The sequence below is a fragment of the Paenibacillus sp. ICGEB2008 genome, from assembly GCF_000307675.1.
Lineage (GTDB): Bacteria > Bacillota > Bacilli > Paenibacillales > Paenibacillaceae > Paenibacillus > Paenibacillus polymyxa.
Genome location: NZ_AMQU01000009.1, coordinates 57,672 through 173,014 on the forward strand (window position 1 = coordinate 57,672; position 115,343 = coordinate 173,014).

The 115,343-nt window shown below is 40.7% G+C and carries 87 protein-coding genes, 10 pseudogenes and 1 riboswitch (2 of these 98 cut by a window edge); of the genes and pseudogenes, 54 read left to right on the forward strand and 43 right to left on the reverse strand.

The window, feature by feature from the left end:
* Positions 1-223, reverse strand: the 5' end (the start) of a protein-coding gene (locus C400_RS0110305) for a YczE/YyaS/YitT family protein (RefSeq protein WP_017426904.1). 431 nt of this gene lie to the left of the window's left edge; the window shows 223 of its 654 coding nt (coding positions 1-223); it begins with the start codon at positions 221-223; its stop codon lies off the left edge, out of view.
* Positions 224-337: 114 nt separating this feature from the next.
* Between C400_RS0110305 and C400_RS0110310 the strand changes: the two genes are divergently transcribed.
* From C400_RS0110310 to C400_RS27700, 3 genes and pseudogenes are all read left to right on the forward strand, one after another.
* Positions 338-790 carry a MarR family winged helix-turn-helix transcriptional regulator gene (locus tag C400_RS0110310; RefSeq protein ID WP_017426905.1) on the forward strand — a complete coding sequence of 151 codons (453 nt, stop codon included), beginning with the start codon at positions 338-340 and terminating at the stop codon, positions 788-790.
* Positions 791-821: 31 nt separating this feature from the next.
* Positions 822-1,343 carry a GNAT family N-acetyltransferase gene (locus tag C400_RS0110315; RefSeq protein ID WP_017426906.1) on the forward strand — a complete coding sequence of 174 codons (522 nt, stop codon included), beginning with the start codon at positions 822-824 and terminating at the stop codon, positions 1,341-1,343.
* A gap of 8 nt (positions 1,344-1,351) precedes the next feature.
* Positions 1,352-1,450: riboswitch (guanidine-I (ykkC/yxkD leader) on the forward strand.
* An 81-nt stretch (positions 1,451-1,531) separates the two neighbouring features.
* Positions 1,532-1,660 (forward strand): annotated as a pseudogene (locus C400_RS27700) (QacE family quaternary ammonium compound efflux SMR transporter); the annotation flags it as partial.
* 163 nt (positions 1,661-1,823) lie between these two features.
* On the opposite strand, the gene C400_RS0110320 reads toward C400_RS27700, so the two are convergent.
* Positions 1,824-3,992 carry an amidase gene (locus C400_RS0110320; protein ID WP_017426907.1) on the reverse strand — a complete coding sequence of 723 codons (2,169 nt, stop codon included), beginning with the start codon at positions 3,990-3,992 and terminating at the stop codon, positions 1,824-1,826.
* 359 nt (positions 3,993-4,351) lie between these two features.
* Between C400_RS0110320 and C400_RS0110325 the strand changes: the two genes are divergently transcribed.
* Genes C400_RS0110325 through C400_RS0110335 form a run of 3 tightly spaced genes read left to right on the forward strand, consistent with a single transcriptional unit; the run spans position 4,352 to position 8,195 of the window.
* Entirely contained in the window at positions 4,352-5,848 is a 1,497-nt protein-coding gene (locus C400_RS0110325; protein ID WP_016818798.1) for a spore germination protein, read from the forward strand.
* Between the two features lie 17 nt (positions 5,849-5,865).
* Entirely contained in the window at positions 5,866-7,077 is a 1,212-nt protein-coding gene (locus tag C400_RS0110330; protein ID WP_017426908.1) for a Ger(x)C family spore germination protein, read from the forward strand.
* Positions 7,078-7,097: 20 nt separating this feature from the next.
* On the forward strand, positions 7,098-8,195 hold the full coding sequence (locus C400_RS0110335; protein ID WP_016818800.1) for a GerAB/ArcD/ProY family transporter: 1,098 nt from the start codon (positions 7,098-7,100) through the stop codon (positions 8,193-8,195).
* Positions 8,196-8,348: 153 nt separating this feature from the next.
* Here the strand turns inward: C400_RS0110335 and C400_RS26755 are convergent, their stop codons facing one another.
* On the reverse strand, positions 8,349-9,071 hold the full coding sequence (locus C400_RS26755; RefSeq protein WP_250264500.1) for a LysR family transcriptional regulator: 723 nt from the start codon (positions 9,069-9,071) through the stop codon (positions 8,349-8,351).
* Here C400_RS26755 and C400_RS28700 point away from each other — a divergent pair.
* The 12 genes and pseudogenes from C400_RS28700 to bglS form a co-directional block, all read left to right on the forward strand.
* Positions 9,064-9,114 (forward strand): annotated as a pseudogene (locus C400_RS28700) (hypothetical protein); the annotation flags it as partial. The gene C400_RS26755 and the pseudogene C400_RS28700 sit on opposite strands and share 8 nt — an antisense overlap.
* Before the next feature lie 526 nt (positions 9,115-9,640).
* On the forward strand, positions 9,641-11,314 hold the full coding sequence (locus C400_RS0110345; RefSeq protein WP_017426909.1) for an RICIN domain-containing protein: 1,674 nt from the start codon (positions 9,641-9,643) through the stop codon (positions 11,312-11,314).
* A gap of 197 nt (positions 11,315-11,511) precedes the next feature.
* Entirely contained in the window at positions 11,512-11,688 is a 177-nt protein-coding gene (locus C400_RS27705; protein ID WP_016818803.1) for a hypothetical protein, read from the forward strand.
* 185 nt (positions 11,689-11,873) lie between these two features.
* On the forward strand, positions 11,874-12,281 hold the full coding sequence (locus C400_RS0110355; RefSeq protein ID WP_017426910.1) for a MarR family winged helix-turn-helix transcriptional regulator: 408 nt from the start codon (positions 11,874-11,876) through the stop codon (positions 12,279-12,281).
* 79 nt (positions 12,282-12,360) lie between these two features.
* On the forward strand, positions 12,361-14,130 hold the full coding sequence (locus C400_RS0110360) for an ABC transporter ATP-binding protein (RefSeq protein WP_017426911.1): 1,770 nt from the start codon (positions 12,361-12,363) through the stop codon (positions 14,128-14,130).
* Positions 14,117-15,967 (forward strand): ABC transporter ATP-binding protein, encoded by a 1,851-nt coding sequence (locus C400_RS0110365; RefSeq protein ID WP_017426912.1) that lies wholly within the window; start codon positions 14,117-14,119, stop codon positions 15,965-15,967. The genes C400_RS0110360 and C400_RS0110365 overlap by 14 nt, the downstream gene beginning before the upstream one ends.
* 208 nt (positions 15,968-16,175) lie before the next feature.
* Complete coding sequence (locus C400_RS27710) at positions 16,176-16,382, forward strand: helix-turn-helix domain-containing protein (protein WP_017426913.1); 207 nt, start codon at positions 16,176-16,178, stop codon at positions 16,380-16,382.
* Positions 16,379-16,942 (forward strand): IclR family transcriptional regulator, encoded by a 564-nt coding sequence (locus C400_RS0110370; RefSeq protein ID WP_232795343.1) that lies wholly within the window; start codon positions 16,379-16,381, stop codon positions 16,940-16,942. The genes C400_RS27710 and C400_RS0110370 overlap by 4 nt, the downstream gene beginning before the upstream one ends.
* A gap of 268 nt (positions 16,943-17,210) precedes the next feature.
* Positions 17,211-17,813: a type 1 glutamine amidotransferase gene (locus C400_RS0110375; RefSeq protein ID WP_017426915.1), complete on the forward strand. Its 603-nt coding sequence runs from the start codon at positions 17,211-17,213 to the stop codon at positions 17,811-17,813.
* A 2,047-nt stretch (positions 17,814-19,860) separates the two neighbouring features.
* A complete protein-coding gene (locus C400_RS0110385) occupies positions 19,861-21,690 on the forward strand; it encodes a condensation domain-containing protein (RefSeq protein WP_017426917.1) in 1,830 nt (609 codons plus the stop codon).
* Between the two features lie 670 nt (positions 21,691-22,360).
* A complete protein-coding gene (locus tag C400_RS0110390) occupies positions 22,361-24,268 on the forward strand; it encodes a carbohydrate-binding protein (protein ID WP_017426918.1) in 1,908 nt (635 codons plus the stop codon).
* A gap of 197 nt (positions 24,269-24,465) precedes the next feature.
* Positions 24,466-25,179: a beta-glucanase gene (bglS, locus tag C400_RS0110395; protein ID WP_017426919.1), complete on the forward strand. Its 714-nt coding sequence runs from the start codon at positions 24,466-24,468 to the stop codon at positions 25,177-25,179.
* A 135-nt stretch (positions 25,180-25,314) separates the two neighbouring features.
* On the opposite strand, the gene C400_RS0110400 is transcribed toward bglS, so the two are convergent.
* The gene (locus tag C400_RS0110400; protein ID WP_016820935.1) at positions 25,315-26,325 is read right to left on the reverse strand and encodes an AraC family transcriptional regulator; all 1,011 of its coding nucleotides are present in this window, start codon (positions 26,323-26,325) and stop codon (positions 25,315-25,317) included.
* A gap of 430 nt (positions 26,326-26,755) precedes the next feature.
* Here C400_RS0110400 and C400_RS0110405 point away from each other — a divergent pair, with 430 nt between their 5' ends.
* The 14 genes from C400_RS0110405 (at position 26,756) to C400_RS0110455 (ending at position 44,452) form a co-directional block, all read left to right on the forward strand.
* Positions 26,756-27,736, forward strand: coding sequence for a family 43 glycosylhydrolase (locus C400_RS0110405; protein ID WP_017426920.1), 981 nt, complete (start codon positions 26,756-26,758; stop codon positions 27,734-27,736).
* 15 nt (positions 27,737-27,751) lie between these two features.
* Positions 27,752-28,375 carry a PTS transporter subunit EIIB gene (locus C400_RS27715; protein ID WP_017426921.1) on the forward strand — a complete coding sequence of 208 codons (624 nt, stop codon included), beginning with the start codon at positions 27,752-27,754 and terminating at the stop codon, positions 28,373-28,375.
* Between the two features lie 46 nt (positions 28,376-28,421).
* Positions 28,422-29,126 (forward strand): PTS transporter subunit EIIC, encoded by a 705-nt coding sequence (locus C400_RS27720; protein WP_232795344.1) that lies wholly within the window; start codon positions 28,422-28,424, stop codon positions 29,124-29,126.
* 34 nt (positions 29,127-29,160) lie between these two features.
* Positions 29,161-30,384 (forward strand): glycoside hydrolase family 3 protein, encoded by a 1,224-nt coding sequence (locus tag C400_RS27725; protein ID WP_232795345.1) that lies wholly within the window; start codon positions 29,161-29,163, stop codon positions 30,382-30,384.
* On the forward strand, positions 30,374-31,585 hold the full coding sequence (locus C400_RS27730) for a glycoside hydrolase family 3 C-terminal domain-containing protein (protein ID WP_232795355.1): 1,212 nt from the start codon (positions 30,374-30,376) through the stop codon (positions 31,583-31,585). The genes C400_RS27725 and C400_RS27730 overlap by 11 nt, the downstream gene beginning before the upstream one ends.
* Positions 31,586-31,801: 216 nt before the next feature.
* On the forward strand, positions 31,802-32,899 hold the full coding sequence (locus C400_RS0110420) for a serine hydrolase domain-containing protein (RefSeq protein WP_017426923.1): 1,098 nt from the start codon (positions 31,802-31,804) through the stop codon (positions 32,897-32,899).
* Between the two features lie 57 nt (positions 32,900-32,956).
* The gene (locus tag C400_RS0110425; protein WP_017426924.1) at positions 32,957-33,826 is read left to right on the forward strand and encodes an SMP-30/gluconolactonase/LRE family protein; all 870 of its coding nucleotides are present in this window, start codon (positions 32,957-32,959) and stop codon (positions 33,824-33,826) included.
* Positions 33,827-34,432: 606 nt separating this feature from the next.
* Positions 34,433-36,367, forward strand: a complete 1,935-nt coding sequence (locus C400_RS0110430; RefSeq protein ID WP_232795346.1) for a glycosyl hydrolase — start codon at positions 34,433-34,435, stop codon at positions 36,365-36,367.
* Between the two features lie 70 nt (positions 36,368-36,437).
* The gene (locus tag C400_RS27735) at positions 36,438-37,100 is read left to right on the forward strand and encodes a hypothetical protein (RefSeq protein WP_232795347.1); all 663 of its coding nucleotides are present in this window, start codon (positions 36,438-36,440) and stop codon (positions 37,098-37,100) included.
* Between the two features lie 87 nt (positions 37,101-37,187).
* Entirely contained in the window at positions 37,188-37,733 is a 546-nt protein-coding gene (locus tag C400_RS0110435; RefSeq protein ID WP_017426925.1) for a PTS sugar transporter subunit IIA, read from the forward strand.
* A 318-nt stretch (positions 37,734-38,051) separates the two neighbouring features.
* Positions 38,052-41,696, forward strand: a complete 3,645-nt coding sequence (locus C400_RS0110440) for an S-layer homology domain-containing protein (RefSeq protein WP_017426926.1) — start codon at positions 38,052-38,054, stop codon at positions 41,694-41,696.
* 165 nt (positions 41,697-41,861) lie between these two features.
* Positions 41,862-42,317, forward strand: a complete 456-nt coding sequence (locus C400_RS0110445; protein WP_017426927.1) for an RrF2 family transcriptional regulator — start codon at positions 41,862-41,864, stop codon at positions 42,315-42,317.
* 465 nt (positions 42,318-42,782) lie between these two features.
* Positions 42,783-43,484, forward strand: a complete 702-nt coding sequence (locus C400_RS0110450) for an SDR family oxidoreductase (RefSeq protein ID WP_017426928.1) — start codon at positions 42,783-42,785, stop codon at positions 43,482-43,484.
* Positions 43,485-43,819: 335 nt separating this feature from the next.
* Positions 43,820-44,452 carry a GNAT family N-acetyltransferase gene (locus tag C400_RS0110455; RefSeq protein WP_017426929.1) on the forward strand — a complete coding sequence of 211 codons (633 nt, stop codon included), beginning with the start codon at positions 43,820-43,822 and terminating at the stop codon, positions 44,450-44,452.
* Between the two features lie 22 nt (positions 44,453-44,474).
* Here C400_RS0110455 and C400_RS0110460 read toward each other — a convergent pair whose 3' ends face one another.
* Positions 44,475-45,284: a MerR family transcriptional regulator gene (locus C400_RS0110460; RefSeq protein WP_017426930.1), complete on the reverse strand. Its 810-nt coding sequence runs from the start codon at positions 45,282-45,284 to the stop codon at positions 44,475-44,477.
* Between the two features lie 342 nt (positions 45,285-45,626).
* On the opposite strand from C400_RS0110460, the gene C400_RS0110465 reads away from it, so the two are divergent.
* The 6 genes from C400_RS0110465 (at position 45,627) to C400_RS0110490 (ending at position 54,300) form a co-directional block, all read left to right on the forward strand.
* A complete protein-coding gene (locus C400_RS0110465; RefSeq protein ID WP_017426931.1) occupies positions 45,627-46,367 on the forward strand; it encodes a LytR/AlgR family response regulator transcription factor in 741 nt (246 codons plus the stop codon).
* 1 nt (position 46,368) lies between these two features.
* Complete coding sequence (locus C400_RS0110470) at positions 46,369-47,670, forward strand: ATP-binding protein (RefSeq protein WP_016820920.1); 1,302 nt, start codon at positions 46,369-46,371, stop codon at positions 47,668-47,670.
* 124 nt (positions 47,671-47,794) lie between these two features.
* Positions 47,795-49,837 (forward strand): serine hydrolase domain-containing protein, encoded by a 2,043-nt coding sequence (locus C400_RS0110475; RefSeq protein WP_017426932.1) that lies wholly within the window; start codon positions 47,795-47,797, stop codon positions 49,835-49,837.
* 549 nt (positions 49,838-50,386) lie between these two features.
* Positions 50,387-51,370 (forward strand): LacI family DNA-binding transcriptional regulator, encoded by a 984-nt coding sequence (locus tag C400_RS0110480; protein ID WP_017426933.1) that lies wholly within the window; start codon positions 50,387-50,389, stop codon positions 51,368-51,370.
* A gap of 201 nt (positions 51,371-51,571) precedes the next feature.
* Positions 51,572-52,807: an MFS transporter gene (locus C400_RS0110485; protein ID WP_017426934.1), complete on the forward strand. Its 1,236-nt coding sequence runs from the start codon at positions 51,572-51,574 to the stop codon at positions 52,805-52,807.
* A gap of 11 nt (positions 52,808-52,818) precedes the next feature.
* Complete coding sequence (locus C400_RS0110490) at positions 52,819-54,300, forward strand: glycoside hydrolase family 32 protein (protein WP_017426935.1); 1,482 nt, start codon at positions 52,819-52,821, stop codon at positions 54,298-54,300.
* A gap of 268 nt (positions 54,301-54,568) precedes the next feature.
* Here the strand turns inward: C400_RS0110490 and C400_RS0110495 are convergent, their stop codons facing one another.
* Positions 54,569-55,582 (reverse strand): LacI family DNA-binding transcriptional regulator, encoded by a 1,014-nt coding sequence (locus tag C400_RS0110495; protein WP_081338576.1) that lies wholly within the window; start codon positions 55,580-55,582, stop codon positions 54,569-54,571.
* A gap of 317 nt (positions 55,583-55,899) precedes the next feature.
* On the opposite strand from C400_RS0110495, the gene C400_RS0110505 reads away from it, so the two are divergent.
* Positions 55,900-57,288, forward strand: coding sequence for an MFS transporter (locus tag C400_RS0110505; protein ID WP_017426938.1), 1,389 nt, complete (start codon positions 55,900-55,902; stop codon positions 57,286-57,288).
* 1,537 nt (positions 57,289-58,825) lie between these two features.
* Here the strand turns inward: C400_RS0110505 and C400_RS28705 are convergent.
* Together C400_RS28705 and C400_RS28710 are read right to left on the reverse strand one after the other, a co-directional pair.
* Positions 58,826-58,990 carry a 3-methyl-2-oxobutanoate hydroxymethyltransferase gene (locus C400_RS28705; protein ID WP_442952196.1) on the reverse strand — a complete coding sequence of 55 codons (165 nt, stop codon included), beginning with the start codon at positions 58,988-58,990 and terminating at the stop codon, positions 58,826-58,828.
* Between the two features lie 31 nt (positions 58,991-59,021).
* Positions 59,022-59,231: pseudogene (locus tag C400_RS28710) on the reverse strand (3-methyl-2-oxobutanoate hydroxymethyltransferase); the annotation flags it as partial.
* Between the two features lie 454 nt (positions 59,232-59,685).
* On the opposite strand from C400_RS28710, the gene C400_RS0110520 reads away from it, so the two are divergent.
* The 7 genes and pseudogenes from C400_RS0110520 to C400_RS0110550 all read left to right on the forward strand — a co-directional run bounded on the left by C400_RS0110520 (position 59,686) and on the right by C400_RS0110550 (position 73,428).
* Positions 59,686-60,654 (forward strand): LacI family DNA-binding transcriptional regulator, encoded by a 969-nt coding sequence (locus C400_RS0110520; RefSeq protein ID WP_016820912.1) that lies wholly within the window; start codon positions 59,686-59,688, stop codon positions 60,652-60,654.
* Between the two features lie 208 nt (positions 60,655-60,862).
* The gene (locus C400_RS0110525; RefSeq protein WP_026065421.1) at positions 60,863-61,816 is read left to right on the forward strand and encodes an ABC transporter permease; all 954 of its coding nucleotides are present in this window, start codon (positions 60,863-60,865) and stop codon (positions 61,814-61,816) included.
* Between the two features lie 13 nt (positions 61,817-61,829).
* A complete protein-coding gene (locus tag C400_RS0110530) occupies positions 61,830-62,726 on the forward strand; it encodes a carbohydrate ABC transporter permease (RefSeq protein WP_016820910.1) in 897 nt (298 codons plus the stop codon).
* Positions 62,727-62,850: 124 nt separating this feature from the next.
* Positions 62,851-64,476, forward strand: coding sequence for an ABC transporter substrate-binding protein (locus C400_RS0110535; protein WP_017426941.1), 1,626 nt, complete (start codon positions 62,851-62,853; stop codon positions 64,474-64,476).
* A 25-nt stretch (positions 64,477-64,501) separates the two neighbouring features.
* The gene (locus tag C400_RS0110540) at positions 64,502-66,985 is read left to right on the forward strand and encodes a PfkB family carbohydrate kinase (protein ID WP_017426942.1); all 2,484 of its coding nucleotides are present in this window, start codon (positions 64,502-64,504) and stop codon (positions 66,983-66,985) included.
* Positions 66,966-69,239, forward strand: a complete 2,274-nt coding sequence (locus C400_RS0110545; RefSeq protein ID WP_017426943.1) for a GH32 C-terminal domain-containing protein — start codon at positions 66,966-66,968, stop codon at positions 69,237-69,239. The genes C400_RS0110540 and C400_RS0110545 overlap by 20 nt, the downstream gene beginning before the upstream one ends.
* A gap of 189 nt (positions 69,240-69,428) precedes the next feature.
* Positions 69,429-73,428 (forward strand): annotated as a pseudogene (locus tag C400_RS0110550) (GH32 C-terminal domain-containing protein).
* Between the two features lie 269 nt (positions 73,429-73,697).
* Here C400_RS0110550 and C400_RS26765 read toward each other — a convergent pair.
* The 4 genes and pseudogenes from C400_RS26765 to C400_RS27745 all read right to left on the reverse strand — a co-directional run.
* Positions 73,698-73,841: pseudogene (locus C400_RS26765) on the reverse strand (helix-turn-helix domain-containing protein); the annotation flags it as partial.
* Positions 73,842-74,069: 228 nt separating this feature from the next.
* Positions 74,070-74,849 carry an alpha/beta hydrolase family protein gene (locus C400_RS0110555; protein ID WP_017426945.1) on the reverse strand — a complete coding sequence of 260 codons (780 nt, stop codon included), beginning with the start codon at positions 74,847-74,849 and terminating at the stop codon, positions 74,070-74,072.
* A gap of 513 nt (positions 74,850-75,362) precedes the next feature.
* The gene (locus C400_RS0110560; protein WP_017426946.1) at positions 75,363-76,328 is read right to left on the reverse strand and encodes an alpha/beta hydrolase; all 966 of its coding nucleotides are present in this window, start codon (positions 76,326-76,328) and stop codon (positions 75,363-75,365) included.
* Positions 76,325-76,465: a hypothetical protein gene (locus C400_RS27745; RefSeq protein ID WP_017426947.1), complete on the reverse strand. Its 141-nt coding sequence runs from the start codon at positions 76,463-76,465 to the stop codon at positions 76,325-76,327. The genes C400_RS0110560 and C400_RS27745 overlap by 4 nt, the downstream gene beginning before the upstream one ends.
* 339 nt (positions 76,466-76,804) lie before the next feature.
* Here C400_RS27745 and C400_RS0110570 point away from each other — a divergent pair, with 339 nt between their 5' ends.
* Positions 76,805-77,320, forward strand: coding sequence for a TetR/AcrR family transcriptional regulator (locus C400_RS0110570; protein WP_016820902.1), 516 nt, complete (start codon positions 76,805-76,807; stop codon positions 77,318-77,320).
* Positions 77,321-77,407: 87 nt separating this feature from the next.
* Here the strand turns inward: C400_RS0110570 and C400_RS0110575 are convergent, their stop codons facing one another.
* The 3 genes from C400_RS0110575 to C400_RS28430 form a co-directional block, all read right to left on the reverse strand.
* Positions 77,408-78,295: a HAMP domain-containing sensor histidine kinase gene (locus tag C400_RS0110575; RefSeq protein ID WP_231124936.1), complete on the reverse strand. Its 888-nt coding sequence runs from the start codon at positions 78,293-78,295 to the stop codon at positions 77,408-77,410.
* Positions 78,296-78,482: 187 nt separating this feature from the next.
* Complete coding sequence (locus C400_RS0110580) at positions 78,483-79,160, reverse strand: response regulator transcription factor (protein WP_017426949.1); 678 nt, start codon at positions 79,158-79,160, stop codon at positions 78,483-78,485.
* Between the two features lie 180 nt (positions 79,161-79,340).
* Entirely contained in the window at positions 79,341-79,472 is a 132-nt protein-coding gene (locus C400_RS28430) for a hypothetical protein (RefSeq protein WP_257127120.1), read from the reverse strand.
* Here C400_RS28430 and C400_RS0110585 point away from each other — a divergent pair.
* From C400_RS0110585 to C400_RS0110600, 3 genes are all read left to right on the forward strand, one after another.
* Entirely contained in the window at positions 79,429-79,788 is a 360-nt protein-coding gene (locus C400_RS0110585; protein ID WP_128574134.1) for a glycoside hydrolase family 3 N-terminal domain-containing protein, read from the forward strand. The two genes, C400_RS28430 and C400_RS0110585, sit on opposite strands and share 44 nt — an antisense overlap.
* Positions 79,789-80,240: 452 nt before the next feature.
* Positions 80,241-81,206, forward strand: a complete 966-nt coding sequence (locus C400_RS0110590) for a poly(ethylene terephthalate) hydrolase family protein (RefSeq protein ID WP_026065422.1) — start codon at positions 80,241-80,243, stop codon at positions 81,204-81,206.
* A 260-nt stretch (positions 81,207-81,466) separates the two neighbouring features.
* On the forward strand, positions 81,467-82,975 hold the full coding sequence (locus C400_RS0110600; RefSeq protein WP_017426953.1) for an alpha/beta hydrolase family protein: 1,509 nt from the start codon (positions 81,467-81,469) through the stop codon (positions 82,973-82,975).
* Between the two features lie 148 nt (positions 82,976-83,123).
* Here C400_RS0110600 and C400_RS0110605 read toward each other — a convergent pair whose 3' ends face one another.
* Positions 83,124-83,972 (reverse strand): oxidoreductase, encoded by an 849-nt coding sequence (locus C400_RS0110605; RefSeq protein WP_231124937.1) that lies wholly within the window; start codon positions 83,970-83,972, stop codon positions 83,124-83,126.
* A gap of 142 nt (positions 83,973-84,114) precedes the next feature.
* Between C400_RS0110605 and C400_RS26770 the strand changes: the two are divergent.
* A pseudogene (locus C400_RS26770) lies at positions 84,115-84,582 on the forward strand (tyrosine-type recombinase/integrase); the annotation flags it as partial.
* A gap of 463 nt (positions 84,583-85,045) precedes the next feature.
* Here the strand turns inward: C400_RS26770 and bluB are convergent.
* The 10 genes and pseudogenes from bluB to C400_RS0110650 all read right to left on the reverse strand — a co-directional run bounded on the left by bluB (position 85,046) and on the right by C400_RS0110650 (position 91,974).
* A pseudogene (gene bluB / locus C400_RS0110610) lies at positions 85,046-85,680 on the reverse strand (5,6-dimethylbenzimidazole synthase).
* Positions 85,681-85,772: 92 nt separating this feature from the next.
* Positions 85,773-86,645 (reverse strand): MalY/PatB family protein, encoded by an 873-nt coding sequence (locus C400_RS0110615; protein WP_017426956.1) that lies wholly within the window; start codon positions 86,643-86,645, stop codon positions 85,773-85,775.
* Positions 86,642-86,971, reverse strand: coding sequence for a hypothetical protein (locus C400_RS27750; protein WP_232795349.1), 330 nt, complete (start codon positions 86,969-86,971; stop codon positions 86,642-86,644). Before C400_RS27750 ends, C400_RS0110615 begins: the two co-directional genes overlap by 4 nt.
* A complete protein-coding gene (locus tag C400_RS0110620; RefSeq protein ID WP_017426958.1) occupies positions 86,934-87,794 on the reverse strand; it encodes a DUF3737 family protein in 861 nt (286 codons plus the stop codon). The genes C400_RS27750 and C400_RS0110620 overlap by 38 nt, the downstream gene beginning before the upstream one ends.
* Positions 87,795-87,942: 148 nt before the next feature.
* A complete protein-coding gene (locus C400_RS0110625) occupies positions 87,943-88,338 on the reverse strand; it encodes a cupin domain-containing protein (protein ID WP_017426959.1) in 396 nt (131 codons plus the stop codon).
* Between the two features lie 31 nt (positions 88,339-88,369).
* Complete coding sequence (locus C400_RS0110630; RefSeq protein ID WP_017426960.1) at positions 88,370-89,116, reverse strand: SDR family oxidoreductase; 747 nt, start codon at positions 89,114-89,116, stop codon at positions 88,370-88,372.
* 77 nt (positions 89,117-89,193) lie between these two features.
* Positions 89,194-89,946, reverse strand: coding sequence for a carboxymuconolactone decarboxylase family protein (locus C400_RS0110635; protein ID WP_017426961.1), 753 nt, complete (start codon positions 89,944-89,946; stop codon positions 89,194-89,196).
* Between the two features lie 127 nt (positions 89,947-90,073).
* Positions 90,074-90,607: an NAD(P)H-dependent oxidoreductase gene (locus tag C400_RS0110640; protein WP_017426962.1), complete on the reverse strand. Its 534-nt coding sequence runs from the start codon at positions 90,605-90,607 to the stop codon at positions 90,074-90,076.
* 70 nt (positions 90,608-90,677) lie between these two features.
* Positions 90,678-90,890 carry a 4-oxalocrotonate tautomerase DmpI gene (dmpI, locus tag C400_RS0110645; protein ID WP_016820887.1) on the reverse strand — a complete coding sequence of 71 codons (213 nt, stop codon included), beginning with the start codon at positions 90,888-90,890 and terminating at the stop codon, positions 90,678-90,680.
* Positions 90,891-90,999: 109 nt separating this feature from the next.
* Positions 91,000-91,974: an aldo/keto reductase gene (locus C400_RS0110650; protein ID WP_017426963.1), complete on the reverse strand. Its 975-nt coding sequence runs from the start codon at positions 91,972-91,974 to the stop codon at positions 91,000-91,002.
* 268 nt (positions 91,975-92,242) lie between these two features.
* Here C400_RS0110650 and C400_RS0110655 point away from each other — a divergent pair, with 268 nt between their 5' ends.
* On the forward strand, positions 92,243-92,788 hold the full coding sequence (locus C400_RS0110655; RefSeq protein WP_017426964.1) for a TetR/AcrR family transcriptional regulator: 546 nt from the start codon (positions 92,243-92,245) through the stop codon (positions 92,786-92,788).
* 429 nt (positions 92,789-93,217) lie between these two features.
* Here C400_RS0110655 and C400_RS0110660 read toward each other — a convergent pair whose 3' ends face one another.
* From C400_RS0110660 to C400_RS0110685, 7 genes and pseudogenes are all read right to left on the reverse strand, one after another.
* Entirely contained in the window at positions 93,218-94,645 is a 1,428-nt protein-coding gene (locus C400_RS0110660; RefSeq protein ID WP_017426965.1) for a 6-phospho-beta-glucosidase, read from the reverse strand.
* A 30-nt stretch (positions 94,646-94,675) separates the two neighbouring features.
* Positions 94,676-96,544 (reverse strand): beta-glucoside-specific PTS transporter subunit IIABC, encoded by a 1,869-nt coding sequence (locus tag C400_RS0110665; protein ID WP_017426966.1) that lies wholly within the window; start codon positions 96,542-96,544, stop codon positions 94,676-94,678.
* Between the two features lie 187 nt (positions 96,545-96,731).
* Positions 96,732-97,451 (reverse strand): LysR family transcriptional regulator, encoded by a 720-nt coding sequence (locus C400_RS0110670; protein ID WP_232795350.1) that lies wholly within the window; start codon positions 97,449-97,451, stop codon positions 96,732-96,734.
* Entirely contained in the window at positions 97,384-97,614 is a 231-nt protein-coding gene (locus tag C400_RS27755; protein WP_232795351.1) for a LysR family transcriptional regulator, read from the reverse strand. Before C400_RS27755 ends, C400_RS0110670 begins: the two co-directional genes overlap by 68 nt.
* Before the next feature lie 248 nt (positions 97,615-97,862).
* A pseudogene (locus C400_RS26775) lies at positions 97,863-98,111 on the reverse strand (aldo/keto reductase); the annotation flags it as partial.
* 82 nt (positions 98,112-98,193) lie between these two features.
* Positions 98,194-99,417, reverse strand: coding sequence for a multidrug effflux MFS transporter (locus tag C400_RS0110680; protein ID WP_017426969.1), 1,224 nt, complete (start codon positions 99,415-99,417; stop codon positions 98,194-98,196).
* Between the two features lie 69 nt (positions 99,418-99,486).
* Positions 99,487-99,771 (reverse strand): annotated as a pseudogene (locus C400_RS0110685) (alcohol dehydrogenase); the annotation flags it as partial.
* Positions 99,772-99,985: 214 nt separating this feature from the next.
* Between C400_RS0110685 and C400_RS0110690 the strand changes: the two are divergent.
* Complete coding sequence (locus C400_RS0110690) at positions 99,986-100,537, forward strand: TetR/AcrR family transcriptional regulator (protein WP_017426970.1); 552 nt, start codon at positions 99,986-99,988, stop codon at positions 100,535-100,537.
* A gap of 605 nt (positions 100,538-101,142) precedes the next feature.
* Positions 101,143-101,448, forward strand: coding sequence for a hypothetical protein (locus C400_RS27760; RefSeq protein WP_185833256.1), 306 nt, complete (start codon positions 101,143-101,145; stop codon positions 101,446-101,448).
* 879 nt (positions 101,449-102,327) lie between these two features.
* Here the strand turns inward: C400_RS27760 and C400_RS0110695 are convergent.
* The 10 genes and pseudogenes from C400_RS0110695 to C400_RS0110735 all read right to left on the reverse strand — a co-directional run.
* The gene (locus tag C400_RS0110695; protein ID WP_017426971.1) at positions 102,328-103,488 is read right to left on the reverse strand and encodes an alpha/beta hydrolase family protein; all 1,161 of its coding nucleotides are present in this window, start codon (positions 103,486-103,488) and stop codon (positions 102,328-102,330) included.
* A 224-nt stretch (positions 103,489-103,712) separates the two neighbouring features.
* Positions 103,713-104,768, reverse strand: coding sequence for a HAMP domain-containing sensor histidine kinase (locus tag C400_RS0110700; RefSeq protein WP_017426972.1), 1,056 nt, complete (start codon positions 104,766-104,768; stop codon positions 103,713-103,715).
* 4 nt (positions 104,769-104,772) lie between these two features.
* Positions 104,773-105,465, reverse strand: a complete 693-nt coding sequence (locus C400_RS0110705) for a response regulator transcription factor (protein ID WP_017426973.1) — start codon at positions 105,463-105,465, stop codon at positions 104,773-104,775.
* Between the two features lie 589 nt (positions 105,466-106,054).
* Positions 106,055-108,675: pseudogene (ppsA, locus tag C400_RS0110710) on the reverse strand (phosphoenolpyruvate synthase).
* A 599-nt stretch (positions 108,676-109,274) separates the two neighbouring features.
* Positions 109,275-109,484: an alpha/beta fold hydrolase gene (locus C400_RS27765; protein WP_128574135.1), complete on the reverse strand. Its 210-nt coding sequence runs from the start codon at positions 109,482-109,484 to the stop codon at positions 109,275-109,277.
* Entirely contained in the window at positions 109,481-111,118 is a 1,638-nt protein-coding gene (locus C400_RS0110715) for a glycoside hydrolase family 13 protein (RefSeq protein WP_017426974.1), read from the reverse strand. Before C400_RS0110715 ends, C400_RS27765 begins: the two co-directional genes overlap by 4 nt.
* 64 nt (positions 111,119-111,182) lie before the next feature.
* Positions 111,183-112,076, reverse strand: coding sequence for a carbohydrate ABC transporter permease (locus C400_RS0110720; protein ID WP_016820867.1), 894 nt, complete (start codon positions 112,074-112,076; stop codon positions 111,183-111,185).
* Between the two features lie 13 nt (positions 112,077-112,089).
* The gene (locus tag C400_RS0110725) at positions 112,090-113,004 is read right to left on the reverse strand and encodes an ABC transporter permease (protein WP_016820866.1); all 915 of its coding nucleotides are present in this window, start codon (positions 113,002-113,004) and stop codon (positions 112,090-112,092) included.
* Positions 113,005-113,067: 63 nt separating this feature from the next.
* Positions 113,068-114,804, reverse strand: coding sequence for a sugar ABC transporter substrate-binding protein (locus tag C400_RS0110730; RefSeq protein WP_017426975.1), 1,737 nt, complete (start codon positions 114,802-114,804; stop codon positions 113,068-113,070).
* Positions 114,805-115,080: 276 nt separating this feature from the next.
* Positions 115,081-115,343 carry the final stretch of a response regulator transcription factor gene (locus tag C400_RS0110735; protein WP_017426976.1) on the reverse strand. 1,159 nt of this gene lie beyond the right edge of the window, so 263 of the gene's 1,422 nt are visible here — the last part of the coding sequence; its start codon lies beyond the right edge, outside the window; its stop codon occupies positions 115,081-115,083.

Genomic DNA, 115,343 nt, shown 5'->3' on the forward strand with positions numbered 1-115,343 from the left:
TTAACAACCCCAAAACTTCTGGTCTTTGTCTTTTTAAAAGTGAATTACAACAGATCAAGATTAAAGCCATTATGATTTCCCAACTTCCTACAGTAAGCCCCACATTTGTGGATAGTCCTACCAATAGTGCATCAAAAGGTGATGTCCCAAGGTCTGATTGTATAGTGAAAGAAATACCAAGGGATAATATAAAAATTCCTATTACAAAAAAAACATATTTCACTTTACTCGACCTCTTTATTATAATTTAAAGTTGCAAATGCAACAAAATTAGGGTAGATTAAATATATACTATGTTTATTGCATTTGCAACAAAATAGGGGCAAAGGAGTTCATTATGAAGGAAGTACTTCGTGAAATTGGAATGATAGCAAGGGCATTAGATTCTATCAGTAATATTGAATTCAAAGAATATGACCTTACAAAAGGACAGTATTTATACCTTGTACGAATATGTGAAAACCCAGGAATTATTCAAGAAAAGTTAGCTGAGATGATAAAAGTAGATCGAACAACAGCATCTCGCGCTATCCAAAAACTTGTAATTAATGGTTTTATTGAAAAGAAAGAGGATCAGCATAACAAAAAAATTAATAAACTCTTTCCAACAGAAAAAGGAAACAGTGTTTATCCTTTCATAAAAAGAGAACATGATTATTCGGATCAAGTTGCATTAGCGGGATTTTCGGAAAGTGAAGTAAACACTATTTTTACTCTTCTTCAAAGAGTAAGAAAAAATATAAGTGATGAATGGGAATTCGTGAAAAAAGGGAACAAAAGAAATTATTAATTGATTTATATGAAGGAGCGATATAGTTATCATGAATGTGAAAATGATCAAATGCAGCCGTGAAGATGTACAAATACTCCAAGAAATAAGCATTGAAACCTTCAACGATACTTTTAAAGATCAAAATTCACCTGAAAATATGCAAGCCTATCTGGAAAGAGCATTTAACTTGAAACAGCTGGATAAGGAATTGGCTAATGTCTCTTCAGAAATCTTTTTCATCTATTTCAATGAAGAACTTGCCGGATATTTGAAGATCAATATAAATGATGCCCAATCCGAAAAAATGGGTGATGAGTCACTCGAAGTTGAGAGGATTTATATCAAAAACAAATTTCAAAAACATGGGCTTGGTAAATATATGTTAAATAAAGCTATGGAAATTGCACTGGGACATCATAAAAAGAAGGTTTGGCTCGGTGTATGGGAAAAAAATGAAAATGCCATTGCTTTTTATAAGAAAATGGGGTTTGTTCAAACGGGTACACACTCTTTTTATATGGGGGATGAAGAACAAATTGATTTCATAATGACCAAATCAATGATACTATAATTGAATTTAAAAATGTTTTCTAGGGTTCCGCGATGTCATATCGGCTGGTCCGAGAGAAAACTCACAGTCGTTGCACTGTGTCACGGAGGGATAAGAGCCTGGGAGAAAAACTGCTGTATGCAGTATGATCTCAGGCTTTTTTTTCATTACTGCTTTAGTTCCGCACTACATTTGCAGCGTTATCAAAAACTGGTATTGGAGCTTTGGTCGGGGCCATACTGGATATGATCCTTTATGGTGAACCGCGTAATACCACGAGAATTTTATTCATTGCGATAGTACTCAGTTCAGCGGTTGGACTGAAGCAGGTAAGCTGAATAATGATGGGATTTGAAGAAAAACTCCCTATACTGCGAAAGCAGCGAGGGAGCTTGCTAATTTAAATATTTAATTCAAAGAGCTGGAAGTTACAGCTTCATCTGACCAACCTCCAGCCTGCCCAGCTCAATGATCCCGTTGCTAAGACCATGATGTCCTTCGTCATTGGGGTAAAGTGACAGACTTGATTTGAGCTGCGGTATTTCCGTAAATATCCTTCGCCAGCACGAGAATATGCAGTGTATCGGCTTGGGAGGCGCCACCCTGCTTGAATTTAGTAGTTGGGAGCGCTGCTGACCAATTAGCTTTATCTTCTGTAATAGCGACACGCATGCCATTGACATAAACTTTGAGCTGCGCGATTTCGCTTTGATCTGTGACTGAACCTTCCAAAGCGAGAACATCGTTTTTGACCGAAGCATTCAACTTAAGTGCAGGGGCTCCTGTTTCCTTGCGTTTAGAGGGTGGAAGAGCAGTTTGCGGGTTATAGGAAAAGGTTTCATCCTCAAGCGCTGGCGTGCGTGTTGCAATAGGACGGTTTTTGGTTGCCTGCTCATAGGAATAAGCGTATCGAAGCAGGTCATTATCGCTATATGCAGCACCTGCCATCGTCAGATTGACGGGCATACCCGTATCCTTCATTGCGCCCATACTCACAGACACACTTGGGATCCCGTACTCGCGTAGAAGGAAATTCGTATTGGAGAAATAGTTGCCATTCTCCCAAGCCTCCTCATAAGACGTTTCATTCACATCAGAATCAGCCTTGCCAATATTCGAATTGGCCGGGAAAGCAATAAAATCAAGGTTGTTTTGCTTCATCCAATTTTCAAAATCTATCTTTCGTACATTTTCCAGCCCCCGCAACCCTTTATGAAACTGAGGAATTTGTTCGAAAGGGGTGACGCCTTTCTTTATAGTTTCAATGAATACGTCATAGTGACCAAGGTCTCTGCCACGTTTGGCATCTACCGAACCGGGCGGATTCGGGAAGACAGTTGCAGGGTCGATATTAGCCCATGACGGGAAATTCGGATCGCCCACACTTTTAAGAAATTCCTCAGCTGCATAAGGATTAAGCAGCCCGAATTCCTTTTCACTCCATTTTGCCGGCATCAAACCACGTTCTTCAGGTGTTTTCGCTGTTGGTCGGTCCTTCTCGCTGTTCACTTGCAAAGGGAAGTCAACTTCCACAACTTCAGCTCCAAGAGCTGTTAAATCCTTTACAGCTTTTTCCCATAATGCTTGTATTGAAGGTCTGAATTTAATCGGAGTTGTGGTTTCATGGTCCTTACCGATATAGATTTTCGGAACACCGATTCGTTTGCCTTTCAAAGCTTGAGTATCTCGCAGCTCTAGATAGGAATTGGGACGAACACTGTTGACAGAAGGGAGGCGAACGGCTTTCTGTTCTCGCCAGAAATCACCTTTTGTGATTTTATCCTCTACAACAATCACGTCAAGCAAGCGGAGCATGTCCTCGACAGTCCTTGTATGTGGGACCACGACATCCCGTATAGGAAAAAGCGGCCAATTCCCCCGAATGGAGATTAAGCCCCGCGATGGCGTGTAGGCAATTAAACCATTGTTAGATGCTGGTGATCTTCCAGAAGATACTGTTTCTTCCCCCATACCAAAGGCAGCAAGGTTGGCGGCTGTTGACACGCCAGATCCGTTAGAGGAGCCAGAGTACCAGGCTGCAGCCAAATAATTTGGATTGTACGGACTTTCAGCACGGCCATAAACGCCTCTTTGCATTCCTCCTGCTGCCATTGGCGGCATGTTGGTTTTACCAATTAGCACTCCACCGGATTTGCGTATCTTCTCTACAGTAAAGGCATCATCTTTTGCCATCAGGTTTTTAAAAGCCGGAGATCCAGAAGCAACAGTGAGTCCTTTAACCTTGTAACTGTCTTTAACTGTGTAGGGAATGCCTTGCAGAGGCCCGGTATTAATCCCCTGTGCCCTTAGCTGATCAGCCTGAGCAGCTTCTTTTAGCACATCGGGATTTAGAACAGGGATTGAATTCAGCCGAATGCCACTAGAATCATAGGCGTATACCCGGTTGAGGTACATGGCTGTGAGCTCGACACTCGACAGTGCTCCTGACTTCATCGCGTCCTGCATCTGAGCAATCGTAGCCTCTTGCAATTGAAATGTAACCAGGGAGGAGGTAGATTCACTAGTTTTACTTGAGGATGAGAGTGAGGGTGAAGGAGCGGCGGATGCAAGCGAGCATCCCGTGAGAGTTACAATCATCCCAGCCGCGATCCATTTGCAATAGCTACCGATTACATTCCTTGTATTCGCTTTTACCATTCGTGCGCGCATAGCATTTTCACTCCTTAAAATAGGATAGATAGAATTAGGAATTTGAATAGAGGAGAATGAGGAAAGGGTTCTTTTTTTGTATAAATCTTTCTAATTATACTACTTATTTTCATCCGAAATGTCAATTTTTGTAATGTTGAGGGTAAGGAAGTACGGTAATGATACAAGTTTTGATTTTTGTTCTCAGCTACTCTCTTTTTCTTTCAGCATATTTCAGAGTATTAAAGGTGAACATACTGTAATCTTTTTGGCATACAGGAGTAAAAATCTAGCAGCGGCCTGATTACCGATAATAAAATTCCCATATACTGCATAAAACAGGTTTGGACAGCAAATAGTATGGGCAGGAGGTGTAGATGATGCCCAGTAATGAAGACCCCTTGATCTCCATGAATTTAGCAAACAACTTGAAGGAAATCAGGTCCCGGCTTGGAAACAGCCCTGATATTATTATTCGTAAATTTGAGCTGGTAACTTCACATATAGAGGTGGCAGCTGTATATTTTAACGGTTTAAATGATAAAAACATCGTCGATGAGTTTATTACGCACATTATGGCCTTTGACACTCCCAACTGGGGAGGTCCGGAAGTCAAATCGGTAAGCGGAATTTATCAATTTATGAAAGACAAAGCCTTGAGTATCGGTGAAGAAAAAGTACTTAATGACTGGAAGGAGCTTTTTGAAGCCCTTTTATCTGGAAATACGATAATTCTAGTGGATGGACTGGCCAAAGCAATTAGCGGGAACACCAGCGGGGGCGAGGTCAGAGCGGTCACAGAGGCTTCTACCCAGGTAGCCATCCGCGGTTCCAAAGAAAGTTTTACGGAATCCATTGGGACAAATCTCTCCCTGGTCCGCCGGAGAATAAAAAACGTCAATCTATGGATTGAAACGATGAAAATCGGTGCTGTTACCCAAACCGATGTGGCTATCATGTACATAAACGGCATCGCAAAAGAATCGACGATACAGAACCTAAAGCAAAAGTTACAGGGTATCCATATCGATTCCATTTTGGAATCAGGGTACATAGAGCAGCTAATTGAAGAAAACAAATATTCACCTTTTCCAACACTCTATAATACCGAGCGTCCGGACAGTGTAGCAGGTAATCTGCTGGAGGGGCGAATTGCCATTTTTGTTGATGGAACGCCCTTCGTGCTGATTGCGCCTACTACCTTTTTTATGTTTTTTCATGCAGTTGAAGATTACTACCAGCGATATGACATCTCATCCTTGATCCGGTTATTGAGATTTATGTGTCTGGCGATTTCTTTGTTAGGCCCCGGTCTGTTTGTGGCAGCTCTGAACTTTCATCAGGAAATGATCCCGACCCCGCTGTTGATTAATCTGGCCTCCCAGAGAGAAAATGTACCCTTCCCTACTTTTATTGAGATACTCCTGCTTGAAGTGACGTTTGAGATTATCCGTGAAGCTGGCGTTCGAATGCCTAGCCCAATTGGACAGACAGTATCGATTATCGGAGGGTTGGTAATTGGGCAGGCAGCGGTGCAGGCAGGCATTGTTACTCCAGCCATAGTCATCGCTGTCTCTCTCACAGGTATTTCCAGTCTTGCCACCCCGGCGTTCAACATGGCTCTTTCGGTGCGAATTCTTCGATTCGTCATTATGTTCATAGCGGCATTTATGGGGCTCTACGGCGTGTGTGTATTTAGCTTTATAATGATTGCGCATATGTGTAGTCTAAGCTCCTTGGGGGTTCCATATATGTCTCCTATGGGTCCGTTTATAGCCCAGAATCAGCATGATGCCTTCTTCCGATTACCCTTCCAATTCATGAAGACCCGACCGCGCTTAATCAGTCAGAAAAAGCACAATAAACGTATTAGGTAAAGAGGGGGGCAAGCCGAATGAAGGATAAAGGGCTGCTGCGAATCATACTTTGTATCCTTATAATTATGCTGCTGACAAGTTGCTGGAACAGACGGGAACTAAATGAACTGGCGATCGTAACCGGCATTGGAATCGATAAAGCCCCAGATAAAGAGGAATATGAGGTCACTTTTCAAATTGTGAATCCTTCGTCGACGGCCACAAGTACGGGCGCAAATACAGGACAATCTACCACTACGGTCTATTCTACGACGGACAGGACTTTATTTGGCGCATTTCGCAAAACATCAAAAAAGACAGCAAGACAGTTGTTTTTTGCTCACACGCAGCTTGTTGTTATCGGGGAAGCGTTCGCTAGAAGTGGAATAAATGAGATTTTTGATGTGTTTGAAAGGTCTCACGAGCTTAGGTTGAACTCTACTGTTCTGGTTTCAAGAGGTGTTGATGCTAATGCTGTTCTGAAAATCCTGCTACCTATAGAGAGTCTGCCTGCGATAGGCATGGTCAAGAAAGCTAAAAACACGGCGAAAATATGGGGAGAAAACAAGAATATCAATATTTTTGAATTAATTAATGAAATCACTGGGGAAGGAGAAGTGGCTATTAGTGGCATCCGAATTATCGGAGACAGGGAAGAAGGCAAGAAGAAAGCAAGTTTGGAACAGACGGAAGTGAAGGCTATTCTCTCAATAAATGGGCTTGGAGTGTTCAAAAAAGGGAAACTAACAGCGTGGCTGGAAGGCTCCGAGGCCAAGGGTACATTATGGGTTCAGAACAAGATAGATCAAACCATAGTCAACATTGATACAGAAAATATGGAAGCATCGGTCGCAGTCCATATAAATTATTCCAAAACGGATATAAACGTGGAGCTTCAGGAGGGGATACCCGTTTTTCATGTTCACATTCAAGAGGAAGGAAAAGTGAACGAAACACGGGGATTTGTAGACTTCAGTAGTGCGGATGAGATCATGAAGTTGGAAGAGCAATTGGCCAAGCATACGAAAGAAGAAGTAATCCAGTCCATACAAGCAGCTCAGCGGTTAAAAAGTGACATTTTTGGTTTTGGCAATGAACTGAAACGTCTCCGTCCGAAGGAGTGGGAAGCAGTAAAAGAGCAGTGGGACTCCTTGTTTGCCCAAGGCAAGCTGGACATTCGTGTAGAGGCTTATATCCGAGGGACAGGAATGAGGTTAAAGCCGTACATGAATAAGGACCAATTTAACTAAAAGGAAGCGGAGCAGAAGTGATGAAAAAAGAAGTTATTGGTACAAATCAATTGTTTGCCATGATTATTTTATTTGAATTAGGAACAGCCATTGTGATTCCCATTGGACTTGAAACTGGACATACTATATGGTTATCGATCCTTCTAGCTTTGCCTGGGGGAGTGCTCTTGTATCTGATATTTCATGATTTGTACTGTCAATATCCTAATCTGATCATCAGCGGATATACCCAAAAAATCCTGGGTAAAACTATTGGGTGGCCATTGAGTTTTCTGTACATTCCTGTTTTAGTGTTTAATGGGTCCAGAATCTTGCGCGAATCCGGTGACCTGCTGATCGCTGCTTCCTATGACCAAACGCCGGTATTCATAATCAATGCCATTATGGTCACTGCTGTCACATATATTCTGAATAAGGGGGTTGAAGTGTTTTTTAGAACGTCAGAAATTTATCTGTTAGTTATTTTTTTCATGGGTTTCATATGTTTTTTTGTCGTGATTGCTGCGGGGCTGGTTGATTTTAAAAATCTGTTTCCGCTGCATGCTGTGGATTGGAAGCAGGCTCTTAGGTCGGCTTTTCCCAATATTTTAACTTTCCCTTTTGGCGAGCTGATCTGCATGACTACAATTTTCCCTCATCTGCAAAAATCTTGTCAGTCCCGAAAAACAGGGATTGCGGCTATCGTTTTAAGTGGCATCCTGCTTTGTTCTACACATGCTATCGAAATTTCAGTACTTGGAAAAAATATATATGAGAGAAGTACCTTTCCCATGTACACAACGATAACACTGGTTAACCTGGCAAATTTTATCCAACGGTTGGATGCTCTTGTTATTTTAACTTTAATTATAGGAGTATTCTTTAAAATGACCCTTTATTGTTACGCCGTCATAGCTGTGACTGCGGACTTATTCAAAGTACAAGATACCCGAAGACTGGCCATTCCTGTTGGTGTTGTTGTTCTGTTTGGTTCGCTGATCAGTGCGGAGAATTATCCAAGGCATTTGGAAGAGGGAGCATTCTTTTTGCGCTATATCCTGTCTGTTCTATTCACGGCCATTCCCATTCTGTTGTTCGTTGTCCACCGGGTACGTAAAAGATTAGGGCTATTGCGATAAGCGATAAGCGTTGAGCTTAGTTATTTCCTCAGACTCCTTTTCCGTACAGCTGCTGTAATGACATTAACAAAAGGAAGAAATAGAAAAAACACCATGACAATTACCTCTGGTATGGCTGTGTTGGCGAAGGCCGCCCGGATAGAGTGAAATGCTTCAAATAGGCTCATTCCTGACAGTAAATCGATTAAGATGGTCATCGACAATGCTAACAAAGCCAAGATGAAATATAAAATTACAATTTTCATGGTTCTTAAGTCTCCTTGGTGTGGAACTGAAATTACTACAGTTCTGAAATAGGGAAGCTAATGCTATTATCTCCACCAATACATACCCGTAGTCAGGTATTGAGCGTTCTTGGTCTTTATCTAAAATGCCTTCTTCATTCGTAATAAAACAATGGTTGGTGTTCTCTCGCTTGTATTCATCAAAATGGTCTGGACCGTCATTGTTGCACACCAGGACAATGTTCTCCTTGACCAAAGAATAATGAATGCATTTTTCCGGATGTATTTCCGGGTAGACCATCAAAGCCACATCTACACGTCCACTAATTAAGTCAACCTGGTTTTGTTCACATGTACCGTTGGTAAGGATGAATTTGACATGAGGATATTTTAAAGAGAACTCCCTAATAATCGGACTTAATCTAGAAATCGTTAAAGACTCTGGTGCAGCCACCCTTACAACGCCTTTAACCTCCTGGTTGCTTCGTATATTTCTAATCTGGTCATGAGTAGCCAGTAGATCTTCTGCTAGAGGTATTAATTCTCTCCCTAATGGGCTGAGCTTCAGATGCCTTCTCTCGTAAGTGAAAAGCTCCCCGCCAATCTCTTGGCGTGAACAGGAAGCATGGCTAAACCGTTTCCCAAAGTTTATTGAACAGGTGGACGGCTTCGACATACACTTTGTGCACGTTTGAGGTGAAGGGACATCCGAGCGACCACTGTTGCTGACTCATAGGTGGCCAGGATCATTCGTAGAGATGTTAGAACTAATACCTTATCCTAAATTGTTTGCCGAGCATCTAAATCGTTTTTTTCATTCATTAAGCATCTGATAGTCTCTATCCTTGTGAGGGTTATGAACAACCAGTACAATTGGTTACCGTCTGCACAAAGTTGCCCTCAACCCTAGTCTTCGAAATAACCACAATGAAACTGGAAATAAAAATGAAGAAAATTGATGAGCATGTACCATTTAAGAAGTCGCCTAATTGGCGGCTTTTTTGTGTTAACAACCTTTTGTCTTTCAAATCCTTCAGCTAACAGTTCAAAAGAACTATTTTTTAAGATATTACTATTATCAAACATCGAAGTACCGATAAACATAATAGCGCAGAAAAAACAGGTATATATACCAACTCAAAGGAGAATTACATAAAGGAGGGATCGAGAAAAAATAGCAGAGGATTTATTTTAAATACACTAATATAAGGAGAATGTAAATTGTTGAAAAGAACACTATTAGTATCAATTATTTTTTGCCTAGTAATAAGTGCATTTGGATTCACTGAGAAAACATTGCCGAAAGCTGCAGCGTCCACTGGATTTGCTCATCCTGGTCTATTACATACGAAAGCAGATTTTGACCGAATGAAGCAGATGATTCATGAAGGCAGACAACCCTATTTGGATGGTTGGAATCAATTGCTGTCCAGCCCACTTTCACAGGCTGGATGGAAACCACGCGCTACTTCTATCATTATCCGGGGAGGAAATGAGCAAAATGTAGCTCTGTTGTATAATGATATAGCTCGTGCTTACCAGAATGCACTTCGTTGGAAAATTACAGGGAACACCGCAAATGGAGATACAGCTCGTGATATTTTGAATGCCTGGTCTTCTAATCTTAAAACGATCTCCGGCAATGCTGATCGCTACTTAGCAGCGGGAATTTATGGGTATGAGTTGGCTAATGCAGCAGAACTTATGAGAGATTATCCGGGGTTTAATGTGGAACAAATGCAGAACATGCTTCTTAGTGTATTTTACAAACCATTGAACGAGAGATTCCTTATTGGCAATGAATACGGCAATAGTCATAATGATTCATATATACAGAATTACTGGGCGAACTGGGATCTAAGTAATATGGCTGCCACCATTGCCATCGGAATATTCTGTGACCGCCAGGATATTTATGATATCGGTGTTGAATATTTTAAAAATGGTGCAGGAAATGGGTCCATTTATAATGCCATCCCATTCCTTCATCCTGATGGTCTTGCCCAATGGCAAGAGTCTGGAAGGGACCAAGCGCATACTCAATTAGGCGTTGGTTTAATGGCAACAATTGCTGAAATGGCATGGAATCAGGGAGATGATCTTTATGGATGGGCGGACAATCGTTTCCTGCGTGCTGCTGAATATGTTGCCAAATACAACAATGGCGAGGATGTACCCTTTGCAACTTATGAATGGGGATCAGGAAGAAACGGTGCGGTAAATATTCAATCTGGAATATCGCCTGACAAACGTAGCGAAATGCGTCCCATCTGGGCGATGATCTACAACCATTATGTCAATCGGAAAGGTCTGTCTGCACCCAATATTGCTGCCCGAATGGCTTTGGAAGGTACCGAAGGTGGTCCGAATTTGAAGTATCCATCAACGTTTGACCAACTTGGTTTCGGAACTCTTCTCTATACCCGGCCGGCCGGCAGCGGAGATCCGGCAAGCATTCCTGATGGAAATGTTTCTGATGGTACTTATCGTTTCATTGTGCGTTTGGATGGCAAGGCCATGGAAACCGAGAATACGATAGAAGGTACGAGTGTAATTAAATCAACCTATACAGGTGAAGCAAATCAACAATGGAGTGTTACGCATCTAGGTGGCGGTCAATACAGTATCAAGAATGTGCAGAGTGGACGTTCACTTGAGGTAACAAATGGCTCTCTTGATCATGGCGCTAAATTCCAACTGGCTGCTAGTACTGACCAAGATCAACAAAAATTTGCTTTTATCTCTACAGGAGATGGTTACTATCGCATCACTCCTGTCATTTCCAATAAGCCAGCTGATGTCACAGGCCTATCCACTGCAGAGGGAGTTCCTATCCAGCAATGGCGGTATACATCAAATTATAATCAACAATGGAGGCTTGGATCTGTTGAATAGCACCTGATCAATAATTTGCCTAAAAGCATCATTTTAACATTTGTTTATTCATTCAGTTGAATCTTAACTTAGCCTTTCCCTAGTCAAGCCACTAATATTGGGAAAGCTGTACGGCAAAACTGGTGTCGATATTTCGTCGGTGCCAGTTTTTCTATAATTGAAAGAGAACAATTCCTGCTTACCCTATTCAAAACGCGATGACCCGGGACATTCGTCAGGCGGCTGCAAAAGCGAACAGCCCCGAGTATATGTCACTTTGGGCGGGCCAGGGTCTTCGGTTAGCCAACGACCAACCTGCTGCTTCTACTGTAAAACAAACCATTGATGAAGCCAGTATTCTTGTCCAAAGATTTCTCACCATGAGGAACAGTTGATAATAAATAAGAGAAACTATCATTAACACATTATTGCTGCGAAAATCGCAGCTTTTTTTTATTTGTAGCAATTGTGAATAATTTATCCTTCTCCAACCATTCCATATTTTCCCGAATTGACTTTATATCCAGATATCATTATTATCTTACAGTATAAGATAAATGCAGAGAAGGTGGTATGACCAATGGATTATAAAGCATCCGCAACCGAATTATTCGAGTGTATCGTCAAATCGCGCAAACCGGCATTAGAGGAACGAGTGCATTTCTCTCGTGGTGAAATGGGAATTCTCATTGCTTTGAGTCATCAGGACGGGGTTACTTCGGGCCATTTGAGCGAATACTTGTCCGTCAGTACGGGACGGATAGCAACAGCACTGAAAAGTTTAGAGAAGAAAGGGTTGGTTGTACGACGTACGGATGCCAACGACAAACGTAAGGTGATTGTATTCATTACGGATTTAGGCAAGCAATTTATGATTGACAGGTATAACGAAGGAGTCGCATGGAGCGAGAAAATCCTTCGAAAGCTGGACGAACAGGATGCCAAAGAGTTTATTCGACTCATCAAGCTTATTGTCTCTAAAAGCTAAATTCCTATGTAGAGGACGTATGCAGGATACGTTAATTGCACCAAACACCTAAGATTTTCAGATAAAGGAGAACAACAGAATGCTGAAGATATTCAAATATCTCAAGAAAAATGAATGGATGTTCGTGCTCTGCAGCTTGGCCTTCATCGTTGTGCAGGTGTGGCTGGATTTGAAGCTGCCTGATTATATGGCCGAAATTACAACCAAGCTGCAAACTGCAGGAACGCCGATGTCGGACCTGCTGATTCCCGGTATTTATATGCTGTTATGTGCTGTCGGCAGTATGATTGCATCTATTATTGTCGGATTTTTTGCGGCAAAGGTCGCGGCAGGGCTGGCCATGCGCCTGCGTGCGATGGTCTTTGACAAGGCCTTATCTTTTTCGATGGAAGAGATGAACAGCTTTTCAACAGCCAGCCTTATTACCCGCTCCACGAACGATGTTACCCAAATTCAAACGGTGGTTGCGCTGGGGTTGCAGGTGATCATCAAGGCGCCGATTCTGGCCGTGTGGGCCATTGCAAAGATCGCAGATAAAAACTGGCAGTGGACCGCCTCTACAGGAGTGGCTGTGGCTGTCCTGATCCTGATGCTGAGTGTCATTGTTATTTTTGCTCTCCCCAGTTTCCAAAAAATCCAACGTCTCACTGATAATCTGAACAGGGTAACACGTGAGCATCTGACCGGGCTTCGAGTAGTGCGTGCTTATAATGCAGATCAGTATCAGGAGGAGAAGTTTGGGCAGGCCAATACCGAATTGATGAATACAAACCTGTTTGCGAACCGGTTAATGACAATGGTTGGTCCGGGCATGACCTTTATTATGTCGGGTCTGAGTGTCTCGATCTATTGGATTGGCGCTTACCTGATTAACGGAACGGCCGTGCCGGACCGCATTTCGCTATTCTCTAATATGGTCGTATTCTCATCTTATGCGGTGCAGGTGGTCATGGCCTTTATGATGGTAAGTATGATATTCTTCCTGATGCCTCGAGCTTCGATTTCTGCCAAACGGATTATGGAGGTATTGAATACCGAATCCCGCATCATTGACGGGCATGAAACAGCTGGAGAAGAGGGCGTTATGGGTCAGGTGGAATTCCGTAATGTCAGCTTTAAATATCCGGATGCGGAGGAGCCTGTGCTTCGCAACATTAGCTTTACGGCAAAACAAGGCGAGACGGTTGCCTTTATTGGCGCAACAGGCAGCGGTAAAACCAGCGTAATCAATCTGATTTCTCGTTTCTACGATGTGACTGAGGGAGAGGTGCTCGTGGATGGCGTGAATGTCAGAAACTATAAGCAGCAGACACTCCATAACAAAATCGGGTATGTCCCACAGAGAGCCGTACTTTTCAGCGGTACAGTGGCATCCAACGTTTCGTATGGCGATAACGGAAGAGCAGAAGCTTCGGAGAAACTCGTCAAAACAGCCGTGGAGATTGCCCAAGGCACGGAGTTTGTCGAAAAAATGGACGGTCAGTATCAAGGACGGATTTCACAAGGTGGAGCGAACGTGTCCGGTGGTCAAAAGCAGCGTCTGTCCATTGCGCGTGCCATCTACCGTCAGCCGGAGATTTATGTCTTCGATGATTCCTTCTCGGCATTGGACTACAGAACGGACCGGATTCTGCGCTCGGCGCTTAAACAAGAAACCGGCCATGCTACGACACTCATTGTTGCTCAGCGCATAGGCACCATTAAGGACGCTGACCGGATTATCGTTCTGGACCACGGCGAGATTGTAGGGAACGGCACACACGAAGAGCTGATGGCGAATTGCAGCACCTATCAGGAGATCGCTTATTCGCAGCTTTCGAAGGAGGAACTCGTACATGGACAAGAATGAACACACCGTCGGCAGTAAGCACATCGAAATGAAACAGCGAGGTCCCATAGGTAGAGGTCATACGGAAGGGATGGGAACTGGTAAAAAAGCGAATGATTTTAAAAAGAACATTCGCCAGCTCTTATCCTACATCAAGGCCTATATGCCTATGATCATACTCTCAATGGTGCTGGCGCTGGCCGGTTCCGTCTTCAACGTGATTGGTCCAGATAAGCTCAGCGATATTGCCAACCTGATCCAGGAAGGAATCGTAACAGGGATTGATGTGAATGCTGTTCAGAAGATTGTTCTTGTATTGGTAGTTTTGTATGGTCTCGGCCTTATCTTTAATTATTTCCAAGGATTCATTACGGTAACCGTGTCACAGCGTCTTACAAAGAAGATGCGGACAGAGCTGTCCCGAAAAATCAATCATATGCCTTTGAAGTATTTTGATGCTACGAGCTATGGTAATGTGCTTAGCCGTGTGACCAATGATGTCGATACGATTGGACAAACGTTAAACAACAGTCTCGGCACGCTTGTCAGCGCACTGGCAACCTTTGTGGGTGCATTGATTATGATGCTATATACGAACTGGATCATGACCATTACTGGGATTGTAGCTACGCTGATCGGTTTTTCACTGATGACCGTAATTATGAAGCATTCACAGAAATATTTTGTAGCACAGCAAGCAGAGCTTGGCCAGATCAACGGTCATATCGAAGAAACCTATGCTGGGCATAACGTAGTCAAGGTATATAACGGAGAAAAAGCAGCCAAAGAAGTGTTTCATGGCATTAATGGCCGCTTGTATACAAATGCATGGAAATCCCAGTTCATGTCTGGCCTGATGATGCCGGTTATGATGTTCATCGGGAATTTCGGTTATGTTGCGGTCTGTATCGTGGGCGCTTTGCTGGTGAACCAACATGTTATAACGATCGGAACTATCGTGGCCTTTATGGTGTATATTCGTCTGTTTACACAGCCTTTGTCACAGTTGGCGCAGGCTGCAACCAATTTGCAATCGGCGGCAGCTGCTAGTGAACGTGTATTCGAATTTCTGGGTGAAGAAGAATTGGTGGATGAGAGCGACAAGACCATGAAGCTGGATAACGCCAAAGGGGATGTCGAATTTAAGCATGTCCGTTTCGGTTATAATGAAGACCATATGATTATCAAAGATTTCTCTATGAAAGCTGAAGCTGGTCAGAAAATTGCCATTGTTGGCCCTACAGGTGCCGGTAAGACGACGCTCGTGAATTTGCTCATGCGGTTCTATGAGCTGAACGGAGGGGAAATTTATATTGATGGAACTCCGATCAGCCAATTAACACGTGAGAATGTTCATAAATTATTCTGCATGGTACTGCAGGATACATGGCTGTTTGAAGGAACGATTCGTGAGAATATCGTCTTTTCCAAAGAGCATGTTACCGATGAACAGGTAGAAGCCGCATGTAGAGCAGTGGGTCTGCATAGCTTCCTTAAAACTTTACCGCAGGGTTATGATACAGTGCTAGACGACAAAGCTAATCTCTCTGCCGGTCAAAAGCAATTGATTACCATTGCAAGAGCCATGATTGAAGATGCGCCCATGCTCATTCTGGACGAGGCCACAAGTTCGGTCGATACGCGTACGGAGTTACTGATTCAACAAGCGATGGACCGACTTACTGTTGGGAAAACCTCCTTTGTGATTGCCCACCGTCTCTCAACGATTAAGAACGCCGATCTGATTCTGGTTATGAAGGACGGTAACATTATTGAAACGGGTAATCATGAGGAATTGCTAGGTAAAAACGGATTCTATGCCGATTTATACAACAGCCAGTTTGAACATGTATCCTGAAAAGTACAATTTTAGGGAAACACGATAGGAATCATCAATATCATATCAGGGTAAAAATGAAACGTGTTTGGATGACCCCTTCAAAGGGCGACCCAGACACGTTTTTTTTTATAAACTACTCAGTTGTAAGATATCGCAATTGTAATGTTATCCTCTCTAACCTTTTTGGTATAATGAGTCCAAATTGGAGTTGAGGAGTGAAAACAGATTGTCTGGTGTAATTTCTAAGGCTGTTCAAATTTTGGATTTGCTGCTTCCGCAAGGCACTGAGAAAGATATGAGTGTGACGGAAATAAGCAAAGCGTTAAATATGCCGGTGCAGAGCGTGCATCGCTTGCTTACCTCATTAGCGGAACATGGCTTTGTGGCCCAAAATACAAAGACGAAACGTTACAAGCTTGGTCTGTCATTATGAAGTACGGTTTTTTAATGTGGGACAGTTTAATGTTGCGTACCATCGCAAGACCTTTTATGGAGGAGATATCGAAACAAACAAAGGAGACTGTATATTTATTGGTTCGAGAAAATGCTGAAGGAATTTACATTGATTCTGTCGACTCACCACAAGTCTTGAAAATATCAGAACCCATCGGGCTGCGTTTGCCATTGTTTATAGGAGCCTCTAATCGAGTTATTCTGGCTTTTCTGAACCCGATGCTGCAAAAAACAATCATGGATTCCTTCGAATGGAGTGAGACTACTTCTTTAAAAGCATTTTTACGAAAAGATGTCGAACAAGAACTTTTGACGATTAAACAGAATGGATATGCTATCTCAATAAGCGAGGCAACGGAGGGAACCACAGGAATCGGCGCTCCTATCTTCTCATACGAGAACACCGTAATCGGTTCCTTGAATGTTGCTGGACCTTCGATAAGATTTGGGGAAGTTAACATCGAAAAGTATTCAAACATGGTGAAAAAGTATGCTAACCTCATATCCAACGAGCTTGGCTATCGAGGACGTGTTAGGTAGTTTGGCTTGCTTAGAAACACCTATTCATTGCACATCATCTGCCTTATCAATTCCTGTTTCGTTATTCAGGGAAGTGATGGGGAATAGTTATATTTTTTGTTATCATCCCATTATTCGGGATAATCATATTGTTAATACTGAAAAGTGAGATAATATATGATTATTCAACAAGAGGGGTGAGTGTAAGATTGTTGTATTTCGTCACTTTTCATTTGACGATCCATCCGTAATCGCTTCGTGGTCCAAACATGCAGGTCACGAACTAATCGTGCAGGATCCTGCCCAAGGTATTGATAAGAAGTGGCTTAAAACATTAGATCTCCTTGTGATTTTGGGCGGACCCATGAGTGTTTACCAAGAAAAAGAACATCCATGGCTTATTGAGGAGAAGGCGTTTGTAAAAATTGCAATTGAAATGAAGAAAAAAGTACTAGGAATTTGTTTAGGGGCTCAGATGATATCGGAGGTTTTAGGAGGATCCGTATTTCCAAACCGCGAAAAGGAAATTGGCTGGCATGGCTTCCACAGGACGCAAGAATACCATGCATGGTTAGCTAAAATTCCCAAAAAATTCACTTCATTCGCTTGGCATGGAGATACGTTCACGTTGCCTGATGGGGCCCAGCATCTCATTTACTCCGAAGCTTGTGAGAATCAAGCCTTTGCGTATGGAGAACATGTTCTAGGTTTGCAGTTTCATTTGGAATCTACCACTGATTGTATCCAGCAAATGCTTGCAAATTGGCCGCATGAGCTTCGGGATGCACCGTTTATTCAAACCACTTCCTTGATCAGGGAAGGGATAGATCATTGTGAGCAATCAAAAATGTTATTGTGGGGAATTCTGGACCAAATTGCGTTAACCGCTTAGGAAGCGATAAAACAACATGGGAATGGGATCGGGAGCTGCACGAATACAAATTGGCTTGGGGGTAGTTTCATTACAAGCTTGGCACAAAAACGATTCGATTTGCACAAAGTATCCATCACACGACAAATATGTTCGGTACTTCCACTGTGTCAATATTCACTCCATTATTTAAGGTCAAGTCGCCAAAACTTAAAAAAATAGCAAGTCTTCCTGCCACATGGAGACTTGCTATTTTGTGTTTTCGGGTCAATACATTTTACAAAAGTAATGGTCCAAAAGTTATAAATTCTCTAAAAATCTAAACTTTTAATGAAAAATCAAAACGTTTCTATTAATAAAAAAATAAAATTTATAGCTGAAATGAGAGAATATTTAACCTAAATCGAAATTTCAAGAGAAAATTTAAAGAAAATTCCGCTTGGAAAATAGTTCAAAAGAGCTAAAAAAATCACTATCTATTTAAAAAGTGAAGAGTTATTAATTTTGAATTAATTCAGCTTGAGTAAATAAATACCATGATTTAGGTAGTTAAAGATAATCGCTGAAAAAGTTGAAATTTGTCGGATGGTGTCGGGAACGGTTTGTTACATTTGTGTTAATGATATGTAATGTAAAATTTGTTTTGGTGCAAGGGGTTTGGAGTTTCATGCAAGCATACATCATTTTTATTTTATCGGTTATAAAATCAAAAATTTTGTTCTAAATCACATTAACTTGTCATGCTTAGTATTCAATTTAATAAAAAAGTGCAATTCTTGCATTTAAAGATATAAATATAATAGAATAATATGGGATGTTTATTAATTTTATGAAATCTATCAATTTGGAACTTATGTCCCATGTTAATCGGTTTTAAAGTTTGTATATTTAAAATAGCTAGAAAGTATTGGGAGTAAAGAAGATATATAAGGATTTATTGCTATATTATGGACAGAAAGAGGGTGTTAGAAATTTTTATGGCGACTCGGTCGTGTCTTGGCTTTTGAAAATCGTGATCCAATCTGACTGAGAAGACCCAGTTATTTTGTTTCACCGGACATGAGAGCATTGCCTAAAATGGCTTCATAAGTACATAAGCTGTTTTCTTTTGTAGACACTGTAGGGAGCACTGACTGTATCCAAAAATCATGGCAGTTGTATAAACAAGACTGCAAGATTATCTGTCCATAGCATCATTCCGGTAAATCTGTCCCATATCTTCCGTATTCCAAAGACAAATCCTATTTATTCAGATTAACCTTTCACCGAAGAGCTTCATTTGATGCAGAAAACACCTGAAGAAGTACTGTAAAATGCACGGTTAGTTCAAATGATTATGCCCGTTTGTGCACAGATTTTGAGGAGTGCGAAACGTTTCCTAGCAGCGTGGAAACTTCGCTAGCTCTTTCGATGACCGTCGCTTTTTTATCCATGTACAAAATCAGGAAGTCATAAGCGCAATCGTGAGTTTTTGCCCCCTTCAACCTAGAATTACGCTCCTAACCACGGTGCAGTAGCTCATGCGTCTCATAGCATCAATACCCTCAAGCCAAGATTCAGACAGCACACATCACGACACACTACGTTGTTAACATTGCGGCAACCGTTCTACAACCCACCACCAAGATGCACTTACAGCATAATTCAAAAATGTTCCCATTCCATGCACATATTCATACATCCAGAGTCAGAGTTTTTTCACCATGTCTGCCCAACTAAAAAAAGCTTGCACTGCGAAAGTGTGAGCGAAGAAAAGAAGATGTACTTGTTTTGATCAAAACCAGCTTCTCGAAGCTCCGGGGGCTGAAGGGTACCAGCTTCCTGATAGGAGAAGGAGAAACGGTAACGATTGTCGTCGCGTGGTGTGGCGGCAAAAGCATAATTATCAAACTGCTACAACAAATATGCGCACTCAGATCTTAATGGTATATCAGGAGTGGTCGCTTTTTACTGACTTCTATTGGCAATTTAATACCGGAGAAAAGGCTCGCATGGCCGTTCCTTGCCAAGGGAGGTCATTTAAGCAGAGTTACTTTTACCCATATCTATTTTGCGAGGAGAGATACGTATGACTCAGCACAATGTTCAATTGTTTACATTAAGCCAGCCACAGCAACGTATTTGGTACACGGAGCTTGTGTATCCCAATCGCAACACATCTACGATTATTACCACTGTTAAAATCAAGGGAACGGTTCGCATAGATGCATTGCAGGAGGCAATGAACCTGGTGGTTGCACAAAACGATTCTTTTCGTATCAAAATCACGGTTCGGGACGGCATTCCCTATCAATATGTTGAGCCGTTTGCTGCTCAAAGCATAGAAACCCTTCAGGTTACTCCAGAGGAAGCTGAGCTATGGGTGAGTCATCATAATGCCCAGCCGTTCCCCTTACTGGATTCGCAGTTGTATCGATTTGTTATTTTGCAGCTGGGGGCAGAAGACACCTGGTTTAGTTTCAAGATGCATCATATTATTTCTGACGGCGTTACCATGGAGCAGGCCATTAATGAAATTACGGGGAATTATATGAGTATTGTACATGGTACAGGTTCAGATACGCCGGTCCCAGCGAACTCATATCTCGATTTTATTCAGACGGAGCAAAGCTATGAGCAATCAGAACGCTACCAAAAGGACAAGGTGTACTGGACGGAGAAATTTGCCGACTTGCCGGAGGTTACAGGTTTAAAGTCTTACAATCCGCTCACGATAAGCACGGCTGCACGCCGAGAGGTTTATACACTGGAGCACGAATTATATCGTGGTGTCACGGCTTTTTGCGAGGCGCATAACATCAGTATTTTTACATTTTTCCTGGCCGCATTGTATATTTTTTTACATAAAACGACAGGTGAACAAGATTTAACCGTTGGTACATTGTATGCTAACCGCACGTTAAAGAAGGAAAAAAATACAATGGGCATGTTCGTCAGCACTATGGCTACACGTCTGCAAGTTGAGCCGGAATCCGAGTTGCTCACTTTTCTACACGGTGTTGGCAAGGAGCAGGCGTCCATTTTGCGGCATCAGCGTTATCCGTATAACAAAATCATGCAGGATTTGCGTGAACAGCAAAGCGGCACGGATATTGGTCGCTTGTTTGGCGTTACCATTCAGTACCGTACGCTGAGCTTCTCTCGTTTTGATGAAGCCATTCAGCAGGTACATACTGATTTCTGCGGAGATACGGTGAGCGACTTCGATATTGCCATGATAGACATGCTGGATGACGATAAACTTGTATTGCAACTGGATTATCGAACCGAGCTGTTCAGCGAGCAGGAGATCGCCCGAATGATTCGCCAATTCGTGAGTGTGGTAGAGCATATGGTGAAAGGGCCACAGAAGCGGATTCAGGAGTTGTCACTGATGAGTGACGAAGAGCGGACTCAAATTATGGATGTATTTAATGCGACAGCTGTCCGCTTTCCACACGATGCGGGTATTCATGAGCTATTCGAGGAACAGACAGAACGTTCGCCGGATCAGACAGCGGTTGTATTTGGAAATCAGAGTCTAACTTATCGGGAACTGAATGAACGATCGAATTCATTGGCACGAATCCTTCAAGTACAGGGAGTAGGACCTGACAAGCTGGTTGGCCTGATGGTACAACGCTCCGTGGAAATGATTGTAGGTCTGCTGGCCGTTCTAAAAGCAGGCGGAGCTTATGTGCCGATTGATCCCGAATTTCCGTCATCTCGTATTGAATACATGATGGAAGACAGCAAAGCGGCAGTGCTTCTGACCAGTCGTGATCTGGCAGAAGAGCACCCTTGCCATGCCAATGCTATATTTCTTGAGGATGCAGCATTGTATCAGGGAGAAAGCAGCAACCTGCAGGCGATTGCTCGCCCAGAGCATTTAGCCTACATCATCTATACCTCTGGATAAACCGGAAATCCAAAAGGAGTTATGCTCCAGCATCGCTCGGTACTCAACTTTAGCCTTAATCAAGGTTGTAAATCGGCGCTGTCCAACAGAGGAGTGCGCCCGATTTTAGAAATAACCTAACTCAACTTTCGGTGGACCAAGCCTAGATTGTGATGTATTTAGCGGGTGGATTTTGCTCAATAACCCTAACAGACAGTCTGCCCTTAATTTGCTCGCCTACAATCAAACTCAACCCACTCAGGGCAAATATTATACTTAAACGGTTACGGAAAAACGTCAGTATTTCACAGAGCAAATCGGTAGGTTACATCCCTTTTGGTGTGCTCTTTTAAATTAGAATGATATTGTTATATTTGATAGAGTATGGTATGATCATTCCAAATAAATCCATTATTATAAATCGAATTACATATTAGTACTTAATATTTTATATTCTATACTTTATTCAATTAATACTGAAGTTCACAGCATAAGGACAGAGATAAGTAAGTATTGACTTCTCTTGTAGGGCGTTTCCAAACAATAATTTGTAAGCGGTTTCAAATTATTTCTATCCCTTACCACTCTTTACGTCAGTTCTCCTTGCGGGTAGAGGTCTGAGCATATTCTTAAGCTTGATAAATTTACGGGTAGCTCAGCTTTAGACCATATAAAAAACGGAGGTTATGTTATGATTAGAAAATGTCTAGTTTTATTTCTTTCCTTCGCTTTATTGCTCAGCGTCTTTCCCATGCTAAATGTAGATGCTGCCAATCGACCACTGGCAAAGCTACCTGGAAATTCCAATCCTCTAATGGATCATAAATTGGGAGCTGATCCCTATTCATTGGTGTATGATGGAAGAGTGTATATTTACATGTCAAGTGATACGTACGTGTATAACAAGGATGGATCGATTAAAGAGAACGACTTCAGTGCGCTGGATCGTATCCAGGTCATATCCTCTACAGACATGGTGAACTGGACGGATCACGGAACGATACCAGTCGCAGGTGCCAACAACAAAAACAGTGGAAGAGGCATTGCCAGATGGGCCTCTAACTCTTGGGCTCCAGCAGTTGCGCATAAAAAAATAAATGGCAGAGACAAGTTCTTTTTATATTTTGCCAATGGGGGAGCAGGTATTGGTGTCCTAACAGCAGACACGCCTATCGGACCTTGGACAGATCCCCTTGGCAAAGCGCTTGTGACACATAGTACACCTGGGATGGCTGGCGTGACTTGGCTTTTTGACCCGGCTGTACTGGTAGATGATGATGGCACGGGATACCTGTATAGCGGTGGGGGAATCCCTAATGAGTCGGATCCGGCTTCCATTGCAAATCCTAAAACCGCCAGAGTCATCAAATTAGGCGCAGATATGACCAGCGTTATTGGAAGCGCCACCACTATAGACGCTCCTTACCTGTTTGAAGATTCCGGTATTCATAAATACAACGGCAAATACTACTATTCGTACTGTATCAACTTTGCCGGAACACACCCTCAACAGTACCCTGCAGGTGAAATCGGTTATATGGTTAGCGACAACCCGATGGGTCCCTTCACTTATAAAGGTCATTTCCTAAAAAATCCGTATACGTTCTTCGGCGTTGGAGGCAACAACCACCATGCTGTATTTAATTTTAAGAATGAATGGTATGTCGTATACCATGCCCAAACGGTCAGCAAGGCTCAAATTGGAGCTGGAAAAGGCTATCGCTCTCCGCATATTAATAAGCTGGTGCACAAGGAGGACGGAAGCATCTCTGAGGTGCAAGGGAATATGACAGGAATCGCTCAGCTATCCAATATGAACCCATATACCAGAGTTGAAGCGGAGACCATTGCCTGGCAAGCAGGCGTTACGACCGAACCCACACAAGCCAGTGGCGGCCCGATTAGCAATCTGAATGTGACCAACATCCATAATGGAGACTGGATCGCTGTCGGGAAGGCTGATTTTGGCTCTGCCGGAGCGAAGACATTCAAAGCTAATGTGGCCACTAATGTCGGTGGCAACATTGAAGTACGGCTTGACAGTGAAACAGGCCCTCTAGTCGGCTCCTTGAAAGTATCTTCAACTGGAGGTATGCAGACCTGGAGAGAAGTAGAGACCACGATCAATAATGCAACGGGGGTTCACAACATCTATCTGGTGTTTACTGGGTCAGGCAGCGGCAATCTGTTGAATTTGGATGCCTGGCAGTTCACTCCCAACACGGGAGGGGATACGATAACCAAGGTTGAAGCTGAGAATATGAAGATTGGCGGCACTTATGCAGGCAAGATCAGTGCACCGTTTGACGGGGTCGCTTTGTATGCCAATGCTGACTATGTATCATATTCACAGTATTTTGCCAACTCTACGCATAATATCTCAGTGCGGGGGGCTTCAAGCAATGCTGGTACGGCCAAGGTGGACTTGGTTATTGGCGGAGTAACTGTAGGTTCCTTCAATTTCACGGGCAAAACGCCGACTGTCCAAACCTTGTCCAATATTACTCACGCTACTGGAGATCAGGAGATCAAACTCGCCTTGACGAGTGATGACGGCACTTGGGATGCCTACGTGGATTTTATTGAATTTTCATTATGATCGCTCATATAAACAGTAGTTGTTTTGGAGCTTTTGCAAAATCGAGGGACCCGCCCTGTTATTCCATGAGAACGCTATTAGCGGGTAAATGTCCAGGCAAGCTCTATTATTTGGTTTTCGGCAGATCATATTACGTTTGCTGGAAACCACGTTCCACAACTTTCATTCATATTTGAAATTGTCCTTGGAGGTGTATGATGAAGAAGAAGTCTTGGTTTACGCTGATGATCACAGGTGTGATTTCTCTGTTTTTTTCGGTAAGCGCATTTGCGGGGAATGTGTTCTGGGAACCATTAAGTTATTTTAATTCAAGTACTTGGCAAAAGGCAGATGGGTACTCCAATGGGCAGATGTTCAATTGCACTTGGCGTGCCAACAATGTTAACTTTACGAATGATGGAAAGCTAAAGCTGAGTTTAACGAGTCCGGCGAACAACAAATTTGATTGTGGGGAGTACCGATCAACGAACAATTACGGATATGGCCTGTACGAGGTCAGCATGAAGCCTGCTAAAAACACGGGAATTGTCTCATCCTTTTTCACGTATACAGGACCTTCCCATGGCACGCAATGGGATGAAATAGATATCGAATTTTTAGGAAAGGACACGACAAAAGTACAGTTTAACTATTATACCAATGGAGTCGGTGGGCACGAGAAAATTATCAATCTTGGCTTTGATGCTTCAACGAGCTTCCATACCTATGCTTTCGATTGGCAGCCAGGGTATATTAAATGGTACGTTGACGGTGTTCTGAAACATACAGCAACCACGAATATTCCGAGTACGCCAGGCAAAATTATGATGAATTTATGGAATGGTACCGGAGTAGATAGCTGGTTAGGGTCATATAATGGAGCAAATCCGCTGTATGCCGAATATGACTGGGTAAAATATACGAGCAATTAGTATGATTACAGCAGAAGAGGCAGCCCTATAGGGCTGCTTTTGCCTGTCCAGGGAGAGATAGCTGAATAGACCCCGCTAGGGGATTTTTTTGTTAGCATAATGATGTTATGAAAAACTTCAAAAAAGCAAATGTTTTCACTTAAATTTTTGAATAGATTTAGAAATAGAATTGTCTCGAAATTCTTTTGGTGTTACACCAAAATATTCCTTGAACTTTTTGTAAAAGAAATTTAAATTGTTATAACCTATTTCGTTTGCGATCCCATAAATAGGAACGTCAGTATTTTCAAGTAAGATAGAGGCTCTAGTTAACTTTTGAAGTAATATAATTTCAGAAAAAGATCTATTAGTAGTTTTTTTAATTAAATTACTTAGATAGTTTGGATGAAAATTGAAATGCTTAGCTGTGGAAATCAAAGTACATGTCATATAATTTTTCTCTAAATAGTTAAGTATTTCTATAACGGGTGCATTATTTAATGATTTAGAGTTAGAGTGGCTAGAGTCGTACTGAAATACCCTCAATAATTCAGAAAATATAAGCACCATAAAGCAATCAATGATTTCATTTGAACATAAAGATTTATCAAAATATTCACAAAGAAGCTCTCTTATATATATAGGGATTTTTTTGTTATTTTCGGAATTAAATATTATATAATTATCATGATCCCTCTTATCAGAAATAGCATTAATTAAAAACTCTGAGATAATGCCTTTACTTGATAGCCTGCTAAGAAAGGCAGTTGAAAAGTATTCTTTACTCATTAATATATTTATAATAATGTCATTTTCAGTAGTTGGTAAAATAGAATGAGGAATTCCTGTATCTATAATAGATATCTGTCCTTCTTTCAGTTTTACAGTCTTATCTTTTATGACCTCTGTAAATTCTCCTGAATATACATAACTAAGTTCGATATAAGTATGAACATGCATGGGTACTTCAACAAATCGTGTATGTTTACGTGGGGTGATATTTTCGCCCATATTCATATCATTATCATCAAATAAATAAGCATCATGCCCTTCACAGTTAATTATCTCCATTTTTTTATATCTTTCCGATATAACAGGATTTGATTTATATTTTAGCTCTTTTTCTGTTAAAACTCTAAGCATTCTATCTAATTCATCGTGATTCATAGTTGAAACCCCTTTCAAGGTTAGTCATTATATAGTAGGTTATGATATTAAAATCGGTCAGTCAATATGTGTTTATTTGATATTAAAGAGCAATTAAGAAAATGCTATCCTTTCTTCAAGGGAATTATTTAATAGCTTCCTTGAGGTCACAAATATAGAGACGTCTATATAATTTCATCTAAAACTATAGTTTTTATCAGTTAGTATATCCAACGAAAACACTCATTTTACAGAAAACGTATTTATTGTCAGTTGACTTATTATTAAGTGTGAACAAGGAGCTATATGAGTGTTGAAAGGGGTAATTCCTGTAATTAAAAAAGAGACCAACATTAAGTTCAATGTAGGATATATTTAAATTTTCCGTATATAGATCTAATAATGTAAGAGTAGGGATTTAACTATTATCTTTTATAAGGAGAAGTTTTAAATGTCTAATTTTATTCGACCAGGTCAGGTTTGGCTTGATACAAATGGTAAGCGTATCCAAGCTCATGGTAGTTCAGTGCTGTATGTAGATGGTGTCTATTACTGGTATGGGGAAAATAAGGAAAATACGATTCCGGGAAGTGGCGTTTGGCACAATGGTGTTAATTGTTATTCATCTGAGGATTTAATAAATTGGAAATTTGAAAAAACTATTCTGAAGGCGCCTTCAGATGTTAATAACCCGTTACATCCTTCTAGAATTATGGATCGTCCCCATATCATTTATAACAAAAAGAATAAAGAATTTGTAATGTGGATGAAATTGGCAGGGACAGATGATAATCCTCGAGATTGGAATTATCAATATATGGGAATAGCGACATCAAAAAGTATCACTGAAGAGTTTAAACTTATTGATAAGATAGTTCCTTTAGATATGAGCAGTGGTGATTTTGATTTGTTTGTTGATGATAATGGTCAAGCATACATTATCTTTGGAAAAGTCCATACAGAAATTGTAATTGCAGATTTAACTGACGACTATAAAAATCTAACAGGAAAATATTCAACGCATTTGCATTTTAGTTCACCTCCATTAGCACGTGAGGCACCTGCTGTCTTTAAGAGAGAGAATGAATACTTTATGTTTACGTCTGGGACAACTGCTTATTATCCTAATCAAACGCTCAGTGCCAAAGCAGATAATATGCATGGTCCATGGTATATAATTGGAGATCCGTGTCTAGAGGATACAGAAAAGAACACTTTCAATTCCCAGATAAGTAGTGTGTTTAAAGTGCCTAATCAAGATTTATTCATTGCGATCGGGGATCGATGGGTTGTTGACTTAACAAGAAAAAAAGAGAAGAGTTCATGGAACATTAATACAAGTGAGTCTGATTACGTGTGGCTACCTGTAGAATTTAGAGATAACATCCCAGTCATTCAATGGAAGTCGGAATGGAATCCAAACAATTTTTAATAAGGGGAAGTTTGTATGAATTTAAAAGATTCAGCAAAAGCAATAATTGAAAAAGTTGGAGGACCAGAGAATATTGTAAGTGTTACGCACTGTGTAACTAGATTGAGATTTGTTCTGGCGGATGAATCAATTCCCAATGATGATGAAATTAGAAGTATTGATAAAGTATTGGGTGTTATGAGAGCTGGTGGGCAATATCAAGTGATTGTTGGGAATGTTGTTAAAGATGTTTATGCTGAGGTTGATTCTTTATTAAAAGGTAATGCGAATGAAGATGACATTAAAGAAAAAATTGAAAAAGTTAAAACAAAAAATAAAACAAGTTTGATTAATAGGCTATCTAGATCACTCATGAAAATGATTTTTCCGCTAGTTCCAACAATGGCGGCGGTGGGTATTATTAAAGGTTGTTTGGCTATATTTCTAATGGCAGGTGTATTGCAGACAACAGATGGCACTTTTATTATTTTGCAAAATATAAATGATGCTTTCTTATACTTCTTACCTATAATTGTGGCATTTTCAGTTGCGAAAACATTTGACTCCAACCCTTATGTTGCTGCTGCAATAGGAGCATCATTGGTATTCCCAGGTATTGTGAAATTACATGAGGATGGTACAGCTTTAACTTTTTTTTAAAATTCCGGTTATTTTAACATCGTACGGTAATTCAATTTTCCCTGTTATGTTTAGTACTTTTATTGCTGCAAAACTTGAAAGGTATCTAGAGAGATTTATACCACCATTTTTAGAATTCCTTAAAATTATGGTTTTACTTTTAGTAATGGTACCTTTCACATTCATGGTAGTTGGTCCGATTTTTGTAAAGGTAAGTGAGTTATTAGCGAATGGTACTATGGGAGTTTATAATTTATTCCCTTTAGCGACTGGTGTAATATTCGGTGCCTTTTGGCAGCTCTGTGTACTTTTTGGATTGCACTATGCTTTTATTCCTATTTTGACCGATATAACCCTAAGAAATGGTTCTAATGCTTTGAGCCCGATTTTAGGTATGGGAGTTTGGGCACTAGCCGGAGCTGCGCTTGGTTTTGCACTTAAGTCTAAACGAAAAGAAAATAAAGCTACGGGTTATTCAGCTATGACTTCTGCACTGTTTGGTATTACTGAACCTGCCATATTCGGGATTGCTTTGCCGTATAGGAAACCATTTATTTGCGCAATGATTGCTGGAGGAATTGCTGGACCATTGAATACAATTTTAGGAACAAATCAATTTTCACCAGCTGCTGTTGGAGGAATTTTAACATTTGGTGCCCAAATGGATCCTAGCGGTGATCCAGGTCCACTTATAGGATTTTTTATCTGCTTTTTCGTAAGTTTTACTCTCAGCGCAGTTTTAACATACTTTACAACGAGAGCGAACGATTAGCTAAGAAGCACTGAGGTAAAAGGAGGATTTATCAATGAATACATTCAGATATAAAGATATAACATTGTCGGCAGAAGAGCGTGCTAAGGATTTAATTCATAGAATGAGCATAGAAGAAAAAGTTGCTCAGTTACAATGCTATAACCCTAAGGATAAAAATGGTCCGAATTTAGAAAATTCTTTTCAAGATGGAGTTGGTGCAATAGCATTTTTGTCTGCTGCATGGGATGATTCTAAAGAAATGGTAGCCGATAAGCTTAGAGACTATCAAAAGAAAGTAATGGAACGTAGTCGATTTGATATACCTGCTCTTTTTCATATTGAAGGATTAACTGGTGTATTGATGCCAGAAGCAACAAGTTTTCCTACAGGCATTGGCAGAGGCTCTGCCTGGGATCCTGAACTTGAGTATGAGGCAGGGAAAGTAATAGGAAAAGAAATGAGTGCAGTTGGAATTAAACATGCTTTAGCTCCAGTTCTTGATGTTACTCGGGATGCACGTTTAGGTCGTCAGGGAGAAAGTTATGGAGAGGATCCTACTCTTGTTTCTGCACTAGGAACTTCATATGTTGTAGGTATCCAAAATTCTGGAGAAAATGATGAATATAATATTATGGCTACTAGCAAGCATTTTATTGGTTATCATGCTGGACAAGGCGGAATACATGCTGCAGCGACTAATGTTCCTGAAAGGGAGTTGCAGGAGATTTTCGGAAAGCCGTTTCAATCTGCAATTAGCAAAGGAAATCTTCGCTCAGTCATGAATCAATACGGAAGTGTAAATGGTGAGCCAGTAGCTGCATCTAAATATTTATTGCAAGACCTATTGAGAAAAGAAATGGGTTTTAATGGGCTACTTGTCGCAGACTATGCTTCTATTGAAGAGCTTTTTACACGAATGAAAGTCTGTGAAGGAAAGAATGAAGCTGCAGTAAAGGCATTGAATGCTGGATTTGATTTAGAATTACCAACACCAAGTGCTTATGGGGACAATTTAATTCAACTATTGGAAGAAGGTAAAATAAATATTCAGCTTCTAGATGAAACTGTATTAAGAGTTTTAACTGAGAAGTTTAGACTCGGAATTTTTGAAAATCCATTTCCTTCTTCATATGAAAAAATAGAAGAAGTATTTAATAAAGAAGAATCAAAAAAAATTAGTTTGAAATATGCAAGAGAATCATTAGTTCTTCTCAAAAATAATGGAATTTTACCATTAGATACAGCCGATAAAAAAAATAGCTATAATTGGACATAATGCAAGATCTACAAGAAGCTTATTCGGTGGGTATTCATATGGTAGCGTATTAGAACTTGCTATGGGTGCTAGAAATACGATGGCAGGTATTGAAGTACAAACAGATGACGTGCTTTGGAGAAATAAAAAGAAAGACACATATCCAGGAAGTATTATCGATGTAGAAATTCCAAAGCTTGAACAAGTTGCAAGTAAAGCGTATAAGCATTGTAGGAATATTTTAGAAGAGTTTAAGCAATGTTGTCCAAACTCTGATATTCAATATCAGTATGGTTATCCTTATGTAGGGAATGATACTCGCCATCATGAAGATGCGTTAAAACTTGCGAAAGAATCAGATGTTACGATTGTTACGGTCGGCGGAAAATATGGATGGGGAACATCATGCTCAACAGGAGAAGGGATTGACTCAAGTAGTATTAATCTTCCTCAATGCCAAGAAGAGTTTTTAATGAAATTAGGCGAGAGTGATATTCCTTTTATAGTTGTTCATTTAGATGGAAGGCCTATATCTAGTGATGCTGCTGATAAATATGCTTCTGCAATTATTGAAGCATGGAACCCTGGGGAGTTTGGCAGTCAAGCTATTGTAGAAACAATTCTTGGTACAAATAATCCAAGTGGTAAACTTCCAGTTTCTGTTGCATATAGTTCGGCTCAAGCGCCACTTTATTATAACCACAGTCAGGGATCAAGTTATCATGTTCAAACCGGTTCCCCATTTACTAGATATATCGATCTTCCCCATACTCCAAGATATTATTTTGGTTATGGTTTATCGTATACTACATTTGATTATCATAATCTACAAACAGAAAAATCAAAGATAAAACCATTTGAGAAGTTTCATATTAGTTTTGAAGTAGAAAACTCAGGGGATACAGCTGGTGTTGAAATTGCCCAAATCTATGTATGTGATAAAGTGGCATCTTTAGTTAGACCAGCACAGGAATTGGTTGGATTTTGTAGAATACCTTTAGAAGCTAGACAAAAGAAAAAAGTAGATTTCTATATTGATCCTAGTCAACTTGCATTCCTAGATGAAGATTTGAAATGGAAGATAGAAGCAGGGGAATTTGATGTGATGATTGGCTCTTCTTCGGAGGATATCCGGTTAAAAACGAATGTCTATATTTTAGAAGATGGCTACACGCAAAGTAAGAATAGGGAATATTACGCCTCTTATAAAATCAGTGAATAGGTTCCCAACAATTAATTAAATATGCAATCGGTAAGATATAGCAGGTTAGTATATAATCTGCTATATCTTATTTTCCAATTGTTTTATAAAAGCAAAGTACAGTAAATAGTAGGAATATGGAGGGGTCCAAAATGATTAATGATACAGAAATCAGTCAGATAAAAAAAAACTTTAAGAAATAGCATAGACAATGACTACATAGCCGGCGCAAATTTAATGATTATCAAAGATGGAAAAGAAATTTTCTACCATGAAGATGGTTGGGCAGATAAGGAAGCTGGAATTCCAATAAAAAGAGATTCCATTTTCAGACTGTATTCTATGACTAAACCTGTTACAGCTGCTGGTGTAATGATACTACTAGAGCGAGGCGATATAGATTTATATGATCCAGTAAGTAAGTATATTCCTAGTTTTAAAAAACAGATGGTTGATGAGGGAGGCAAGCTGGTTCCGGCGGTGCGTGAAGTAAATTTAAAAGATTTGCTTTCAATGACCTCAGGCTTGGTTTACGGCGGGGATAACAGAGCTGGTCGGGATACTGAAGCATTATTTATAGAGATAAAAAATAGGCTATTAGGGGATTCTCCAATGAGTACTGTGGAAGCTATGAGCAGACTAGGAGAGTGCGTCCTTGCCTTTCAACCAGGAACTTCTTGGAATTACGGGACCTCTGCAGATGTACTCGGGGCAGTTATAGAAATAGCTAGTGGTATAAGCTACGGAGAATTTTTAAAGAAGGAATTATTCGAACCGCTAGGAATGTGGGATACTGGTTTTTGGATACCATCAGAGAAAAGGCACCGTCTTGTAAGAGCATATGAAGACAATGGGCTAGGTAAATTACAGCCTTATACCGGAAATAATTTGGGTATTATTAATCAGATGGATATGGATCCGGCATTTGAATCTGGAGGAGCAGGACTTGCGTCTACAATAGATGATTACTCAAAATTTACTACAATGCTTATGAATGGAGGAAATCTTGACGACGTTCAGATTTTGCGACCTAAAACAGTGAAATATCTGACATCAGGAACTTTAAATGAGATACAGCAGAAAAGCTTTGATGAATGGCTAACGTTAAGCGGACACAGTTATGGAAACTTAATGCGTGTAATGACAGATTGCAGTAAAGCTGGAGATTTGGGATGTCTTGGGGAATATGGATGGGATGGTTGGCTTGGGGCATATTTTTGTAATTGTCCAGAGGACGATTTAACATTCCTATTCATGATGCAAAAAAAAGATGCGGGAACGACGACACTCACTAGAAAGCTGCGCAATATTATTCTAAGTTCATGTTGCAAATAAATCCAAGTTAGTTTTTTGTTTCTGGAAGTAATGTATATTGATAAGGAGATGTATATTATGAATTATGGAACTAAAATTCTTTTGGATGAACTGGTGTGGGGTGAAAGTCCACGCTGGCACGAGCGTAAACTCTGGTTTTCAGATATATTTGGTAAAAAGGTGATGAATGTTGATTTCAGTGGCAAGGCTGAGAGTGTGGTTATTGTGCCAAACTTGCCATCAGGATTAGGGTGGCTTCCTGATGGTCGGTTGCTTATAGTTTCAGGAGATGGCCGAATATTGCGACAGGACCCGAGTGGGCTGTCGATAGTAGCAGACCTTAGCAAGTTAGCGGTGGGTATTAATGACATGGTAGTCGATCATAAGGGACGTGCTTACGTTGGAAGTTATGGTTATGACGTACGGTCTTATAAGCCTGGCCAAGAAGTAGAAGCATGGATAACACTGGTTACCCCAGAAGGGGATGTGCGTGTTGTAGCTGATGAAATGATTTGTCCCAATGGAATGGTTATTACTTCTGACGGAAATGTGCTTATAGCGGCTGACACGTTTGCGAAACAGCTTGTTGCATTTAACATTGAGGAGGATGGATCACTAACAGGACGCCGTGTCTGGGCATATATGGAAGCTGGTCCTGATGGGATTTGTCTTGACGCTGAAGGTGCTATCTGGGCTGCTACTCCAAATAGGGGTGAGGTGATTCGTTTACGTGAAGGTGGTGAAGTAACTCACCGCATAAAAGTATCAACTACACCTTTAGCATGCATGTTGGGAGGACCTGAGCGCAGGACATTATTCATTGTCACAGTTGATGCGCATAATGATTTAGATGTAGATACCTTAAGTAACCCTGAGGCTGCTCAGATTAAACGCGGCTCTCGAATTGAAATTGTTGACGTAGAGATTCCAGGTGCAGGTCTGCCATAACTTTCTAACGTTATTTAAATATTAAAAAGCTGACATGTCTTTAATTCAGAAACCTTTTCCGTTTGCTTTATCAGAAAAAGTTAGTTGATATTTATTAAAAGCTTTAAAAAATATACTGGACGAAACCAAAACCTAAGCTATTGATACTACGAATTATGGTATCAGTGCTTAGGTTTTATTGTGCTAGTTTACAGGAGATTTAAATTATCTATTTAGATATATTTTATAGGGTTATTTTTGTTTCAAGTTTAGTGTGAGAAAAAATATTAAGATAGGTCAGTAAATACGTGTTGATTTGATATTTTAGAGTATTTGAGAAGATGATATCCTTTATTTATATAGATCATACGCATTTGGTGGTACAGAGGACAATATACATATTTGAATTAATTCAAATATATAAAAGCCCAATTTTCAATGTTAAAAATGAATAAGTTTATTATATGTTAGATTTGGTTAGTTATTTTCTTTCATTTTGATATTGAAATGACTAAAGTATTGATACTACATGAAATATTTTATTTTTAATTGATATAAAATGAACTGCTAGTCTACTTACATAAAAAGGTAATTAGTAGATAGTATCAAGAAAGGAAAGAATAATATATGAAGAAATTAGATGAAGTTTTAGAAAATAGGGAAAGTAATTATTTAATGCCTTTCTTCTGGCAGCATGGTGAAGAAGAAGGTGTATTACGTGAATATATGAAAAAAATTAATGAATCTGGAATAAAAGCTGTATGTGTGGAATCACGTCCTCATCCTGATTTCCTGGGACCTAAATGGTGGGAAGATTTGGATGTGATTATGGATGAAGCAAGAAAACGTGATATGAAAGTCTGGATTTTAGATGATTCTCATTTTCCAACAGGTTATGCCAATGGAAAAATTAAAAAGGATTATCCAAATCTACAAAAATTATTTTTAAAAATCCATCAGCAAGATTTTGCAGGTCCATATAAAGATGCAGGAATTATTGTAAAGTGGGCAGCCAATGGTTCAAGAGATGCTGTCATGAACGTTGGAGTAGAAAAATCTAAAAAGGAAACAAGCAAATTTGGTTTAGAAGATAAAATGATAGGAGTCATTGCAGCTAAGATAATTAACAGTGATGAAATAGATCCTGATACTTTATTTGATGTATCAAATAAAGTAATTAATGGAGTTGCTTACTTAGATATTCCAGAAGGGGATTGGAGAATTTTTACTATTGTACAGACCTTTGACGGAGGAGAAAAGTCTACTGAAGGCTACTTAAATCCAATTGATCCAAAAGGAACACAAGTATTAATTGATACTGTTTATGAAGCACATTTAAATAGGTATAAAGAAGATTTCGGAACAACTATTGCGGGATTTTTTTCTGATGAACCACGTTTTGGAAATGTGAAAGGACCAAACGCTTCAATTGGAAGATTTGACATGGTACTACCATGGAGAGAAGATCTGGTAGAGATATTGCAAAAAAATATTTCAGAAGATGTTGTTAAATATTTACCTTTGCTATGGGTGAATGGAAAGTCAAAAGAAAATAAAATTAGATATTTATATATGGATATTATTACTAAGTTATATTCTGAAAATTTTACCCAAAGGTTAGGTAAATGGTGTAGAGCCCATAATGTTGAATATATTGGGCATGTAATAGAAGATAATAATGCACATGCCAGATTAGGCTATGGAGCAGGTCATTTTTATAGAAGCTTGTGGGAACAGGATATGTCAGGGCTAGATGTAGTATTACATCAAATATTGCCCGGAATGGATAAAGGTTATTTTAAATCATGTACATCATCAGGTTGGGATGGTGAGTTTTTCCACTATGCATTGGCTAAAATGGGAGCCTCTTTGGGTCATATGGATGAAAAGAAAAAAGGACGTACAATGTGTGAAGTTTTTGGAGCTTATGGTTGGGGTGAAGGTTTAAAACTAATGAAATGGATAACGGATCATATGCTTGTAAGAGGAGTAAATTACTTCGTACCACATGCATTTTCGCCAAAAGAATTTCCAGATTTAGATTGTCCACCTCACTTTTATGCTCATGGTAAAAATCCACAGTTTAGATATATGAAGATTTTAAATGATTATACGAATAAGATTAGCCATTTGCTGACGGATGGGATACATGTAGCACCCGTAGCTGTTTTATATCATGGCGAAGCAGAGTGGTCCGGTGAATATATGCTATTACAAAAACCGGCTAAAGAGTTAATGCAAAATCAAATTGATTTTGATATAGTGCCCACTGATATATTAATGTCGTCTGAAATTAAAGATAAGAAACTTATTATAAATAACGAATCGTTTTCAGGGCTAGTCGTACCGTACTCTGAATCTTTACCTAAAAAACTAATAGAAAAACTATTAGTTTACTTAGAGGCCGGGTTTAAAGTTTATTTTATAGATGATCTTCCAAAGGGTTCTAGTGAAGGTATTAATATTGATAAGGAACTTCGAAAATTACAAGAAGTTGAAAATTGTAAAGTAATAGGGCTTGATAATTTAGTAACTGATTTAAAAAAATTCAGATATTTATGATATCCAAGTTTATGATCAGCAACCATACTTAAGATATTATCACTATACCCATCAAGATGGAGATGTATTTATGTTCTTTAATGAACATCCATATCATTCTATTAATACAGTGGTTGAAGTTCCTTTGTACTTAGATGCATATATATATGATGCCTTTGAAAATAAAGTTCTTAATTTGAATTTAGAGAGAACTCAAAAAGGTAGCAAATTTAAATTAAACCTTGAGAAATATGAATCTAAAATAATTATTTTTAGTAAAAACATAACTGCTAATATCGAATCTATAATAACGGATAACGAACAGATCGATATTCAGGAGATCAGTGGTGAGTGGAAAATTTCGTTATCTACCTCTGAAAAATATCCTGATTTTGAAACCACTACAGTAATAGATAAACTGGTTAACTTAGCAGCACCGAATTTATACCCTGATTTTTCGGGTACAGTTAGATACGAAATTGACTTCAACGTAAGTGAAAACTTTGAAAATGCATTTATATTCATAAAAGATGCCTATGAAATTGTGAATATTTTCATGAATGGCTGCCATGTTGGAAGTAAAATATGCCCACCCTATAATTTTGAAGTGAGCAATTGCTTAAGAACGGGGAGTAATAATTTGGTAATTGAAGTGACGAATACTTTAGAAAAAGAGCAAAAGGACTTTTTTTCACAGTACCTTATACATGAACCAACTGGCATTACGGGTTCTGTTAATTTAGTGCTTTACTAACTGTATTATTGTAGCTTCGGTCTAAAGCGGTATTAAATGAGATATTATCCTAAATTTAATTATTAAAATTACAGAGGATGGGTTCTTATGAGTTTTTCAAATTTTATTAAGAACATGTTTAATATACAAGATAAAAAACAAACAATTAAAAAAGATCCAGCACTTAATAATAAACAAAAATCAGAAATAATATACAGCCCATTAAGTGGTGAGGTTAAAAATCTTAGTGAAGTAAATGACATCACATTCTCCCAAGAATTGATGGGGAAAGGAATAGCAATTGAGCCGTCTATAGGTAAAGTTGTTTCGCCGGTTAATGGGGAAATTGCAGCGTTCTTTGTTACTAAGCATGCTATTGCATTGAAGACCGACGATGGAGTTGAGATTTTAATTCATATAGGCATTAATACAGTTGCTTTAAAAGGCAAATATTTTGTACCTCATGTAAATGAGGGGGATCGAGTTAATATCGGAGACCTATTAGTAGAATTTGATGTGGAAGCTATTAAAAAGGAGGGATATGAAGTTATAACTTCTATCGTAATTACTAATACAGATAACTATAGGGATATTAAGAAAACGGATAGCAATAAGGTATTAGCAAAAGATAGGCTGATGGAAGTTATATCATGATAGTGTGAAAGGTGGAAGAGTAAAATAAAGCAGCCACCAATATGAGCATTTTCAGTGGGACCAAACAACGTAGGAATATTGAGGTGTTACTTAATCCAATAGGAAAATGCCTCAATTTTCCGACGTGATTTGTACAGCTGTGCAATTTGTTCAACAACGGAACTAACAAATGGATGTACAGAGTCCAAATGGAGTCTTATGTTCGTTACAGTGTTCCTTTTAATATAGATAAAAATGAAAACGATTGCAATGATATGGAAACGCTTACGTTAAGGTTTTTTTATATCTGATGTGTAGCGAAAGGAAGGGGAATAGTTAATGAGGAAAAGCAAAATCATCAGTGCAATTTTAGCGGCTCTATTATTTTTGGTAGCAAATACGACGCAAATCAGCGCAAATTCAAATTTTTCATTAGCTATACATGATCATGTGGCTAATACCTCAATTAGCGATTATGAAAGAATGGAAAACGCGGATCTGAGCGGACTGGTGTTATCGAGCGGCACGCTGACTCCTGCTTTTGCAGCTGGAACAACCGAATATAGTGTGAATGTTCCTTACGATGTAACCAGTATTTCGGTAACAGCCAGCGTCTATGACAGCAACGCCACAATGAAAGTAAACGGGAAACCTGTTGCAAGCAGTCAGGCAAGCGACCCAATGAGCTTGAGCGTGGATAATAATAACATCATCACCATCGAAGTAACCGGACAAGAAGGAATGATGACGAAACTATATAAGGTGACCGTGACGCGAGTATCAGGTTCACCTTCATCATCGCAATGCACACCGCAAGAAACGGGAGGGCCTCTTTGGGTCACAGCAGCGTGTATCGACTCACAGTATAATAATCCAGTTATTGATAGGGAGGTTGACCTAACATCTCCAGTTCCGCATCATAAAGTGTCAGGCCACTTTGAGGGTACTGATGCGAAGTTCAACTTTTACTTGCCGCCGAAAGAACAGTGGAAGGGCCGCTTCTTCCAGAAAGTATATCCGCTTTATGATGAGAATGCCTTTGATAGTCATATTGCTTTCGGCGCAGCCAGCGGGGCTTATACGGTTCAGACGAATGCAAGTAGCGGATACCGAATTGATGCAGCCGCGGCAAAGTTCTCTAAGGTGTACGCGGCGGATTACTACGACACTGACGATTATATCTATGGATATATATACGGTGGAAGCGGAGGCTCTCTTCAGACGATTGGTGCAATTGAAAATACTAAGGGAGTGTGGGACGGAGCAGCGCCATTTGTCCCGGTTGTACCAACGTCCATCCCAAACAATGGATTCATATTGGCCTATACGAACTTCGTGCTTGGAGACAAGGCTTTACAGCTAAAGGATGCATTGAGCCCGGGAGGTAGCGGTGACCCTTATTCCAGTTTGAATGACATGGAGAAGGCAGTACTGCAAGAGGTGACGAAGTTGGGAGTTCCTTTAAGAGGGTTGGAGGGGGCACTCAGCCAGAACGATCTTCAGAGTCTCCTCTTTGGTTTCGGAGACACGATTAAATCAATGGATAGCACCTATGTCGAAGATTTCTGGAACAAGCCAGGCTACCTAGGTACAGAACAATCGGATCTCGGAGATTTGTTCCGCAGCGCCAAGATCGATCAATGGGCCACCATTACTCAGGTTAGCCGGGACAAGCAGAATGCACCGACAAGCGTTTCTCTTGATAATGCGCCATCAACACTGCCTCGAACCGGTGCAGATTACACACTTTATACAGCTGACGGTACGACGAAGATCGGGACACTAAAAGGTTCGTTTGATCCGACTAAGAAAGTCTTCACGATTGGGAGCGAAAACTCCAATAGCGTATTAAGCGCCCTAGAAAGCGGTGCCAAACTGCATATCGACAACCGATGGCATCTTGCGTTGCTATCGTACCATCGTCACCAGGTTCCGAGCGGACCCAACTTTTATTCCTGGGATCAATTTAGAGCAGCTGACGGAACTCCCATTTTTCCTCAGCGTCCTATGGAGATTGGCCCCATGATCATGAGTGGTGTTGCAGGAGGTGGCTCACACAACGGGCATATTCAAGGAAAAGTCATCCTTATCTCAAACTTGCTCGATATGGGATCTTTTCCTTGGCATTCGGACTGGTATAGTGCAAGGGTGAAGCAGTATCTCGGTGAAAGCTTTGATGATCATTTCCGTGTCTGGTTCAACGACAATGCGGATCATTACGATAATGGGGCAAGCACTTATACTGTTGTACAATATGATGGCATTCTCGAACAGGCACTTCGTGACCTAAGCGCTTGGGTAGAACAAGGGGTAGCTCCTGCAGAGTCAACCCAATACAAGGTAGTCGATGGTCAGATCAAGTTGCCGGAGAGTGCTGCGGAACGTAAGGGGATACAGCCGGTCGTCGATTTACTTGTTAACGGCACGACTAAAATTCATGTTAAGACCGGCCAACGTGTCACCTTCCAGGGCAAAGCTGTGGTCCCTCCTGGTAACAGCAAGGTTGTGAAAACCGAATGGGACTTCGAAGGTACGGGGAACTACAAGAAGGTATCTTTCGGTACCTCTGAGGCCTCGGTAACGGAGTCGGTATACTTTACCTATACCAAGCCCGGAACCTACTACCCAGCCCTAAGAGTGACCGCACAGCGTGATGGTGACGAAGAATCACCCTTTACACGAATTGAGAATTTGGAACGTGTTCGTGTAGTTGTAGAAGAAGAACAGAAAAATGCAGGGAACGGAAAATCAAGCGAAAAAGAAAATTTCTTAGAAAGTATACAAAACAAGGCTGGAGAAGAGAACTCTTTAGGAAGCGTACAAGACAATGCTGAGGTGAATAACGGTAAAATAAGAGTAAAACCGACGATCAATGCTAATGGAAAAGCAACTGCTCAACTGGACACTGAAACTGTTAAGCGTGCACTCAAACAAACAGATGGAGACAAACTTGGAATTAAAGTAGAGACAATTGAAAGTATGAATGAAATTGAAATCGAATTTCCTGTTGATGTATTGTTAAGTAATAAAAATACCCCGATTAATAATTTAGAAATCGAGGCAGGTTTAGCTAAATTAAATGTATCTTCAAAGTTGATTTCTAAGAGTTCAGCAAAAGCAAAGAATGTGAAGGTTTCTGTGGCTAAAGTAAGCTTATCCAACCTATCACCTGAGATACAAGCTCAATTGGGCAATAGATCAGTTTACAGTTTCAGCTTAGCAATTGATGGTATGAAGGTAAGTGAACTTGATGGGAGAAACGACGTTCAAGTGACAATACCATACGAATTGAAGTTAGGCGAGCAACCCAATAAGATGATCATCTATCAAATCAGAGATAATAGAGATTTTGAAATTGTAATGAGTGGAAAATTCAATAAAAAAACAAGTGGGATAGAATTCAAGCCTAAGCAATTCGGTAAGTTTGCAGTAGCTTATAGGGATCTGAACTTCCAAGATGTAACAAAAGAATGGGCAAAGGAGCCAATTGAGGCTTTAGCTGCAAGGGGCGTTATCATCGGAACAGGAGATGGAAAGTTCAATCCGGACGATAAAGTGACGAGAGCCGAATTTATTGCGATGCTGATGAATGTTTTTGAACTAACCGATAGCAATGCGACAACGACCTTTTCAGATATCAAAACAGGCGTATGGTACTATGATGAGGTTGCTACAGCACAACGGTTAGGTATTGTTAAAGGCAGACCGGATGGCAGTTTTGGTGCACAAGATGAAATCACGAGACAAGATATGGTTGTAATGGCCTATCAAGCAACGACCTATGCCGGGCTGACCTCAGATAGTGAAGTCCCGCTAAGCTTTGTCGATGCAAATGGCATTTCTTCATATGCGTTAGAAGGCATTACTGCAATGCACAACGCTGGAATAATAAGCGGAATGGATAAGGGAGAATTTGCACCAAAGTCTAAATCAACCCGTGCGCAAGCTGCAGTTGTAATTAATAATATTCTCTTCTCATTATAAGATTTGTTTTATAGAGGCTTAACCACCATCGTATGATGATGGTTAAGCTTCATTGTATGAATGGCTAATCAATATTAAAATATAAAAGCCCCTTGTATATAGATGTTTCATTGCGTATAATGTGCTTATATAGATTGCAATTTAAATTGAGAAGGAGGGAGTATATTGAGTACAGCGTCTAGGGGTGTTTACATTGGTCCCCCTCGTCTAAAAATAGCGATTCAGGCCATTGTTTGGCTAGCCAAAAGTGGCAGCATGATAAGCAGTGCGTTAATAGCGAGACAGGTCGATTCGCATGCCACCTTTATCCGGAGAGTTATGCAGTCACTGAACAATGCCGGTATTGTTGAATCAAAAGGTGGACGGGAGGGTGGATATTTTTTAAGAAAATCTTCAGCAGAGATTACAATAGGCGATATATACGAAGCAATCAGAAGTATTTCGAATGATGCTGAAATTAAAGTGGATTGCGGAGATGATGGAGAAAAGTTAGATGTTGAAAAGTTAGATGTTGAACTTGAAAAGATTCTCCAGGAAGCCGAATTAAAGACAATTGAGTATTTGCGAAGTTACACGATTGCTCAATTAATGGATCGAGTCCGATTCTTTAAAGAACAATAAAGCTCAATAGCTAACAATAAGTTGCAGAATCATATGCAACTTTTTATTAGAATAAATTGTGCTTAAAATAAGCACATAAAAGAAAGAGGCCTCCATGAATATTACTTTAATTGGTGTAAGTGAAGATATTGGTAAGATCATGCTTGAAGATGGCTAAGTGATTAATATGTCGGTCTTGCCCACCTTGCCGGTGAGAAGATAGGTGTCAATACACAATGCGTCAATTAAATTAATCGAGGAGGTGATAATATTAAAATGAAATAGTTATAGTTACAAATGCCAAGTGAATTGCTTGCACGTGGATTTACCAGTTTAGTTTTTACGGAATCGCCTGGCGAACAGAAAAATGCTCAGATCAGCGGAAAAAGGTATCAAAACTCCTGTGTATCTTGCCACTTTGCCTAACCTTCAGGGTGTAAGCGGGTTTACACATCTAAAGAAGATGAAAATGAGGAGGATATATGTATGAGAAGAAAAATTGCAATCGTTACGGGAGCGAATCGGGGGATCGGGTTTGAAATTGCTAAACAGCTAGGCAAGCTTGGCGTCACCGTCATTATGACGGCTCGCAAAGAAGATCAAGGGATGGCGGCCTGCGACAAATTGAAGCAGGAAGGGCTTGACGTTCATTTTCACCAGCTTGATATGACTAACGAGTCCAGTATTCGTAAGTTGGCTTACGACATGCGGGAGCAATTTGGAGTCGTTGACATTCTGGTTAATAATGCAGGCATCTCTATCGATGGTAATAAGGATACAACAAATATCGATTTGGAAACGGTTCGAACTACAATGGAAACGAATGTCTACGGTCCACTTCTCTTATCGCAAGTGCTCATCCCTTTAATGCAAGAAAGTGCAGACGGCAGAATCGTCAATGTATCCAGCAGCATGGGAGCTTTAAATGATGGTATGGGCGGCGGATATTTTGCATACAGTATGTCCAAAACTGCCCTGAACGCGCTTACGTTAAAACTGTCAGCAGACTTAAGTAGCAGCAAAATCACGGTAAATTCAATGTGTCCGGGATGGGTTCGTACCGATATGGGTACTGCCGATGCTCCGAGATCGGTTGAGCAAGGGGCTGATACGGCTGTTTGGCTTGCGACGGGCGATGTAGGAACGACCGGCAAGTTTTTTAGAGATCGCTCCGTGATCAGTTGGTAACATAATAGTCCCTTTTATACAGGTGATATCATAGATGAAAGCTTTAGTTCTGGATCAATCGGGGCATCCTTATTGTCTGTAAATAATAAAGTTTTAGACTGTACGGAATCGCTAAACTAAATGGCGATAGTTTAATGAGTTTCACCTGAAAATGCCGAACTCTTTGTGATAGAGTTCGGCATTTTTTGGTTCTCCCAGTCTAACATAATTATTAGCCGTCTATTCTTGTAAGTGAGCCCTGTTGAAAAAGACACTGCATTAAATACTTGACTCTCCCATTAGGGGAGACATTAAACTCAATTTGTAAGTTAATTGATTAAAAGGAGGAAGTCAAAATGAACTTAGATATTAGAGACATTAGAAAAGAGGATATAGAACCTATTAAATCTATTATCGCAGATACCTGGAACGCAAAGGATTTTATCGAGGATGACGGCATAATAAATGCAGCAGTTACAATGATGTTCATAAGTCCAATATTAAATAAAAGTACTTTTGGAAGAGTAGCTACATTAGATGGAGAAGTCATTGGTGTAATTTTTGGTTCAAGAGTTGGTGAAATAACATCTTATAGATTGTTACAAGAAGATTATACAAGTGAATTGCTACAACTCTTAAATCTAAATGACATCGAACGAAAAGTATTTGTTGAACTCACCTCTATGACTAATGAGGCATACAGCAAGTTAATTAGAGGAAAAGAAGATGAGTTTCAGGGGTGCTTAGAATTCTTTGCTGTTTCTGAAGAAGCTAGAGGAAAAAAGGTAGGGAAACAATTATTTAATGAGCTTATCTCTTACTTAAGAAATACAAAAACAAATAAAATTTATGTGTATACAGATACAATGAGTAACTATGGATTCTATGATCATAATGGATTTGTCCGTCTTGATGAAGAAGTAACTGTATTTAATCTACCTAACGGCAAACTCGAAAATACAAATTTTATTTATGAATACAAGCTATAAGCTAAAAGTCAGCCCACCTTATTTATAGGGTGGGCTTTAGACTAATTTGAAATTGAGAGAAATGATTATATTGATTAAAAACATCTGTCACTAGATAAAACATATAAACCTTATTACGCGTCAAACTGTTTTTCTCCAAATATTCTTTTACTAATTGAAATGTTTCAATTTCAGTATCTCCTGTGCAATTAATAGTTAAATATTCTCCTTTTGATAATTTAGATACATTAAAGGTATCTTTAAGCAATCTATAATCATCTGATGTTATTAGACGAAATACATCACTGATTTTCCAATTATCATGGTGACATGAATAAATTAATCCATACTGAAACGTTTGGACTGCCAATTCGCCTAATTTTTCATCTAACTTATCGAATGACTTTATCTCATTAAGTTCTCCAACTTGAGTAGATAAACTTAAAAAGTATCTGTCTTTAACTGTTTGAATATTAAATCCATTGTTCATAAGTTCATCTTCAGATGAATGGATAGCTGTCTTTAATATTTCTATTTGTTTATTAAGTTGCTCTAATTTCTTTATTTCTTTATGAATTTCTTCATTTTTCTGTTCTAAGTAAAATTTAAGGTAATTAGTATCGGCTTTAGCAAATAAAGCTTTAATTTCTTTAACACTTACATTACTTTGCTTACAAATTTTTATAATATCCAGATAGATGAATTGATTAATTGTATAATAGCGATAACCGTTATCGGGATTAGTGTATGCAGGTATTAACAAACCAATATTATGATAATAACGTAAAGCTTTTATCGTAACATTTTTTAATCTAGAAACTTCTCCAATTGAAAAATACCTTTTATTATCCATAAATTCCTCCAATAGATCTTATGTATGAAAGTCGTTCTCCTGATACATCAATTCCTATCTTCCTAATAAATCATAAGTTGTGTTCTTATTCAACGGGTCAAAATAGTCAAAACAGCAGCAAACATCATTCCAGCGACATCGTCCACAAACCGACCAACCTACGCAAGCCCTGATGGCAAAAAGGGAACGCCTAAGCATAGAGAACGAATAGCACACAATAAATCGCATTTAAGGGATTTGAATTTGCGTTTTATCCAAAAGCTATGTATAGAATATTAAGATATTGTATACTGTTCAGACTATACTTCCTTGCAACATGTAATGGGAAAGAGGGGAGCATTTATGTATAGAGTGGCTATTTGCGATGATGAGTACAAGCAAAGAGAGCTTGTTAAAAATATGCTGATCGCTTTATCAATCAAAACAAATATAGAATTTAAAGTTGAATTATTCGACTCAGGAGAACAACTAGTATCTCATTATCAAAACCATGAGTCTCCATTCCATATCTTAATATTGGATGTTGAAATGAATGGCATGAACGGAATTCAAACCGCCCGAAAAATAAGGAGTTTAAATCACCTAGATGAACAGATTGTTTTTTTAACGAGCTACCCTGAATATATGGTGGAAAGTTTTGACGTAGTTACATTTCAATATTTAATAAAACCGATTGCTCCCTATATCTTTGAGGAAAAAATAATAAAGCTGTGTCAATATTTTCAAGCTCTCGATAAAAAATTCGTTATCATCAAGTCAGCTTATGAGGAAGTGCTTTTAAAATATGATGATATCATTAGTATTGAAGTGGCCAAAAGCTTGACCATAAAAAACAAGCTGCATTTTGTAACCTCTACACAAACCTATGATAGCAAAGGGATTCTTTCTGATTATGCATCAGCATTAAAGGAACATAATTTTTTACAAATTCATCGTTCGATTATTATAAATTTAATTCATGTCAAAAAATTTGCTGGCGGTGATGTTCTGATGTCAAATGATGTGAAGTTGCCTATTGGACGTTCTAAAATAAAAGAAGTTAAAGATTTGTATACCAAATTTATGATTATGAAGATGCATTAATATGATGGCATATAACTACCTGTTTCTTAACCTATGTGTCGTACTGGTGATGTGCTTTCAGGTCAATTTTTATTTCAACTCGGTTTTTGATAAGTCCAGTCGAAAGCCGAATAGAATGATGTATTTCATTATTTTCGGGTTGTTGAACTTCTTATATTTAACTGTTTATCTGACTCCTACGTTTTCCTCCATTTTGGCGTTATTTGTCATATTTAGCTTGGCTCATTCTTATAACGTGGAAATAAAGACAAAGATCATTTTTTCCATTCTTTATGCTGTGTTGATCACCATCGTTAATCTTTTATCCCTGTATATTTTATATGCTGTAGACTCCGTTAAGATTAGCAACTTTAGTCATTTGAGCGGACAGGATCACTTGATATTTTCTAAGGTTATGCTACTCAGCTGTATTATCATGTTTGCTGTCATTCAGATTATACGGCTATTCGCCAAACGCAGAACCTTCCCTTTGCAGCATCGTTACTATTTTTTATTTTTAATCGTTCCCATCATAAGTATATACCAGGTCAATGTTTTATCTGTTTATAGTGAAAAGAATATGTATTATTTTGGCTCTATTATTGGCTTTATTTCTTTAAATGTTTTTATTATATACATCTTCGATAATGTTATTGAAAAATTCCAGTTAATGCATGAAAATGCTCAACTACAACATCAGATGGACTACCAAGATGCTAACTACGAAAAAACGGTTCACAGCTTCAAAAATATAAAGAGAATCATTCATGATACACATCAACAGTTTTTGTATATTGACGAATGTATCAAGAGAAATGAATTAGCTGAGGCGAGTGAACATATTAAGATCACATTAAATAAAATCGAAGGAGCATATCAAAGGGTTAACACTGGTAATCTGGTTATAGATGCTCTTGTTACAAATAGTCTTAATATTGCTCAGGCCAATGGCATCAAGGTGGATACTCAGCTCAACTTATACTCACAGAAAGTAAATATTGAACGTTATGATTTATGTGTCGCTCTAGGGAATATGCTGGATAATGCCATAGAAGCATCTAAAAAGGTCAAGATTGCTGATGACAGGTACATTCTGATTAAAATACATTCCAATGAGTCTGCGCTTTTCATTCACATTCTGAATCATGTGGAGAATGAAGTGGCTCATTTGCATAGTCAAAAATCAAACCTGGATGTTCATGGCATTGGCTTAACCAATATATCTAGAATATGTGATAAATACGGTGGGAATATGACCATTGAAACGAAAAATAAAGTATTCGATAATATGGTTTTATTACCATTTTATAAGGACATTCCTTAGACATCTTGTTGTTTAGGGATTGTTTTTTACGTTTAAGGGTGTTTTTTTTATATAGAATCCTCGTTCGTTGTATGATCAGGTCAGTAATAAAGTCTGATGAAGCTATAAGAGGAGGAAATATGGAATGAAGAAAATAATAGCTGTGTTCGTTTCTGCTATGCTTTTTGTGCTGCCAATGACGAATACTTTTGCTCAAGGCACTCCTGAACCCATCAAGGAAAAGGCTCGCAGTCTGGCCTCTGAGCTGGTATCCAAATACGGTGCTAGCGGTGTGCAGTATGCCATTATGGACCATGGAAACATCGTATTATCGGATAGCGTGGGTGTAAAGAATAAAGCAACCAACGAGCCGATCACCAAAGATACGATGTTTGGTATAGGCTCTACAAGCAAAATGTATGTAGCTGCTGCAACGATGATGCTGGTGGATGCCCATAAGGTAGATATTGATCAGCCGCTCACAACATACATTAAGGACTTTACAATGGCCGATGAAAGGTACAAAAAAATTACACCGCGTATGCTGTTAAATCATTCGTCAGGCCTTTACGGTGCCCACTTAAAAAATAGTATGTTATTTAATGACAATGATACAAAAAATCATGATGAGCTATTGCTGAGATTACAATCAGAAACTTTGAAATCCAACCCCGGCGAATATTCTGTATATAGTAATGATAGTTTTCAATTGCTTGAAATATTGGTTGAACGGGTGAGTGGTCTAAGTTACACCGAATTTCTGGCAAAGCATATTAGTGCACCTTTGGGTTTGAAGTCTACGAAAACACCACTCGATCAGTTTGATAGACAAAAGCTGTCCAAAACTTATTTTCCTGCGATTGAGGGGGCCTTGCCGGTTGAAAATGCCAATGTCATCGGGACAGGGGGCTTATACTCCACCGCAGAAGAGGTGGCTATGTTTTCGGAGGTATTAACAGGGAACAGGCCTGATATTTTATCTGCACAATCGGCGAAGTCCATGCAAAGTCATGAATATCGAAAAGGAATATGGGTGCCTGAAGAGACAAACAGCTTTAATTATGGACTTGGTTGGGATGCGGTTCAGTTGGCACCGTTTAGTGATTACAGAATAACTGCGTTGTCCAAGGGTGGGGATACTGTTTTGTATCATTCTACTTTGATCACCATACCAGAGCATCATATTTCTATGGCTGTGCTTTCATCTGGAGGTTCTTCCATCCTGGATAGTATTTTTGCTTCTAATGTTTTATTGGAGCTTCTAAAAGACAAGGGCATCATTAAAGGCATTCTACCGGGTAAAACCTTTGAGCCTCCTGTAAAAGTGGAAATGCCATCTGATTTACTTACTTATTCTGGATTATATGGCACTGTGGGTACAACCATCAATGTAGAAATTAAAAACGGAGAGCTTGAATTACCAGCTTTTCTGGATGGAATAGTCCCGGCGCAAAAATATGTGTATACAGGCAATGGAGAATTCAAAAGCAGTGATGGCAGTGTAGCCATAGGCTTTGACAAACAAAAAAACGGGAAAACGTATATTAAGGCTAACTTCTACTTAAACTTTCCGGGATTAGGTCAAATGGTTATGGTGACTTATGAATATCAAAAGCTAGATGCCAATCCTGTAAACCTCACAGTTAAAAAGGCATGGGAAAACAGAAACGGGAAAAATTATTATGCTTTGGATGAAAAGATATCTTCCATATTTTATCTGGTCCCCTCATTTATAACGAAAAAAATATCCGTTGATCATGATGGATACGCAAGTGGTACTAAAATTGTGGATGAGAATAAAGCCGTTAATGCCGTTGAGATTCCTGTTATGAGTGGAAGAGATGCATTTGATCTGAATTTTACTACCAAGGATGGTTCAGAGTATTTAACCATAGATGGACAGTCCTACATCAGTGAGGATGCTATTAAACCTGTCCTGGGCGGGAAATCAGTGTACACCATACCATCGAATGGTCAAGCCACATGGTTTAAAATAGATAAAAACGTAGCCCATAAAACGATGACCGTTGATGTTCCAACAAGTGGAGGGTTCGCTGTCTATGATGAAAACGGAACGGTTGTAGATTTTTCAACTGCCAGCCATAACAATTCGGTTGTGCTGCCCAAAGGTGGCTTGATCGTTTTAGGTGGCAATGCAAAGGATAGATTTAAAATCAATTTGAATTAAGCGTGTAGCCGCTCCTGAAAAATTTAGGAGCGGCTATTATGATAGGATGAGTTCTTTATTTTGGATTGTGTGTTTTTTTGTCCCTTTTGCAGTAACACTTACCCCCACGAGGAAGTTACTATATTATGTGATATACTTCATTCCAGGATTTCTGAGGGGTGTTTTTTTTTGTTTACTAATGTCCTGCGACAACGACTTTTACGAAATCATATGTGAGATTCTTTTCACTACGGTAAATTCACATATTAGTCCATATAAAATGAGAAAAATATCGGGGTGTATACACTTTAATAGATACATTTATCCATAACTCTCTAGATGATATTTCAACCAAGTTTATTCACCACCTCATACATACTACATAGTGTATACAATATTCTCGAGGAGAGACAGGAACATATATTATTGAAATATGATGAACAATAATGGTTAAAATGATGTCATTGCATATACAGCGCGGAATGATGAAGACATGTTTTTTCACGTTTAACAATGTTAAAATAATAGAATAATTGGAGACTTGGCATGAAGAGAAGGCAGGTTGAATCAATGAAACCAAAACTGAACGATGTTGCACAATTAGCTGGAGTTTCACCGACTACGGTTTCTCGCGTACTTAATAATCGTGGCTATATCAGTCAAGAAACGAAGGATCAAGTTCATAAAGCGATGCAGGAGCTAAATTATTTTCCTAATGATGTAGCTCGGTCATTATTTACTAAACGGACAAATCTGATTGGATTAATCATTCCAACTACGAGCAACCCATTTTTCGGAGAGCTGACTTTCCATATAGAGAATATTTGTGCGTCATTAGGCTATAAGCTGTTGCTATGTAACAGCTTAAATCAGCTGGATAAAGAAGAGTCTTATGTAGATATGCTTATGCGAAATCAAGTTGACGGTATTATCGTCGGTACACACAACCGAGGTATCGTAAATTATGAACAGAAGAATATTGCAGTTATTGCGATCGACCGTTTCCTATCCGATTCAATCCCAGTTGTAGGATCGGATAATTATATGGGTGGAAAACTGGCATCAGAGCTGCTTATTGAAAAGGGGTGCAAGCATATCTTACACATAAATGGCCCTGTTGAATTGGAAACACCAGCAAGTTTAAGAAGAAAAGCATATGAAGATGTGATGGAGCAGTATAGTCGAGAGGCAATTACCTATGAAGTACATGATCCCTTTCACCAACAGAATCACGATGAACCGATTAAACGCTTGCTCGATGAACATCCTGAAGTAGATGGATTGTTCGCGAGTAATGACATGGTGGCAGCGTCTTTTATTGCTGAAGCAAAAAGAAGAGGAAAACGGGTTCCTGAAGATATCCGCGTAATTGGGTATGACGGAACAGAAACAACCCGCAATCTTCTCCCTGAATTAACGACAATTCAGCAACCAATACAGGAGATCGCGAGATCTTCCATAGAGTTACTTATTAAAGAAATTGAAGGTGGATACAGTGATGTCCCGCGAGAAACCTATCTACCAGTGAAACTTATTAAAGCTAGTACAGCTTAATACAATTCCAACGTTTTTAGCATTGTGATATAAATTGGAGCTATCCTTATTAGAGTAATTGAAATCAAAGAGGAGAGCTCTTTTTTCTTCCGAAAATATGTCAAGCGGTTGACATATGAAAGCGGTTGACATATAATCGATCTGTAAATACGAAAGTGCTTTCATTTACATCCAAATGTTCAACTTAGAGGAGCGTTCGATATGAGAAAGTCAAAGAGCATGTACTGGAAACTAAGTGCCTATTTCTTCTTTTTTTTCTTTACTTGGTCAGCAAGTTATTCATTGTTCTCCATCTGGCTAGGGCAAGAAATCAGTCTGAATGGTGCTGAAACAGGTGTTATCTTTACTGTAAACGCTATCTTTGCGCTATGTATGCAACCGCTTTATGGCTATATATCTGATAAAATCGGATTGAAGAAGCATATTTTATTTCTCATCAGTTCTTTGCTCTTATTTGTTGGTCCTTTCTATATCTTTATCTATGGGCCGTTACTTCAATACAATGTATTTCTCGGCGCCATTGTAGGTGGATTATACCTGGGTATTTCTTTTTTGGCAGGGATCGGAGCAATCGAATCTTATGTCGAGAAAATCAGCCGAAAATATGAATTTGAATACGGGAAATCTCGTATGTGGGGCTCGCTAGGTTGGGCAGCAGCAACATTTTTCGCTGGTCAGCTCTTCAATATCAACCCTAACATTAACTTCTGGATTGCATCAGTATCTGCTGTCATTCTGTTTATCATTATGATGACAATTAAAGTTGAGATGACAGATTCCGAGGTGGAGCAAGCAGAATCTGTTAACTTTAAGCAAATCGGATATTTGTTTGCAAATAAGCATTTATGGTTCTTCATTTTATATGTTCTTGGCGTTACCTGTATTTACAATGTGTATGACCAACAGTTCCCAAATTACTTTTCATCAACGTTCTCAACGGTTGCTTTAGGTAATCAAGTTTATGGTTACTTAAATTCCCTACAAGTATTTCTGGAAGCAGGCATGATGTTCTTAGCGCCTTTCATTGTCAACAAAATTGGAGCAAAAAAGGGTCTGATTTTGGCAGGATTCTTGATGGCATTCCGGATCATGGGCTCAGGCTTAGTTATTGGACCTTATGGTATCTCAGCTATGAAATTGATTCACGCATTGGAACTGCCAATCATGCTGATCGCCGTATTTAAGTACTTGGCTGCTAATTTCGATATGCGTCTGTCTTCGATCCTATATCTGGTGGGATTCCAGTTTATGAGTCAGGTAGGAGCTTCGATCTTCTCGCCAATCGCCGGTATGTCTTATGACATTAGAGGTTTTGCAAATACGTACGTGATTATGGGTGTATTCGTATTTGTCTTTACAACAATCTCAATCTTTACCTTAAAGAAAGAACCGAAAAAACTGGATCCCAAGCCTAACAAGCATATTGAAACAGCATAGGAGGAAGACAAATGAACACATATAATAACAATACGAAGCAAGCTGAGGAAGCATTGAAACAGGCAGAAGCAAAAATGAACAAGCGTTACCGATTAGGCTATCATATTATGGCACCAGCAAACTGGATTAACGACCCCAATGGATTAATCCAATTTAAAGGTGAATATCACGCCTTCTATCAGCATCATCCTTATGATGAGAACTGGGGTCCAATGCATTGGGGTCACGTCAAGAGTAAAGACCTTGTACACTGGGAGCATTGTCCGATTGCATTAGCGCCTGGAGATGCATGTGACCTTGATGGCTGCTTCTCAGGAAGCGCAGTAGATAATAACGGCGAATTGACATTAATCTATACTGGCCATCACTATATTGATCAACCAAACAATACCTTTTTCCAAAATCAAAATGTGGCAGTAAGTACAGATGGCATTCATTTTACAAAACTAGGGCAGAATCCCGTAATCGCTGAACCTCCAACAGATAGCTCACAGCATTTCCGTGATCCGAAGGTATGGAAGCATGAGGATACATGGTACATGATCCTAGGTAACAGCACGAAAGAAGATCTGCCGCGTGTTATTCTATATACATCTCCTGATCTTAGAACTTGGACCTATCATGGTGTGCTTCTGCAGGGAGATAAGAATATGGGCTTCATGTGGGAGTGCCCTGATTTTTTTGAACTGAACGGTAAGCATATATTTATGTTCTCCCCGCAAGGTATTGATGCGCAAGGAGATAAGTACAATAATTTGTTCCAGACGGGATATTATGTTGGCGAATATAATTATGATAGTAATGAATATAAACATGGAGAGTTCGTCGAGTTGGATAATGGTCATGACTTCTATGCGGTTCAAACTTTTCTAGATGATCAAGGTCGCCGCATTGCGATTGGTTGGATGGATATGTGGGAATCGGATATGCCGACGAAAGCAGACGGCTGGTCCGGAGCATTGACGATCCCACGTGTAATTACGCTGGGTGCCAATAATAAATTGCTGATGAACCCAGTAGAGGAAATGAAGTTGCTTCGTCAAAGCGAACATGTTTTGTACCAATATTGCGCTATTTCTGGCAGTTACTTGACGGAAGTTGAAGCGGATCTGCTTGAAGTGAAGGTCGTGTTCGACCTGACGAAGTCAAGTGCAGATCTGGTAGGCTTGAAGCTTCGCGGAACAGGTGAGGAGGAAACGGTTATCACTTATTCTATCCCGGGTCAGAAACTTATGCTTGATTGTTCTAAATCAGGCAAAAAGACGGATGGAGTACGTCAAACAGCCTTAAGTGCAGAGGGGCAGCTGACGTTACATGTATATCTGGATCGCTCATCCATTGAAATATTTGCTAATGAAGGGCAAGCTACGATGACAAGTCGCATCTATTCGAGTGAAAAACTGCTAGGCATAGAACTCGTAACGGAGGGCGGAGAGGCTCTAGTAAATGAGTTGACATACTGGAAATTAAAAGATATTTGGCAAGCTGAATAATTCGAAGAAAAGGTTGCTTTCTGAGTCCTTGTATTGACTTAGAAAGCAACCTTTTCTTATTGATAGTTAATCTGACTGCTATCGAAAAGAAAATTGAATACGAGCTAGTCTGGCAATTTAAACCGAGCCTGGTTTCTGCGTATCCCCAATCATGCCCTTTTGCGAAAAAGTCTGCAAGAGAACGTTTCCATTATTCGGCGTTGGATTCGCTGAAAAGACCACCCCTGCCGGTTAAGCACTTCCCGCAACCGCGTAGGAGCATCAAAGGTTAGGATACTCCATGTTTTGTAATGCTGTCCCGAATTTCTAACTGATGCGATATGGACCAGTGGACAGCTGCTAATTCTTCTCCTCTAATAAGCTTAATGAGATTGCGGGCGGCGACCATGCCCAGTTCGGATGCTGAATATCGGACAGTTGACAATTTAGGCCGGATTATTGTAGCCATATCAATGTCGTCAAATCCCAAGAAGGAGACCTGTTCAGGTATTTTCACCCCATTCTCGGCTAGAAAGTTCATAGCACCTATGGCAATTCGGTCCGTTGCGCAGAACACCGCACTAGGCAATGGACCTGAATGATAAAGCTTTCTCATAGAGGTTATGCCGTCTTCAACTGAATAGCCGCTTTCCAATACACGTTCGGGACGTACTGGCAGGTGAGCAGCCTTCAATGCCTGTTCATAGCCCAAAAAACGCTGATTGCCCACTGAAATATCCCCCGCTGGTCCCTGCAGCATCGCTATATCCTGATGTCCCTGCTGAATTAGATAAGTTACCGCTTCAAAAGCAGCCGTTATGTTGTCAACATGCACGGAAGGAATGGATTGATCTCGAAAATCCCGTCCGACAAGGATGCAGGGAATTCCCGCCGCTTCAATGAGCGCGAATAGCGCATCCCGGATTTCGCTTACCGATATAATAATTCCGCTCGCTTGCATCTCACGGAACATATTGTAATAGTGTATTTCAGAGTCCTCGTCCCCCCCTGACAAGGCGATTATGACATCGAAGCCGTATAGATGCGCTACTTGATTGATGCCTTCAACCATGTCATCAAAAACGTTGTTTTTAATCGCGGGCAGAAGTACTCCAATCAGAGATGTATCATTCTTTACCAGTGTCCGTGCTATGGCATTTGGACGGAATTGAGTGGCTTCAAGGACATCCTGAACTCGTTTGCGTATTTCACTGTTCACCGTCTGGCTGTTATTGATTACTCTGGAAACCGTTGAAATGGAGACGTTGGCCATTCGAGCCACATCTTTTATAGTCATTTTCATTGTACACACCGACTTTCAAGCAAGTATTTATTTAGAAAAAGTTTCTCAAAGTGGATTGAATTTATTATATCAGTTTATTGAATTGTTTATTGAGTTTAACAAAGATTCCAGAGCAAAGAAAGCGCTTGACCTTGGTTTATAAGGAGAGTATAATCAACTCCGGAAAACGTTTTCTAGTATTTTTTGGACAAAGATAATTATTTTTACCAATAATCAGCTGGATTCAAAGTATTTCAGCTTGTTTTTTTGATGATTAAGAAAACGTTTTCTTGATGGCATTGAATGGTAGAGAATAACAAGGGAAAAGGAGCATGAGCATGAGAAGTTCGAGCGATATTGTTGTAATGGGAAATGAGGCTTCAGTGCAAACCGGTTCAATTATTACGCTGAAAGAAAAAATTGGTTATGGATTCGGTGATTTTGCCAGCCAGTTGCTGTTTGCCGCCGCAATGACTTTTCTGTCCTACTTTTACACAGATGTAATCGGGATCAGCGCTGGGGTCATTGGTACTTTAATGCTAGTTGCACGCGTACTGGATGCGTTTATTGATGTCGCGATTGGGGCTTTGATCGATAAAACAAAGAGCAGACACGGGAAGGCACGTCCTTGGTTACTGTGGATGTCCGGGCCATTTGCATTGTCTGGAATTCTCTTGTTCACGGTTCCAAGTGGAAATATGACGATCACTATTCTATACATTTACGTTACCTATCTGCTGATGAACTTTATTTATTCCAGCATTAATGTCCCTTATGGTGTGCTTAATTCCATGATAACGCAGGATTCTTACCAGCGTTCTCTGCTTAATATTTTTCGTATGAGTCTGGCGAATATTGGTGCCTTGCTAATTAATTATTTCACCCTCCCGTTAGTGAAGTCATTCGGCGGCGGTCAAAAAGGGTGGATTTTCACCTTTATTATATTTGGCTTGCTCGGAACCTTCTTATTTCTTGTTACCTTCTTCAGTACCAAAGAAAGGGTTACTCCATCTGTTGTACAAAAGCCAATTCCGTTTGGACGCGCTTTTGGAGCGCTGATGCGTAATAAGTATTGGAAATTGATCCTTGGGTTTGCTGTGGTCTATTTTATAAATAACGCACTGGGCACAGGTATGAATATTTACTACGCACGTTATGTGTTAAAAGACGCCAATCTGATTGGAGTGCTCGGCATATCCTTACTGCTTCCTTCCCTGCTTGGTTATATGCTATTGCCCCCCATCGTCAAGCGGATCGGTAAACGAAATTCCTCCATTATCGGAAGTATCCTCCTTATTGTCGGGTCGCTTGTCATTGCCGTCAGTCCCACAAGTCTGATGGCGGTCTGTCTGGGACTCGTTATTAAAGCGCTTGGACATGCCGCTATTCTCGGAACCTTCTTTGCCATGTTGGCAGATACCATTGAGTATGGCGAATGGAAGACAGGGATGCGCACCGAAGGACTGGTGTACAGTGCGGGTAGTTTCGGCACAAAAGCGGGAGGCGGTTTGGGAGCGGCACTTATCGGTTGGGGGCTGGCATTGGGAGGATATGCTGGTGGACAAGCTACAATCAGTGCTACTGCGCTAGCGTCTATTCATTTCATGTTTATCTACGTTCCAATTATCTTGGCTCTCCTGCAAATCTTATTGCTGGTATTTTACAATCTAGATAAATTATTTCCGGGTATTGTCAAAGAGCTTGAATTCTTAAAAAACGCTGAATAGCTACTGGGTAAATAAGGTAGCCCATGAATGAACTCACCCTATTGTTGAAGTTACTAGCAGTAGGGCAGTTCAAGAGGGGCTGCTTTTTTCATTGAAGTAATGGGCAGTATTATTCAGTGGGAGACAATTTAAAACGGCTATTCCCCAATCGGGCATATAATTTATATTTACTAACTATAAGTTCAAATCTCTTCTAATCCATTTCATAAGGATTTTATCTTCATATAGGCAAGGTGGGCACCGGCGATCCTTAGGTCTTTGAGTCAATGTCCATTCTAAGCAAATTGACACGACCACACCACACAATGCGTTGTACTTTTAAGTATATGATTAATTAAGGAGATGTTTAATTGGTTGCCATACACTCAGCCTCGCCGAAACATCCTGTAAAGGCTGTCACAAGGGCCGCTATAGTCGGGGAGGTCGCCGAGCACCTCAAGATAAGACCACCTGCGATCTCCAAACCCCTCAAAGTCTGGAGCGAGGAACGTACAGTAAAAGCTCAATGTGGGACTCTCCCCTTTGGAATATGTTGCATATATTGATGCATCGATAGATGCAATCAAGAAGATAGAATTGTTCGATTATTGAATATTTGGATAGCGGCTAACCAATATGGAATAGACGTAACCAGTATAATTGAACGTTTTTAAAACAGACATTGCTCAATCAGGGTATTATAGTGATCATTTTAAACATTTGATATATTTACTGGTAAGTTATCACACACTAAATAATGAGACTTTGCAGCTACATTAAGCCAAGGAAGAGTTATGTAGTCCAACTATTTGGAAGAGGATATAGTGATACACGGCGACCAAGTAAGGAGAAGACATCAAGGTTAAAGGAACTTAATCCTTTCGGAGCAGTAAGGACCTACTATATTGTAATCGATAATTTGTTCTCGATTTTAACTTTAGCTATAGTAGGTATTGTAGGTACAGGCGCAGCTTCAGAAAATAAAACTAATGGAAACAAGATAATTTCTTAAAATCGGGGGAAGTGCAACAGTAAGAGAAGCATTTAGTGTCCCTAAAGGCTGGGGTCATGTTAAACTTTGTATGAAGAACCATTCTGATCATCCAGTAAAGGTAAGTTTAACTCATGGCGGTTAAAACAAACTATATATTAAAAATTAGTAATCGCTCCCCACGACATAGTGACTTGGAAATCTACTGACCAAGGTTTTAGCGACGATTTGCGATCTGGAGACTACATACCTCAATGGAGAGGCAGCAGTGATTATAAAGTTGACGGGGAAACATGGGGAGTAGCTGGCTCAAAGTCTGAAAATGAATAGATGCTAATAAGTGCTTCTGAATCACTGTAAACCCGGATAAAAAGGGGATATGCAAAAAAACAAAACAAGGGCCGAAAAGAATTAGATCGGAATCTCCCGTGAATTTATAGAGCTCTCAGTAACAAGATTCTATACCAAGCTTCTCGGGACTTAATAATCAAGCCGATTAAATTAAACCGAGACAGTTACTTTAATTCTCGGATGATGTCGATAGTTCAAAACTCAAAATCTTCAAAGTTATAAGTCGAGGCAACTTTGTATAACATAATAAAGACACAAAAATGGATTTAACGATTGATATTGTTGGACAAACTTAGCAACTCGCTCAACACCATAACCCAAAATATCATGATATACGAGAACTTGGGCATCTACATTTACTCCAGCACCGATGCCAATCACCGGGATCGAAAGGACCTATATGTTCGATAACTACTGCTTTGGTATGATGAATCATATCTTCGAGTGTCACTGGGATAGTTGAATCGTAACCAAGAACCACCATTCCAAGCGAATCCCCAACCAAGATGACGTCAACACCGGCTTGTTCTGCAAGCTTTGCAGACGGATAGTCATAAGCTGTTAACATGACGATCTTTTTATTGTTTTGCTTCATTTTCATAAAATCTATCGTTTGCTTCAAATTAACTCCTCCAAGGACGCTCCCGAGCCTTCGCTTGGGCTACGTCCATCTCGTTATATTCAATTTCCAATTAATAATTTAAGAACATACGCGAGTAGCATGTAGTTCTTTAAAAAGATACATAAATTAATCTAAGCACTAAGAAAATACTTTATTTTTTGCTAACATCAAGAAGGCCTTTGCTTTCGAGGCTTTAAGAAAGGTTCGCGTTCTATTACCTTTTACAGAGAGACTTCAGAAAGGAAGTACCCGGACTCGTCCTTCTAACGGACATCACCTATTTACCCTATGGCAGCTCTGTCACTTGGCTTATCATGTTTCTGACCAGTTTACACTTGATTTAGCTACATGCGGGCTAGGCAATAAAAAAAGTCGAAAAAAAGTGCTTCAAAGATTATTGAAACGTTTCCAATTTCGTGCTATTATGATTTTCATAAGAGAGAGGGGGGGCTAAATGCCAAGTATTAAAGATGTAGCTAACCTGGCTGGCGTAGCTGTGGGAACTGTTTCCCGTGTTATTAACAACTCGGGCTCTGTAAAACCAAATACACGCCAAAAAGTGGAAAAAGCTATACAAGAATTGAATTATATCCCTAATGAAGTCGCTCGAAATTTTAAGATGAGGAAATCCAAGATGGTAGCCTTGCTGCTTCCAAGTATCTGGAATCCTTTTTTTTCTGAACTGGCTTATTACATTGAGGATGAGTTGGATCGGGAAGGCTTTAAGCTCATGCTATGTAATAGCGGTGGTAAGCCCGAAAAGGAACTGTATTATCTAGATATGCTACGGCAAAATAAAGTGGCTGGTATTATCGGTATTACTTACAATGATATTGAGAATAGCGTAAGCAATGACATTCCGATTGTAAGTATTGACAGACACTTTAGCAAAAAAATTACCTGTGTGACCTCGGATAATTATAAGGGAGGGCGTATGGCTTTAAGGGAACTTATTAAAGCGGGAGCCCAGAGACCGGCTTTTATAGGAAGTGTAACTTCCGTATTTAGTGAAACCATGAATCGAAGAAAAGGTTTCATTGATGAGGCGAAAAAATTAGGTGTCGACTATGTGATATACGAGAAACCAGACCCTATTGTGAACGACGATGCCTATTTTAGCGAATTTCTACATAAGTATCAGGATGTGGACGGCATTTTCGCTATTACCGATATGTTAGCCGCCAAATATATAGAAAGAGTAGGCAAGCAGGGTATTCGCGTTCCAGAGGATGTAAAGGTCATCGGTTACGACGGCATTCAGAATCATCCTTATTTTCATCCGATATTGTCCACAATCAGGCAGCCAGTGGAGGAAATGGCACGTATGACAATCAGACTGCTGTATCAAAAGATGGAGGGTATAACTTTAGATCAGCAAGTGTATCGTCTCCCCGTTATCTTCAGGCAAGGCGAAACTACATGATCTTAATTGTAAAGATATTAGCTCATTCAGTTGGATCTCAGTTTGGATCTGCAAACTCGGCATTTTTTTTTATAATAAATTGGAAACGTTTCATTTGGAGATCAAAGGAATAAGTCTGGATCAACAGATGCTTCGTCTTCCCGTTTTTTTAAAGTAAATTGGAAACGTTTCAAAAATGAAAATATCCGATGTCAAGAAAGGGAGTGTAATGGTGAATACAAGAATTAGCGAGTTAGATCATTCTACGATCAAGCCAAATCGCAAAATATGGAACCAGATCAAACGTGATTATGAACTGTATTTGTTTTTGCTGCCAATCATTATTATTTATCTCGTATTTAAATACTATCCGATGTATGGAATACAAATTGCTTTTAAGGATTTTTCACCAAGTCGGGGAATCTGGGGAAGCGAGTGGGTAGGCTTTAAGCACTTTATTGATTTTTTCGATTCCTATAACTTCTGGACGATCATGACTAATACGCTTACACTCAGTGCTCTATCGCTTGTATTTAGCTTCCCAGCTCCGATTATTATAGCGATTATGCTCAATCAGATGCTTGCCAAGAGATACAAGAAAATTGTACAAACTGTAATTTATGCACCGCACTTTATTTCTACCGTAGTGCTCGTCGGTATGCTTAATGTTTTTCTGTCTCCAAACAGCGGAATTGTGAATCACATCATCACTTGGTTTGGAGGGGACCCCATTATGTTTTTGGCCGACGAAGGGTGGTTCCGTCCTTTGTATATATTATCAGGGGTTTGGCAAGAGACAGGTTTTGCTACCATCATTTACCTTGCAGCTCTGGCAGGGGTCAATCCGGAATTGCATGAAGCGGCGATCATGGATGGAGCAAGCAAATGGAAGCGCGTAATGCATGTGGATATTCCAAGCATTTTGCCGACGATCGTCATCTTATTGATTCTCGCACTCGGCAACATTATGGGCATCGGTTTTGAAAAGGCTTTCCTTATGCAGAACGATTTGAATTATGCCACATCCAATATTATTCCGACCTATGTTTATGAAATTGGGATTCAAAAAGCACAATACAGCTTTTCTACAGCAGTTGGCCTGTTTAATTCAGTTGTAAATATTATCCTGATAGTCACCGTCAACCGGATCGCAAAAAAATTGACGGAAACCAGCCTGTGGTAAGGGGGAGATCAATTTGAATCAATTATTAAAGAGAAAAAGTAAGGGAGACTTATGGTTTGACATCATCAACTACGTCATGCTGACCATAGTTATGTTGCTTGTATTATTCCCGCTGTATTTTGTATTGATTGCTTCACTCAGTGACCCCAATCTCATCTACTCAGGTGAAGTATGGTTCTTTCCAAAGGGTTTTACGCTGGATGGATACGGGCGAATATTCAGCGATTCATCTATATGGATTGGATATGCCAATTCGATCTTATATGCGAGTCTAGGAACATTAATCGGAGTTGCCGTGACCGTATGTGCAGCTTACCCGTTAGCTCGTAAAGGAATGGCAGGAAAGTCGGTGATAATGTGGTTTTTACTGATCTCCATGTTTTTTAGTGGGGGGTTGATCCCGACCTATTTGCTGATTAAAGATCTTCACATGCTGAATACGATCTGGGCACTGGTTATTCCTGGAGCAGGAGGTGTGTTCAATGTCATTATCGTAAGGACTTTTTTTCAGTCGACCATCCCTGATGAAATGTGGGAGGCCGCTTCCATTGATGGTTGTTCCAATACCAGATTTTTTTGGAGCATCGTATTACCTTTGTCTAAGTCCGTTATAGCCGTAATGGTACTGTATCATGTTGTCGGGTTCTGGAATGGTTTCTTTGACGCTTTGATTTACTTGAACGATGAAAGCAAGTATCCATTACAACTGGTCCTTCGCAACATTCTTGTCCAGAATCAGGCCAACTCGAGCATGATGATCGACGTGGAATCCTACGCAGCGAAGATGCGCGTTACAGAGCTTATCAAATATGGTGTCATCATGGTATCCAGCCTACCGTTGCTGATTTTGTATCCTTTCCTGCAAAAATACTTTGTTAAAGGCGTGATGATCGGCTCGATCAAAGGCTAACATTGTCAGGGTGCCTGAAAGGGGGAATGTGCAACAGAATACCTAAATTCAGCATTCAGACAAGTAAATAACAAGGACAAGGGAAGTTCTCAGCTTGTGGACTGACATAAGGAGGTTATGTACGATGAAATTATTCAAAAGGGCTGGAATGCTAATGCTGGCTGGAGTGTTTGCTCTTAGCGGATGTTCGGGAGGCGGTGGCGAATCAAAAAATCAGACAGTGAATCCGGATCAGGATGCAAATTTTAATAAAACCGGTCTTCCGATTGTTAAAGAAGCGGTGACATTAAAGATGGTATCCCCAAAAGCTGCTTTAGCTCCAGATTACTCAAAAATGGAAATATTTAAGCGGCTGGAAAAACAAACAAACATAAAAATTGATTGGGGAAACATTCCAGACACTGACTTTGCAGAGAAGAAAAATTTGTTGTTGGCCAGCGGAGATTTGCCAGATGCCTTTTACGGAGCCGGATTCACAGATTACGAGCTAATCAATTACGGTAAAGACGGAACCATTATTCCGCTGGAGAATTTGATTGATAAATATGCGCCTAATTTGAAAGCGCTTCTCGATCGTCGGCCTGACATTAAACTAGCCATCACAGCACCAGACGGTCACATCTATGGGCTGCCGTCGTGGGAAGAGAATAAGCTCGATACCAACCCCTTCTTTCACGTCATCAATAAAAATTGGCTCGATAAATTGGGTTTAAAAGTACCTCAAACGTTGGACGAATACACGCAGGCTTTGATTGCCTTTAAAACGAAGGATCCGAACGGCAATGGCAAGGCTGATGAAATCCCATTAAGCTTTATGCACATGCAGTGGTGTAGTGACATTGCTGGCATATTCGGAGCTTTCGGTCTTCCGGATAATTTGGAACATCGGATCGTCCGCGAAGGTAAAGTGATCTTTACCGCTTCGCAACCTCAATTTAAGGAAGCATTAAAATATATTCATGATAACTGGTATAAGCAGGGGCTGATTGACCCTGAATCGTTTACCCAGGATGCCGCTCAGTATTTAGCAAAAGGCAAAACACCAGATGAAACGCTCGGCTCCTACGTTTGGTGGGAAGTCGAAGAAGTTGTCGGACCGGAGCGTAGTAAGGATTATGCTCTGCTGCCCCCGCTTAAAGGCCCAAATGGAGATCAAATGATTGGTCGCAACAACGGCGGAGGACCGGGACGAGGTAGCTTCGTGATTACAAAGGAGAACCGTTATCCGGCAATGACGATGCGTTGGATCGATCAACAGTATGACCCTTACATGGCGGCTCAAATTCACTGGGGTCCGTTGGATTTCGTATTCAAGAAGGACGAAAAAGGAAAATTGGTGAACCTGCCGCTTCCCAAGGGAGTCTCCGCAGGTGAATTCCGTCAAAAAGTGGCTCCAGGCACAGGGAATCCGGGCGTCATTACTTTCGATGACTTCGGAAAAGTTGTTGATATGGAACCCCGAGCTCAGAAGCGTGCTGAGTATTTGGAGAAATATTACACTCCATATATGAAAAAGGAAAACTATCCGAGCATCTTCTTTGAACCGGATGAACTAGATAAAATCAATCGGATTGAGCCTGAACTTATTAAATATGTAAATACCCAAAGAGGCAAGTTCATCGTCGATGGCGAGGTAGACGAAAAGTGGGACAGCTATGTGAAGACACTCGAGAAGATGGGGCTGAACGAATTAATGGAGATCTATCAAAAAGGGCTGGACCGTTATAATGCAAATTTAATAAATAAATAATCAAACGATAGGTGGGGAGAAAACTGTGCTTGATGTAATAACCATTGGGGAAGTATTGATAGACTTTACGCCATCAGGTCGTACAGCGGGAGGCAACGGGCAGTTTGAATGCAATCCTGGAGGGGCTCCGGCTAACGTAGCAGCTGCTCTATCCCGTTTAGGAGCTAGAGCGACGTTGATTAGCAAAGTTGGGGATGATCAATTCGGTTCCTTGCTGCACGATACCTTGATGAACGGTGGCATCGACGTGTCTGCGCTTACGTTTACAGATGAAGCCAATACAACGCTGGCATTTGTTCATCTGGATGACAACGGAGACCGATCGTTCAGCTTCTACCGGAAACCAGGAGCGGATACATACTTGCGCACGCAGGATGTCCCGTTCGATAGGATTGAAAACTGCCATGCACTGCACTTTGGTTCTTTGTCGATGACCCATGAGCCGGCCCGTACGGCAACAAGAGTGGCAGTTGTGAAGGCTAAAGAGGCAGGAGTCCTGCTTTCATTCGATCCGAATATCCGGTTTGCTTTATGGGAGAGTAAAGAGGAAGCGAAACAGAATATCCTTTGGGGCATGAAGTATGCCGACATCCTGAAAATATCCGAAGATGAGCTCCACTTTATAACGGGTACAACTGATGTGGAAAAAGGCTCGCTAGAGCTGCAACAGCAATTCGGCATTGCTGGGATCTTCGTAACTTTAGCGGAAAAAGGCTGCTATTACCGATTAGCGGGTCATGACGGATATGTGCCGGGTTTTCAAGTAGAGGCCATTGATACGACAGGAGCCGGCGACGCTTTTCTGGGCTGCTTGTTATATAAGATACTGAATGCTGGTATTTCTTTGAATCAGCTGACCAAACAGCAAATCATCGGTATGCTAACTTTTGCTAATGCCGGTGGTGCATTAGTAACCACACGGAAAGGGGCTCTTCAATCTATGCCGACGACAGATGAAATTACCCAGATAATCGAGACAAATAAACAGCACGATGATGATAGATTTAGGCCGGGTTTTCATTTTTCACCTCACTCCCACTGGTTGAATGATCCCAACGGATTAGTCTATTACGAAGGAGTCTATCATCTGTTTTATCAGCACCATCCTTATAGTAACCAATGGGGACCAATGCACTGGGGTCATGCTGTAAGCCAAGACCTGGTTCATTGGGAGCATATGCCTATCGCTCTGTTCCCGGATGAGCACGGCGCTATTTTCTCCGGTTGCTGTGTGGTTGACTGGAATAATAGCAGCGGACTGTTCGATGGTTCCCATGGATTGATCGCACTCTTCACTCATGCAGACAGCTGTCCGGAGACCGGACAACCTCGCCAGCGGCAAAGCCTAGCTTACAGTAGCGATAAAGGCCGAACATGGCACAAATATGAGGGGAACCCAATACTCGACGAGCATGATCTGGTCGACTTCCGGGACCCCAAGGTGTTCTGGCATTCGCCAAGTGAATGCTGGATTATGGCTCTTGTCGCTGGAGACCACGTTCGGTTTTATCGTTCCGACAATTTACGTGAATGGTCGTTGTCAGGCGAATTCGGAAAGAGTGAAGGCTCGCATGACGGAGTTTGGGAATGCCCTGATCTCTTTGAATTACCGGTTGATGACAGCGGACATTCCAAATGGGTACTTATCATAAGCATCGGAGATAATCCCAACTGTCCGGAAGGCTCACGCACGCAATACTTTATCGGAGAGTTCGACGGAAATACGTTCATCAATGACCATCCGGCCGATCATATTCTGTGGCTGGATTTTGGCCGGGACAATTATGCGGGGGTCACCTGGTCGGATATAGCTGAGCAGGATGGACGGCGTGTGATCATCGGATGGATGAGCAACTGGAAATATGCTAACCAAACGCCTACCGGGGCCTGGAGAGGCACAATGACTCTGCCTCGCGTCTTGTCATTGACCAGCCGAGACGAGGGCGTAGTTCTGACCCAAATGCCTGTTCGGGAAATAGAGCAGCTACGGAAAGGAACGCTCTGCTGGAATGAGGTTAAGGTTAAGCCAGCGGTGCCGTTTACGCAAAAAACGAATGATGTTCTGCTTGAAATTGAAGCGGATATCGACATTCGTTCCGGGGACGAGGTTCATATTAAAATGAAGTCCTCTGGGCAAAGCGAGACTATTATCGGATATGACCCTGTGCGCCAATGGCTATTCATCGATCGTTCGAAATCGGGTCTGACTGATTTCCACCCATCGTTTGCGTGCAAGCACGGTGCTAGAATGGTTTCGGAGAATGGGAAGATCAAACTGCATATTTGGCTGGATCGCAACGCGGTTGAAGTGTACGCGAATGAGGGTTTGGTTGCACTGACGGATCAAATATTCCCTGATGCTCCGATGGATCGTATTGAGATAAGTGCGAAATCAGGGGAAGTTATAGTGAACTCGTTTTTTATGCATGCTCTTAACTCCATTCATATTCCCAATGGTCCAACGGAGCAGACACAAGGAGGGTTGAAGTATGAGCCATGCAACCGATAATCGGGGATTGATCATGTATTGGGCCTTCAATGAAGGAACCGGTACAAGAGCTCTGGAGAGCGTATCCCAAGTCCAGGATAAAATCCAGTACGTATTTAACCAAGCGGAGTTTACTAAACCTTGCCCTCCACGGTGGAGACAGGGGGTAATTGGAAAAGGGCTTCTGTTCGATGGTTATTCGACTTACATTGCGCATTCGTTCGATGAGGGAAATCAAAACACCGAGCCAGAGTATCGATCAGCGTTAAGCATAGGAGTATGGGTAGCCCCACGCTCCTATGAATGGGGGGATGATGGCAAATTGTCCGCCATCGTGAACCGCTACAATCTGGATCGCAAGCAGGGTTATCTGCTCGGCATGTTCCGTCACGGTTCCTGGTCCTTCCAAGTCGGGCTGGAAGGAGGGGACTGGAAGGAACTTTGGTCGCCAGACGGCCATGAACTGCCGAAGAATGAATGGTCATACGTGAATGCTGTGTTCGATGGGAACCAAGGGGAAATCAAGCTGTATTTGAACGGCAGTGAAATCGCTTCAGCTGCCGTGCCTCGTGGTTCCCGCCTAGCTGAGGCGGCGGGCACGGATCTTCTGATTGGCAAGAATAACCATAGCAGCCTGCTGGCGGAAGTGTTCAGCCTGCACATGTTTAGCGGTATCATTGATGAACTCAAGATTTATAATCGGGCGCTGAGCGCGGAAGAAGTGGCCGCTTCTTATCGTTATGTGCTGGATACCTTTCATGAAGGTATCCAGCCGCAATTAAACTATGACGAGATCAAGCTAGACCGAACGCCACTGCTACTTGATCGGCACAGACCGCAATATCATGTTAGCCCGCCGGCCCATTGGATGAACGAACCCCATGCACCGATCTATTTTGACGGGCAATATCATTTGTTCTATCAGCATAATCCGCAGGGACCGTTCTTTCATCAGATCCATTGGGGGCATTGGGTAAGTCAGGATTTGGTGCATTGGCGTGATCTACCCGTGGCCCTGGCGCCCGAAAAGGATCAGCTCGCACCGGACGGGATCTGGTCGGGAAGCGCAACCTATGATGCTGACGGACTTCCTGTCTTGTTCTTTACGGCAGGTAATGACAGCGCTTCTCCGAATCAGAGCGTAGCGCTTGCCCGAAGTACTTATACCCTTGACGGAAACCCGGATCTGGTTCAGTGGGTCAAACATCCAGAGCCGTTGATCGTGCAGAAGAAGGGAATGGGCGCATTTGGGGATTTCCGAGATCCATTCGTATGGAAGGACGATGACGGCTGGTATGCTCTGGTCGGGTCCGGAATCGAAGGAGGAGCAGCACTGGCATTTGCGTCACAGGATATGCTGAATTGGACGTATAAAGGGCCGTTTTTTAAAGCGGATATTCAGAAGTTTTCTTACCTTGGACCCATCTGGGAGCTCCCTGTGCTTCTTCCCCTTGGCAGGGACAAGCAGGGGGTGAACAAACATCTCCTGCTTGTTAGCCCTGTGGGGAAGGGAGCGGATGTCGAGGTGTTCTATTGGATCGGACAACTTGACAAGCAAAATCTTTCGTTCATCCCCGATCAAGAAGAACCTCAATTGATTGACGTCGGGGATTTCCATTTTACCGGACCGAGTGGAATGGTTGATCCGAAGACCGGCAGAAATATCGTCTTTACGATAGCCCAAGGCGACAGGACGTCCGAGATGGAATATAAGTCGGGCTGGGCTCATAACGGAGGCTTGCCGTTAAGCGTGTATTTGAGGGATGACGGACGTCTGGGAATAGAGCCGATTCAGGAGCTTCAATCGCTGCGTGGCCCCAAGCGGCTATCGCTTCGGGACCAGTCATTGGCTGAAACTAATGTACAGCTTAGGAATGTTCATGGTGACATGCTTGAGATTCAATTGGAATTGGAGCCCGGCAGCGCCAAAAAATTCGGAATCAAGGTCCGTTGTACGCCGGACGGAGAGGAAGAAACTCTGCTGTATTATGATTGGAATCAAACGATGCTCTTGGTCGACCGGTCGAAAACGACGCTGCACCCGGGAGAAAAGTGCGGAGGGGTTCAAGGCGGAAAGTTGGAGCTACTTGGGGAGAATCTGAAGCTCCACATTTATTTGGACCGCTCCATGGTCGAAGCCTATGCAAACGGATTGAAAAGCCTGACAACCCGGGTATATCCGAGCCGTATGGATGCTTTGGGACTCGAGATTTGGGGAGATGGAGAACCGTTTGTTAAATCCTTGGATATATGGGATATGCAGTCCATTTGGTAAGACGGTTGTTTAGGCGCTCCTTACGAATGGGGTATGCACAAATGATCAAGAAACTTTGCATTCCTCCGTTTGGAAACGTTTCATTCATATTCTCCCTTCTTCATGACTATTCATCTTTGTACAAGGAGAGCATTTCGAAATGAGGTATCGATGTTCGCAAGTATAACAAGTTTCGAAGGAGGCTCGAGAATGAGGAAAGTAAAAGGAGGAAAATGTTGGATATTGGGAATGGTTATATGGGCTATGGTTCTCCAGCTTGTTGTTCCGGGAATCTCTGTCGCATCCGAAAATAGAACTGTTGCTGGAGAAACGCTCATTCCTAAGAATGATGTGAAATCATCGGTTACGGATGCGATTTATCAAATCAAGAATATTCCTAAGAATGACATGGGATTGTCAGTTCCGGATTCAGTCTATCAAATCCGGAATCCTGGATTTGAAACAGGAGATTTGACGGGATGGACCGTTGTCAAAGGCGATGCGTTCGGTCCGAATAGCGTAACCGACGAAACGACTTGGTGGGCGGAAAAAATACCGTATAACCAGGAAGGAGCTTATCATTTAAACGGCTGGAAGTATGACGAATCTGCGACAGGTATACTCCATTCCAGCACTTTCGTGCTGGGTGGCAGCGGCTGGATCAGCTTCAGGCTTGGCGGTGCGAAGAACCCAGACAAGGTATTTATAAATATTGTGGAAGTCGATACGGGACAAGTTATTGCCCGATACGGAAATAGCGCATTCGCCGACGTTGGCTTCCCAGATCCCGCGCTGGGCATGCGGCTTGCCAATATGGTGCAATACAAGGCGGATCTTTCCACATATTTGGGCAAGAAACTGTATGTGGAGGTCGTCGATAATGCAACCTCGGATTGGGGAGTCATTTTTGCGGACGCATTCTCCATGTACCATGAGTCGGAGCCAGCTGAAGGATTTGTTGCGACAGATATCAAGCCAGATTTCAAGCGCTATGAAATCGATAATCCAAGCTTTGAAACCGGAAATCTCGATGGCTGGACGGTTGAGGGAGATGCTTTTGAAGTGACTGATGAAGCTCATATGAGCAAAGAAGGGAACTTCTATGCCAAATCCTCCCTGCAAGGAAAGGGCTCCATCACTTCTAATACTTTTACGCTTCAGGGAACCGGAACGATTAACTTTACTGTTTTGGATATCCTCAAACCAGAAAACGCCTATGTTGCACTTTACGATGCGAACAGCAATACATTGCTTATGAGAACCGGGAATGTCAGTGCGAACGAGAAAATCTCATGGAAAGTGCAAGAACACTACAACAAGAAGCTCTATGTAAAGGTTGTCGATCATTCCAATGAAGCCAGCATTGCCGTTGATAGTTTCCAAGCAAGTGGTAAGGGTACTATTTTCCACTTAAACCTTGATGAAGGCGCAGGAAAGAAAGCGCTGGAGAAAGTACACAATCTTAAGCACGATGTGAACTATGTTTTTAACAACGCCAGGTATATGGCATCGAAGGATCCGAGATGGACTCCGCGCGGAATAAAAGGCGGCGCCTTATTGTTCGATGGATACTCGAATTATGTTGAGGTCAATGCAAACGATACTGTGCCTGTAAGCGACGCGTTAACCATCGAAGCTTGGGTTGCACCGCGTAGCTATGAGTGGGGAGACGGAAACAAGTTGTCTGCGATCGTAAACCAATCCGATCAAGATAAAGCAGAAGGCTTTTCTCTTGGTATGTATCGGCACGGTACATGGTCGATGCAAGTAGGCATTGGCGGTCAGTGGATTCAGGTATGGGTAAAGGATCACCCGTTGGAAAAATACAAGTGGAATTATGTGGCTGCTACTTTCAGTAAAGAAGATGGAAAAATTAAATTATATCTAAACGGTGAGGAAGTGGCTTCCCAAGCAACCCCCGTCAACGTTCCCATCACACCATCTACCGAAAGCCTGGTTATCGGGAAAAATAATAAACCTGTAGAGTTAGCAGGGGTGTTCTCTTTCAATATGTTCAGCGGACTCCTAGATGAAGTGAAGCTGCATAATAAAGCCCTTACGAACCAGGAGATACTTGCTGGATATGAGAGCGTGAAGGCGCTTCATGGAGGTTCAATTCCGAAAATTCCGAATGCGGACATTGATGAGGATCCAAGTGTATTTGACGGAGATCAGCACCGACCCCAGTACCACGCGATGCCTCCGCAAAACTGGATGAATGAAGCACATGCACCGATTTATTATAACGGCAAATACCATTTATTTTATCAACATAACCCGCAAGGTCCATTCTGGCATCAAATCCACTGGGGGCATTGGGTGAGTGACGATATGGTGAACTGGGAAAATGTAAGACCTGCTCTTGCGCCCGAAGCGGGCACCCTAGATCCGGACGGCACGTGGTCAGGCAGTGCAGCGTATGATCGAAACGGCAATCCTGTTCTGTTCTATACCGCTGGCAACGACTCCTTGTCGCCGAACCAAAGAACAGGGTTGGCAACTCCGGCGGATTTGTCCGATCCCTATTTGGAAAAATGGGTGAAATATCCTAAACCGGTAACGGAGCAGAACGGAAAAGGCATACACAACGAGTTCCGCGATCCGTTTGTATGGTACGACAAAGAGGTGGACAAGTGGTATCAGCTAGTGACATCTGGTCTTCCAGACTTCAGCAGCGGCACAGCTTTGGTGTATGTATCCGATGATATGTACAATTGGGAATATAAGGGTCCGTTATACGTTAGTGACAGAAGCCGTTATCCGGAGTTGGGGACGGTATGGGAGCTACCAGTGTTATTGCCGTTAGGCACGGATAGTACGGGCAAGCAAAAATATATTTTCATGATTAATCCCCATGAAAAGCCGGAGCATGTTCCTCCAGCGAACGATGTGCAAAGAGATGTTGAGGTCTTTTACTGGATCGGGACCTGGGACCGGGATAACTTTAAATTTATTCCTGATCAGGAGGCACCCTCCAAAATGGATGTAGGTGACGGCTATTTAACCGCAGAGAGCGGTCTGGTCACACCCGACGGAAGAACGGTCGTATTTTCCATGGTGCAAAATGTAAGAACACCGCAAGCCGAATATCAATCCGGATGGCTCATAATTTATCTTTGCCGGTTTCCCTAAGCCTCGATAAGCATGATAAATTGCATATCGAACCGATTAAAGAACTACAGAACCTTCGAGGGAAAAAGTGGGTTGATTTTTCGGACAAAAATTTGGAGAGTGCCAATCAATTGATTAAGAATGTCAAAGGCGACATACTAGAGATTGTGATGGAGATTGATCCGCGTGAAGCCCAGAAATTTGGTCTCAAGGTGCGACGCTCGGAAAAAGGCCAAGAAGAGACGCTCATTTACTACGACAAGAAGAACGGGACATTTAACGTGGATCGAACCAAGGGCAGCATTGATCCGGATGTGCGTGTGGACGGCATTCAAGGAGGATATGTAGATCTTAAAGGAGAGAACTTGAAACTCCATATCTTTCTCGATCGCTCGGTCATTGAAGCATTTGCAAATTACAAGAAGAAGCTGACAACTCGTGTCTATGTAGGCAGATACGACTCCCTAGGCTTACAGATCTGGCCGATGGCGATATCAATATCAAATCCATGCAAGTATGGGATATGAATGCCTTAACGAGTAAACCGGCTGCTCCGGTCTATGTACCCGATAAGTGGGATAATTCTGTGTATAAGGATATTACAGAGCTGCCTAACCATGATTTTGCTACGGGCGACTTAACAGGGTGGATAACGGAAGGAGACGCCTTCCAGAATGTCCATGTGACCAATACCCAGTTCTTCTGGGACAACATTTACTTCAACCCGTCGCATAAAATTCCGGGCGGCTACCATTTGTGGGGCTTCAACGAGCAAGCCGGCGGCGACAGCTTAACCGGAGCGCTAAGATCTCAAAATTTCGTCCTTGGTGGGAACGGTAAGATCAACTTCCTTATCAGCGGCGGCCGGGATATAGATCGTCTGTATGTTGCGTTGGTTCGGGCGTCGGACGGCAAAGAGTTATTTAAAGAGACAGCAACCAATTATGAAGAATATCAACGGAAGATTTGGGATGCGACGGATTATATCGGCGAGGAGCTTTATATAAAGGTGGTCGACCAATCCAAAGGCGGGTTTGGACATATCAACGTAGATGATTTTAATGTACCTGTTCAGGTAAAGAAGAAAACCAACAACTGACTCTTGTTAATACGTGAGTCCTGTAGTCACTCCAAACAAACCGAATACTCAGATAGCTTGTCATTCGAAATGGCAAAGGAAAAGGGCAGGTACTTGTAAAACGAAGCTGAATCAATTTTTATTTGGATGGGAGATTAGAGTGTAATTAATTTAATGCTCATTCGCCATAATCCCTTGGCTGAAACCATAGGATTATGGCTTGGTGAGCGCACATTAATGAAAAAATAATAAATTCTAACCTTAGTCAGAGAAAGGTTTCGTGGTATGGTTTAATATTCAGCTGAAGGGACGCCTTTTTTGCTAATCAAACGGTTTTTGGGCTCAGTGTGCAACAACTGCTCTACCTGTACATTTAATGCAATTGCTATAGCATAGAGCGTATCGATATCCAGTGTAATATCTCCGGTTTCATATTTGGAAACCTGGAATCGTTAATGCGAATGAGTAAATTTCGTAATCTCCAGCATCTGGTCGGTCATATACAATGCCGAAAATTGAGAGTTAGACTGTACCGTTCTTTCCTAAAGGCACAGACTTTGCCCAAGTATCCGATGTGGCTTTGGAGCGTTCGCTTGATTTAATCAACCATTGCCCGAAAATGTAAGGGGTGGAAAACCGCTCACGAATCTTTCACAAATCCCTTAATGGTTTTTTTTAATATCCTGCAAGTTTGCATTAGATAGAATTTCAGCATTCTCTCCGAAAAATGCGTTTCCTGCTTCGGTATCGCCATTAAGATAGTACATAAACCATGCGGTTACATATCCGTCTGCATAGTAAAGCATTTGCCCATGATCGGCATCATTTCTTCTTGCCATCACTTTTGTGACATTATTGGGGATGTCATTATAAAGTTTTTGCAGGCTTTCCAGAGGTGCAATCTGCTCATCTGTGTTGCCAGTGGAACCAAAAATCATAGTTGGTGCTTTGATGAGCGTAGGATCAGATGTCCATTGCAGAGCTTCGCTCATCACGGTCTTCGCGGAACTCAACATTACAGCAGCTTTATAGATGTCAGAATGCTTCTGATTTGTAATAGCGTTTATTACACCGATGCCGCCCTGTGAATGTCCGGTAATACCAATATGGTCGAGGTGTTTTTGCAGTGCTTGATATTTAGAGCCTGTGATCCCTGTTCCGTTGACAAATACAACAACGGGGAGCGATCTATTCATTTCGGATATATCCGCCGGAAAAAAAATCTCATATTTCTTAAATGACATCATAGCGGCACTTTCAAAATAACTTACCTCGTGCTCACCCATAGCTATATACTTTGCTTCCAACTCGCCGCCTGTTTTGACTGTTTCCGTATAATTATTCGGAACGGCAGGATTATTTGCTAAGTAAATCAACAAAGCGGCAATCAATACTGCAATGATAAAAATAATACAACCAGTAATTTTCAACATCTTTTTCATGCACGTAAATCTCCTTAACTCTCAATAAATTATAAATTTAGCGTAGGTCTTGTGGATTGTCTGCCTTGTTTCCTTGAAGTAGTATACCTGATCTGAATAAACTGAAAATAAACTGATGTAAGCATAGACCGATTACCGATTAGTTTAGTTATATATCTAAATAAAAAGCATATGTAGTTAACTTGAATAGGTAGCATAATGAAGTACGATTTCTCATTTCATATGACAAAAAGACTCAAGAAGAGATAAACACGGGCGGAAAAGCCTGCTCAGACATATGTTGAAGCCGTATAACCTGAAAGAGATATTGTCTTGTTAAGCGTAATATATGAATAGTAACCTTAAGCGTAATGAATTAGGAAATATTAAACTTCAAATTTAATTAATAAACCTGCTTTTTTGACGGTTATTCTTAAGTTTTTCGTTTTCACTTTGGATAGTAGAGAAGGTAGTTTTTAAAAATAGTACCTTCTCTAAATCTGTCACATTTTGTTGCCTCAAACAGCTATCTGTCTATTCACTCCCCATATATCGTTCCAGGTACTCATTCAACTTTTCTATATATTTTAAATATAGCTTATTGTCATTTTGCAGACCGTGCCCCGAATGAGGAAACTCGAAATAATCATGGGGAACATTGTTTTCTTCCAATGCGTTGATCAGATATTTTACTGTTCCGAACGGAGCGACCTTATCGTATTTTCCATAGGCAGCTAGCGTTGGTACAGAATTTTTATCAATCCACATAAACGGTGAAATATCTTTGACTGCTGTATCATAGCTTGCTTTTCCTATCATATCTGTTGTAATCGTGTTACCAGACATAACGCTGAATAAATTTGCTGCTGCCTCTGGATTCTGATCCAAACCGTAGGTAGCCCAGTCCTCTGGATAAAAGCTCGGTGGTCCTACCATCTCAAATACCATTTTTACAGGAATAGGAGAGGTGTCCGCATCACGGTAAGCATACAATAGCGCCAAAGTTCCACCTGCCGAGCCACCGGATATCGCCATTCTATCGAGATTGTAGCCTAACTTTTCCGCTTCCGCTTTTACAACTGGAATACTTTTTTTGATTTCCTGTGACATAGTATATACACTGGCTTCGGGATTATTTTCATTACGCAGCGTATAATTAATACCAGCGGCGACATAACCTTTTGAAGTAAGCCATTTCAGCATATTGGCGTCATCACTTTTGTCACCAGTTGAAAAACCTCCTGCATGGAGATATACGACAAGACCATAGCTTTTCTTTGTATTATCTGCTGGAACATAGAGATCAAATTTATTTTGCTCCTTATCGTCATAGGCGATATCTGAATATGCATGCCCAACGGTGTCATTCCAATGAACTTGCATCTCTCCAGACAGTGGATTGTATGTCATTTTGATGATTGCTGAAGCCGCGAACACAAGAATAAAAACACCAACATAAATAGATCCCCGCAACATTTTTTTTTCTGCCTTTTCTCTCATTTTTCATAAGAAGTTACCTCCAAACAGTGTACCGCGAGCAAAAAACTCATAAATGCCCGCACTGCAAGACGGCCCAAAACGGCAGCTACGATGATAACTAAAATCAGAATAACCATGCGTTTTTGTGAAAGTGTCATCTCTTAATCTCCTTATCAATTTCTTCGTGATGTTACCCCTTGAGTTGTTTTATCCTAATGTTCAGACTTTTTTCCGTGCCGGAATTTGGGCCTTTTTACAACATACCGAACTATACGCTAGGGAGCTGATATCGATTGGTCACTTAATTGGCTCAACTACAATTTTAACAAGAGTGATCAGAGGTCTTTTGTTATCATATTTTCTCCTTTATCTAGAATACATCCGTTGTATGAACTCCATAAAATAGACGTATCATTTTTTGTGTAACAAATGTATCATTGGTTAAAATCAGAATCAATGAATCGATAGAAAATGATACAGAAAGGAAAAAATGTAACGTGGAAGATAAAAGATTGAAAAACACACATGTGAAGCTTCAAATTACAAAATCACTTCTTGATTTGTTGAAAATGAAAGAACTTAAGGCGATTTCAATCAGTGATCTTACCTCAACAGCACAAGTAAGTCGCGTTTCGTTTTACAGGAATTATGATGAAAAAGAAGATGTGCTGAAAGAATATCTTTATAAATTAATAGACAGTTGGTATAAGGAATATCAAGATAGTGGTGGTACATCGGAAGATGAACTTTTGGGGAGTTTGTTTGGACACTTTAGTAAAAATAGAGATTTTTATCTGCTTCTTAGCCAAAGGAAATTGTTCTATCTGCTGAAGGAAATACTCAAAGAACTATTCGGACCAAAACCAGAATATCCAAACTTCGGTGCTTATGTAGCAGCTTATTTTTCATATGGATTGTTCGGATGGATTGAAGAATGGTTTGCTAGAGGTATGCAGGAAACTTCAGAAGAGATGACTTTACTTCTGAAAAATCGTGATTTAAATAAAAATTAATCTCCTGAGGTTGTTGGGATTTGGACATTTTCCAGAAGTGAATAATCCCATTTTCTCAATTTAGATGCTTAGAAAATGGGATTATTTCTAGGGTGAAGGAAGAATCACTTCAAAAGTTGTACCTGTGTCATCTGAGCTTACAACCCGGATCGTCCCACCATGCAGCATAACAATCTTTTGCGCAATACTTAAACCCAATCCATTGCCAGGGGAGGCGTGAGAAGGATCTCCTTGATAGAATTTATCAAATATGTGTTTTTGCTGATAGGCATCAATCCCTGGACCGTTGTTGTGAATAGATATACTAACATGTTGAATCTTCGAATTCATATCGATTGTGATCTCGGAATTCGAAGGCGAATACTTAATGGCATTGTCCAGAAGATTGATCCAAACTTGACTAAGCATATCTTCATTTGCAGTAACCATCAGTTCAGACGAATCAAACTGAAAGCTTATATTTTTCGCCGACCATTTCGGCTCCAACAATACAATAACCGTTCGGATGTGTTCGGTTAAGTTAAAAGTCGTTTTCTCAGTGATGATGGCTTGGCTTTCGATCTTGGATAACTGAAGCACATTTGTAGCAAGTTCTGCCAAACGTTCCGATTCATTGATGATGATATCCAAATACTCATTGCGTTCCTCATCTGATAAGTTTTTTCTTTTCAAAACTTTCGTGTACCCTCGTAAGGAAACGATCGGTGTTTTAAATTCCTGCGAAAAATTATTAATAAAATCGGACCGCAGCATTTCAAGACTACCGAGTTCTTCAGCCATGTGATTAAAACTTCTGTTCAACTTTCTTAACTCTTTTGGCCCCTTAAGGTGAATACGGACGGAAAAATTCCCTTTGGCCAGCTCTTCAGAAGCATGTATGACTTTTCGAATGGGAGAGAGCGGGATTCGGCTAAATATCAACGATGCAAGAATACTGACCAGAATACTCACTGTTACAAAATATGTAACAAGCACTAAGCCACCTCCTGAATTTGGATCTTCGGCTGGAGGGGAAGTGTAGAGTCCGATATACACGAAAAACACGACAATGACCAACGAAAAAAAAATGGATATGAGCAAAATAAACAACACAATGAACGTAAACATAAAAGTTAGTCCAAATCCACGTAAAGATCTCTCTCTGATAAAGTTTATTATCCTTCTACTCACTATGTTTTACCGCCTTATAGCCAATTCCTCGGATGGATATGATTTCAAATTCCGGATAATCGCCAAATCGCTTTCTTAAACGGTTGATGTGAACATTTAACGTGATATCACTTGTTTCAGAGTCCATGCCCCAAATTTCATCCATTAACTGAATACGGGTAAAAATTTTATCTGGGTACGACAGCAATTTGTACAATAAATAAAATTCCTTCTGCGGCAGTGTCTGCACTTCATTCTCTCTTGAAACCGATAATTCATCGTATTGCAGCGTAATTTTTCCTATTTGAAGCTTCCGTTCATTCTGGATCTTGGCTCGCCGAAGCAAAGCCTTAATCCGAAGTAGCATTTCGTCTTCGTCCACAGGTTTGACCATGTAATCGTCTGTTCCTGCCATAAAGCCTTTACGTTTGTCTGCCGGTAAAAGTTTGGCACTAACCATCAGAATAGGAATATCATTTTTGCTCTCGCGGATCGTTTGAGTCAACTCGAATCCATCCATTTGAGGCATCATGATATCAAGAACAATTAAATCAATATGCTGCTTGTCTAATAATTCTAATGCCACGATGCCATTCTCCGTCAAAAACACCTCGTATCCTGCAGACCCAATGATAGTTTTCATTAATTTGGCCGTATTTTTATCGTCTTCTACAACGAGAATTTGAAACATTCCCCTCAATCCTTTCCGTTACTCTTTAGTAACTGAACTGGCATTCTATCACAATGTACTGCTTGAAGTGAACAACGGGCACGACGCTTTTGTTTATTTTCAGTTTATATACTCATGGTAATATATGTCCAGCGAAGTACAATTCATCAAACCCCCGGATGTTCTGAATATCTAATATTTTCATTTGATTGTAAAATTAGGTGTTTGCCGGAGGCGCTGCTGAATATTCTGCTGGGCATCTACCCCGCTGCGGCAGGCCAGAATCGCAATGGTGAGATCCGCGAGCAGAAGTACGGCCATTCCCGTAGGCACGGCCCTTGCCCAGAGCTGGAACCCGGCGGTTTGCCAGGAGTGCGGCGACATTGTGGGGGAGGAGATGAAACGGTTAGGCGTGCACCTGTGGCTGGCACCGGCGATGAACATCCATCGCAATCCACTCTGTGGCAGGAACTTTGAGTATTTCTCGGAGGATCCTCTTATCAGCGGCAAATTGGCGGTTGGTATCATCTTGGGAGCCCAGAAACGTCCGGGCTGCGGTGCCACGGTCAAGCATTTTGTCTGCAACAACCAGGAAACCAACCGCTTCAATTCCAATAGCGTGGTCAGCGAACGGGCAATGACATCATGATGCCTGGCGGCAGGAAAACCATGAAGGTTTGATGAACGCTTTGAACAATGAGACGGCAGCCTATCCGCTGACCCGCGCAAATCTGGAGAAGTGTCTTCGAGAGAGGCGCAGAACCCTCTATGTTTGTTATAATGACATATTTTATATTGTTTCTTCTAAGACATTAAGGGGATGAATACTGAAGATAATGCCGTATTTGAAGGCAAAACGATTGCCAGATAATTTGCCGGTATATAATTATGCACCCGATGTTGTATAGTTTATTTCATATTAGCTTAATGTTAGTAAAGGTGTAAAACAGCAGACATTAATTAATGGTGTTTGCTGTTTTTTTTATCAGCATGTTACATTTAATGCTTTATGTATCGTTTTGTCTTGGTTTATTGATTCAACTATTATCTGATGATACATTTGTTACACGAAAAAACTATCATCATACTCAGGAGGAAATAGTGAAAATATTAAAAAGGATATTGTTAGTTGTGTTTATCATAGTTATTGTAATTATTCTGGCAGTTATAGCGTTGTTTGCATTTCAGTCATACCGCTTTGATAATTATTATAAGTTTGTAAAGACTGATAAGCCAATAGAGGCACAATATACAGCTCTTGGACCAAATGAGGTTTCTTCTGTAGAATTCGATGCAGAAAATGATACCTATAAAAAATATGAAATTTGGTATCCGTCCGAAATGAAAGATCGTTCATCTGCATATCCTCTCGTTGTATTGGCAAACGGGACGGGAACCCCGGCATCAAAATATAAATCTGTTTTTAAACATCTTGCATCATGGGGGTTTATTGTTGTTGGCAATGAGGACTTGAATTCTCGAACGGGAGCATCATCGTCTGCAAGCCTTGACTTTATGCTAAAGCTGAATGAGGATAGGGAGAGCGATTTTTATGGGAAAATTGATGTTGATAACATTGGGATCGGCGGACATTCGCAGGGAGGCGTGGGAACAATAAATGCCGTAACCAATCAGGAGAACGGTGATTTCTACAAAGCTATGTTTACGGCAAGCGCCACTTCAAGCTTCTGGGGACAGCAAAGCCAATTGGGAACCGATTGGAGTTACGACGTATCCAAGATCAAAATCCCTTACTTCATGGTTGCTGGTACGGGAGATTTTGATGCGGGAACTGCAGAAGACATAACGGCTACAGAAGGGCAAGGAATTACTCCGCTTTGGTCACTTAATACGAATTATTCCAATATTCCCGATACGGTAACCAAAGTTATGGCTAGGCGCGTAAACACTGACCACAGCGATATGGTGAACCATGCAGACGGATATATGACAGCCTGGTTTATGTATTGGCTGAAAGGTGATGTACAAGCGGGTAACGCATTCTTTGGTGACGATGCAGAGTTACTTGAAAATGCGAACTGGCAGGATGTTATTAGAAGTCAATGAATTATTTTTATATACAATTACAACAATGTTATATACCTGATAAAGGACTGGATTCCAGTCCTTTTTTAGTTGAGTTGGAATTACTTCGTAAGATTGCTACAGAACAGAAATATTAAGTTAAAAATATCCGTTTGTGTTTTATTTGGTTATAGGCATCATCATATCAGTTTATTTTCAGTTTATTCAGATCAGGTATATTACTTCAAGGAAAATAAGACACAAGACAGTAGACATCCTCAACAAATATCAAGGAGAATTCAATGAGAAAAATGATTAAAATAATAGGCATGTGTATATTGATATTCATTCTTTTGATCGTGGGACTGAGAATTAAAAATATGTTATTCCCTCCAAAAGTTGATAGCAATGAACTAGATATTGATAAGATATTTGCACAACAGGCGCAATCCCAAGAAGGACTTCATCCTCTTGAAAATATTGAGCAGAGAACCATTGATATAAAATACATCAGCAAGGACAATATAGTGGACACCCGACAAATGAGGCTCTATATTCCGAAGGATGCGGAGCAGCCGATCCCCGTCATCTATATTCCTCACTATGAAATGACCGAGGATGCTGTGGAATTGCGCAAGTATCTAGCTGAAGGGTGGATGGTTGCTTCACCGACGAAATTTGATAATAAATACAACGGTCAGCTGACCGATGATGATCTGGTTTTCAATAATGCCGCCTTATATACGCTTCGTCATATGGAAGAAGTCGATCATCAAAGAATCGCCCTCGTTGGGGGCAGCGCAGGTGGATACACGACACTGATGCTTAACGCTTTGCAAATGGGGATTAATGCTTCGATCGCGAATTCACCGATTGCTAATGTGTACTTTAATTTTTATCAGTATTTTCCCGAAGGAAACCAATTGAACAACAACAAGATGGGCTGGGTTATGCTTAAAGGATTGTTTAAAATGATCACTGCGGAGATAACGGCGAAAGAAATGCTGAAAACGATGATGGACTTACCGATTCCGTTTCTAGGTATGGTATCCGGCATGTTTGAGCCGATCTTAGATAATTTTCCGGATAAAGAAGACATCGCAAGATGGGAAGCATTCTCCCCGGTTGCACTGGCAAATAATTTTAGTAGTCCTCTGGTCATCAATCATGTTACGTCTGATGTTTTGGTTCCAGTCGATCAGATTTCAAGACGATTCACCTATGAAGAAAACGGAAGTTCAATGCCGGAGGGGTTTTCGACAAGACTGAATAGCAGCTATCCGGGAGTTCTCGGACATACTTTGGAAGAAGAACTGCCTTCAGACCTCACAAGAACAGTGCACATTATTATTACTGACCCGGATAAAGACAGCATACTTCCTTATGACAGTAAGAAACCGTTCAACCTGAACATTTACGACGATGGAACTGTAGAATCTTACGGGAGCCACCGAGCGACATCCGGAACAGGTGTAACCGATGATATTCCGTATCTCAGAGATATGCTCTCCCGTAGCTTGGCAGAAACAGAAATGCTGCTACCTGGAAAGCTTCTTCTGCTTTTGGATCGTTATCAGGGAGAGAGTATACAATTACCTGCTCATCAAGGAATTGATGATACTGTTTATGGCTCCCTTGTCATTTATCAGCAGGAAGTCGTAGAGGAATTAAATCAGTGGGCAGAAAACCATTCTATGAATGAATTGAATCATTTTATTCAGGGATCAATCACAGATATCGATGATACCATATTAAAGAACCAGTACACAGCCACATGGAAAGAGATAAAGGAAAAATTATCACGAATGTAAATTAGTTACTGCAGCATCTTGTTAAAAATTTAACAGGATGCTGCAAACTTGATTTATTTAGCTGGCTCTAAATGAAGGATGAGATGTGGATACACAGAAAAGGGCAGCAGAAACAATACCTTAGCTATCCTGCCAATATGTGATTTTATTATTTGTAATCTGCGTTTATCGTTGTTTCTTTCCATTGTTCTATGCTGGCAAGCATGTTGTTAAATTTATAGGTTGCTGCATCATAGGCTTGTTGACCAAGCAACAAACGAAGTGGAGGTTTCGTTGTTTCCACGACTTTAATAACCGCTTCAGCAGCCTTTACAGGATCTCCAGCTTCTTGACCAGCACCAAGTTGAATACCTTGCAGCATATGGCCGACAATAGATTCTTTAAGCTCAGGTATGCTTGTCTCAGTCTTGGCAGAAGAACGGCCACCCCAATCTGTACGAAAACTGCTTGGCTCCATTAAAGTCACATAAATATTAAAAGGAGCCAGTTCTTGCGCAAGACTTTCGGAAATACCTTCAACGGCGTATTTTGTTGCGTGATAATACCCGAGAGTTGGGAAGGAAGTTAGACCGCCAATGGACGAGAAGTTTATAATGTGACCACTTTTTTGTGAGCGCATGTAGGGAAGTACAGCATTCGTAATATGCATGAGTCCCCAGAAGTTAATTTCGAACATCTTACGCGTTTCTTCTTCTACGCTTTCCTCAACAGAGCTAAAATATCCGATACCTGCATTGTTCACGAGCACATCAATACGTTTAAACTTCTCAATCGTATGGTCAACCGCATTTCGGATCTGTTCCGGATTAGTGACGTCGAGTGGGAGAGCGAGCACATGATCTTCATGCCCGGCTGTAAGCTCTGTTATCTGCTCAACATTACGGGCGGTTACTACGACTTTATAACCTGCATCAATCGTTTGCTCCGCGATGTGTCGACCAAATCCTGTTGAACATCCTGTGATAAGCCATACTTTTTGTTCTGACAATGTAATCACTCCTTCAAGTTAATAATCATACTTTAAATCTTAAAGTTAACTTGAAGTCAACACTAATTTTGAATAATTAATATCAGCAGTCTATTTCATCTTTTTGTCTTTCTGCAGCTATAATTGGGTTACTTCAACAGAGTTTGTTATATTTAATCGTGAGCGTGATACAGCCATTGCTTCCTTGATTTTGGGATCTGGATTGAGACTATCCGAAGTGGTTGGCGCTAACATTGAAGATGTAGACTTGACTGAAAATTTACTACGAGTAATCCGTAAAGGCGGTAAGGAGCAGTATGTTTACTTTAGTGACTTGCATTATATGACATCAAAGAATATATAAAAATTAGAGATCAAAGGTATAAACCCAGCTCAAAGAGATAGCCTTATTTATAGCTGCTCCTGTAGGAAGAAAAGGAGGCACACGAAGACTTACTCAAAGATCCATAGAAAAGTTAATTCAAAAATATGCTAATCTTTATGGTAAAGTGATGTTCCAAAACTGAAGGATCAACTAGGTCATTTATCAGTACAGACAACGATGATATATACACATTTATCAGATGACGATCTGAAGACAGCGGTTAATAAAATGGATTTAGATTTTTTTATGCATTAACTCTAAGTTCAATTGTAATTCAGTAGATGATTATTGAAGATAAAGTTATTGCATAAAGGATGGATGATATGATTTATGCCACAACTTTATCTTCATTTTTACTTATGCAATAATCTTAAGTTCACTAATGCAATAAAGTTAACTTCAACGGACACAACTGCAGCAGAAAACTACATCTATAAGGTTCTCTTCAGACATATTCACAAAACCCGTATTTTGTACATATGTATAACATGATCTTCGGAGATAAAAATGCCTAACATAAACGTTTTTTTTAAAATTGACACAAAGTTCCCTACCAAAAATTAAAAATCCCTTATAAAACAAGGGATTTCTTGGTTGGTAATTTTATGTCATTCTACAGGAAACTTGTTTACTGAGGTTATAAGTGACTCCAAGTTCGCATAATCGTTTATGTCTTTTGCAACCTCGAATAAATTTATCTTTTTCATTTATATTTCAATCATTCCCAAGCATTATGACGTATTAGATTATTTAGATTTCGACGCCTCTCCCAATTTACTTGCTCTAGGATTGGTTTTGTAGGATAAAAATCCGTGTAACCTAATGAAATCAATGTAATAGGATCAATATGTGGTGGAATATTCAGTATTTCCCGTACGTCTGTTTTCTTGTAAAAACTCACCCACCCCATTGCTATTCCTTCTGCATAAGACGCCAACCACATATTTTGGATACAACAGGCTACGGATAGAATATCAGTTTCAGGAATAGAATTTTGGCCCAATTACATGTCCGCCACCTCTTGTTGGATCACATGTAATACAGAGCGTTATAGGTGCTTCCCTTATACCCTCTAATTTTAACGAGAGAAATCTTTTCTTTTTTTCATCTTCATAGTGTATGGACAAGGCCTGTATTTCTTTATGACATGCATGCGCCAATCGTTCTTTAACTTCTTGAGAGTCAATTACAATAAAATCCCAAGGTTTCATAAAACCAACGGAAGGTGCATGATCCAGCCATTAATATGTTGTTTAACTTATCTCTGGATATGGGTTTTCTATTAAATGATCGAATATCTCTCCTTTCAAAAATGGCTTTAAATATTCCTTTTCTCTCATAAACATTTAACAACTTAATTCCTCACTTAAAACAAAAATCCCCAGAATGCGCCAGTCTCAGATTATTATGACATGGTTTCAGGTTCAAGTGTAACCATTATTGAATCAATCATTCATTCTTTGATATGCCTGAATCCCAATCTTCAAGCGCTGCAATCCATCAGTTAGTCGTTTTTTAGGGCAGGCGTAGTTCAATCGAATGAAACCGTGTCCATTGCCGCCATAAATGGCGCCCTCCGAGACATACAGCCCCGTTTCTTTCCTTATGAACTTACACAGTTGACTTACATTAGAAGTTATGTTCCGGCAATCGATCCAGGCCAAATAAGTCGCTTCCGAATGGATAATTTGGAGCTGCGGTAGTTCACTAGCCAAATAATGTTCGAGATATTGCTTGTTCGCCATGAGATATTCCAATAAGGCTTGCAGCCAGGGTTCGCCTTCCGTAAAGGCAGAGATTGCTGCTTCAATCGCAAAAAAGTTAGGTTCGGCCACTTCATTGGTGTTAATGCCACGGTGTACAAGTTTTCGAATCTTCGAATTCGGCACGATAATACTTGAAGTTTGAATTCCCGCAAGATTGAAAGTTTTCGTCGGTGCCACACAGGTGATGCAATTTTGTGCGATCACTTCCGATACGGAAGCGAACGGAATGTGTTGGTGGCCTGGGTGTGTTAAGTCGCAGTGAATTTCATCGGAAAGGATAAGGACCTCATGTTTGACGCAGAGCGTGCCGAGTTTCTCAAGAACTTGTTTGTCCCACACTTTACCTATGGGGTTGTGCGGATTGCAGAAAATCATAAGCGTTGTGTCAGGATTGGCTAGCTTTTTCTCCACATCGTCAAATTCGATCGAATATTGATTGTCTTTGTAAATCAACTCGCTTACGAGAACTTCTCGTTGATTGTTCTTTATGGAGTTGTAGAAAATGTTATAGACAGGCGCAAGCACTAGCACTTTGTCGCCGGCTTTGGTCATTTTGCGTACGATAGATGATATCGCGGCACTACCCCCGTGCAAAACATAATCCATTCTTTTTGGATCTGATATTGATGTCTCTTTTCCCACCAATGGGCAACTGCATCATAATAAGTATCTGGTATCGAGGTATATCCATAAATACGATGGTCTAATCTCTTTTGCAGAGCATCGACTACAGCAGGCGAAGTCTCAAAGTCCATATCCGCCACCCACATCGGCAACTCTTCTGGTCCAACATCCCATTTATAAGAGTTAGTGACCAAACGGTTCGTCATTTTATCAAAATTAAAGGACAAATCGATCACCTGCTTTATCCAGCTCATATCGGGTGTAGGCAGCGTTGATTTCTTCATCATTGATGATGATTTCGCCGATATCCTTTGCTTTGATTTTCCCGGAGATTGGATTTTTCACGCTATCAATTGAGGTCTTGGTTTCCACATCAATGGTTGAATATTCGAATGCCAAGTCGGTATTCAGAATCGTTCCGTTCTCGATTACGAGACGGTCCATGTAGCACATTCCCTGATTGCTTTCGATAGTGCAGTTGATAAAGGTGATGTTTTTCGAATTCCATCCTAAATATTCTCCGATGATCAATGAATCATAGACGGTGACATTCTCGCAATTCCAGAAAGCGTCCTTTGAAATAATCTTCGCATTGCGAATCTCCATATCCTTAGCTCCGTCGAATGCGTAGTTCCCCGCTAATGTGAAATCGTCGATATTGATATTTGCACTATTCATTCCAAAGTAATCACCTTTTGCGGTCACATGATGCAAGTGAATATCTTCGCAATTCCATAAGGTTTCTTGCGCGTTGGGCAGATCGACATACGTCAGTCGGATTCCGCTCGAACGCCGAAATGTCTTTGGCGCCTCTATTACGCTGTCACTGATGACAATTTGGTGTGTATACCAAATTCCCGATCGGGCCATTTCAAGGAAAGTGCTACGATCAACACGAATATTATTGCAATACCACAAGGGATACTTCCATTTAAAAATGCTATTATCGATAGTAATATCGTTGCTTTCCTTCAGGGGAGACTCGCCATCTGCAAAAATGGAATTAGTGACCATGAGGTTCTTTCTCTTGAAAAGTGCTCGTTCTCCGGTAAGCATTTGTTGATCGATCGTTTGCATAATACTGTCTCCAATCGCTCAGTGCTAGCTTCAAATATTCCATGCCCCCATAATTCGCAGAATAGCAACAGCGGGTTCCAGATTTATTAGAAGCTTCTATATAAACGGCGGCATTAACGGCTGCCGTTTATATGTGTTAATCCATTTACTATAGCTTAATATATTCTTCATCCAGTACGGGTTCTAACCAATCTGTTTGTCCTGGTGTAAGAGCTAAGTGAACAAACCAGCTATCCTTTGTAGCCCCATGCCAATGTTTAATGTTCGCTGGGATGTTTACCACATCGCCTGTTTTGAGTAATTGAGCTGGCTTTCCTTCTTCTTGATACCACCCCTCACCGCCGGTAACTAACAACACTTGTCCAGTATGATGAGAGTGCCAGTTATTGCGGGCACCGGGAGCAAAGGTTACATTCCCGATTGCTGTATTGAGTGGTGCTGGATCGGTAAACACCATTTGTAAGTACGCGTCTCCGATAAAGTTTTTTTCGACTTTTTGACCCAATGGGAAGAGTGTGCTATGGCTTAAGTGCTCGTTCTTCATTTTTCATCTCTACTTTCTTATATTTTTAACGTTATCCAACTTGAGCTGTTGGTCGAATGATCATCTCATTAATGCCCACATCCGATGGTTGCTCGATGGCAAAGGCAATGGCACGTGCGATGCTGTCTGCATCAATTGCTATCTTGTAAAAATCATCCAAGCCCGCTTTCATTGCCGGATCGGTTGTCGTCTCCAGCAGTTCGCTGGTCACAGCTCCCGGCGAAATATTGGTCACACGAATATTTGTACCACTCATCGCTTCTTCTTGGCGCAAGCCTTCAGAGATTGCTCTTACGGCATGTTTGGTACCACAATAAACTGTCCCGCCTGGGTAGATGTTGTGTCCAGCCACGGATGAAAGGTTAATAATATGACCTGATTTCCGTTCTCTCATAGATGGAAGGACTGCCCCGATTGCGTACAATACCCCTTTGATATTGACATCGATCATTCGGTCCCATTCATCAACCTTTTTCAAAGCAAGAAAAGCCTGCGGCATGATTCCAGCATTGTTGACTAAAACATCAATTTTTCCAAACTCGTTCAGCGCATACGCAGCAAGATCTTCCATTTGTTGGTGTGAACTTACATCCGTCACTTTATACACCGCTTGTCCGCCGCTTTGTTCAATTTCATCTTGTAGTTTCTTTAACCGGTCTTCGCGGCGAGCGGTAAGAACCAATTTTGCACCTTTGGATGCCAGTTCTTTTGCAGCTGCTTCTCCAATACCGCTGGACGCCCCTGTAATAATAACTACTTTTTCTTGAATATTTGACATTTTAGATAAACACCCTTTCTTACTTTTAGGTATACTTTCATCTATAAAAAATCTATTTTTTCGCTAAATTTGTCCTGCTATTCTGGAATGATTTCATTCACACAACTCAAAGCATTTAATGTTCTCGGAAAACCCATATAAGGAAGGCAATGAGTGATGGCCGTGATCATGATATCCTTGTCATTGCCTACATTCAGGTTGCCTTGCACATGTGCCTTGACTTGATTTTCACAACCGCCGAGACTACTCACGATACAGAGGGTCAGCAACTCCCGTGTTTTCAGATCAAGGCCTCCACGAGTGTAGAAGTCACCAAAACAGAAGGCAGAAAGATAGTCCTGTATATGCTTTTGATTGTATGGAACATTCCCCCTGTTCTTTTCAATGATATCGCCAAAGATTTCTACCTGCACTGCAAGGCCTTTGTCTAATCGATTCTCTTCTTCAACCTGCTTTTGACTTTCGAGAGGTAACTCGATATTTCTGGATTGGAAAACCTCATTAATCTCCGCGATGGCATTTAGCGTTTTAGGGAATCCTAAATAAGGCGCACATTGGTAAATGGCCTCTTTAATTTCTACCGGAGTTAGTCCAACGTTCAGTGCACCATGAGCATGCGCCTTGAGCTGAGGTAACGTTTGATTCGTTACAAGCACCACCAGAGTGATAAGCTCACGTTGTTTATCGTCCAACTTCCCTTGATAAAAAACTTCCCCAAAAATAAAACGGCTCAGGATGTCCTGAAAATCAGGATCAGTAGCGTATGCTCCCGGCATTCCATTACCAAATAGCTGTTTAAACGTTTCTTCACTCTTTTCAATTCGATTCATAACTATGCCTCCTGCTTGTTTTTTTGTGGATGAATAAGACCCATGAAAGAATGACGATAATTGCGACGCGGTAACCTCCAATTCCCGTCTCTATGATGAAGCCGACAAGCTTAGCATCACCATTCTTCTAGACAAGTTTAGGGTTCAGCGCATAAGCCACATAATCCTTGGCACTTTGCTCTAGCTCCTCATCTGACAGGTGTTGCATTACACCATACAAGATATATGGTGTCAAATAGCGTGTTCCAATCAAGTTACTGGTTGCCTGAAGAGGTCGCAGCAGCTCGGAAACGGTGTATTTAAAATTACCGTCTGGTAAATAGTTTTCTTTAGCAGCGCCGGTAGAAACGGCAATCAGCAGCTCTTTTCCGTGCAGCTTGTCCCCTTTGCTTCCAAATGCCCAGCCATGAGTTAGGACTACATCCTCCCATTTTTTCAGCAATGAAGGCGTACTGTACCAGTAGAATGGGAATTGCAAAACGATGCGATCATGCTGCTCCAATAGACTCTGCTCGGCAGCGACATCGATCTTCTCATTCGGGTATGCCTCATAAACATGGTGAATTGTAACACCAGCTTGCTTCTTCATTTCTTCCGTTAAGCGACGATGAACACGGGAAGCAGTTAAATCAGGGTGAAAAACAAGAACGAGTGTTTTCATTTTAAATTTTCTCCATCCAAGAATATTTTTTTCTATCTTAATTGTTTAAATGGATACCAAGTTAATTATTTTACTCCTCACTTTTCAGTGGATTATTTACAGCTTTGTCTGCTAAAATCCGTCCTGCAACACCTATATTATCTAGTTCATTTTCCCTTACGAACACAAAGAATGCTTGTTCAGGTATATTCATGATAGTTGAAGCTGATGTAGTAAGGTCTTTTACTAACTTTCTTTTTTGCTCTTTAGTTAATTTAGCTGCTTCAATTGTAATTACAGGCATAATTTATTCTCCTTTATTGTGGTTTTATGTCTAATGACGACGAGCTGACACAAAAACTCATGTGCATCTCTCTTATCAAAGAGACCGTGCGACACCAATTTATATGAATTTAAAAATGACCAACGATTCGGTGCGGTACATATGGTTCTTCCAAAAACGCAATTTCTTCAGCAGTTAATTGAATAGATAGAGCAGCTTCTGCATCTTCGAGCTGGGATATTTTTGTCGCACCGACAATAGGAGCGGCTACCGGTTCTTTATGTAGAAGCCACGCAAGTGCGATGTGAACCCGGCGAACACCATGTTTCTCTGCCAAACTCGCAACCCGGTTCACCACCAATTGATCCGCATCTGTTGTTGCATCATATTTTTGTTTTGCAATTTCATCAGTTTCGGCACGATGTGTTGTTGTCTCCCGCGCTAACCTTCCTCCTGCGAGCGGGCTATAAGGAATGACCCCGATTTTTTCTGCCTTACAAAGTGGGAGCATCTCTCGTTCCTCTTCGCGGTAAATGAGATTTAAATGATTCTGCATTGATACAAATCGGGTCCACCCATTTTTCTCAGCTATATGTAAAGCTTTCTGAAACTGCCATGCCCACATGGCAGAGGCTCCGATGTATCTCGCCTTACCAGCCTTGACTACATCGTGCAGTGCTTCCATCGTTTCTTCGATGGGCGTGTTGTAATCCCAACGGTGAATTTGATACAAATCGACGTAGTCGGTTCTCAATCTCTTAAGGCTTTTATCGATTTCGCTCATGATCGCCTTGCGGGAAAGCCCAGCTCCATTAGGTCCTTGATGCATTCGTCCATGTATTTTAGTCGCGATGACAATCTCATCACGGTTCGTATAATCCTTTAATGCACCTCCAATTATTTCCTCACTTGTCCCGTCAGCGTACACGTTTGCAGTATCAAAAAAATTGATTCCAAGCTCCAGAGCTTTTTTTATGATTGGACGAGCGCGTTCCCCATCAAGCACCCATCGATGATGACCTTTTTGTGCGTCTCCAAAGCCCATACAACCAAGACAAATCTGGGATACATCCAAGCCAGTATTTCCAAGTTTCGTATAATCCATTTCATGGTTCCTCCCTTTCTTATTCTTAAAAATTATATTGTCCTTGGCTTCGTGTGGTGCGATCTTGACTTGCCTCAGAACGGGTAGGCGTGCTGATCATTGAGTTTAGATAACTCCAAATAAAAAATGAACATTGATTGTTTAATCAACTTACGTTTATAATTCTAAACGGAAACAAAATGCTTGCAATAATCAATTTCTCTCGATGTGTAGATTACTCAACAAATTATTAATAATTGCTGATTATCTCAGTAAGGGGACTTTAAAAATGACTAAAGTGGACAGAAGGGTACTCAAATCTCAAGAAGCCATAAAGAAAGCAATACTTGAACTGATGACTGAAAAAAACTTTGATGACATTACAATTCGGGATATTTCTGATAGGGCAAATGTTAATCGAGGAACAATCTATCTCCATTACATGGATAAATTTGACTTGCTAGATAAGATAATTGAAGAACATATAAACAATCTCCGTGAACTTTGCCACACAGCATCTGAAATGAGTTTCCAAGAAGGAAATTATGTCTGGTTCGAATACTTTGCAGACAATCATTTGTTCTTTTCAACCATGTTAAACACGAAAAGTTCAGCTTATTTTCGTAGTCAATTCCTTGATTTAGTCGTCCAGGAGTATAAGGTTGAAGTCGATGTAACAGAAGGAAAAAATCAAGGCTTAAGTGAAGATGTCATTCTTCAATTTTTTGGGGCCGCGGTCGTGGGGATCGTAGAATGGTGGTTTAAAAATGGAATGTCAGTCCCCCCTCGTGTCATGGCAGAACAAACTGGGATATTGTTAGACAGAAATTTTTAAATTGCATTCCCAACAAATCTAGTAAATCGAGTAATTTCTTGTACTGAGGTTATTTAAACAAAATTCTCATCCTAATTTCGTGATGAGGGTAGGGTTTTGAATACTGTTCTCGCATTCGGGACTTGAACATTAAAGATAACGCCTATATCCGGCACAGCACCGAAAACATGAAGCGGCATTCGCTCCATGTTTTCGTACTTAAACCCATAACTTTATTTCCTATTGAGAGCACGGTCCCGAATAACAAGAAAATGCTTACCACAAGAAGAACTTGCCTCATGTTAGTGAGAACAAGAGAACCTATCGCGTTTTAAATTAAGGGTCTTGTTTAGAAAAAGTTTGTATGCGTCACATCTGGTCGACTGTGATTCCACCATCAACTAGCTTTAGCTGTATAAAATCAAAGGTTTGTTTTATTAATTGGCGGACTTAGTCTAAATCTTCTCCATTGCTGCTAATTACTTTCTTATACCAATTAAAGGACTTTTTCCTACTACGGCTTAACGTACCATTTCCCTGGTCATCTTTATCCACGTAGATGAAACCATATCTTTTGCTCATTTCTCCAGAACTTGAGCTTACTAAATCAATGCACCCCCAGGTTGTATATCCTAGCAACTCTACACCATCTTCTTTTACAGCAGCTTTAAATGCTCGGATATGTTCCCGAATATACTCAATTCTGTAATCATCCGAGATACATCCATTTACATCAGGCTTGTCCGCAGCTCCCAACCCATTCTCGACAATAAATAATGGTTTTTGATAGCGATCATACAATGCATTTAATGTAATTCTTAGCCCGAGTGGGTCAATTTGCCAGCCCCAATCACTTCTTTTTAAATGGGGATTTCGTAATGTCGGAAATAGATTGGCAGCGGTTTGAGTATTAACTGCTGGGTCAGCACTTGTTAATCGCGAACCATAGTAACTAAATGAAACGAAGTCAACTGTATTATTTTTCAGAAGCTCCTTATCACCATCTTGCATCTTCAGATGTATATTCATCCTTTCGAACATTTTTTTGGCATAATTCGGGTATTCACCACGAGATTGTACATCCACAAAGAAGTAATGTTCTCGATCCCTTGTCATGGCTTTCCATACGTCTTCAGGAGCGCAAGTATAGGGATAAGTGCTGGCACCCGCCAACATACATCCTATCTTGAATTCGGAATTTATTTTGCGTGCAATTTCAGTAGCTTTAGCACTCGCGACCAATTGGTGATGAGCTGCCTGATACTTCACAGCTTCTTCATTTTCATCTTCATCAAACACCAATCCTGAGCTCCCGAATGGTAGGTGTAATAACATATTGATTTCATTAAAGGTTAGCCAATACTTCACTTTATCTTTGTAGCGAGTGAATAGTGTTTCGCATAGTCTTTCATAATAATCAACCATTTTACGGCTTCTCCAAGAACCGATCGTTTTTACCAAATGCATCGGCACATCAAAATGAGTGATCGTTACTAAAGGCTCTATATTATATTTTAAACACTCATCAAAAACATCATCGTAGAACTTCAAACCTTCTTCGTTGGGTAATGTATCATCCCCATTTGGATAGATTCGTGTCCATGCAATAGATAAACGAAAGCATTTGAAACCCATTTCTGCAAATAAAGCAATGTCTTCCTTATAATTATGATAAAAGTCGATGGCTTCATGGCTCGGATAGAAATGCTCATTATCACATTCCATCATTTTCATCTTGCCTTTCATTACAGAAACGCGATCCTGTCCTGCGGGTATAACGTCGACGGTTGACAATCCCTTATTCCCTTCCAAATATCCACCTTCACATTGGTTTGCAGCAGTTGCTCCTCCCCATAAAAAGTCTTTGACTAAAGTCATTTATAATCCACTCCTTGAATTTTGATATGGTTACACTATTAGGACTAACAACTCATTGTTAAAATCAGTGACTGTACTACTGTTATTAGTTAGCACATCAGCATAACTGTAAGTATTCGTAACGATCACCGGGGTTTGGGTAACATATCCTTCCTCCCTGATTTTCTCCAAATCAAACGTGATTAGTGTCTGTCCCTTGGTAATTCTCTGACCTTCTTCAACATGAGCTTCAAAGTACTTCCCATTCAGTTTAACGGTGTTCAATCCTATATGGATGAGTATTTCAACCCCATCATCGGAGAGTAAACCGATTGCGTGCTTCTTGGGAAACAACGAAACAATTTTCCCATCAAAAGGAGCGACCACTTTTCCTTCGCTTGGCTCAATGGCAATTCCTTTTCCCATTGATTCTGTGGAGAAGGCCGCATCTTGAACATCCTTCAATGGAATCATTTCCCCTTTGATAGGACTTGTAATGACCGTATTTTTAAGTGTGATGATTTTATCGTTTGTGGTGACTTTATTCTGCTCAGACGTTTCTTTCTCATATTTTAAGGTTAAAAAATAGGTAAGCACTGCAGTTATAACCGTCGTAATTAATAATGCGATGAGTATATTATAGAAATTCCAAATGTTTTCTCCAATATAAAGCGGAATAGCTGGAAGCCCTGATGAACCTGTTGCATAACGTGAAACTTCCATAACCCCTGCGTAAAGCCCGCCAGCAGCGGAGCCAATCATAGCCGCAACAAGAGGATATTTTTTAGGTAAATTAACACCGTAAAGTGCTGCTTCTGTAATTCCCATTAAACCTGTAATTCCACTTGTAGTGGAGATTTGCTTGGATACTGTATCCTTTGTTCTCCAACTGACAATCAACGCGGCTACACCTTGCGAAATATTGGATATCATGGCTCCAGGTCCAATGATATTTTCATATCCCAATGTCGTGATTTGAGCCAATGATAACGGAACGATACTGTGATGAAGTCCAAACATAACGAGGATTGGCCAGAAGGTTGCAATTATGAAAATGACCACCCATGCTCCGTGCGATCCCAAAAAATCAAACCCCATTGCCAAATATGTTCCGAAGAAAGAACCTAGCGGTCCTAGTGCAGTTAAGGAAATAAATCCAACAACCAGAATGGTAAACATCGGAACAAAAATAATTTTTACAGCGTTAGGAATGATTCTTTTAAAGAATGGTTCAATGTAGGATTGCGCCCACACGGTTAATAGAATCGGAACAACCGATGAACTATAAGCAACAAGTGTCAATGGAATATTGAAAACGCTAACATTATTACCCGCAGTTCTCAATAGATCCAGATTCGGATGAAGCAATACCCCAGCCAACACAAGTGCCAGTACAGGGCTGCATTTTAATTTGTTTGCAGCCGAATATGCTAATAAAAAGGGTAAGAAATAAAAAATGGCATCCGACATGAAATTGATTACATAGTAAGTTTGTGACGCTTTTGAAACTACATTAAATAAGATCAGCAAAGCCAATAGCGCTTTTATCATTCCCGCGCCTGCAATAGCCGGAACGATTGGACTGAATGTACCTGAAATAAAATCGATTAATTTGCCAAAAACGCTTACATTTTTTTCATTAGATAATTTATCATCTATATTTTCTGTATGTTTTATATATTTGACCACTTCCTCATATACTTCTTCAACATGGGTGCCAATAACCACTTGAAATTGGCCGCCGCTTTCAATCGCATCAATTACGCCATCTAAAGCTTTAATAGCGTCTTGATCGGCTTTTTTATTTTGGTTTAGTGCGAATCTAAGCCTTGTCATACAATGAGTTAGTGTTGATACATTTTCACTACCACCAATCTTCTCTACAATATCCTGAGCTAATTTTTCATATTTTTTGCTCATTAGAAAATGCCCCCTCTTCTTGTTGTTGAACAATGAATTACGCCTTTTATTTATTAAACATAAACAACTTTACCCGCTAAATAAAAAAAAGTTATTTATCAGTAATATTTAAAGGCTTCATTCAAGCTGCACCTTTAAGATATCACTAGATAAATAACCTTATCCAATACCTATAATCTATGTTTTATTATGCTTGTGAGGCATACTTGATTAATTGAATTAAGTGAGAAGTAGCCTGGTTAAAAATCTTGTGTTTCTTCCAAACAATAACACAACTAAATTTGAGTTCTGGAAAAAATGGTCTGAAGCAAAGATGTTTTGAACCTGTCATCGCAAGAGCACCTTCAATACAAATAGCAGTTCCCATACCATTATCTACAAAATTAACTATGTTAGAAATTAAGTTGTATGTGGCTAGAACATGTATATTTTCATATTCATCAGCAAACCAATTAGCAATTTCATTTTGTACTGTTGGACGACTAGAAAGAAGTAAAGGAACTCCAACAAGATCATTGGGAGTAACATATTCTTTTTGAGCAAGAGGGGATGAAGCCTGTGTTAGAATTCCCCATCGTTCCTTTTGAGGCAATCTAATGAAATCGTATTTTTCAATATTTATGGGCTCTAATAAAATCCCAACTTCAAGTAATCCTTTGTCTATTTTTTCCTTTATATCATCCCCTGTTCCGCTATAAATATAATAATTAACCTGTGGATACTCTTCATGAAAAGCTTTTAATGTTTGAAATAAATAATGCGATGTTAGTGATTCAACGCTTCCTATAGAGATAGTCCCTCCAACCAGATTATTTTGATCTTTGAATTCTCTCTCTGTTTTATCCGCAATCGTTAGGATTTCTTCTGCCCTTTGACGTAAAAGCATGCCAGCATCCGTTAATGACACCTTTTTTTTTACCGCGAATAAGCAATTGAGTTCCTAAATTTTTTTCTAAGTCAGCCAATTGTCTGCTTAATGTCGGCTGTGTTACATGTAGTACATTTGCTGCATGCGTAATACTTTCCAAACGAGCGACTGTAAGAAAATAACGAAGCACTCTTAACTCCATGTTTCCCCCTGTTGACAATATGTGCTTAAGAATAGATTCAATATGTCCTAGTAATTAACTTACCATCTTAAATACAGTTCTTTCAGTTTACACTTTTCACATACTTCTCTGCCATTATAACCATTAATCAATTCTATATGCATATGTTTATATGTGGAATTGAATCGATATATGGGAAGGATTTGGGTACTGTTACGTGAACATAGTGTTGTTGGATTTGAGCATTTTGTGATAAGACCTCCCCAAAATTAGTAATAAAATTTCATATTGCTGAGCCGTTCAACGTTCTCAGGATCGTGAAGAGATAAAATTAAACTCTCTTTGGAATCCAACTTAGCAATCCTCTCCATATCGTCCCTGCTCAATTCGAAGTTGAAGATATTGAAATTTTCAATAATTCTTTCCTTATGAACAAACATTGGAATCGCAACAATTCCTCTTTGTATCAACCAACGTAAAGCAACTTGAGCCACGGATTTATGATGTTTCTCAGCTAAAACCGAGTATCGGCATCTCGACACCATTGTTTAGTGTAACATTTTACATTTTAGATCCTACTTAATGTTCGCTAGCGATTGGTTAAGTATTGGATTCAAAGCTATTTTTGGTGCCGGATAATTTTTTTATCCCTTTAACCAGAATGATATAGGTAATTATAGATAATAAACTTGTAGAAAAAATAATAATTCCAAAAGGTATAGCAGAATTTTCGCCTGCAATTCCCACAAGTGGAGACGTAACGGCACCTAATGCAAATTGTAAGGTCCCGAGCACGGCAGACGCGCTCCCTGCAATATGCCCCTGCGAATCCATTGCTAATGTAAAAGAGATGGGGCCAATGATCCCAATGGATAAAGCGAATAAGAAGATCGAAATAAACATAGCTGATAATACTCCATGTACTAGTACTATAAATAAGACTGCTGCAGAAGATAAAAACGCTAGTATTATTCCGATCAAAAACAGCCGCCTTTCCGTAACCCGGCCTGCAAGCAGTTTGACGAATTGAGATCCCAAGATAATAGCAAGGCCATTCAACGCAAAGAGGATTGAAAACAGTTGCGGCGACACGCCGTATATGTTTTGATAAATAAAAGGGGTACCTGCAACATAGGCAAAAACACCTGCGAACAATATGCCATTGACTAGAGCATACCCCATAAAAGACCGCTTTCGGAATAAGCTATTATAATTTTTTATCAACGCACGGGGACTGCCTGAAATACGTTGTTGTACAGGTAAGCTTTCCTCTAACCCCCATATGGTAATCCCAGTTAACCCTATGCCTAGCACCCCTAAAAATATAAATACACCTGACCAAGAGCAGTATGACATAACCGTACTTCCAGCCGTAGGGGAAATTAATGGTGCCACATTGCTGATCATTGTCAGCAACGATATAAACTTAGTCATTTCAATCCCACTAAACCGATCTCGAACAATAGCGCGCGAAATAACGAGTCCAGCGGACGCAGCAACCCCTTGTATAAATCTTAAAGATATAAACCATCCTATGCTTGGAGCAAAAACGCATCCAATAGAGGAAAGGATATATAGTATCATGGAAATCAACAAAGGCTGGCGTCTTCCATAAATGTCGCTTAAAGGTCCCATTATCAACTGTCCTAGCCCTAATCCTAACAGACTAGTGGTTAAACTCGCTTGAACCGCAGTTGCGCTTGTTCCAAAAAAAACAGCGATTTGCGGAAGTGATGCAAGATACATATCGACGGTAAACGGCCCCAACGCCGAAAATATGGCCAATAATAGAGCAAAACCGAAAGAATTTTTTTGGGTCTTCATTCTTTTAACTCCTATGATTGTTTAAATGCTTTCTTTAAGCTAACGCATATGCTTTAGATGTTATGGGTTTGTTACTTCTGCCCCCATAGAATAAGCGAACCTAACAGCCATGTGTCCGAGTCCACCAAGTCCAACAACGGCTATATTTTTGCCGGAATCAACCCCCAATGGCGCAGCTGCGAAAACGTTGTGATCCCAGCACATAAGTGTTGGAGCGGCGACATCAAGATTAATGCCCTCTGGAATTCGAACCACGAAATCCTGCGTTACAACGATATGGGTGGAATAACCTTCCTGCGTATATTGTCCATATCTATCGATGCCTCCGTAGGTACCCATATGTCCATTTAAACACCAAGTGAACACCCCTCTTTTTTAAATTTAAATTCCCCTTTTAGGTATGTATGCCACGGAGAGCAAATAAGCAAAACTGGTTGTTTTATCAACTTATGTCTATTATTTTAAAAAAGAAACCTAAGTTCAATGGTTAAAAAAGCGAAATTTGTTGAAATAGCAACATCATCAGGAAAAGTGTTCATTATTTTGTTGATCAGGGGGAAAAGACAAGATGATTAAAGTGGATCGGAGAATCCTAAAAACACAAGAAGCCTTAAAAAAAGCCGTTATTGAACTGATGGCTGTAAAAAACTTTGATGACATTACCATTCAAGACATTGCAAACAAGGCAAACGTAAACCGCGGTACAATTTATCTTCACTATCAGGACAAATATGATTTATTAGATCAAATCATGGAAACACACATTAATGAATTAAAAGAAATGGATACGTGGGCATGTCAGATGGAGTGGGCTGATGCTCTTGTTCCATATTTCGAGTACTTTGAGAAAAATTATTTACTTTTTTCAACCATGCTAGCTGGATCAAAAGGTACACCTTTATCTTTTAGAACGCGGCTACTTGCTTATTTCATGGAAGGGTTCAAAGGGGAGATTGACAAAGAAAGCGGAAAAAATGCGGAATTAACCGAAGATGTGATGTTACAATATGCTGGGACTGCTTATGTAGGGGTTATTGAATGGTGGATTCGAAATGGAATGCCCTATTCACCGCAAGTCATGGCCACGCAAGTTGGCACCTTGCTAGAAAGAAGTTTTTAATCGGTAATTATATTCTGTAAAGTAGATGGCATTTTCCCTTTTCAATAAAGGTCACAGTATACAACGAAACACTAAAACAACGGCAGCCGATCGGCTGCCGCTTCTGCATGTTTTTTCATTTTTTATTAGAGTTTTTATATTCTTCCTCGGTTACGTGTATCATCCCAGTCTAGGTACTAAGTATACAAATCTAACTATTCTTCGTACCCCATGCCAATATTTTAAGTTCAGTGGAATGTTCACCACATCGCCTGTTTTAAGGAATTGAACTGGTTTTCCGTCTACTTGATACCAACCCTCTCCTCCAGTAACTAATAAAACTTGCACAACATAATGAGAGTGCTAGTTATTACGGGCGTCTGATGCAAAGGTTACGCTTCCGATAGCTTTATTGAGGGAGACAGGATTGTTAAACACCAATTGTAAGAAGGCGTTAGCGATAAAGTTTTTTCTTCTTTGACCCGACGGTGAAGATGGTGCTATTTCTTAAGTGCTCGTTCTTCATATATGAATCCCCTACTTTTTATTATTATAATTAACTTACTTGAGGGATATAGAAATCATGAAAACAAAATGCCATAAGATACTCCAATATAAACCTTCGCTTGAATGGTGATTCTCCCTATTTATTTTCAACGATATCGCCTTCAAAGCACGGCAAGCCCTTTCTCCAATCAATGCCTTTCTTCAAAAGTGATAATGCTCTTCAACATCTTAAATCCTACCTACAAATTCGAGAAAGTTATTACAATGTTGCCGAACAGCAAACGGCTGTTTTCCTTTCTCTTTTGACTGTTCCATCCGGGAAAATAAATAGGTTGACGGTGAGAGCTGCCCAGAAAATGATGGAGCGCTACGCAAAAGCTTATGAATACTTTACAGTAAATAATGTTATAATCCGGATATTATAGACGACAATTTGCTATTTGTATCAGCGTACTGAAAAGGCACACGCAAAAGATAATTGTGGTCGTTCAGAGAATGGCTCCTGCAGATGCAGGAGCAGCTTTTTGTTCGCTCCGAACACTCAGTTGGCTGTGTCCCTGATCACGAACCAGCCCCGGGAAAATCCAGTGATATCCTCTCGGCGCTGGTCTTGCTCACATAAGCAGACGATTATTGGAACGGTTATTTTCCTGGTACTACAAGTATAAAAGCTACCCTAATACACTTTAACATTTTTTGACCTGACATATGTAGTTCATTTTCAAATAAGATATTTTATTGAATAATTATTCATTGTGTGGTGTGGGAAATAGTTTTGCATAGAAGCTACCTATATAAAAATAAAAAGACCAGCTAAAAAGCTGGTTAAGGAAACTATAAATGCATATGCCTGACTTATGCCCCACCAATATAACCTCGAATCGAAATTACACCAGGAGACTGTGACAATGATCCAAATATCAGTGCAAAACTGAAACCGCAGTGTTTCAGGGTCTGCATGAACCCTGAAACGTTCAAACAAATCTGAGCAGTTGGAAATTAGTAGTACATTATTTATTTTAACGGATTTTCCAAAAGCGTGTATAAGACATTTAAAACCGTATGGGTATCTTTCTCTGAACAGATTGTACTTAGCGAGTTTGTACCAAAAACGATCGTATTCACTGATAATACCTGCTGAGTGTAAATATCTGTAGCTTCGGGTTCACGTAAACATTTGCACGGCTTCAAATTCCTTGATTTCTTCTTCCGAAAGCATCTCCAGCGAATACTTCTCCCCTGGAAAGGATAACTGGGGAATCCGATAGACGTATTCCCCAGTTTACTTTATGACGTCCTGGCAATCACTTAGGGCGAGGTGCGGCTGGCCCAAGCCCAATTGAGCAGAGCCAATTCAGCACTACCTCATGCAGCACGTTGATGTTGTCTACCTGACAGTGTTCTAATCCCCCAAGTCGTCTATCCTCTATCGGGAAGAACGTCTTGTTTTTCGAACCCGCTTGCTCATAATTTTTCAAGGCTTGTGTCAGCGGATTTGGCTGAACCAATATCTCTTCCGCTCCGTGCATTACAAGAAGCGGGCATTCTATCTGGTGAAGCACCCCCTCAAGATCATAGGCAAAACGCGGATTACCCGCAAAGTCCTCCATGCTCTTTGCCCCCAGAATTCTCATGCCATGTGCGGCCAGACTCGGTGGCATCCATTTAAGCATTGCATCCCAATCAAAGGCATGCGTACCGCCGTCGGAGATGACGGCAGCAATTCTGTGATCGAACGAAGCGAATCGCAAAGAGTCGTAAGCCGCAAAACTCTCACCGTGCACGATAATCTTGTCGGGATCGACTTCCGGCCGCGTTAGAAGAAAATCGATTGCTCGGGAATGGAAAGCCTCACTGTCCGCTCGTCTTCCTTTTCCCTTTTCGTACAGCGAGAGGCCGGTGCCAGGCTGATCATAGACCAGAAAGTTATATCCACACGAAATAAAAGCGGGACCTAGCCAGAAATAGTTTTCAATTGACCACTCGTCACCACCGTTGAGAGCAAAAAGGGTCGGCTTCGGACCTTTTATCCAGGAAGGGGAGAAGAAGTAACCATCCAGCTTGACATCTTCGTAATCGACTTGGATCTTCTCCGGTTGGACATCGAAGTACTTCCCGGCAGCTTCGAAGAGTTCATTTACTTTTTTAAATACACGGATTTTCTCGGTGTCATCATCCATCACCGTATATTCTGCAATTCTGTAGTAATTGCAGGCACGAACGTAGCAGTTTCGTGCTGTATACCAGTTTCCAGCTGTTTCGGCCTCCTTGCCGTGTCTTTCCAATGCCTGAGCCGTTATGAGCCATTCCCTGTGCCACGTGTCCTTGTCTTCGGGGTCGATTTTTTTGCAGGCCTCGTAGATCTCGGTGACGTCCGTAGCACCGAGGCTTGCCATACCTAAAGCTTTGGTGACTTGGTATGACATCATGTAGTGATTGGGCCAATGGCTGAACTCAATTGACATTGTAACATCCCCCTTTTCCAGTTCTAGTTCTTGTAGTTTTTTTACTACAAGTAATTTTTACAACACAAAGATAAAGCTTCTTTAAAAGAAAAATAAATGTTTGTAAAGAGAATATAAAAAATTAATAAAACACTAAAAAAATAAAAAATGGCTGCTGCCTGGGTGTTCACAGCTGGCAGCAGCCTTTAACTCCTGTAGTAAAAGAAAATGTGCAAAAAATAAAATCAGTGTTGTGCGGCCAAGGGAAGGCTGAATCTTATCCCCAAACCGCCATATTCGGAAGGATAGGCGTCAATTTCGCCCCTATGATGTTCAATAATGGATTTACAGCTTGCAAGACCCAGCCCCAGCCCGCCCTTTTGAATTTGTCGCGATTTATCCACAGTGAAAAATTTGAGGAACAGAGAAGATATATCCTTATCCGGCACTCCAATTCCATTATCCTCGATTTGAAAAAAGGCATACTGTCCTAGCGGGTAACCGGTCATATACACTTTCAGCTTATTTTTCCCTCCATATCTTACAGCATTGCTAAAGAGGTTGCCAAAAACCCGACGTATCATCGGTTCATTGATCATCAGCCATATATTTTCCGTGAATGAATGGCGGCAAGTAAGCTCGTTGTCAAGTCCCGCCAACTCATATTCATATTCAAGGGCAATGTTTTCAAATAATTTTGATGCTTTTACAGGTTTAGCTACCATAGATTCCAACTCCAGTTTTTCTTTGGTGAAGCTGGAGAAATCATTGATGAGTTCGACCATATATCCTGACTTCTTTTGAATCAAATCATAATATTCCTGCTTTTCAGTTTCTGGTAAATCCTTGTGCATAGCCAGCAGTTCAGTAAAGCCATTAATAGATGTCAAGGGAGTTTTCAAGTCGTGGGCAATTGCCGCGATCATATCAGTCTGCTCTTTGTGCGCGAGTTGAAGCCGATGCTCCATCTTATTGAAGTGTTTATAAAGTTCTCCGATCTCGTCATTACTTCTTAGAGCTAGCGGAGGCAGTGGATGTACAATATTTACTTCTTCAAGCCTGGTATTCAGAAGCTGAATGGGTTTCTCTATGCAAAAATGAATATAGATAATTAGAATAATAAATATGATGCAGGCAATTGCAAATATGGGCAGGAGCAATGATATATATCGCGAGTCCAGCAATGAACTGCGTATAGGAGAATATACTGCAAAGACAAGCTTCAGGTACATCCCAATCGAAAACATGAATATTATAAACATCAGCAGGAACAAAAGAGGAAGCTTTATTTTCAGTTTCATACTATTACTCTCTTTCCGTGTATTTATATCCTATGCCCCATATTGTTTTAATAAAGTCATATTCAGGACCAAGTTTCTTACGGATATTTTTTATATGAACCGTTACGGTATTTATTTCTCCGTATTCGTCTCCCCAGACGTTTTCATATATCTGCTCACGAGTCAATACATTATTGGGGTGGCGCATGAGGATAGACAGAATCTGAAATTCCTTCGTTGATAAGTCGAGCTTCCTGCTATTCAGGAATGCTTCAAACGTCTTATCGTTCAGAATGAGCGAAGAATCCGCCTTTTCGTTACTGGGACTAAGTTCATCCCACTCTTTAAAAAGTCTGTCCACTTTTCTGAAATGAGCCTTTATCCTGGAGACAAGCTCCTGAATACTAAAAGGTTTGGTCATGTAATCGTCTGCTCCTATTTCGAGCCCAACGATTTTATCAATGTCCTTATCACGCGCACTTAAAAACAGAATTGGAACATTATAAGAATTTCGGATACTTCTGCAGACATCAAGTCCATCCATATCAGGCATCACTATATCAAGAACGATGAAATCAATATGATTTTCTTCTAATGCGGATAAGGCACCTTTCCCAGAATATGCCGAAAGTGTTGCAAATTGCTCGTACTTTAAACTCTTTGTGATGAGTTTTACGATTTCTTCATCGTCGTCTACAACTAATATCGTTTTTAGCATATTTATACCTCCCAGCCGCTTTAAATGGACTGAATTTATAAAACAAAAGCCGCATGGACTTCTCGCTTTGAAAAAAGTCGCGCTCAAAGCGTCTCTCCAGTCCCGGATAAGCTGGAAAAAGAGCTTGAGCAACGACCTGGGCAATGCTGGCTTTAACAAACTGGCATGCTCTTCAATAGCGTTCGAGCTATGTACATATTCCAGCTTGAAGGCCTGCACATAGCTTTTGACGTAATGTCCGGGAGTGTGTCTAATCAAAAGACAGTGTGAAAAGGAGCAAGAAAACTATCACAAGTTTTGGTTTTCAGCCTTTTCCGATAAAGTCCATCCGAGCTACGCACTCCACATGACTTGAGTGTCGGTCACTTTGCAGTTATTAATAACTTCTTGCAAGTTTATCATACAGGAGAATTGAACACTAATTCATGCAGGAAATCACTTTTGGATGATACTACCGCTAGTTAGCGGAATCATGGTACTGACCTGTGGGATACGTGAAACGAATGCCAGGCCTGTATGTGTTGAATTAAATGCAGCGGCAAGCTTAAATGACCGCCGCTGCCTATAAATAACCCCCCTTATTTATCCATTACAAAAATTCGATATACCCTTCTGTTCCATGCACGCGAATTCTTTGGCCATCTTTTATCAGTTTGGTCGCATTCTCCACTCCGACAACGGCTGGCAAGCCATATTCACGTGCGATAACGGCTCCATGCGTCATCAGTCCGCCCACCTCTGTAACCAAGCCTTTTATGGATAAAAACAATGGAGTCCAGCTGGGGTCGGTAAAGGCGGTGACTAGTATGTCGCCATCTTCCAGATCAGCCCCTTCTATATTCAGGATCACACGAGCTCGCCCCTCTACAACGCCCGAAGAAACAGCCAGGCCTACAATAGCTTCAGCGGGGATATTTTCTCGTTTGTATTGACCTGTAATGATTTCGCCATCAGATGTGATAACACGTGGGGGAGTTAATTTTTCATATAATCTGTACTCATTTTTTCGTTTGTCGATGACCTGGTAATCCAGTTTATTGGTGCGTATAGTTTCCTGCAATTCTTCAAAAGAGAGATAGTAAATATCTTCTTTTTCATGAAGAACTTTGGCTTGTACGAGTCGTTCCGCTTCCTTTAGTAAAGCCTGTTTATAAATGAAGTAGCGACTAACAATGTCGTATTTTGGATATTCACGATAACCGATGAAATTCCGGATCTGGTCGATAATTTGTTTTGTCTCTTCGGCTTTTTGTTCACCACCTGGTAATTGTTTCAATCGGGCTAATAAGTCCTGTTCTTTTTTCAAAGCCTCCTGTCGCCCTTGCTCAAATTTTCGTTTACTGGCGCCAGGCTCAAGGTTTTTGATGTTACTGAGGATCATAGGCACCAGTATACTTGGTTTTTCACTCCAGCGTGTTCTTGTAATATCGATCTCCCCGGCACATCGCATGCCATATTTGTCGAGATAAGTAGCGATAGCATCACGCACCTGCTGCCCACCTTCAAATTGAACCAGTTCATCTAAAAAATTATCATCCTTTACCTGTTGTAAATACTCAACTATTTTCGGATAGGGACGAATCACATCTGCAACATCCAGTAGCTCCATGCCCATTTCAGAAGTGACGTTATTAGGTACAGATAGGGAAAGTGTGTCTGCTACATTTTTTTTCTCCTAACCATTTCATTCATTTTTTCATTGATCCATGCTGAAGCATGGATGGCGGACATAATTACACTCAAATTTTTCAGATCTGATGCACGCTGCCTCCGTTGCTGCATATCTTCCAGGATACAATCAAATACATCCAATCCTGATTTCGTTTGGATGTTACGTTTTAACGCTGATAACGATGTCTCACTACTCTTAATCAAATCAGCAACAATTGCCGGGTCATTTCCTGCCTCTTCCAGAATATCCGCAGACGACATACCCTTATGGCTTTTAACAGGCCCCGGTTCGCTTTTGTCAGATGGGTCCAATTTTATAAAATCTCCCCGCTCTATGATGGTAATAAGCGCGTCTTTTATGAGCGGATCGGAGTGTCCTAAAACATCCAATAAATTCTGCCTCCCATCCAGTGAAGATAGGCCCATCGTGATATCCACAAACAGCCTTCCACCACCAGTTTTAAACATGGGTGTAGCACCTGTTAACATCCAAACAGATATCCCCAGTGGTTTAATAGGATCAGTCATCATTTGCTGATGGCCGACAGATACATACACGTGATTCTCCTGGTCATTTGCTTCAGGAATGGGATATAAAGTGGTGATCGGCCGACTCTGAACAATATAAAATGTATCATCAGCCAAACACCATTCAATGTCTTGTGGGCAGCCGAAATGTTCTTCGATCTGTCTTCCAATGCGTGCCAGTTGTAAAATTTGTTGATCCGTAAGGGTTTGCGTCTTTTGCTGATCAGGACTGAGCTGCTTGGTCTCTGTTCCGCCTTCTTTTCGTCCATAAATAGCCATTTTCTTGGTTTCCACCCTCTTGTTGACGATTACTCCATCCTGTACTTGATAATAATCGGCAGATACCAAGCCGGAGACCAGCGCTTCTCCAAGTCCGAAACTAGCATCGATAGAGAGCAGCTTTCGGTTGCCATTGATGGGATCAGCGGTAAATAAAATCCCTGAAGCCTGTGGAAACACCATCCTTTGAACGATAACAGATAAATAAACTTGGCTGTGATCAAATCCATTCTGCATTCGGTAAATTACCGCGCGTTCTGTAAATAAAGAAGCCCAACATTTGCGGATATGCTCCAAGATGGATTCTTTGCCGATAATATTTAAATAGGTGTCTTGTTGACCAGCAAAAGAAGCATGCGGCAAATCCTCAGCAGTCGCACTAGAACGCACGGCATAAGCATATTCATTACCAAACTGGGAGAGATAGTGGGCAACTGCTTTCACAACATCGGAAGGAATGGCTACTTCCATAATGGCCTGTCGAATCTTTTTGCTGACTTCATCAATTTGTTCTCGATCTTCTACTTTAAGCGTAGTTAGCTGATCCAACAAAGCATGAACCATTTCGTTTTGTTCGATGGCTTTTTGATATCCCACTGTTGTAACACAAAACCCTTCTGGCACTTGTATTCCTTCCATTTTGGCTAATGCCCCTAAGTGCAGCCCTTTTCCACCAACAAGCAAAAGCTGAGTGTTATCCATTTCTTGAAAATCGAGAACCAGTGAATTCATTCAACATCTCTCCTAACCATTAATATAGAGAAAAAAGCGAACAATCATGATCATGCCTAGTCACCACTGAAGTAAGTCGCCGCGTACTTCTTCTCAAAACCGCTTGAGGATGTACGCAGCCTGATCGCACATTCCACCATCCTTTTCTATTTTTTGGGGGCAAAAAAAAGCATTGACAAATCAAAGTTCTAGATGTATTATGAAAATAGGGATAATAAAATTATTGGAATTTATATGATTTGTCAGTAGCGTTATCGATTATATCATAGCGTTTATTTGCGTTCAATTGTTTTATATAAAAAGAGATGATCCTTGAATTTATTAGGGTTATCTCTTTTTGTGTTCAGTTGAGCCATCATGTTAGTTTAGTTAGTCATTCTTGATGATTTATCGTCCCGCTGCCTCTTAGATCTATTATTGGCTTGTTAGTGATGATGCTTCCTTCTTGGGAACTGTTTCATTTCCTCTATTGACATGGAAGTTATAAGTTCGTTCTCAATCTCTTGTGTCAATCCGCTTGTCTGTTGCACCATCTCATTCTCTATATCTGTTAAATAAATTCCTTATTAGACTGAGCCTAGAAATTGAAACAGCGACAATCAAGGACGAGAAAATAAAGTCCTAGACTGTCGCTGTTCCATATCTGTAAACAACCGATTTCCACTCACCCGCCGCTTCCAAGCACCAAGATGTTTCTTCCGGACCACTAGCCACTTAACCATAGATGGATATGATAACGCAAACTCAGTCACCACTTGCCCACCGATGGAATGTCCGACAATATACATTTGTGGGATATTCATTTTCATTTATTGAGTGTATCGATAAGGTACATTCTCGCTTCATAAGGGCGCATTTCTACATCAGACATGTTATTCGGATAATTGGATATTAGCAGCTGTTTAGTCTCTGCCAGCTCTTTCTGAAGTGGGAGATCGGTTGTGTATTTTTGAAAATTACATACTACAAGTAGTTTAGCTCCTTTCAGCGTTCGAGTGTACGCGAACAAATCTTTATTCTCGGGATACATCAGCTCATAATCCCCATATATGATCACTTCATGATCTTTCCTTAATCGGATTAGTTTCCGATAATAATGGAATATGGACTCAGGGTTATTTAAACTTTCTTGTGCATGGATATCCTTATAATTCGGGTTTACTTTAATCCAAGGATTCCCTAATGTAAAACCAGCGTTGTCTGAAGCGTCCCACTGCATTGGTGTTCGAGCGTTATCACGACCCTTTGCAAAGATTGACTCCATAACTTTGTCTTCGGGGTATCCTTTCTCAATTCTATCTTTATAGAAATTTAGTAACTCAATATCCCGATAGTCTTCAATTGGATATTGAACATTCGTCATTCCTAATTCTTCCCCCTGATAAATGTATGGTGTGCCTCGCATGCCATGAAGAAGGGTTGCCAACATTTTAGCCGATTCTATCCTGTATTCTCCGTCATTTCCCCAACGAGAAACGATTCGGGGTAAGTCGTGATTATTCCAAAACAAACTGTTCCAGGCATCCCCCTTCAGCTCTGTCTGCCATTTGGACAACACTTTTTTTAATTCTAGAAAATCTAGAGGCTTAAGATCCCACTTCCCTTTTCCCTCTTGTTCATCCAAACTAATATGTTCAAATTGAAATACCATTGAAAACTCACTGCCGTCCGGGTTGCTATACAATTTGGCGATCTCTGGCGTAGCGCCCCATGTTTCTCCAACCGTCAGCAGGTCTCCAGCTTTTTGAAACGTCTCCTTGCTGAGTTCCCTTATATACTTATGCAGATTTGGCCCGTTGCTGGTAATTTTCAAATCTGGTTCTTTTCCGATTAAGTCAATTACGTCAAGCCGAAAACCGCCTACACCCTTGCTTATCCACCAACTGATCATTTCGTAAATCTCTTGTCGGACTTTTGGGTTTTCCCAGTTGAGATCCGGCTGTTTTACAGAAAAAAGATGTAAATAATATTGTCCTATCTCGGGTACCCATTCCCAAGCTGAACCACCAAAGGTGGAACCCAAGTCGTTTGGTGGCATTCCTTCAACGCCATCTCTCCAGACATAATAGTCATGGTGCGGATTTTCTTTACTTTTTTTTGCTTCTTGAAACCAGGGATGCTCATCGGAAGTATGGTTCAATACCAAATCCATTATGATCCGAATGTCACGTTTCCCAGCTTCATGAATTAACATCTCCATATCATCCAAAGACCCGAACATCGGATCAATATCCCGATAGTCCGAAATATCATAACCATAATCATCCTGAGGGGATTTACAAACTGGTGATAGCCAAATTGCACCGACACCGAGTTGCTGCAAATATTCCAGACGGGAAACAATTCCTTTCAAATCGCCGATTCCATCACCATTACTATCTTGAAAGCTCCGTGGATATATCTGGTATACAACAATTTCTTTCCACCAATTTTTATTTTCCATTGTTCATTACAACCTTTCCAATAGACGAATAGTGTTTTTATCTTAATCAAGTCACATCATACAATTACTCTTTTACCGATCCTACAACAATTCCAGTCACAAAATATTTTTGAAGCAGCGGATAAATCAGCAGCAGCGGGATGACAGCGACTACGATTTTGGCCGCATTTAGATTTTTGTTTGAAATTTCAGTCAAGTTGCTGAGTTGTGCTGAGTTGGTCCCGGATTGAAGAAGTTCCGCAATATTCACGTTAAGGGACTGAATATAAGTCATTAGTGGATAATTGCTGACTTGAGTCATATAGATCAAACCGCTGAAGAAATCATTCCACGTTCCCACGATACTGAATAGTGCTACCGTCGCCAGCGCAGGGATGGACACGGGAACATACACTTTGAACAGGACCTGCAGCGGACTCGCCCCATCGATGAATGCTGCTTCTTCTAGGGCCTTAGGTACAGCAGAGAAGAAGTTCATGACAAGGATGACACTGAATATAGGGACAGCTCCTGGTAGAACAAGCGACCAAATTGTATTGAGCATATTGAGGTTTTTGATCAATAGATAACTTGGGATCATTCCACCGCTGAACAGCATGGCAAAAATCATGACGTTCATATAAATGTTTCTGCCCCTAAATTCTCTTTTCGACTTGGAGAGCGGGTATGCCATTAGAACAATAAGAATCATGTTGAGAAGAAGTGTGAGCACAACACGTAGAACAGATATGCCAAAGGAACGCCAGAACTGAGCATCATCGATAATTTTCGTATACGCTGCGGTTGTAAAATTGACCGGTACGAGACCTACAGCATTAGCTGACACGGCCTCACTGCTGCTAAATGAAATCGCAACGATATTCCATAATGGAAGAAGGCAAATCAATGCCAGCAAAATGACGATGGCATAGATGATTAACCCGCCAATTCGACCTTTTTGGTTTACAAAATAGGACACAGGCTTGACCTCCTTAAAATATTTTTCGGTCAGTGTATTTTTTGGCCAATTGGTTGGCGGACAATAGCAAAACAATACCGATCACTGACTTGAACAGACCAACAGCCGTACCAAAGCTATACTGTCGCCCGACAAGTCCAATCCGATATACATAAGTATCCAGAATATCTCCCGACTCATAGACAACGGGGTTATACAGATTATAAATTTGATCGAAGCCGGCACTCAAAATATTGGTCAGACTCATCACTCCCATGAGCAGGATAATAGGCAGCATGCCTGGCAACGTAATATGCCATACTTTTCTCCACCAGCTGGCTCCATCCATTCCTGCCGCTTCATACAGGCCCGGATCAATCGAAGTAATTGCAGCCAAATAGACGATGGAACTGTAGCCGAACTCCTTCCACACGTCTGTCCCAATAATCAGCGGCTGGAACCAGGTGTTGCTGCCGAGAAAATTAATATTCTGCAGACCGAAAAAAGCCAAAATTTGATTCACAATTCCATCCAAACTGAACATGTTAACAACCACGGACGCTAGAACTACCCAGGATAGAAAGTGTGGCAGATAAACAATGGTCTGTACGGATTTTTTAACGAATTTGATGCGGATCTCATTTAACAAAATGGAAAAAATGATAGCCATGATTGTTCCCAATAGAATCTTGGCAATGGCAATCACCAACGTATTACTAAAAACCTGTGCGATGTCCGGCAACTTAAACATATAAATAAAGTGCTTCAGCCCTACAAATTTGGAGCCTAACATTCCTTTGGCTGGTATATAATCCTGAAACGCCGTAATGACACCGACCATCGGAACATAGCTGAATACCAGCAGAAATAAAATACCCGGAAGCATCATCAGATGATATATGGCACCCGTACCGAACGGGCTCTTTGCTTTATCATTTCCCTGTTTCATGGATGGACCCCTTTCCTAAAAGCAGGGCTGCGTATCGCAGCCCTATAAACAGTTCAAGATTGTTTATTTTTTGGATGCAACCTCGTCTTTAATTTCCTGAATTACCTGATCACCGCCTTGCTTCTTCCAATTGCTAACGAATGTATCGAAGTAATTCAGAGGTTCAGCACCAGTCACAATTTTGATGAAAGATTCCTGCTCCATCTTGGTCAGATTAGCCCAGGTCTGTTTCATGCTTGGTGTAGTTCCAGAGTAAGCAGGTGTCATCCAAACGAATTTGTTTTCCCTTGTCAGTTTGTCAATAAGCCCCACTCCGTTGATACGCGAGTGATATTTCGACCAGGCTGTTACGTTATCCGTATCCATATCACTCAAGTAAGTTTGGATACTCTTAATATTGTTTTTTGATTCTGTTGTCCGGACCTGATCCAGACTAATCTCTCCTTTAATCCCGCGAACGATGTCAGAGTAGTCATCTAGTAACGAGGTCGCCGAGTTGACTTCAATATTAAACGGTCTGGTAGAACCGTCTACGCCGTTCTCTTGATACTTGGCAGCTTCTGGCATAGATGTTCCCACATTTTTATCATTTGCTAGTTTATCGTAGAAAAGGTTTACTATTTTAACAGCGAGTTCCGGGTGTTCGTATCCTTTTCTTACAACGATAAACTGATTAGCTGGATTGGCGTGTGCCACGTTTACCTTTCCATCTGCATCCTCCAAAGTGTAAGCCGTGAATTTCGCATTCTTATCCTTCTGCTTCACGTTGCCCAGACCCCAGTCGGGAATATGCCATGGTCCAAAAGCAATGCCGCATTGGCCGTTGGTGTACAGTGCCGTGATGTCATCAAATGTGCGTGTTCCAAATTGCGGATCGATGATGCCTTTCTTGAACCAATCTGCCATGACGCCTAACATCTGCTTGGTTTCCTTTGTTGTCGAGCCATAAACAATGCTACCGTCTTTACCCTTCATCCAGTACTGAGGGAATGAACCCTTTGTTGAGGCAACTCCGAGCATGGTATAGGCAGAACCATTATAGTCAGTTGTATTCAGGGTGTTCACAAAGGGTATGCCTACCGGTTTCCCGGTTTGACCCGGATCTCTTTTCAAGAATTCCTCGGCCGTTTTCTCCACATCGTCCAGCTTGATGGCACCATCTCCGTCTGCGTCAAGATGGATTCCCAGTAGATCCAGCCAATCCTGACGAACCCAGACCATGGTTGGTGCGGAATCTAGGGAAGTAGCCGGAAGCCCCATTAAACGTCCATCTATCGTCGCATTGTCTAATGCACGGCCTTCATAAGAGTCGTAAATATTCTTGATATTATCTGTGGCATACTGTTTGTAAATTTCCGTCATATCTTCAATCAGATCATTATCAACCAGTTCTTTGAGTTCATCCTTGGAATCGACACGCATCATGTCAGGCAGTTCTCCAGAGGCGATGGCAAGCGAAACCTGGCGACTGTAATCTTCTCCGTTGGCTTCAAATTGGTCTTTAATCTGAGCGTTAAACGCTTTTTTGACCAGTCGAGTATACGCATTGTTCTCATACGAATCTCCAGCCGGCAGTTTTGGGTTGGCTGTAGTCACACGCCCCATCGTGACGGTTATTTCGTCTTTATAGGCACTGAATGGGTCTCCCGGTGTTACCTCATATTTCCCCGCTTCCTTCGCAGTGGGAGGGTTGGATGCCCCCCCACAGGCTGCAAGGGTTGAAATCATCAGGGCAGATATCGACAGTACGGCCAGACGTCTCGTTAACAGTTTGCTTTTTATGGACCATTTAGTTCTCATCACATTTCGATTCCCCTTCGTTCTGAATATTTCTCTATCATTGTTGTTTACGCTTTCATTATAAAACTCGATGAAGACAAATCGAGATAGGGATTTAACGTCTGTTTGGATAGAAAAATGTATGCGGTTTCATTATGAGCCAGAAAGCCATAGTTAGCATGTAATCATTTATCCTACCTCACGACATACATCTGTCTATCCATACTTACTAATCAAAGTGAAGAACAAAAAACCGGCAGCTCCTGAAACAGAAATCTGTCGGCTTGATTAATGGAATTATAAAAGAGTACGCTTTTTATCCCCTCTGCCCAGCTGTCGATATTCACTTGGCAGCAGACCTGTCAATTCGCGAAAAATTCGGCTGAAATATTTTTCATCCGTATAACCCACTCGCTCCGCAATCCAGAAAATCGTGTTGTTTGTATTCAATAAATACTCTTTAGACTTCTCTACTCGTATAAAACGGGAGTATTCATTAAAGGTCTTCCCCATCAGATCCTTGAAGCATTGACTGAAATAGCTTCGGCTGATGTTCAGTT

What these genes read in the sequence shown, in the direction of transcription:
- C400_RS0110310 (WP_017426905.1), top strand. Translation starts at nt 338, where the DNA reads ATGAAGGAAGTACTTCGTGAAATTGGAATGATAGCAAGGGCATTAGAT.
- C400_RS0110315 (WP_017426906.1), top strand. Translation starts at nt 822, where the DNA reads ATGAATGTGAAAATGATCAAATGCAGCCGTGAAGATGTACAAATACTC.
- C400_RS0110320 (WP_017426907.1), bottom strand. Translation starts at nt 3,992, where the DNA reads ATGCGCGCACGAATGGTAAAAGCGAATACAAGGAATGTAATCGGTAGC.
- C400_RS0110325 (WP_016818798.1), top strand. Translation starts at nt 4,352, where the DNA reads ATGCCCAGTAATGAAGACCCCTTGATCTCCATGAATTTAGCAAACAAC.
- C400_RS0110330 (WP_017426908.1), top strand. Translation starts at nt 5,866, where the DNA reads ATGAAGGATAAAGGGCTGCTGCGAATCATACTTTGTATCCTTATAATT.
- C400_RS0110335 (WP_016818800.1), top strand. Translation starts at nt 7,098, where the DNA reads ATGAAAAAAGAAGTTATTGGTACAAATCAATTGTTTGCCATGATTATT.
- C400_RS27705 (WP_016818803.1), top strand. Translation starts at nt 11,512, where the DNA reads ATGACCCGGGACATTCGTCAGGCGGCTGCAAAAGCGAACAGCCCCGAG.
- C400_RS0110355 (WP_017426910.1), top strand. Translation starts at nt 11,874, where the DNA reads ATGGATTATAAAGCATCCGCAACCGAATTATTCGAGTGTATCGTCAAA.
- C400_RS0110360 (WP_017426911.1), top strand. Translation starts at nt 12,361, where the DNA reads ATGCTGAAGATATTCAAATATCTCAAGAAAAATGAATGGATGTTCGTG.
- C400_RS0110365 (WP_017426912.1), top strand. Translation starts at nt 14,117, where the DNA reads ATGGACAAGAATGAACACACCGTCGGCAGTAAGCACATCGAAATGAAA.
- C400_RS0110370 (WP_232795343.1), top strand. Translation starts at nt 16,379, where the DNA reads ATGAAGTACGGTTTTTTAATGTGGGACAGTTTAATGTTGCGTACCATC.
- C400_RS0110385 (WP_017426917.1), top strand. Translation starts at nt 19,861, where the DNA reads ATGACTCAGCACAATGTTCAATTGTTTACATTAAGCCAGCCACAGCAA.
- C400_RS0110390 (WP_017426918.1), top strand. Translation starts at nt 22,361, where the DNA reads ATGATTAGAAAATGTCTAGTTTTATTTCTTTCCTTCGCTTTATTGCTC.
- bglS (WP_017426919.1), top strand. Translation starts at nt 24,466, where the DNA reads ATGAAGAAGAAGTCTTGGTTTACGCTGATGATCACAGGTGTGATTTCT.
- C400_RS0110400 (WP_016820935.1), bottom strand. Translation starts at nt 26,325, where the DNA reads ATGAATCACGATGAATTAGATAGAATGCTTAGAGTTTTAACAGAAAAA.
- C400_RS0110405 (WP_017426920.1), top strand. Translation starts at nt 26,756, where the DNA reads ATGTCTAATTTTATTCGACCAGGTCAGGTTTGGCTTGATACAAATGGT.
- C400_RS27715 (WP_017426921.1), top strand. Translation starts at nt 27,752, where the DNA reads ATGAATTTAAAAGATTCAGCAAAAGCAATAATTGAAAAAGTTGGAGGA.
- C400_RS27720 (WP_232795344.1), top strand. Translation starts at nt 28,422, where the DNA reads ATGTTTAGTACTTTTATTGCTGCAAAACTTGAAAGGTATCTAGAGAGA.
- C400_RS27725 (WP_232795345.1), top strand. Translation starts at nt 29,161, where the DNA reads ATGAATACATTCAGATATAAAGATATAACATTGTCGGCAGAAGAGCGT.
- C400_RS0110420 (WP_017426923.1), top strand. Translation starts at nt 31,802, where the DNA reads ATGATTATCAAAGATGGAAAAGAAATTTTCTACCATGAAGATGGTTGG.
- C400_RS0110425 (WP_017426924.1), top strand. Translation starts at nt 32,957, where the DNA reads ATGAATTATGGAACTAAAATTCTTTTGGATGAACTGGTGTGGGGTGAA.
- C400_RS0110430 (WP_232795346.1), top strand. Translation starts at nt 34,433, where the DNA reads ATGAAGAAATTAGATGAAGTTTTAGAAAATAGGGAAAGTAATTATTTA.
- C400_RS27735 (WP_232795347.1), top strand. Translation starts at nt 36,438, where the DNA reads ATGTTCTTTAATGAACATCCATATCATTCTATTAATACAGTGGTTGAA.
- C400_RS0110435 (WP_017426925.1), top strand. Translation starts at nt 37,188, where the DNA reads ATGAGTTTTTCAAATTTTATTAAGAACATGTTTAATATACAAGATAAA.
- C400_RS0110440 (WP_017426926.1), top strand. Translation starts at nt 38,052, where the DNA reads ATGAGGAAAAGCAAAATCATCAGTGCAATTTTAGCGGCTCTATTATTT.
- C400_RS0110450 (WP_017426928.1), top strand. Translation starts at nt 42,783, where the DNA reads ATGAGAAGAAAAATTGCAATCGTTACGGGAGCGAATCGGGGGATCGGG.
- C400_RS0110455 (WP_017426929.1), top strand. Translation starts at nt 43,820, where the DNA reads ATGAACTTAGATATTAGAGACATTAGAAAAGAGGATATAGAACCTATT.
- C400_RS0110460 (WP_017426930.1), bottom strand. Translation starts at nt 45,284, where the DNA reads ATGGATAATAAAAGGTATTTTTCAATTGGAGAAGTTTCTAGATTAAAA.
- C400_RS0110465 (WP_017426931.1), top strand. Translation starts at nt 45,627, where the DNA reads ATGTATAGAGTGGCTATTTGCGATGATGAGTACAAGCAAAGAGAGCTT.
- C400_RS0110470 (WP_016820920.1), top strand. Translation starts at nt 46,369, where the DNA reads ATGATGGCATATAACTACCTGTTTCTTAACCTATGTGTCGTACTGGTG.
- C400_RS0110475 (WP_017426932.1), top strand. Translation starts at nt 47,795, where the DNA reads ATGAAGAAAATAATAGCTGTGTTCGTTTCTGCTATGCTTTTTGTGCTG.
- C400_RS0110480 (WP_017426933.1), top strand. Translation starts at nt 50,387, where the DNA reads ATGAAACCAAAACTGAACGATGTTGCACAATTAGCTGGAGTTTCACCG.
- C400_RS0110485 (WP_017426934.1), top strand. Translation starts at nt 51,572, where the DNA reads ATGAGAAAGTCAAAGAGCATGTACTGGAAACTAAGTGCCTATTTCTTC.
- C400_RS0110490 (WP_017426935.1), top strand. Translation starts at nt 52,819, where the DNA reads ATGAACACATATAATAACAATACGAAGCAAGCTGAGGAAGCATTGAAA.
- C400_RS0110495 (WP_081338576.1), bottom strand. Translation starts at nt 55,582, where the DNA reads ATGAAAATGACTATAAAAGATGTGGCTCGAATGGCCAACGTCTCCATT.
- C400_RS0110505 (WP_017426938.1), top strand. Translation starts at nt 55,900, where the DNA reads ATGAGAAGTTCGAGCGATATTGTTGTAATGGGAAATGAGGCTTCAGTG.
- C400_RS0110520 (WP_016820912.1), top strand. Translation starts at nt 59,686, where the DNA reads ATGCCAAGTATTAAAGATGTAGCTAACCTGGCTGGCGTAGCTGTGGGA.
- C400_RS0110525 (WP_026065421.1), top strand. Translation starts at nt 60,863, where the DNA reads ATGGTGAATACAAGAATTAGCGAGTTAGATCATTCTACGATCAAGCCA.
- C400_RS0110535 (WP_017426941.1), top strand. Translation starts at nt 62,851, where the DNA reads ATGAAATTATTCAAAAGGGCTGGAATGCTAATGCTGGCTGGAGTGTTT.
- C400_RS0110545 (WP_017426943.1), top strand. Translation starts at nt 66,966, where the DNA reads ATGAGCCATGCAACCGATAATCGGGGATTGATCATGTATTGGGCCTTC.
- C400_RS0110555 (WP_017426945.1), bottom strand. Translation starts at nt 74,849, where the DNA reads ATGAAAAAGATGTTGAAAATTACTGGTTGTATTATTTTTATCATTGCA.
- C400_RS0110560 (WP_017426946.1), bottom strand. Translation starts at nt 76,328, where the DNA reads ATGAGAGAAAAGGCAGAAAAAAAAATGTTGCGGGGATCTATTTATGTT.
- C400_RS27745 (WP_017426947.1), bottom strand. Translation starts at nt 76,465, where the DNA reads ATGACACTTTCACAAAAACGCATGGTTATTCTGATTTTAGTTATCATC.
- C400_RS0110580 (WP_017426949.1), bottom strand. Translation starts at nt 79,160, where the DNA reads ATGTTTCAAATTCTCGTTGTAGAAGACGATAAAAATACGGCCAAATTA.
- C400_RS0110585 (WP_128574134.1), top strand. Translation starts at nt 79,429, where the DNA reads ATGGTGAGATCCGCGAGCAGAAGTACGGCCATTCCCGTAGGCACGGCC.
- C400_RS0110600 (WP_017426953.1), top strand. Translation starts at nt 81,467, where the DNA reads ATGAGAAAAATGATTAAAATAATAGGCATGTGTATATTGATATTCATT.
- C400_RS0110615 (WP_017426956.1), bottom strand. Translation starts at nt 86,645, where the DNA reads ATGACCAAAGCCGGCGACAAAGTGCTAGTGCTTGCGCCTGTCTATAAC.
- C400_RS27750 (WP_232795349.1), bottom strand. Translation starts at nt 86,971, where the DNA reads ATGAGCTGGATAAAGCAGGTGATCGATTTGTCCTTTAATTTTGATAAA.
- C400_RS0110620 (WP_017426958.1), bottom strand. Translation starts at nt 87,794, where the DNA reads ATGCAAACGATCGATCAACAAATGCTTACCGGAGAACGAGCACTTTTC.
- C400_RS0110625 (WP_017426959.1), bottom strand. Translation starts at nt 88,338, where the DNA reads ATGAAGAACGAGCACTTAAGCCATAGCACACTCTTCCCATTGGGTCAA.
- C400_RS0110630 (WP_017426960.1), bottom strand. Translation starts at nt 89,116, where the DNA reads ATGTCAAATATTCAAGAAAAAGTAGTTATTATTACAGGGGCGTCCAGC.
- C400_RS0110635 (WP_017426961.1), bottom strand. Translation starts at nt 89,946, where the DNA reads ATGAATCGAATTGAAAAGAGTGAAGAAACGTTTAAACAGCTATTTGGT.
- C400_RS0110640 (WP_017426962.1), bottom strand. Translation starts at nt 90,607, where the DNA reads ATGAAAACACTCGTTCTTGTTTTTCACCCTGATTTAACTGCTTCCCGT.
- dmpI (WP_016820887.1), bottom strand. Translation starts at nt 90,890, where the DNA reads ATGCCTGTAATTACAATTGAAGCAGCTAAATTAACTAAAGAGCAAAAA.
- C400_RS0110650 (WP_017426963.1), bottom strand. Translation starts at nt 91,974, where the DNA reads ATGGATTATACGAAACTTGGAAATACTGGCTTGGATGTATCCCAGATT.
- C400_RS0110655 (WP_017426964.1), top strand. Translation starts at nt 92,243, where the DNA reads ATGACTAAAGTGGACAGAAGGGTACTCAAATCTCAAGAAGCCATAAAG.
- C400_RS0110660 (WP_017426965.1), bottom strand. Translation starts at nt 94,645, where the DNA reads ATGACTTTAGTCAAAGACTTTTTATGGGGAGGAGCAACTGCTGCAAAC.
- C400_RS0110665 (WP_017426966.1), bottom strand. Translation starts at nt 96,544, where the DNA reads ATGAGCAAAAAATATGAAAAATTAGCTCAGGATATTGTAGAGAAGATT.
- C400_RS27755 (WP_232795351.1), bottom strand. Translation starts at nt 97,614, where the DNA reads ATGGAGTTAAGAGTGCTTCGTTATTTTCTTACAGTCGCTCGTTTGGAA.
- C400_RS0110680 (WP_017426969.1), bottom strand. Translation starts at nt 99,417, where the DNA reads ATGAAGACCCAAAAAAATTCTTTCGGTTTTGCTCTATTATTGGCCATA.
- C400_RS0110690 (WP_017426970.1), top strand. Translation starts at nt 99,986, where the DNA reads ATGATTAAAGTGGATCGGAGAATCCTAAAAACACAAGAAGCCTTAAAA.
- C400_RS0110695 (WP_017426971.1), bottom strand. Translation starts at nt 103,488, where the DNA reads ATGTCAATTGAGTTCAGCCATTGGCCCAATCACTACATGATGTCATAC.
- C400_RS0110700 (WP_017426972.1), bottom strand. Translation starts at nt 104,768, where the DNA reads ATGAAACTGAAAATAAAGCTTCCTCTTTTGTTCCTGCTGATGTTTATA.
- C400_RS0110705 (WP_017426973.1), bottom strand. Translation starts at nt 105,465, where the DNA reads ATGCTAAAAACGATATTAGTTGTAGACGACGATGAAGAAATCGTAAAA.
- C400_RS27765 (WP_128574135.1), bottom strand. Translation starts at nt 109,484, where the DNA reads ATGAAAATGAATATCCCACAAATGTATATTGTCGGACATTCCATCGGT.
- C400_RS0110715 (WP_017426974.1), bottom strand. Translation starts at nt 111,118, where the DNA reads ATGGAAAATAAAAATTGGTGGAAAGAAATTGTTGTATACCAGATATAT.
- C400_RS0110725 (WP_016820866.1), bottom strand. Translation starts at nt 113,004, where the DNA reads ATGAAACAGGGAAATGATAAAGCAAAGAGCCCGTTCGGTACGGGTGCC.
- C400_RS0110730 (WP_017426975.1), bottom strand. Translation starts at nt 114,804, where the DNA reads ATGAGAACTAAATGGTCCATAAAAAGCAAACTGTTAACGAGACGTCTG.